The sequence below is a fragment of the Pseudomonas sp. RC10 genome (assembly GCF_038397775.1).
Classification (GTDB): Bacteria; Pseudomonadota; Gammaproteobacteria; order Pseudomonadales; family Pseudomonadaceae; genus Aquipseudomonas; species Aquipseudomonas bambusae.
In genome coordinates, this window is record NZ_CP151650.1 from 460,468 (window position 1) to 573,596 (window position 113,129).

Below are 113,129 nucleotides of genomic sequence, written 5' to 3' on the forward strand. Positions count from 1 at the left end.
TTGTCGCCTTCCCGCCAGCGGGGCGCCGGTGGCAGCGCAGTGTTCGGCGTCGCCATGTGAGGGTCGACGCTGGTCGAGAGCTGGAGCAGATAATCAGGCGCCAGCACTTGGGCGATGGGATTGGGTACAAAGTCGGGGTCGCCAAACAACACCCGATCACGGTAAGCGCGGCGCAACACTTCGACGACGTAATGGGCGCGCTGCACCTTTTCGGATTCGCGCCACGGCAGCTGTTGCAGCATGTACAGGCTCTGCGCCAGCGCGATGCCGCCCGCCGATGGGGGCGGGGCGCTGATCAATTCGCGCTGATCCGCCAGTTGAAAGCGTAGCGGCGTGCGGGTGACGACGTCGTACTCTTCGAAATCGTGGTAATTCCAGATCCCGCCTGCCGCCCGATTGCCGTTGACCATGGCTTGGGCGGTCAGGCCGCTGTAAAAGCCTGATCGCCCTTTGTCTGCCAGGCGGTCGAGAGTTTGGGCCAATTCCGGTTGCTTGATGACTTCGCCCAGGTCCGGCACATCGTTGTTGCGCAAGAACAACCGGGCGCTCTCTTTGTTGGCCCGCAACGCGAAGAGTCGCCAACTGGCGCGTTCACGATAGATCTCATCCACCTTGAACCCGCGATAGGCGATGCGAATGGCGGGTGCCATGGAAATACTGAGGGGCAGTCGCCCATAACGTTCTGCGAGTTCGACCAGCGCGGCGGGCAAACCCGGAATGGCAGCCGCCAGCGGGCCGTTCAGGGACAAGTCCGGCTGCACGATGCCGTTGCGGGTGAACATCTTGAGTCTGGACTTCAAGGGCGCTTTTTCCCGCGCATCGAGAAACTGGTACTGCACCGGCTCTCCGGCCTGGCGGAGCAAAAAGAAACCGCCGCCCCCCAATCCAGAACCGTAAGGCTCAACCACGGCGAGGGTGGCGCTGATGGCAACGGCGGCGTCAAACGCGTTGCCGCCATCGACCAGTATTTCTCGGCCGGCGGCGGTGGCGATGGGGTGTGGGCTAGCAATGGCGGCCTGCCGGGGATGATCAGGGCTGCCGTGAGCCGAGAGGGCACACAGAAAGAGTGCGGTGCCAAACGAGGACGGTATCCACGTAAGCTTTGATGTCATGCGTATCTCGCTCGCTCAGGTCAACAGGCATTACAGCCAGTGTCTTCGGCGAAAGCGCGTATGCCGACAGGATATGCCTTCGTTTATGCCTTGCTGGTAATCAACTGGTACTTGGCCATCAGCTCGTCTTTGCTCTCGACGTGGTTTTCATCCAGCGGGATGCAATCCACGGGGCAAACTTGCTGGCACTGCGGCTCGTCATAGTGGCCAACACATTCGGTGCACAGGTTCGGATTGATCACGTAGATCTCTTCACCCTGGGAAATCGCTTCGTTCGGGCACTCGGGTTCGCAGACGTCGCAATTGATGCAATCGTCGGTGATGATCAGGGACATGGGAACTCCAGCCGCGGCCAATGCCGGGGCATATCTAAACTAATGCGGCGAATTGTGCCGCATTAGCGCTCGGTATGCACCTGAACATAGCTCACGTACCCGGCTGAAACCTCTCCTTGAGTGCCTGGGCGACAGCCGGATGCACGAACTTGGTGATGTCTCCCCCCAATGCAGCAATTTCTCTGACCAGCGTAGATGAAATGAACGAATAGCGTTCGGACGGCGTGAGAAAAAGACTCTCGACGTCCGGCGCAAGTTGTTTGTTCATGTTCGCCAGCTGGAATTCATATTCAAAGTCGGAGACAGCACGCAGGCCACGCAGCAGGATGTTGGCGTTCTGCTCCTGGGCGAAATGCGCCAGCAGGGTCGAGAAACCCACCACTTCGACGTTGTGCAGGTGCTTGGTCGCCTCGCGCGCAAGCTCGACGCGTTGCTCCAGCGAAAACAGCGGATTTTTCTTGGGGCTGGCGGCTATGGCAATGACCACTTGGTCGAACATGCGCGATGCGCGCTCGACCAGATCGCCATGACCCTTGGTGATAGGGTCGAAGGTGCCTGGGTACAACACTCGGTTCATCGCGTCGTCCTGGTCGGAGTCCGAAGGGATTCGGATGGTAGCGCAGCGGGGCGAGGCGGCCAAGCGCGGGCGTCTTCCACAGGAATCGCGGGCGTGGCGACATTCCGCGACGGCCCCAACCCCGTGCCTGGCCGCTGACTACCGAATGAACAGCTTGTAGATCAGTTTCTGAATCGCTTTCCCGTAAGGCGGATAAATCAGCCGCGCTGCGTTGAAACGCTGTTTGATGAACACACCTTTGGCCTTGCTGAATGTCAGAAAACCTTCGTGGCCGTGGTAATGGCCCATGCCGGAGGGGCCGATGCCACCGAAAGGCAAATCGTCCTGCGCGACGTGGAGCAGCGTGTCGTTCAGACAGACTCCGCCGGAATGAGTCTGCTCCAGCACCCGATTCTGCTCGGCCTTGTCGTACCCAAAGTAGTAAAGGGCCAGCGGCCGAGGTCGGCGATTGATGTAGTCGAACGCTTGTTCGATGCGCTCATACGGCACGATGGGCAGCAAAGGGCCGAAGATCTCATCCTGCATCACCAGCATGTCGTCGTTGACGTCGAGCAACAGACTGAAAGGCATACGCCGTCCCTGGCCCTGCTCATACAACGAAACGATCTGCGCACCTTTGCTGCTGGCGTCGGCGATGTAACCGTTCAGCCGTGCCATTTGTCGTGGATTGATAATGGCGGTGTAGTCCGGATTGTCCGTCAGTGTTGGATAAAACCTTTTGACGGCCTGACGGTAGGCGGAGACGAACTCATCGATCCGGTTCGCGGGTACCAGCACGTAGTCAGGCGCCACGCAGGTTTGTCCGGCGTTCATGGTCTTGCCAAACGCGATTCGCTCGGCGGCGTCCATGATCGGCACGTCCTGCGAAACGATGGCCGGAGACTTCCCGCCCAGTTCCAGCGTAACGGGCGTCAGGTTTTCGGCGGCGGCGCGCATCACGTGCCGTCCAATGCTAGTGGCCCCGGTGAACAATAAATGATCAAAAGGCAGCTTCGAAAACGCCATCCCCACCTCGGCTTCCCCGAGAACCACGGCCACCAGATCCTCTGGAAAAATCCTGGCGAACAGCGTTTTGAGCAGTTCCCCGGTCGCAGGCGTTGACTCGCTCAGCTTGAGCATCACCCGATTACCTGCCGCCAGCGCGCCGACCAACGGGCCAATGGCCAGATACAACGGATAGTTCCACGGGACGATGACACCGACGACGCCCAGCGGCTGATAGATGACTTTTGCTGACGCGGGCTGAAACGCCATGCCGACGCTGCGTCGAGAGGTGCGCATCCATTTCTTCACGTGGCGGCGGGCGTAGCGGATGTTGTGGAGGCTCGGCATCAACTCGGCGAGCAGCGTTTCATCAGCGCTGCGATGGCTGAAATCCGTGCTGATCGCCTCGATCAACGCCTGGCGTTCGTCGCTGAGCAATTGATGCAGGCTGTCGAGCCATTGCAGGCGCTGCCCGGCAATCGGCATGGGATTGGCCGCAAAGGCCTGACGTTGCAGGTCGAACAGGCGTTCGAGCGTATCAGGCGGTGTGGATGCCGCCTGGAGCGTTGGCCATTGCACGGATTCGACAGGCATTGCTGCGGTTCCTTTTGAAGTTATAGAGTGTTTCTAGAGTTGTAGCTCTACAAAGTCAAATGCCGCCTGCGAGCTTGAGTTTGGGCAGGTTTGCAGCGTTTCTGGTCACGCATGCGGCTAAATATTTTTCCGGGCGAGATTTCATTTAAATCCCGTTCCGCCGATAAGGCATTTAGTGCGTTCGCGGACCGTTTAGCGGGTAGATCATGCAAAGCTGCGTAAAGAATCTGATTGAGCAAGGCGCCCACCTGTTTGGTGAAATGCTGAATGTCGAGCAAGTCCAGGCGCTCTACCGCGCCATGGTCGCTGCACGTGCGTTTGATGGCAGCCTGTTCATGGACGAAGCGGAGTATCTGGCCCAGGAAAACCATTTCAACGCCAACCCGACCAAGGCGTTTAATTTTCTGAATCAGTTCGACGAGCAGTTGCAGTTCATCGAGCAGGACCCGCGCTTGACGGGCGCGCTCAGCGAGTTACTGGGCGACGATTATGAAGTGGTGATCAAAAAGGCGGTTTGTGGCGTCCCGGATTCGTGGCTGCCAGACTGGATTCGCGAGCGGATTCGCGACGTGAACGTGGCCAACCTTGGCCCATACATCAAGAAGCCTTACCGCGACATCACCTATTTTCGCGGCATCGATTTTCATCAGGACATCATCGATTGGCCCCAAGGGCGGGTCGAACTGGACCCCTCTACGTTTCTGACGCTGTATGTCTATTTGCATGACGTGACGGAGTACGATTCGCCACTGCACCTGATTCCTGGCTCCCACCAGTTTGGCGCCACGCTGTTTCCGCACAGCCTTGAGCCGTTGGGGGGCGATCAATGGATGTACGCCGATGACAACGGCAACGCGATCCGCTGCGAGGATCGCACCCTGCTGGGCGGTCCCGGCTATGTCGGGTTGTGGCACAACTGCACCTTGCACGGCACGCGACCCGTTGCGCACGAGTCTGAGCAATTTCGTTTGTCACTGCGTTATTTGGTGGGTAAGTCGAACGGCAATCAAACGAAGACCGCCATTGATGAGATCAACGAGACGCTTCAAGGGGATCTCAAGCCGATGCGCACGCGCCGGGACCTGGACGACAGAGGGGCTGCGCGGATGCGCGGCAATATCATCAATGCGAAAGGTTGAAGCGGCCAGATCCGGGGTTCGACTCTCCGGCAGCCAACTTCGGTACATCAACAGGTTGTCGACAGGCTGCAAGGGATTGCGCGAGTTCGCGAGCAAAACGTTATGAAAATCCAATTCCTGCAGTTGCAGACACATGGCGATGAGCGCGGCTCATTGATCGCACTGGAAGAGGGCAAGAACATCCCCTTCTCGGTCAAGCGTGTCTACTATATGTTCGAAACCGGGGAGGGGGTCCGTCGTGGCTTTCACGCCCACAAGTCGCTGAAACAGGTGGCCGTGGCCGTGCGAGGCTCGTGCCGTTTCATGCTGGATGACGGGACGGAGAAAATCGATATCCGTCTCGATCACCCGCAACAAGGGCTACTGATCGAGTCCTTCATCTGGCGGGAAATGTACGATTTCTCCCCAGACTGCGTGCTGATGGTGCTGGCCGACAATCTTTACGATGAGGCTGATTACGTCAGGGACTACGCCACTTTTCAGCAGATGGTTGCAGACGAGATGGCCCCTGATGCGTATCGACCTTTTTTGACCGCGGCACGAGGTTAGTGAATGGATATCCCGTTTCTCGATTTGAAAGCGGTCAATCATGAATACGCCGACGAGTTGAAAGCGGCTTGCGCCAGGGTCATCGATTCAGGCTGGTACATCGGTGGCGCCGAGTTGGCCCGGTTCGAAAAAGCCTTTGCCGAATACTGTGGTGTCCCCTTCGCTGTCGGCACCGGTAACGGCCTGGACGCGCTGATACTGGTGCTTCGCGCCTGGAAACAACAGGGCAAACTCAAGACCGGGGACGAGGTGCTCGTCCCTGCCAACACGTTCATTGCCACGGTATCTGCGGTGACCGAAACCGGGCTCGTACCCGTGCTGGTCGATATCGACCCCGCCACGCACAACCTCGATTGTGCAGCCGTCGAGGCCGCTATCACTCCTCGAACACGCGTGCTGCTGCCGGTTCATCTCTACGGCCAACTGGCGCCGATGCCACAGCTCATGGCCTTGGCGGAGCGCCACGGGTTGCTGGTGCTTGAAGACTGCGCCCAAGCGCATGGTGCTCAGTTGAACGGTCGCAAGGCCGGTAACTGGGGGCATGCCGCCGCCTTCAGCTTCTATCCAGGAAAAAATCTCGGCGCGCTTGGGGACGGTGGCGCCGTGGTCACGTCGGATGAAGAGCTGGCACGGATGGTCAGGGCATTGGGTAACTACGGCTCCAGCGTCAAATACCGGCACGACTATCCCGGCGTGAACAGCCGGCTGGACGAAATCCAGGCCGCGATGCTGTCGGTCAAGCTGGCTTATCTGGACGCCGATGCCGAGAGTCGTCGGCAAGTGGCCGAGCGCTACCTGCGAGGGGTCAACAACCCGCTGATCACGCTGCCTGGCGTTAGCGAGCGCAACGCTCATGTCTGGCATCTCTTCGTGGTCGAATGCGTTGAGCGCCACGCCCTGCAACAGCATTTGGCGCGGCGTGGCATTCAGACCGCCATTCACTACCCACTGCCAATTCCTGATCATGCACCCTACAAGACCTTGAAACTGAGCCTCCCCATGGAGAACGCGCGCTTGCATGAGCGAATTCTGTCGCTGCCGATTTATCCGACACTGACCGAAGGCGAGCAAGAACGGGTCGTGGCGGCGCTCAACGAATTCAGGCGGGAGAACGCGTCCGGACACGCTTGAAGAGTGTGCTCTTCACACCGGGGGCGTGTGATGTGCTGCCAAGACGCACCGAGTCGCGACCGCATGCGTTAAGATCCAGCACATCACTGTGACAACCACACGTTCGAGTCGAACATGGCGCCGCGCATCAAAACCCTACGCATCAAAACCCGTGAACGCATCGTGCAGAGCAGTCTGGAGCTGTTCAATCTGCAGGGCGAGCGTAGTGTCAGCACCAACCACATCGCCGCGCACATGGAAATTTCGCCGGGCAATCTGTACTACCACTTCCCCAATAAGCAGGCGATCATCGCCGAGCTCTTCAGCGAGTACGAAACGCTGGTGGACAGTTTTCTGCACCCGCCGAAAGGGCGTTTGCCGGATGTCGAAGACAAGCGCCATTACCTGATGGCAATCCTCGACGGGATGTGGCGCTACCGTTTCTTGCACCGCGACCTTGAGCACCTGCTCGACGCCGATCCAGAATTGGCGACGCGCTATCGCCGGTTTTCCCAGCATTGCCTGATCAAGGCCATGGCCATTTATGGCGGTTTCGTCGAGGCCGGGATCTTGAAAATGGACACTGTGCAGATCGAATCCTTGACCCTCAACGCCTGGATCATCCTGACGTCTTGGGTACGTTTTCTTTGCACGACGCGGGAAAACGCCGCGCACCTGAACGAAAACGCCATTCGGCGCGGTGTCTATCAAGTCTTGGTGCTGGAACTGGCCTACGTCACGCCGCTGGCACACGACGCCGTCCACGCGCTGTGCACCGAATTTTACGTGCCGCTGAACAAGGCACTGGAGGAGGCGACCCCATGAGCGTCTCCTTCAATCCAATGGTCTTATCGCTTTAGCCACTTTCACTGTCTGCAGGAGCCCGTCATGTCCATCGCGCAATTGATCAGCCCGCAACAACTGGCCGAACGCCAAAAACAGCCCGGCCTCGTGATTCTGGATTGCCGTTCCTCTCTTGAGGATCTGGACTACGGCCAGCGCAGCTACGCGGAGGGCCACATCGAAGGCTCGTCCTACGCCGACTTGCTCAATGACCTGAGCGGCCCGATCACCAAGGGCGTGACCGGTCGACACCCGTTGCCTGACCCCAACACGCTGATTGACCGTTTGCGTTTCTGGGGCGTCAACAATGACAGCGACATCGTGCTGTACGACGACGGCCCGGGCGCGTATGCCGCGCGCGCATGGTGGCTGCTGGCGTGGCTGGGCAAACGCGACGGCGTGTTCATTCTCGACGGTGGCCTCAAGGCCTGGCACGCGGCGGGCTTGCCGTTGAGCCTCGACCCGCCGCAGCACGTCGATGGGCGATTCGAAGGCAAGCCTGACGATGCGCTGGTGCTCAGCGCGGCCGATGTGCAGAGAAAGCTCGATAAACCTGAAGTGACCCTGATCGATGCCCGTGCCCCGGCGCGTTTTCGTGGTGAAGTCGAGCCGATTGACCCCATCGCGGGCCACATTCCTGGTGCGCAATGCGCAGCGTTCACTGACAACCTTGGGCCGGATGGCCGGTTTTTGCCTGCCGATCAGCTCAAGCAACGTTTCGCGGAAACCCTGAACGGCCGCCCGCCCGAAAAGCTCGTCGCGTACTGCGGTTCGGGCGTCACGGCCTGCCACAACCTGTTCGCACTTTGCCTGGCCGGGTATCCGTTGGGGCGTTTGTACGCCGGGTCGTGGAGCGAGTGGATCAATGATCCGCAGCGTGGCGTGGCGAAAGGGGAGTGATGCAAATGGCGCCGTTACGAGCCGCGGCGCCAGATGTCCCGTATCAGCGGACGAGTTTCTGGTCAGGCACCACGAAGCCTTTGTAGTTGGCCTCGATAAACTGCTTCACTTCTGGCCCGGTCAGGTACTTCGCCAATAGCGTCAGTCGAGGATCGTCCAGCATCTCGTTGCGGGCGTAGATGAGGTTGGCGTACGGGTTGTCGGCCGTGTGTTCTCGCACCAGCGCACGTGATGGATCGACGCCGTTCGACAGGGCAACGTCCCCGTTGATGAAGCTGGCATCGGCATCAGGCAAGGCTTTGGCCCGCAACACTGTGTCGGTCGGGATCAATTGCAGATGGCGCGGGTTGTCGATGATCGATTTTTCGCTCACCGAAATCGCCGCTGGCGAGCTGTCGAGCTTTTCCACATTGAGCTTGATCAGCCCCAAGTCCTGAAGAATGAACAGTGAGCGGGGCAGGTTGGTTTGCTCGTTGGGGACCAGGATTTTCGCGCCGTCCGGCAGGTCTTTGGGGCTGGTGTATTTCACCGAGTACAAGCCAAAGGCGTTCAACAGCACTGTCGCTTTGCCATCGAAATTGTTGAGCTTGGGGTGCGCCGCTTTCCAGGCGTTGACGTAGGGTTGGTGCCCCGTGAAGTTCACGTCGGTGTCGCCGCTGGCGAGCAACTCGTAAGAATCCAGCGCGCCACTGCCGCCGCTGGTGGTCAACTTGAGCTTCAGCCCGGTACCGTCAGCGTCCGCGAGCTTTTGCACGAAACGCACAATGTCGCCCTGAGGCGAAGCCGTCGCGTAAATCTTCAGCGGCGTGTCCGGGACGGTCGTGCCCTTGTTGGCGGTGGTCGTCACCTCACTGGCCGACGCGGTGGCGCCCATGAAGGCCGGAATGACCATCGCAACACTGGCAGCGATCGCGGTAAAGGCGGCGGCCAATACCACCGTGCGTCTGGATGTGGGGCGTGTGTTTTCCATGATTTCTCTTCGACAAGGTTGAGCGGGCAGCAGGCCTGGCGACCTGCCGATGAGTGTTTGCGGCTATCGCTTGTGGCTGCGGGCACGAATCCACACGTCGCCGGTGATCTGGATGAACTGGACGATGATGACCATCGAAAACACCGAGATGAACATCAGCTCGCCGTAGAAACGCTGGTAGCCAAACTCGATGGCGAAATCCCCGACGCCGCCTGCACCCACGGCGCCCGCCACTGCGGTGCCTTCCACGGTGCCCACCAGAATGATGGTCATGGCGTTGAGCAATCCTGAGAAAGACTCGGGCAGCAGCACCCGGAAAATCAGCTGAAAGCGGGTCACGCCCATGGAACGTGCGGCCTCGATTCGACCCTGATCAATCTCCCGCAGCACCGACTCCACGAGCCTTGAGAAGAACGGCGTGAAACCCAACACGAGCGGAATGATGGCCGCCACCGGCCCAAGCGTTGTGCCCACGGTGGCGCGGGTCACGGGGATCAGCAGCACGATCAGAATCAGGAACGGAATGGAGCGACCGACGTTGACGGCGGTGGTCAGCAGGTAATACAGCGCAGGTCTCGGTGAAATGGATTGTGGCGCGATCAGGTACAGCGTGGTGCCCACCGTGAGGCCAGCCAGGATGATGCAGGGTCCCGCGATGGCGATCATGTAGAGGGTCTGCGCCAGGGCGGCCCAGAAATCCGGAAGGTAGGTTTGCCAAGTCATGGGGTTCATGGGGCGCTCGAACGGGAATCAGAGGTTGACGGTGATCATCTGGTCGGTCAGCCATTGCCTGACCTGCCCCACATCGAGGTGGGTCTGCGGGTGGCGTGGGCGAAAGCGCACCTGAAACCGGGCAACCGGGGTTTTGCCGAGGTTGTCGACCCGCCCGGACAGGATCGAGAAGTCGAGACTCAGGGCGCCCGCGAGTGTGGACAGCAAGTCGGTCTGGCTTTCGGGATGCTCGAAAATCAGGTCAAGGGTGTCGGGTCCGTTCTGCCAGGCGGCATCTTTGTTCAGAGGCAGAAGGTGGTCCTTGAGGACCGAGTGCTCCCGCTGGATCACATCCTTGAGCGTGCCCGCTTCGGTGATACGCCCGTGTTCGATCAACACAGCGGCATCGCAGGCGTAGCGAATAACGTCCCACGCGTGAGTGATCAGGATCACAGTGAAACCGTAGAGCTGCTTGAGGTCCGCCAGCAAATCGAGAATGGTCTGAGTGGTTTGTGAGTCCAGCGCGCTGGTAGCCTCATCGCACAGTAAGACTTGAGGGTTGGTGATCAGGGCGCGGGCAATGCCGACGCGCTGTTTCTGCCCACCTGACAGCTGTGAGGGGTAATGCCCTTCGCGATCTTGGAGTCCGACTTTTTCGATCAACGCCCTCGCGCGCGCATACCGCTCAGCGGCTGGGACACCGCGAATGGCGAGCGGAAACGCGACGTTGTCGAGGACGGTCTTGCCGTGAAACAAATTGAAGTGCTGAAAAATAGTCGACACTTTCGACAGATATTCGCGCTGACCCCGAGCATCCAGCGATGCGAGGTCCTGGCCGTCGAACTCAACGGTGCCTGCCGATGGCGCTTCCAACAGATTGAGCAGGCGCAGCAGCGTGCTTTTGCCAGCGCCCGATGTGCCAACGATGCCGAGAAACGCGCCGCGCTCGATCTCCAGATCGACATCCTCAAGGGCGGTGGTGACGGTGTTGTCACGGTCGAAGGTTTTGCTGACGTGGGTCAGGCGGAAAATCGGATCGCTCACTGCAGCTGTCCTTGGTGATATTCGCTTGCGCGACAAATCAGACGTCGAAAACCGCCGACATCAGAAGTGCCGCCAATCATTCAAGAACTGCATAATCAGTGCTGTTTGTTATAGCTGAAAGGAATTTTTAATTCTTTGCTTATAACCTCGTTCAAATCTGCCCCATCGCCCAACGCAGCAAAAAGAACACCGCCAGCCCGCCGCCGATGGTCGCCAGCAGGTTGCGACTGAACGCAGCGATTGCAATGGCGGCGATCCCCGCCAGCAGGTACGCGTTGTGCCATGACACCTGCCAATGCTGGCCGTCCGGCAGGAGCATGCCCGGCACGACGATGGCAGTCAGCACCGCAGTCGGTACGTAGTGCAGCCCTTGGCGAACCACCGGCGGGAAACGCAGATTCGGCCAGGCGAACAGGCTGTAGCGCATCAGAAACGTGATTGCGGTCATGCCGAGAATCAGCCACCAATAGCTCATGAATGCACCTCATTGCTCGGGGTGTCCTGCGCGTTGGAAGACTGCCGACGTTCGAGAAGTACGCCCACGGCGATGCCACTGAACGCGGCCGCCATCAGCCCCAGTTTGTAGGGCCATGCCCACGTCATCAGCGCGACAGCACCGGCCGCCAGCGCAGCCGCGACCTGCGGTCGGTTGCGCAGAAGCGGGACGACGATGCCGATGAACGTCGCCAGCATCGCGAATTCCAGCCCCCAACTCGCCATGTCCGGCACGGCTTGGCCGAATAAAACGCCGACCAGTGAACTGCTGACCCAGCAAGCGTAGAGCGCGACGGTGACCCCCAGCCAGTACCAATGCGCCAGCGGGGTACGGCCATGAACGAGGTAAAAGCGCTGGACGACCGCGAAGGTTTCATCGGTCAGCCAGAACGCCAGCAGCAACCGCCAGCGCTGCGGCAATCCCTGAACTTGAGGCTGCATCGTGGCGCTGTACAGCACGTGGCGAAGGTTGACGATGAACGTGGTCAGCAAGATCACGACCGCGCTGGCGCCCGCGCCCATCAAGCTGACAACGATGAACTGCGCCGATCCGGCATAGACAAACATCGACATGCCGACCGCCTGCCACAGCGACAAGCCGCCAACGCCTGCGAGGGTTCCAAAGATGATGCCGAACGGTGCAATGCCGACCAGCATGGGCACGCTGTCGCGAAGACCGCGAACGAACAGTTGATTACGGGACATGGTTCTTCTCCTTATGTCCCGCAGGGTAGGCGTTCGGGGTGGGAGTGTCTTGAACGATCTTGCACGATGCCGCAATGCTGTTTGGCCGTGGATCGGTTTGCGAATGGTTTATTCGGGCTACCACACATCCTGTGGGAGACGCCGGAGGAACGACGGCAGCGACGAGGGTTTTTCAGTCAACGCATAGGTCTCAGTCTTACGCCCCATGCACCTCCACCAACCACTCCGGAATCCGCTGTTCCAGGTAATAGGTCGGTGTTCTGATCGTCCCGCCAACGAACCCGACATGGCCACCCTGAGCCTGAAAGTCGAATCGGGTACTGTCAGACAACTCGCCAGGCTCGGGCAGGCTGTGGCGAAACACGAACGGGTCGTCCAATGCCTGCACCAGCAGCGTCGGCGTGCGAATCGCGCCGAGGTAATAGCGGCTCGACGCTTTCCGGTAATAGTCGTGGGCATCGAGGAAACCGTTGAGCGGCGCGGTGACCTTCCCGTCGAAATCCCAGAACGTGCGCAGGTTGTCCAGCGAACCCAGTGCCGCGAGGACCGCGAGCCCGTCGCTCAACCCTTCGTGTTGAAAGCGGCGTTGTTTGTCCCGGATGTAACCGACCATCTCGCGCATGAAGTGGCGCTGATACACCTTGGAAAAGCCTAGCCCGATACGGTCCGCGCACTCGTCCAGCCGAAATGGCACCGACACCGCCGCAGCCCCTTGTAACTGGCTTTGGAGGCCGGATTCGCCGAGGTACTTGAGCAAGATATTACCGCCCAGCGAATAACCGACGGCATAGAGCGGCGCCAAGGGGCGGGCGGCTCGCAAGTGATCGATCACGGCGGCGAGGTCTTCCGTGGCGCCGGAGTGGTAGCTGCGAGGCAACAGATTGGGCTCTCCTGAACAGCCACGCCAGTTCACCGCAACGCTGGACCAGCCGCGCTTTTCCATCGCCCGCTGCAAACCTGCAACGTAAGGCGAATTGGAAGACCCGGTCAGGCCATGCAGCACAATGACGACCGGCACTTGGGCGTCATGAGGCCCATGCCAGTCGAGGTCGAGGAAGTCGCCGTCTTCCAGCCAGATGCGCTCGCGACGACGGTCGAGGTGAACGGTCTTGCGCCACAGCGGCCCCCACAAGGTTTGCAGGTGGGGATTGCCGAGGCCGGTTGCCGGAACGAAGGCCCGGCTGTCAGCTGGCGACGGCACTTCGTTCCCACAGCGCGTAATACACCTGCCCGGCCTTTTTCTCGCGGTGCAGTCGCCAGTTGCCCGGCATGGCCAAGGTGGAGGGCGCAGTTTCGCTTTCGGTGTAGATCCACGCGTTGTCCGCCAGCCACTGACGTTCTTCGAGCAACGTGCAGGCCGGTGCCAGCAGGTTTTGGTGGAACGGCGGGTCGAGGAAGATCACGTCGAACTGCTCTGCGGGCTGGGTCTCCAGATAACGCAGGGCGTCGCCGGTCGATGTCCGACCCACGGTGCAGCGCAGGGTGCCGAGATGCTCGCGCAGGTTGGAAATGGCGGCGGAATTGGTGTCCAGTGCCAGGCCCAGGCTGGCGCCGCGAGACAGTGCTTCCAGATACAGCGCGCCGCTGCCCGCGAACGGGTCGAGCACGCGGGCGCCTTCGATGTACGGCGCCAACCAGTTGAACAGGGTCTCGCGCACCCGGTCCGGCGTCGGGCGCAGGCCGGGGGCATCAGGAAAACTCAGACGCCGACTGCGCCATTCGCCGCCGATGATCCGCAGTTGGCCGAGGCCCGTATGGACTTTGTGCCCTTTGTGAATGCGCGGCGGCTTGGAAGTCGAGGTCATTAGTGCTCCGGAACGCCGAGGGGTTGCTCGGCAGGTCGATCAGTAGGGGGCGGCAGAGGTTTCTGCGGGACAGTAGGGCCAGCGGTCACGATGACCAGCTTGTCCACGTCCAGATGCTTGTTCATCACCGTTTTGATCTGCTCGACGGTGACGCTCTGAGACTGCGTCATGAAGTCTTCGATGTAGCTCAGGGGCAGATTATAGAAGCCGATTGCCCCCAATTGGCCAACGATTGCCGAGTTGCTCGCCGTGGACAGCGGGAAGCTGCCTGCGAGTTCGCGCTTGGCGTCGTCGAGCTCTTTCTGGGTGGGGCCGTTCTCGAGGAAGTCACGGGTGACGTCCTTGACCAGCTTCAAGGTGTTTTCGCTGAGTTCTGCACGGGTTTGCAGGCCGATGATGAACGGGCCTTGGGCCTGCATCGGCGTGAAGCCCGACGAAATACCGTACGTCAGGCCACGCTTTTCCCGTACTTCGGTCATCAAGCGGCTGCCAAAGCCGCCGCCGCCGAGGATCGAGTTGCCCAGCGAGAGCGCTGCATAATCCGGATCGGCCCGGTCAATGCCCAGCTCGGCCAGCATCAGGTGGGTCTGCTTGGAAGGAAACTCAATGTGAGTCTCGCCAGATTTCGGCTCGGTCGGCGCAACGGTCTTCGCCAATGCCGGGCCTTTCGGCAGCGACGCCGACACCTGAGCGGCAACCGCTTCGGCATCTGCGCGAGAAAGATCGCCCACCAATGCAATCACCGCGTTCCCCGCCGCGTAGGCCTTGGCGTGAAAGGCTTTCAGCTGCGCGAGCGTGATTGGCGTGATGCTTTTGGCAGTGCCCATGCTTGGATGCCCGTAGGGGTGATTCCCATACAAGCGCGTGAACAGCTCATCGCCCGCCAGTTTGCCGGGGTTTTGCTTTTGATATTCAAAGCTGGCGAGAAGCTGGTTTTTGATCCGGGCCAGCGAGTCACTAGGGAGCGTGGGCTTGCCCACCACTTCCGAGAACAGCTTGAGCGCCGGTTCGCGTTTCTCGGGCGCACTCAGGCTGCGCAGCGAAACCAGCGCCATGTCGCGGTAGGAGCCGTTGCCGAAGTCGGCGCCCAGCCCTTCGAAACCTTCGGCGATGGCGCTGACATTCTTGCCTTTCACGCCTTCATTGAGCATGGCGTTGGTGACCAGCGCGATCCCCGGGGTGGCGCCATCCTGACTGCTGCCAGCCGCGAACAGCAAGCGCATGTCGAACATCGGCAGTTCGTGAGCTTCGACGAACAGCACGCGGGCGCCTTCGGCGGTGTTCCACGACTGAATGTTCAATGAGCGACGGGCCGGGGCCTTGCCGTCGAGTTCTTTCAAGGATTCGAGGGTGTTCGCGGCTTTATCGATGGCTTTGGGCGCATCGGCGGGTGTGTCGGCCATGGCCGGTGCGGCGCTAAACAGCGCGAGGGTCGCCGCCAGCAGCATCGAAGGGGCCCGCGTTCGCCCCAGGCGTGTTTCGTTGCGCGGGGTCATTTGGCTTTCTCCTCAGGCAGAACGTGCGCGACGGCGAGGCGTTCGCGGGTGAAATAGGTGCGAGCGGCTTTCTGGATATCTTCCGGAGTGACGCTTTGCAGCGCCGCCAGTTCGCCGTCGATCAGGCGCCAGGACAGCCCCACGGTTTCCAGCTCGCCGATGGTGCTGGCCTGACTGGTGATCGAATCACGCTCATACACCAGACCGGCGATGACCTGCGCCCGAACCCGCTCAAGCTCTTCTTTGGTCGGCGGCTTGTTTTTCAGCTCGTCCAGCAGGCGCCAGATACCCGCTTCGGTGTCGGCGAGGGTTTTCTTCTTCTGCATGTTGGGCGTGGCGCTGATGGTGAACAGGCTGTCACCACGGGTGTAGGCGTCGTAATCGGAAGATGCACCGGTCACGAGTTCTTCACCTCGCTCCAGACGCGTCGGAATGCGCGCGCTGTAGCCGCCGTCCAGCAGTGCCGAGATCAGGCGCAGTGCGTTGACTGACTGCGGATCGTTCGCGGTGGACAGGCTTGGGACGTTGAAGCCGTACATCAGGCTCGGCATTTGAGTTGCAACATGCACGGTGATCTGGCGCAGGCCCGGTTCAGGCAATTCCAGCGGCTTTTTCGATGGCGGCACGTCACGCCGTGGAATTGGCCCGAAGAAGCGTTCGGCCAGCGCCTTCACTTCGTCGGGTTTCACGTCGCCCACGACGACCAGCGTGGCGTTATTCGGCACGTACCAGGATTCGTACCAGTGGCGCAGTTCTTCGACCTTCATGCGGTCGAGGTCCGCCATCCAGCCGATGGTCGGCGTGTGGTAGCCGCTGGCCGGGTAGGCCATGGCCTTGAAGCGTTCGTAAGCCTTTGCGTTCGGCTTGTCATCGGTGCGCAGGCGACGCTCCTCTTTGATAACTTCTATCTCGCGCGCGAATTCTTCAGGCGGCAGGCGCAGGCTGGCCATGCGATCGGCTTCCAGCTCTAAGGCCACGCTCAGGCGATCGCGAGCCAGCACCTGGTAGTACGCGGTGTAATCATCGCTGGTGAAGGCGTTTTCTTCGGCGCCAAGGTCGCGCAGGATCAGCGAAGCCTCACCCGGACCCGCCTTGGAGCTGCCCTTGAACATCATGTGTTCCAGCGCGTGGGACAGGCCGGTCTGGCCGGGCGTCTCGTAACTGGAGCCCACCTTGTACCAGACCTGCGACACCACGACCGGCGCGCGATGATCTTCGCGCACGACGACTTTCAGGCCGTTATCCAGCGTGAATTCGGAAGTGGGTTGAGGGTCGGCGGCGAGAGCAGCAAGGGGCAAACACAATGTGCCGAGCAGAAGGCCTGCGGCACGGCGGGCAATAGCATTCATTCGTCATTTGAACCTTCGAGACGGCCTGCTTGAACTTAGCGTCGGCGGGCGCGGGGGTGTTAGGATAGCGGCCAGTTTGCTTGCCGACCACGACTAAGATGTAGGAGTTTTCGGATAAGCCATGGCCTTAAGGCTGATTGGGGCGACAGTGGCTGAACGCTATGAAGCGGATTCACTGATGCCACGTGCCGGGGCAACTGATGAACAAGCGGACATAAAAGCAGTCTGTTTCGCATACAGAATTTTTCAGAGGCGCCGCTCTGGCGCGTCGCTACCTTGAGATAGCCGTCCTCCATGTTTGGTTCCAACGACGACAAGAAGACCCCAGCCCCGGCTGGCGAGAAAAAAGGCCTGTTCGGATGGCTGCGCAAAAAGCCGCAGGAAGCCGTTGCAGAGCAGCCACAGGATTCACCCGCCGCAGCGCCCGAGTCTGTCGTCGAGCCGACGCCGCCTGCTGCCGAGCCGCAAACCCCTCCGGCGATTCCGCCTGCTGTGCCACATGTCGCCACGGCTTTCGAAGCGCCAGCGCCAATCATTGAGCAACCAGCCGGCGAGCCTTGGCTGAAGCTACCGGTCGCCGAAGAGCCGGTGGCTCTGACGGATGAACAGGAGCCGCACGTCACCCCCGAGATTCCGGTGTACACCGCGTCGCACGTGCAATCCGAGATCGCCATTCCGCATCCGCCGGCTCAGCCTGCGGTGGTCGATACCCCGTCTTTTGAAGTGCCACCGTCCATCGAGCCAATCCCGGTTGCCCTGCCCGACCCGGTCGCTGGCGCTGACTTGCCTGCGCTGACCCAGCCTTCGCCTGTTCCCGCGCCGACAGTGGCTGTGCCGGTTGCACCCGTGATCGAGATCCCGCCAGCGCTAGTCGTCCCTGAAGCTCCGGCTCCCGTCGTGGAAGCCAGGCAACCCGGTTTCTTCGCCCGCCTGAAACAGGGTCTGTCCAAGACCAGCGCCAGCCTTGGTGAAGGCATGGCCAGCCTGTTCCTGGGCAAGAAAGCCATCGACGATGACATGCTCGATGAGCTGGAAACGCGCTTGTTGACCGCCGACGTGGGTGTTGAAGCCACGTCGTTGATCGTGCGCAACCTGACCCAGAAAGTGGCGCGCAAACAGTTGACCGACAGCGACGCGCTGTACAAGTCGCTGCAAAGCGAACTGACTGAAATGCTCAAACCGGTGGAAGCGCCGCTCGTCATTACCGCAGAACACAAGCCATTTGTGATTCTGGTCGTTGGCGTCAACGGCGCTGGCAAGACCACCACTATCGGCAAGCTGGCCAAGAAGCTTCAGCTTGAAGGCAAGAAAGTCATGCTGGCGGCAGGCGACACCTTCCGCGCTGCGGCGGTCGAGCAGCTTCAGGTCTGGGGTGAGCGCAACAAGATCCCGGTCATCGCCCAGCACACTGGCGCCGACTCGGCCTCGGTCATCTTTGACGCCGTGCAGGCCGCCAAGGCCCGTGGTGTCGATGTGTTGATCGCCGACACCGCCGGTCGTCTGCACACCAAAGATAACCTGATGGAAGAGCTGAAAAAGGTGCGCCGCGTGATCGGCAAGCTGGACGAAGCCGCGCCTCACGAAGTGTTGCTGGTGCTGGATGCCGGTACAGGTCAGAACGCCATCAACCAGGCCAAGCAATTCAATCAGACGGTGAGCCTGACGGGCCTTGCCCTCACCAAGCTCGACGGCACGGCCAAAGGCGGGGTGATCTTCGCGCTGGCCAAGCAGTTCGGACTGCCGATTCGTTACATCGGCGTCGGTGAAGGCATCGACGATTTGCGGACATTCGAGGCCGAACCCTTCGTTCAGGCCCTCTTCGCCGAGCGGGAGCGCACATGATTCGTTTCGAACAGGTCGGTAAACGCTATCCGAACGGACACGTCGGCTTGCATGAGCTGAGCTTTCGAGTGCGTCGCGGTGAGTTTCTGTTTGTGACCGGCCACTCCGGTGCCGGTAAAAGTACGCTGTTGCGGCTGCTGCTGGCGATGGAGCGTCCCACCACCGGCAAACTGCTGCTGGCGGGGCAAGACCTCGGGCAGATCAGCAATGCGCAGATTCCGTTCCTGCGGCGGCAGATCGGCGTCGTGTTCCAGAACCACCAGTTGCTGTTCGACCGCACGGTCTTCAATAACGTCGCCCTGCCGCTCCAGATTCTGGGGCTGTCCAAGGCAGAAGTGACCAAACGCGTCGATTCGGCGCTGGAGCGTGTGGCCCTGTCTGACAAGGCCGAGCTGTACCCTGGCGACTTATCCACCGGTCAGCAGCAGCGCGTCGGTATTGCACGCGCCATCGTTCACCGCCCGGCCTTGCTGCTGGCGGACGAACCCACCGGTAACCTCGATCCACGGCTGGCAGCGGAAATCATGGGCGTATTCGAAGACATCAACCGCCTGGGCACCAGCGTGCTGATCGCCAGTCACGACCTGGCCCTGATTGCGCGCATGCGCCACCGCATGCTGACCCTGCAACGCGGCCGCCTGATCGGTGACGGGGAGGCTGGCGTATGAGTGCCACTCGCAGCCCCAAGGTTTCCGAACGCGTGGCGCCAAAGGCCGCCGAGCCGGGCCCGCAGAAGAAAAAGAAACACGACGATGATGATGGCCCAAGCTTTGGCCAACTGTTCAACGCATGGATCGAAGCCCATCGCTCCAGCATGGCCGACAGCTTGCGGCGTCTGGGCAAGCAGCCAATTGGCAGCTTCTTTACCTGTCTGGTGATGGCCGTTGCATTGAGCCTGCCGATGGGCTTGTCGTTGCTGCTGAGCAACGTCGAGCGGCTGGGCGGTTCGTGGCAGCGCGCGGCGCAGATCTCTCTTTATTTGCAACTGAATGCTTCGCCGAGTGAAGGCGAGGGGTTGGTCGCTCAGATCAAAGAGATGCCCGGCGTCGCCGAAGCAGAGTACATCTCCCGCGATCAGGCGCTGAACGAGTTCCAGCAGCAATCAGGCCTGGGCGAAGCGCTCAAGGAATTGCCTGAAAACCCGCTGCCCGGCGTCGTGCTGGTGACCCCGCAGGAAGTTGACAAGCCGGCGCTGGAGGCATTACGTACGCGTCTCGCTGAATTGCCGAAAGTGCAGCAGGCGCAGCTGGATCTGGTCTGGGTCGAACGTCTGGCGGCGATTCTGAAATTGGGTGACCGCTTCGTGTTCGGCCTGACAGTGCTGTTGGTGGTGGCATTGTTATTGGTGATAGGCAATACCATCCGTCTTCATATCGAGAACCGCCGCACCGAGATCGAAGTCATTAAACTAGTGGGCGGTACCGATGCCTACGTGCGCAGGCCCTTCCTTTATATGGGCGCGTTGTACGGCTTCGGCGCCGGGATTCTGTCTTGGGGTGTGCTGGCGTTCGGCCTGGACTGGTTGAACGAGGCGGTGGTGCGATTGGCTGGCCTTTATGGAAGCAATTTCGCACTGGCGGGTGTGCCGGTTGCCGATGGTCTGTCCCTATTGCTTGGGGCGGTGTTGTTGGGGTATATCGGTGCGTGGATTGCCGTTGCACGCCATTTGAGAGAGCTGGCACCTCGTTGAGTTTTAATGTTCGGGTAATCTTTTAAGCGTAAATTTTGTTTCATCTATTGACTTTTCAGCTAAGGGAACTTGTTTAGCGGCTCCCGGTCAATTTCGCAGTGCTGAACTGCACGAGTCATGTGTCGGAGGTTTTTTCGTATGACCAATTCTTTGCAACCTGCTTATGCCTTGGTTCCGGGTGCAAACCTGGAAGCCTATGTGCACACGGTCAACAGCATTCCATTGCTGACGCCCGAGCAGGAGCGTGAACTGGCCGAGAGTCTCTATTACGAGCAGGATTTAGGGGCGGCTCGGCAGATGGTGCTCGCCCACCTGCGTTTTGTCGTGCATATCGCACGTAGTTATTCCGGTTATGGACTGGCTCAGGCTGACCTGATCCAGGAAGGTAACGTCGGTCTGATGAAGGCCGTGAAGCGTTTCAACCCAGAAATGGGCGTGCGTCTGGTGTCGTTCGCCGTGCACTGGATCAAAGCTGAGATTCACGAGTTCATTCTGCGCAACTGGCGCATCGTGAAAGTCGCGACCACCAAGGCCCAGCGCAAGCTGTTCTTCAACCTGCGCAGCCAGAAGAAACGTCTGGCGTGGCTGAACAACGAAGAAGTGCACCGTGTGGCTGAAAGCCTCGGTGTGGAGCCGCGTGAAGTGCGCGAGATGGAAAGCCGTTTGACCGGTCACGACATGGCGTTCGACCCGGCTGCTGAAGCCGACGACGACAGCGCGTTCCAGTCTCCGGCCAACTACCTGGAAGACCATCGTTACGATCCAGCGCGTCAGCTGGAAGATTCCGACTGGACTGATAGCTCGACCGCCAACCTGCACGAAGCCTTGAACGTGCTGGACGACCGTAGCCGCGACATCCTCTACCAGCGCTGGCTGGCCGAGGAAAAGGCGACGCTGCACGACCTGGCCGAAAAGTACAACGTCTCAGCCGAGCGTATCCGCCAGCTCGAAAAGAGCGCGATGAACAAGCTCAAACTGTCGATTGCTGCGTAAGCGGTCAACCGAAATGCAAAACGCCCCGAGATGATCGGGGCGTTTTTGTTTGTGAGCCTGATGATGACCTGTAGGAGTGAGCTTGCTCGCGATAGCGGCCTTTCAGTCACTGCCTGGGTGTCTGGTATGACGCCATCGCGAGCAAGCTCACTCCTACAGGTTTTGCGTGTGGCTCTAAAAGGTTTGGTTTACCACTCTCGCCGATTGTTTATCCCCACCAGATACTCATCCCCACCCAACTGGCGCATCTGTTGACGAATCCACCCGGCGCGGCGCGACACATAGCTGGTGGGGTGGCTGGCGCTCCATTCCCGAGGACTGGGCAGCACGGCGGCGAGGTAGCTGGCCTGCTGGGTCGAGAGCTGGCTGGCGTTGACGTGGAAGTGATGTTGCGCCGCAGCCTGGGCGCCGAACACGCCGTCGTCCCATTCCACACTGTTGACGTAAACCTCAAGAATCCGTTGCTTGGACCAGAGCACTTCGATCAGGCCGGTGAACCAGGCTTCCAGACCCTTGCGCAGATAACTGCGGCCGGACCACAAAAAGAGGTTTTTCGAGACCTGCTGGCTCAGCGTGCTGGCGCCGCGAATCGAGCCGCCACGTTCGTTATGAACCAGTGCGGCCTGGATGGCGTCGATATCGAAACCCCAGTGCTCGGCGAATTTCTGGTCTTCACCTGCGATGACGGCAACTTTCAGGTCGTCGGAGATTCTCTCCCACGGTTGCCAGTCCCGTTGCAGGTCGATGGGTTGGCCGTCGAGCCAGGACTCGACCTTGCGCTCGACCATCAACGCGGTGAACGGCGGAGGCACGAAGCGAAAGATCAAAACCAGCACGACACTGGCCGCTGCGAACCAGAGCAGGCCTTTGGCGACACGACGGAGAAGAAAACGCAGCATAGGGATGGCTTGGCCGAACCGGTTGAGCGGGCCATTATACAGACCACGCGCCATTGAACGACTTTGCCTGGAGTTTCACATGTTACGAACCTTTCTGATGTTGGCGGCTTTCTTCGGATTCACCGGCGTCGCCCTTGGCGCATTCGCGGCCCATGGCCTGAAAAACCGCCTGACGCCTGAGTACCTGGCGATTTTTCACACCGGCGTGCTGTATCAATTGATCCACACCCTTGCGATCTTTGGTGTGGCGATTCTGGCGACGCAGATTCAGGGGCGACTGGTCAGCTACGCGGGCATCGCCTTTGTGCTGGGTATTTTGCTGTTCTCCGGCAGTCTTTACCTGCTGACCCTCACCGGCGTCAGCAAACTGGGCATCATCACGCCGATCGGCGGGCTGTGCTTTCTAATCGGCTGGTTCATTCTGGGCTGGCTCGCCTGGCGTCTGGGGCTCGATACGCTCTAAAGAGAACCTGACCCGGCAGTCCGATGTGAGACGAATGGCACTGCTTTGCCTTGGTCCCATCGGCTGATCGGGCTAGAATGCTCGCCCCTAAAAATGATGGCTGCCTTTCGCATGCGCATTCAGTTGAACGGTGAATCCTACGAACTGCCCGATGGCGAGACCGTCGCGGCGTTGCTGAACCGTCTGGAGCTGACGGGGCGTCGAATCGCGGTGGAGCTGAATCTGGATATCGTCCCGCGCAGCCAACACGCTTCCACGGCGCTGAACGAAGGCGATCAGGTCGAAGTGGTCCACGCCATCGGCGGCGGCTGATTCGCAGCGCCGCAGCCGGCCCGATCCAGAAGAACTGCAAGAACCTCAACCGTAAAGAGGATTTCCGATGAGCAATGTTCGTAGCGACAAGCCGTTTACAGTGGCCGGTCGTACTTTCCAGTCGCGCCTGTTGGTCGGCACGGGCAAGTACAAGGATATGGAAGAAACCCGTCTGGCCATCGAGGCCTCGGGCGCCGAAATCGTCACCTTCGCTGTGCGCCGCACCAACCTCGGCCAGACCGAAGGCGAACCGAACCTCCTCCAAGTGCTGTCACCGGATCGCTACACCTTCTTGCCAAACACGGCTGGCTGCTACGACGCCATCGAAGCCGTGCGCACCTGCCGCCTCGCTCGCGAACTGCTCGATGGCCACAACCTCGTGAAACTGGAAGTCTTGGCTGACCAGAAGACTCTGTTCCCGAACGTGATCGAAACCCTCAAAGCCGCCGAAACGCTGGTCAAGGAAGGCTTTGACGTGATGGTGTACACCAGCGACGACCCGATCATCGCGCGTCAATTGGCCGAAATCGGCTGCTGCGCGATCATGCCGCTGGCCGGTCTGATCGGCAGCGGTCTTGGGATCTGCAACCCCTACAACCTGCAGATCATTCTCGAAGAATCGAAAGTCCCGGTGCTGGTCGATGCCGGTGTCGGCACAGCCTCCGACGCCACCATCGCCATGGAACTGGGCTGCGAAGCGGTGCTGATGAACTCGGCCATCGCCCACGCGCAACAACCGATCCTCATGGCCGAAGCCATGAAACACGCCATCCTGGCAGGCCGCATGGCTTACCTGGCTGGCCGTATGCAGAAGAAACTCTATGCCAGCGCGTCCTCGCCGCTGGATGGTCTGATCAAGTAAGAGCCTGTTGATGATTGATTCGCAAACGCCTGACCCACTTCCGGACGACGAAGTGATGAACGACGAAGACGGTAAAGCCCAGGGCGATGACAGCCACCATCGACGCATCAAGAGCTTCGTGATGCGCGCAGGTCGCATGACTGAAGGCCAGCAACGCGGTCTGGACCAGGGCAAGCCGCTGTTCGTGCTGCCGCTGGCGGACGCGCCGGTTGATTTCGACAAGGTGTTCGGTCGCTCGGCGCCGCGCACCCTGGAAATCGGTTTCGGCATGGGCCACTCGTTGCTGGAAATGGCCGCAGCCGCGCCGGAGCAGGATTTCATCGGCGTCGAAGTGCACCGCCCAGGTGTTGGCGCGCTGCTCAATGGCGTGCTGACGCAAGGCCTGACCAACCTGCGGGTCTACGATTGCGACGCGATCGAAGTGCTCAACCGCTGCGTGGCCGACAATAGCCTTGATCGTCTCATGCTGTTCTTCCCGGACCCGTGGCACAAGGCGCGTCATCACAAACGCCGCATCGTACAAGCCGAATTCGCTGAACTGGTGCGCACCAAGCTCAAGCCGGGCGGCGTTCTGCACATGGCCACCGACTGGGAACCGTATGCCGAGTACATGCTGGAAGTGATGAACGTCGCGCCGGGTTATCGCAATCTGGCCGAAGACGGCAAATGCGTCCCGCGCCCTGCGGAGCGCCCGATCACCAAGTTCGAACGCCGTGGTGAGCGTTTGGGGCACGGGGTGTGGGATTTGAAGTTCGAGAAGCTGGCCTGATTCAACCGCGTCCCACCCAATAGGGTCGGACGCGGATTCAGAGGTTGGCATGAACCTGTGGGAGCGAATGAATTCGCTCCCACAGTTCGTTTAGCGCCGGGGTTCAGGATCACTTCCTGTCGGCAACAACCCCGATCAGCACCAGCACCACCAACAGCACGGGCGCCAGACTGTAGTTGTTGAACTGGCTCAGCCCGCGCACGACCCAAGGTGTGGCGTAAATCAGCGCGGCGCCGCTACCGATGGTGCACAGGAGCGCCATGACCGGTACGCGCAATGCACCGGCAAAGCTGCTCAGGCGACCTTCAATCCAGCCTTTGATGTCTGCGCCGAACAGGATCAGCAGGCAGCCTACCAACGCCAGTGCGATTTCCGACAGGTTGCTGCGGCTCCAGCGTGAGACAGTGGCCAGCAGGTCGAGTACGAGGTCCATTCAGTTTCCTTTGCGTTAAGCCTTAAAGAAGAAAGTACTGCAGCAGGTCGTTGAGGAACAGTTGACCTCGGGCAGTGGCCGCCAGACGCGTTGGATCGGTTTCCAGCAAGCCCCGTTGTTCGGCCTGCTGACGCGCACTGGCGAGCGAATCGACGCTTAGACCCGTGCGACGCTGAAATAATGCAGCGTCCACACCATTTGTCAGGCGCAGTGCGTTCATCAGGAATTCGAAGGGCATTTCGTCCAGTGGCAGCAGCTTTTCCCCCGCCTGAAAAGGCTTCGCCGGATTCAGGTAATCCTTGGGCAAACGGGTCTTCCACGTGCGCAGGATGCGACCATCGGGGTGACTGAGTTTGCCGTGAGCGCCCGCGCCAATGCCGATGAAATCGCCAAAGCTCCAGTAATTCAGGTTATGCCGCGCAGGACGGCCTGGTTGCGCATAGGCCGACACTTCGTACTGCGCGTAGCCGTTTTCCCTGAGCAGCGTCTGCCCCGCCTCCTGAATGTCCCAGAGGATATCGTCCTCCGGCAGCGTTGGCGGCTGATTCCAGAACACGGTGTTCGGTTCGAGCGTCAGCTGATACCACGACAGATGCGTCGGGGCGAGGGCGATGGCCTGGCGCAAATCGCCCAACGCGTCGTCCTGCGACTGATCCGGCAAGCCATGCATCAAGTCCAGATTGAAGTTATCAAAACCGGCCTGACGCGCCATGTCCGCCGCCCGCACAGCTTCATCGCCGTTGTGGATGCGGCCTAGCGCCTTGAGTTTGGCTTCCTGAAAGCTCTGGATGCCGATGGACAGGCGATTGATCCCCAGGCCGCGATAGGCGCTGAACTTGACCTGCTCGAACGTACCGGGGTTGGCTTCCAGCGTGATTTCAATGTCTGGGGCGAAACGGATGCGTTGCTCGACGCCTTTCAGTAATCGTCCCAATGCGTCGGCGCTGAACAGGCTGGGCGTACCGCCGCCGAAGAAGATCGAACTCAGCTCGCGTCCGTAGACGTGGGGCAGGTCCTGATCCAGGTCAGCCAACAGCGCGTCGACGTATTCCTGCTCGGGCAGAACAGGGCTGGCGGTATGGGAATTGAAGTCGCAGTACGGGCATTTGCGCACGCACCACGGGATATGGATGTACAGCGACAGCGGAGGCAGCTCGGGCAATGGGCTTCGAGGCTGTTCGGAGCTGAAACCGGCCGCACCAACGATCAGCGGCCGGGTGGTTGAATCCTGGGTCATTTCCCCGCCACATCCAGGAGCAGGCGCTGACGCAGAATGGCCATGGCGCGGGCGCGGTGGCTGATCTGGTTCTTGTCGGCGGGCGTCAGCTCGGCGCTGGACAGGCCGCGCTCAGGCACCCAGAACAGCGGGTCATAGCCAAACCCATGCTCGCCACTGGCGGCGGTCAAAATGCGGCCATGCCACAGCCCTTCACAGAGGATAGGCAGCGGATCGTCGGCGTGACGGACCAGCGCCAACACGCACACGAACTGCGCGCCACGCTGCTCTTCCTGCACGTCTTTCAAAGCGTCGAGCAGCTTGGCGTTATTCGCCGCGTCGCCTTTGCCATCGGCGTAACGCGCTGAATAAATGCCCGGCGCTCCGCCGAGGAAGTCCACCGCCAGCCCTGAATCGTCGGCCAGCGCGGGCAGGCCGGAAATGCGTGCGGCATTGCGGGCCTTGAGGATCGCGTTCTCGACGAACGACAAGCCGGTTTCTTCAGGCTCGACGCTGCTGAACTCGCCAATCGAGCGCAGCTGCACGCTGCCGCCGAGCATGGCCTGGAGTTCTTTGAGTTTGCCGGCGTTGTGGCTGGCGAGTACGAGTTGGGAAAACGTCATCATTCGTCCGAGAAAATCTGTTGGTTGAAGCTGAGCGTGTGCGTGTCGTCGTCCCCGGTCTTCACGTTGATGGTAAAGACATAGGTCGCCGAGCTGTCGGGCTCAACCGCAAATTGCGCGAGATAATTCACCGCGCTGTTTTCGTTGAAGGGCTTGAAAGTCAGCGGCTTTTCGCGGCCCGTGAGGTCCTGGATCGTGCCGCTGACAGTGGCCGGAACGGTCTTGCCGTTCTTGACCGCCGTAATGTTGATCACGCCTTGGCCTTTGCTGCGAATCAGCCCGGCTTCCTGCGCGATGGCCGGTTGCAACAGGCCGGAGGCGAAGGCGTTGTAGTGAATGATCAGGTCGCCGAACTGTTCCTGTCGGTTCGGGCTGGCGCTGTTGGCGGCCATCAGCGGCGTCGCCAGCGTCATTAGCATGCCCAGCAGTGCAATCAGACGAGCCATGATCGTTCTCCTGTGAGTAGGAATCACACGGCGATCTGGTGGTCCTGCAAGCCGGGGCTGCTGACCCGATAGATGCCGATCTCACCCAACAGATTAGGCCAAAGCTTGCTCGCCCAACCGTGACGATGCTGTTGATCGACAGCCAGCCGATCAATGACCTTCGCCGAGCGGCCCCGGCACAGGTCTTCGAAGTCTTCGAAGGTGCAGAAGTGAATGTTCGGCGTGTTGTACCACGTGTACGGCAGGAATTCGGAAACCGGCATCCGGCCCTTGCTCGCCAGGTACCAGCGGCAGCGCCAGTGACCGAAGTTCGGGAAGGTGATGATGCACTGGCGACCGACGCGCAGCATTTCGTCGAGGATGCGGTCGGGGTAGTGCACGGCTTGCAGCGCCTGCGTCATGACCACAATGTCGAAACTGTTGCTGGCAAAGTTGCCCAGCCCTTTGTCCAGGTCCTGCTCGATGACGTTCACGCCACGGGCCACGCAGCGCGCGATGTTTTCGGCGTCGTTTTCCAGGCCGTAGCCGGTCACTTGCTTGTTGTCCTTCAGCCAGGCCAGCAATTCGCCGTCGCCACAGCCGAGGTCGAGCACGCGGCTGCCTGCCGGTATCCAGTCTTGGATGATTTCCAGGTCGGCTCTCATGGTGTCCTCAGAGTGCAATTCGGTTCATGTAGCTGGAGAAGGCCTGCAGGTAGCGCGGGATCGGCATCAGGAAGGCGTCGTGGCCCTGCGGTGCGTCGATTTCCAGGTAGCAGACGTCTTTCTTCGCTGCCATCAGCGCATCCACCAGTTCGCGGGAGCGGGCCGGGGAAAAGCGCCAGTCGGTGGTGAAGGACATCACGCAGAATTTCGCCGTGGCGCCAGCGAAGGTCGCCGCCAGGTTGTCGTCGAAGTTGGCCGCTGGATCGAAGTAGTCCAGCGCCTTGGTCATCAGCAGGTAGGTGTTGGCGTCGAAACGGCCAGAGAACTCTTCGCCCTGATAACGCAGGTAACTTTCGACCTGAAACTCGACGCTGTGGAAGTCGTAGTTGAGGTTTTCGTTCTTCAGGCCACGGCCGAATTTCTCGCCCATGGAGTCGTCGGACAGGTACGTGATGTGGCCGACCATGCGTGCCAGCATCAGGCCGCGCTTGGGGATCACGCCCATTTCCTGGAACGAGCCGCCGTGGAATTCCGGGTCAGTGAGGATCGCTTGTCGCGCCACTTCGTTGAAGGCGATGTTTTGCGCTGACAACTTGGGCGCCGAGGCAATGGCCAGGCAATGGCGCACGCGATCCGGGTACGTGATGGTCCACTGCAACGCCTGCATGCCGCCCAGACTGCCGCCGACGATGGCCGCCCATTGCATGATGCCGAGGGTGTCCGCCAGACGCGCCTGACTGTGCACCCAGTCCTCGACCGTCAGCACCGGGAAGTTGGCGCCGAAAGGCTTTCCGGTTTCCGGGTTGATGCTGCTCGGGCCAGTGGAGCCATTGCAGCCGCCGAGGTTATTCAGGCTGACGACGAAGAATTTGTCCGTGTCGATAGGCTTGCCGGGGCCGATACAGCTGTCCCACCAGCCGGGCTTGCGCTCATCTTCGCTGTGATAACCCGCAGCGTGATGATGGCCGGATAGGGCGTGACAGATCAGCACCGCGTTGCTCTTGGCAGCGTTGAGTTGACCGTAGGTTTCGTAGATGAGGTCGTAATCGGCCAGCGAACGCCCGCAGGCCAGAGCCAGTGGCTCGCTGAAATGCGCCATCTGCGGCGTGACTAGACCGACAGAATCTTCGGGAAAGACCGTGGACATCGACCCTGCTCTCACTGAAATGAGGCGTAAGTCTAAAGATCGCGGGGGGTAGCGGCAAGCAAACAACGGGGCGGCTGGTAGATGAGTACCTGTAGGAGTGAGCTTACTCGCGATTGCGGTGTATCAGACGCCATCTACGGTTCTGACATACCGCCATCGCGAGCAAGCTCACTCCTACAGGAGGGTGGCGGGTTTAGATCAACCGCCACAATTCCTGCGGCATGCCGGCGTAGGCTGCCAGCTCAGGCATGACATACGACTGAAGCACCTGGATCGCCAGGAAGGCGAAGATCGGTGAGATGTCGAGGCCGCCCAGGTTCGGGATGATGCGGCGGAACGGCGCCAGGATCGGTTCGCTGATCTGGTAGGCGAGTTCGGCAGCCGGGTTATGGGTGCCCGGCGCGATCCAGGACACGATCACCATGATGATCATCGCCACCCAGAAGATTTTCAGCAGCAGCGAGGTGATGCCGATGATCGACCACATCAGCAGATGCGGCACGTCGCCGATGGTGCCGTAGGTCATCATCAGCACGAACGCCATCAGCAGTGCCTGAATCACGATGGCCAGCAGCAGGGACGAGGTGTCCAGCCCCAGCACGCTTGGCACGATGCGGCGGATGGGCTTGAGCAACGGCTGGGTCGCGCGCACGGCGAACTGGCAGAGCGGGTTGTAGAAGTTGGCTTTGACCAGTTGCAGCACGAAGCGCAGCAGAACGATGGTCAGGTACAGGCTGATCAGCGTCTGGATGACGAAAATCGTGGCGCCAGTGAGTGCATTCATGAATTGCTCCTTTATTTGCCCAGCAGTTCGGCAAGCTCGGCCGAGCGATGCGCGGCGGCGCCCAGCGCTTTCTCGACAATCGCTTCAAAGCCATCGGCCTGGAACGATTTGATCGCGGCTTCCGTGGTGCCCGCAGGCGAAGTGACGCGACGACGCAACTCAGCCGCATCGACATCGCTGGTGGTGGCCATGCGGGCGGCGCCGAGCGCTGTTTCCTGGCTCAGCTGTTTGGCAACGTCCGGAGACAAGCCCAGCTTCACGCCTGCGGCGGTCATCGCTTCGATCAGCAGGAAGAAATACGCCGGGCCGCTGCCCGATACGGCGGTCACAGCGTCGATTTGGGCTTCGGTGTCCACCCACAGCGCGATGCCGACGGCGGACAGCAGGGTTTCGGCCTGCTGACGCTGGGTCTGGGTCACGTCATCGGTGGCGTACAGCCCGCTCACACCCTGACGCAGCAGCGCCGGGGTGTTGGGCATGCAGCGCACCAGCGGCTGATCGCCCAGCCAGGCTTTCATGCTGGCGCAGGTGATACCGGCGGCAATCGAGACGATCAATTGGTTCGGCTTCAGGGCCGGTTTGATCGCTTCGCAGACGGCTTTCATCATCTGCGGCTTCACCGCCAGCAGCACCACATCGGCGCCTTCGATGGCTTCGGCGTTGTCGGCGACGACAGTGATGCCGTGCTCTTTCGCCACGCGCTCACGGGTTTCCTGGCCGGGGTCGCTGGCGCGGATCAAATCGGCTGCGACGCCTTGGGCGCGCATGCCGCCAATCAGGCTGGCGGCCATGTTTCCGGCGCCGATAAACGCGATACGGGTTTTGCTCATGAACGGCTTCCTGTGAGGCAAAAGTTAAGGCTGCCCATAATTGCGGGCGCCAAAGAGGGCAGTGCCGATCCGCACCCAGGTCGCGCCTTGTGCAATGGCGGCTTCCAGGTCGTGGCTCATGCCCATGGAAAGAGTGTCCAGCGGCAGTTTCAGTTGGTCTTGCAGGTTGCGCACGGTCGCGAACGCGGCGTTCTGTTCGTCGCTGTTTTCGGTCGGTTCGGGAATTGCCATCAAGCCGCGCAATCTCAGATTGGGCAGGGCGCTGATGGCGTGTGCCAGCGCAGGCAGATCTTCAGGGGTGCAGCCGGATTTGCTCGCCTCGCCACTGACGTTGACCTGAATGCAGAGGTTGAGCGGAGGCAGTTCGGTGGGGCGTTGTTCGGACAGGCGTTGTGCGATTTTCAAGCGATCCACGGAATGTACCCAGTCAAAATGCTCGGCGATGGCGCGAGTCTTGTTTGACTGGATGGGGCCGATGAAATGCCAGATCAAGGGCAGGTCGCTCAATTCGGTCTGTTTGCCGAGGGCTTCTTGCAGGTAGTTCTCGCCAAAGTCGCGCAGCCCGGCGTCATACGCTTCGCGCAGATCGCTGGCGGGCTTGGTCTTGCTCACGGCCAGCAGCCGGACGGACGACGGGTCGCGTTGGGCCACCTGAGCGGCGTGACGAATTCGCTCTGCGAGCGTTGAAATGTTCTCTGCTATCGTGGACATTGATTTGCGCCAGCAGGGCTAAAGTCTGCGGCATTCTATGTGATGAGGAGCTGTATGGATATTACCGAGCTGCTTGCCTTCAGTGCCAAGCAAGGCGCGTCGGACTTACACCTCTCGGCTGGCCTGCCGCCGATGATCCGGGTCGATGGCGATGTGCGGCGGATCAACCTGCCAGCGCTGGACCAGAAAGAAGTCCAGGCGCTGATCTACGACATCATGAACGACAAGCAACGCAAGGACTTCGAGGAAGATCTGGAGACGGACTTTTCCTTTGAAGTGCCTGGCGTTGCGCGGTTCAGGGTCAACGCGTTCAATCAGAACCGTGGCGCAGGCGCCGTGTTCCGGACCATTCCGTCGAAGGTCCTGAGCATGGAAGACTTGGGCATGGGGGAAGTGTTTCGGAAGATTACAGACGTACCCCGTGGACTGGTGCTGGTCACCGGGCCGACCGGTTCGGGTAAATCAACGACGCTCGCCGCGATGGTCGATTACCTGAACGCCAACAAGCACCACCACATCCTGACCATCGAAGACCCGATCGAATTCGTTCACGAGTCCAAGAAGAGCCTAATCAACCAACGTGAAGTCCACCGCGACACCCATGGTTTTGCCGAAGCTCTGCGTTCGGCACTGCGGGAAGACCCGGACGTGATTCTGGTGGGTGAGCTGCGGGACCTGGAAACCATTCGATTGGCGCTGACCGCTGCGGAAACCGGGCACTTGGTGTTCGGCACCCTGCACACCACGTCGGCGGCGAAAAGTATCGACCGGATCGTGGATGTGTTTCCAGCTCAGGAAAAATCGATGATTCGCTCGATGCTGTCCGAATCGCTGCACGCCATCGTGTCGCAGGCGTTGCTGAAAAAGGTGGGCGGCGGTCGGGTCGCGGCGCACGAAATCATGATCGGCACGTCGGCAATCCGTAACCTCATCCGCGAGGACAAAGTGGCGCAGATGTACTCGTCGATTCAGACCGGGGGCGCGTTGGGGATGCAGACACTGGACATGTGCCTGAAAGACCTGGTGACCAAAGGGCTGATCACGCGGGAAAGCGCTCGCGAGAAGGCGAAGACGCCGGATAATTTCTAGCTTCTGGACCCCCGAAACAACTGTAGGAGTGAGCTTGCTCGCGATGGGTTATGTCAGTGACATCATCATTGTCTGACATAACCCATCGCGAGCAAGCTCACTCCTACAAAGTCGGTGTCGCTCTGAGACTCAGCGTTGCGCGATCCGCACGGTGCCTTTCTTGCTCGGTGGCTGCTTCGGCAGTACACGTTTGGCCACGACGTAGTGGCTGTCCCAGTACGGCTTTTTCAACGTGTCGATCGTCACGGCCTTGCCACGGCGAGGCGCGTGGACGAAGCGGTCATCACCCAGATAAATCGCGACGTGATTCACCTGACGGCTCTTGATGTTGAAGAACAACAAGTCGCCTGGCTTCAAGTCCTTGCGATCAACCTTTTGCCCGTGTCCTTCGGACATGGCATTGGAGGTGCGCGGCAAATCCACTTCGCTCACGTCGTTAAACGCGTATTTCACCAAGCCACTGCAATCGAACCCTTTTGTTGGGCTGGTGCCGCCCCAACGATAAGGTGTACCGATGGCCTTGACGGCCCGGTTGACTACATTGCTGCTTTGCTTGGTGCCCATCTGCCCCGTTGTGGCGAGGGCGACGGTGTGCTGCGAAATCTTGTGAGAACCGGCCTGGGCTTTTTTCCCTTTGGTGGTTCGGCTTTTCTTACCGGAGGTTTCGAGCGGCATTGCCGTTTCTTCGAGGGCCTCTTGGGTGACTTTTTTACTCGCTACCGATGTTGGCGAAGGATGACTGTTCGCTGTAAATCCGGTGAAGCTTGGAGGTAGCGGTTGCTCACGATTGGTGGCGTGGGCGGCCAGTGGCATAAATAGACAGATAGTCAGCCATGTCTTCAAAAATGGACGCATTAGGCAGGGCTCATGTAGGTCAGCGCGCAACTTTATAACAGCTTTTTCAACGGTTCTGATCCCACTTGTCGAACAATTTACTGCCCGGGAAGTCAGAATTGATCGCAAAAATGTCACATCACTGTGGCCTCCCCCTTGCAGAACAAGGGTTTGCAAGGATGGACAGAGGTTCAAGCCATACGTCGGACGGCATCACTAAAGTCACAAAACTTACGCATATTTTTTTCTATTGCCACAAAAGAGGTACCCAATGAACACCTATTACCCGGACGGCCGGCGGCCAGACACCCACAGCAAAGTCATGGGATACCTGTTATGGATTTTCGGTTTTACCGGCTCTCACCGGTTCTATTACGGCAAGCCGGTGACCGGGACGATCTGGTTTTTCACGTTGGGGCTGTTGGGGATTGGCTGGTTGATTGACCTGTTCCTGATCCCCTCGATGGACGAACAGGCGGACACGCGTTTTAGCGACGGACCGACCGATTACAGCGTCGCATGGATTCTGCTGACGTTTTTGGGCGTGTTCGGGCTGCATCGGATGTATCAGGGCAAATGGATCACCGGGATCATCTATTTGCTGACCGGAGGCCTGTTCTTCGTGGGGATTTTGTATGACTTCTGGACGTTGAATGACCAGATATCGGAGAGGAATGCCGAGCGGCGTTGAGATCACGAGGGACAATTGTAGGAGCCGGCTTGCTGCGGGCCGGCTCCTACAGGTTTTATGTCGCCAGTAGGGCCGGGTTTCTCGGCGAACGAGTCAGCCGATATAGCTCATCCGCCCATCCACAAAGGTGTATTTCACAGCGCCCGGCAAGCAGTGGCCGAGGAACGGGCTGTTTTCGCCCTTCGACAGCCATTTTTCGCCTGCCACAGTGGAAGCCGCGGGATCAAACAACACCAGATCTGCCGCCGCACCCGCTGCCAGCTGGCCCGCAGGCAAACGCAGGGCCGCTGCAGGGCCTGCGCTGAGACGCGACAGGAGCGTCGGCAGGTCCAACAGGCCGTCTTCCACCAATGTCATCGCCAGCGGCAGCAGCAGCTCGACGCTGCTGATCCCCGGTTCGGTCGCGCCGAACGGGGCCAGCTTGGCGTCACGTTCATGAGGCTGGTGATGGCTGGAGATCGCTTGAACCACGCCCGATTTGACCGCCTCACGCAGCGCATCGCGGTCGGCGCGGGTGCGCAGGGGCGGTTGCACGTGATAGAGGCTGGAGAAGTCGATCAGCGCTTCGTCCGTCAGAATCAGCTGATACAGCGCCACGTCGGCCGTCACCGGCAAACCACGGGCTTGCGCCTGAGCGATCAATGCCACGCCCCGTGCGCTGGTCAATTGCGTGAAGTGCGCGCGCACGCCGCTTTGTTCGACCAGCAGCAGGTCGCGGGCCAACGCCACGGTTTCAGCGGTTTCCGGAATGCCCGGCAGGCCGAGGAACGCTGCCGTCGGGCCGTCATGAGCCAGGCCGCCTGCTGCCAGATCGTGGTCCTGCGAATTGAAGATCACGGTCAGGTCGAAGGTCGCGGCGTATTCCAGCGCGCGGCACAGCGTGCGGTTGCTCTTGAAATTGGTCAGGCCGTTGGTGAACGCCACGCAACCGGCGTCGCGCAGGGCGATCAGTTCGGCCAGTTGCTCGCCTTCCAGACCTTTGCTCAGCGCGCCGATGGGGAATACCTTGCTGTGACCGGCCTCGCGGGCGCGGTCCAGAATCAACTCGGCAACTGCCGAGGTGTCCAGGACCGGCTTGGTGCGCGGCGGGCAGCACAGGCTGGTCACGCCACCGGCCGCAGCGGCGCGGGTTTCACTGGCGATACTGCCTTTGCGGCTATAGCCCGGTTCGCGCAGGGACACATTCAGGTCAACCAGGCCCGGCGCAGCCACAAGGCCTTGGCCGTCGATGGTTTGCGAAGGCGAGAAATCGGCGGGGGCCGCGCCCAGAGCGAGGATTTTGCCTGCCTCAAGGTGAACGTCGATGACTTGATCCAGACCGCTGACAGGGTCGATGACGCGAGCGCCGAGGATGCTGAACTTCACTGGGCGTTCTCCTGCTCGAACTGGCGTTGTGCGGTTTGGCCACTCATGGCCATGGACAGAACGGCCATGCGGATCGCGATGCCGTAGGTCACTTGATTGAGGATCACAGAGTGGGCGCCGTCGGCCACCGCCGATTCGATTTCCACGCCTCGGTTGATCGGGCCGGGGTGCATGACGATGGCATCAGGCTTGGCGCCAGCCAGACGAGCCGTGGTCAGGCCGAACAGGCGGTAGAACTCGCCCTCGCTCGGCAGCAGGCCGCCGGACATTCTTTCCCGTTGCAGACGCAGCATGATCACCACGTCCACGTCTTTGAGGCCCTCGGTCAGGTCGGTGTAGACCTTCACGCCATACTGCTCGACGCCAATCGGCAGCAGGGTTTTCGGCGCGACCACGCGGATGTCCGGGCAGCCCAGCGCCTTGAGCGCGATCATGTTCGAGCGCGCAACGCGGGAGTGCAGGATATCGCCGACGATGGCCACCGAGAGGTTCTTGAAATCACCCTTGTGGCGGCGGATGGTCAGCATGTCGAGCATGCCTTGCGTCGGATGTGCATGACGCCCGTCGCCGCCGTTGATGATCGCCACCTGCGGGCAAACGTGCTCCGCGATGAAGTGCGCCGCGCCCGAATCGCCGTGACGTACGACGAACATGTCGGCGGCCATCGCCTCAAGGTTGCGCAGGGTGTCGAACAGCGTCTCGCCCTTGCTGGTGGAGGACGTCGACACGTTCAGAGTGATGACGTCCGCTGACAGCCGCTGTGCCGCCAGTTCGAATGTAGTGCGGGTGCGCGTCGAGTTCTCGAAGAACACGTTGCACACGGTTTTGCCGCGCAACAGCGGGACTTTCTTCACCGCCCGGGCGCCGACTTCGAGGAACGAATCAGCGGTGTCGAGGATTTCGGTGAGCAGTTCGCGGGGCAAACCGTCGAGCGAGAGGAAATGTTGCAGCTGACCCTGATGGTTCAGTTGCAGCGGGCGCTTGGCGTCGAGAGGCGTCATCGCAAAGGACTCTTAGAGGGCGGCGGAATCGGTGGAAAGGTCTTGCAGCTCCAGCGTGAGCGGCGTCGGGCCGGACAGCTTGACGCGTTCGTCTGGAGACAGATTCAGCGTCGCGCCGGTCACATTCGGACGAATCGGCAGCTCGGCAGCGTCCAGGTCCAGCAGCGACACCAGCGTCACGCTAGCGGGGCGGCCATAGTCGAACAGTTCATTGAGGGCCGCGCGAATGGTGCGGCCGCTCATCAGCACGTCATCGATCAGCACCAGATGCTGGCCTTCGATCTCGAACGGCAGCTCCGACGGCCGCACTTGAGGGTGCAGGCCGTTCTGACTGAAATCGTCGCGATAGAAAGAAACGTCCAGCGTGCCCAGTGGCGACTGGCTGCCCAGCGCTTCGAGTAGGGCCTGCGCGACCCACACGCCGCCGGTACGGATGCCGATGAAGCGGGGTTCGCTGATGCCACGTTTGCTGAGGTGCGCGTTCAGATCGATTGCCATCTGGCTGATCAGGGCGGCGGGGTTGGGCAGGGTCATAGTGGCTCCTTCAAGAACCCGGCCGTGGGGTTGCGGACGGCAGGGCTAAAACTCGGATGTCGTGCAGTGTAAATCGCTCAGGTTTCAAACAGCGCGCCGTTGGCGTCCAGCCAGCCTTGCAGCAGCAATGCAGCCGCGATGGCGTCCACCGGATTGTCACGATAACTGCCACGCTGGCCGCCACGGGCCATGCGCTCGCCTTTGGCTTCGAAGGTCGTCAGACGCTCGTCGTGGGTGTAAACAGGAAGATTGAAGCGGCCATTGAGCTTGCGTGAGAACTTTTCGGCGCGGGCGCTCATCTCGCTGGGCGTACCGTCCATGTTCAGCGGCAGGCCGACGACGATGGCGTCAGGCTTCCACTCAGTGATCAGGGCCTGCACCTTGTCCCAGTCGGGAACACCGTTTTGAGCTTTCAAAGTACAGAGTTCCCGGGCCTGGCCGGTGATCACCTGGCCGACGGCAACGCCGATTTGCCGAGTGCCGTAGTCGAAGCCCAGAAGCAGACGCAATGCAGCCATCAGGCGTGGCCCGCCTGGCTGGTCAGCAGATTCAGGTTGATGCCGAGTTTGGCGGCGGCGGCGTCGAGGCGGAGTTCGCTGTCGACTTCGAACAGAATAGCCGGATCGAACGCGCAGTTGAGCCAGGCGTTGGCGGCGAATTCAGCTTCCAGTTGGCCTGCGTCCCAGCCCGCGTACCCCAGCGTGATCAAATTCTGATCAGGGCCGTAGCCGTCAGCGATGGAGAACAGCACGTCTTGCGAGGTGGACAGCGAGACGCCACCCAGGTCGACCGTGGCTTGGAAAATCTGGCCGGTCGGGTGCAGGACGAAGCCACGGTCGGTTTGCACCGGGCCGCCGACATGAATGGGGATGTGCTGACAACGGGCGGGCGGCGCCAATTCCGGTCGCAACTGTTCGAGAATATCGGCCAGCGACAGGCTTTGCGGTCGGTTAATCACCAGACCCATGGCGCCATTGGCGTTGTGCTCGACGATGTAGGTCAAGGTCTGAGCGAAGTTCTCATCGTGCATATGGGGCATGGCGATCAGAAATTGGTGCTTGAGGTACGACGGAGTGACGTTTTTCATGAGCCCTAGTGTGGCGCCGTAGGGCTGATGTGACAACTGGCAGAACCGACGCAGCGGGGGATAAATCGCGACGTGGGTCAGGTTTCATGTGTTGAGTCGCCGAGGCTGAAGCGATTTCACGGCGAATGACGCACCTGTAGGAGTGAGCTTGCTCGCGATAGCAGTATGTCTGCACCCAAGATGTTGATTGATCAACAGCAATCGCGAGCAAGCTCACTCCTACAGGTGTTGATGTCTGGACTCAATTACTGGAAAGCTTGTCCCCACGGGCGAATTTCCAGGTGCGGATGATTTCCAGTCGGTCGATGTCCGACAGGTCGCCGGTGAATGGCGCGAAGGGCGCGGCCAGTCGGACGATGCGCTGGGCTGCCTGATCCAGCAGCGGCTGCCCGGACGACTCCAGCACCAGCACTTCATATAAAGAGCCATCGCGGTTGATCGACACCATCATCCGCAGGCTGCCGTAGATCTGCTGACGGCGGGCTTCTTCGGGGTAGTTGAGGTTGCCGATGCGCTCGATCTTCTTGCGCCAGTCCTCTTTGTACCAGGCGCCCTTGTCGCGCATGGTCGAGGCCGCGCTCAGGCGATGAATCTTCGGACGCTTGGCGTACGCCTGCTGCTCGTCGGCCAGCTCGGCTTCGAGGCTGGCGATTTCGCTGTTCAGCTGCGTGCTGTCGAAGGTCGGCGCGGCTTTCTTAGGCTCTTCGGTTTTGACTTCGTCCCGTTTGGCGACGGTCTTTTCTTTCGCGGGTGCCTTGGTGGCGACGGCGGTCTTGGGCGCTTCCTGCTTCACCACCGGCTTGGCGGCAGGCGGCGGGGTCACCTTGTTGATCTGGGTGTCCTGATAAGGAGCGATTTCGGTGGTCTTCGGCACCGCTTTCTTGTCGAGGGTGCCGCTGCCCTGCTGGTTTTCCTGGGCAAGGAAGTCTGCGTCCTTCGGCTTGGTGTCGCTCTTGAAGGGGGCGAGAGTGATTTCCAGGGTCTGGCTGATGGTTTCGGGTTTGACGTAGGTGAATCCCACCCCAAGGATCAGCGCCACATGCACGAGGGCCGCGATCAGCAGGGTAAAACCCAGACGATCACGCGGGCGCACGTGGGTGCGGATCAGGGCCATCGGGAGATCACTGTCGACCGCCGCGTTCATCGGCGCTCCGGAATCACATGAACCAGCATTGCGAAAACCAACCTAAGGCGAAATTCAGGCCGCGCATGATAACGCAATGTCAGGGGCGTCTTGGGGTTTGATGACGGCGGGCCGATTAGTGGGCAGAGCAATCGACGCATAGCACGTGTAGGAGTGAGCTTGCTCGCGATGTCGTTGGGCCGGCCACACATTCATTGACTGACACACCGCTATCGCGAGCAAGCTCACTCCTACAGTGGAGAGGGTTACTTGGCCTTCAGCTTCTTGTCGATCGCATCCATCAGCAGCCCACCAATATCGGTGCCGTACGCATTGTCGATTTCGCGGATGCAGGTCGGGCTGGTGACGTTGATTTCGGTCAGGTGGTCGCCGATCACGTCCAGACCTACGAACAACAGGCCTTTTTCACGCAAGGTCGGGCCGATTTCGGCGGCGATCCAGCGGTCGCGGTCGCTCAGCGGGCGGGCTTCGCCACGGCCACCGGCCGCCAGATTGCCACGGGTTTCGCCCGCTGCCGGAATACGCGCCAGGCAGTACGGCACCGGCTCGCCATCGACCATCAGAATGCGCTTGTCGCCGTCCTTGATCGCTGGCAGGTAAGCCTGGGCCATGATCTGGTGCGCGCCGTTGACGGTCAGGGTTTCGAGAATCACCGACAGATTCGGGTCTTCGGCGCGGTGGCGGAAGATCGAGGTGCCGCCCATGCCGTCCAGCGGCTTGTAGATCACGTCGCCATGTTCGGCGGCGAAGGCCTTCAGAATGTCGGCGCGACGGCTCACCAGCGTGGGCGGCGTGCAGTGCGGGAATTGCGTCGCGAACAGCTTCTCGTTGCAGTCGCGCAGGCTTTGCGGCTTGTTCACGATCAACGTGCCCGCACGTTCGGCCTGTTCCAGCAGATACGTGGTGTAGATGAAATCCATGTCGAACGGCGGATCCTTGCGCATCAGGATCACGTCCAGATCGTCGAGGCCGTTGTCGATTTCGGCTTCGAATTCGAACCAGTGCTCCGGGTTCGCGAAGACTTTCAGCGGTTTCATGCGGGCGCGGGCCTGACCGGCTACCTGATACAAATCCTGCTGTTCCATGTAGAACAGCGACCAGCCGCGCGCCTGCGCCGCCAGGAGCATGGCCAGCGAGCTGTCCTTTTTATAGGAGATGCGCTCGATAGGGTCCATGACAATGCCAACGCGAACGCTCATGGGGTATATCCTCTGTCCGGTAATGGCCTGAGTGGGCCTGAAAATACGCGTCAGGGTGGCGCTGCGCTGGCTCGCGGTCAAGGGGCAAGCGTGGCGCATTTGCTTTATGGATTGCGCCTTTAGAGTGTGCTAAAAAGGCTCGGCATCTGACGTCAGGTCAGTTGTCATATACCCCTCTAGATGGGGTTCAGCGATTCAAACAGCACCAGAAGCCAGGCAGAAGGCAAACCCATCTGAATCGCCTTGGCGATGGTAGAGCAGATATGGAACAGCATTCAGCCCCACTGAAAGTCATGATCATCGACGACTCGCGCACGATTCGTCGGACCGCCGAGACGCTGTTGAAGAACGTCGGTTGTGAGGTGATCACCGCTGTCGATGGCTTCGATGCTCTGGCCAAGATCGCCGATAATCATCCAAGAATCATTTTTGTCGACATCATGATGCCCCGGCTGGACGGGTATCAGACCTGTGCGTTGATCAAGAACAACCGGGCATTCAAGTCTACGCCGGTGATCATGTTGTCCTCCAGGGACGGGCTGTTCGATAAGGCCAAAGGGCGTATCGTCGGGTCCGATCAGTTTTTGACCAAGCCGTTTAGCAAGGAAGAGCTGCTCAGTGCGATCAAGGCCCACGTGCCGGGGTTCGTGGCAGTAGAACAACAACTATCTTGATGCCGTGCCTTCCGTGAGGGGCGGCTGTTTCTATGGGGATGCACCATGGCTCGAATTCTGATCGTCGACGACTCGCCGACCGAAATGTACAAGCTGACCGGGATGCTGGAAAAGCACGGTCATCAGGTGCTCAAGGCTGAAAACGGTGCCGATGGCGTCGCCCTGGCGCGTCAGGAAAAACCCGATGCGGTGCTGATGGACATCGTCATGCCCGGCCTGAACGGCTTCCAGGCCACCCGCCAACTGACTAAAGATGCCGACACCAACATGATCCCGGTGATCATGATCACCACCAAGGATCAGGAAACCGACAAGGTCTGGGGCAAGCGCCAGGGTGCGCGGGATTACCTGACCAAGCCGGTGGACGAAGAAACCCTCATGAAAACCCTGAACGCGGTGTTGGCGGGCTGAAGGCCGGCCAGCGTCCATGGCTCAGTCACAAACTGCCTTTCAACTGCTGCTCGACATCGACCAGCGGTGCCGCTCGTTGGCGGCCGGACTTCCGTTGCAGGAAACCCGGCAGCAAGGCTGGAGCGGCATCGGTTTTCGCATGGGCGAGCATTTGTACGTCGCGCCGATGGGCGAAGTCGACGAAATCCTGCATGAGCCTCGTTATGCCGCGCTGCCAGGCGTGAAGCCTTGGGTTCGGGGCATCGCCAACCTACGCGGGCGGTTGTTGCCGATCATGGATTTGCACGCTTTCTTCGGCCATGAACTGTCGCCCTTGCGTAAGCAGCGCCGGGTGCTGGTGATCGATCATCAGGACGTGTTCGCCGGTCTGCTGGTGGACGAAGTGTTGGGCATGCAGCACTTCAATGAGCGCAGCCTGATGCCGGAATCCTCTGACGACAGCGACCCCGACATTGCGCCCTACCTCCAAGGCCGTTTCCTGCGCGAGCAGGCTTGGCGGGTGTTCAGCCCCAGAGCGTTGGTGCAATCGCCGGGCTTCATGAATGTCGCCCTTTAATCCGCTTCGCCAGTCGCATGGGAGCGGCTGTGGCTTTTCCGGGCGTCTGCGCGGAAACGGTGAGTGGCGATCCACCGCGAACCCTGTAGGAGCTGGCTTGCTGGCGAACGCGACAGATCAGGCGCACACACGTTGCCTGTCACTCCGCTTTCGCCAGCAAGCCGGCTCCTACAGTAGATCGTGTGCATTCAGGACCGCTGCCCTGTCCGATGCGTTAAATAACCGAACGTCAGGCGGAGCCCTGAGCAATGAGTAATACCGGCAAGTCACTGGAAGGCGCATTCAGCCGCTCGCAAATCATCGTGCTGTTCGTCTGCCTGATCATTTTCATCATGTTGCTGTTCGTCAACTTTGCGTACCTGAGCACGCAATCCAACTACGACAAACAGTACATCGGCCACGCGGGCGAGCTGCGCGTGCTGTCCCAGCGCATCGCCAAGAACGCCACCGAAGCGGCGGCGGGCAAGGCTGCGGCCTTCAAACTGCTGGCCGACGCGCGCAACGATTTCGACACGCGCTGGGAATATCTGAAAAAGGGCGACAAAAACACAGGGCTTCCTGCGGCGCCGATCGAAGTCAGCGATGAGCTGAAAGCGGTGCAGAACGACTGGGAAAACCTGCGAAAAAGCACCGATGTCATTCTCTCCCGCGAGCAAACGGTGCTGTCCCTGCATCAGGTGGCTGCGACGTTGGCCGAGACCATCCCGCAATTGCAGATCGAGTCGGAAAAGGTCGTCGATATTCTGCTGCAAACACGCGCCCCGGCCAGCCAGGTCGCGCTCGCTCAGCGTCAGTCACTGCTGGCCGAGCGCATTCTCGGCGCCGTGAACACCGTGCTCTCGGGCGACGAAACCGCGGTTCAGGCCGCTGACGCGTTTGGTCGGGATGCCAGCCAATTTGGTCGCGTTCTCAACGGCATGCTGGAAGGCAACGCAACGCTGAAAATCACCCAGGTCGAAGACCGCGACGCCCGCGCACGACTGGCCGAAATCGCCGAGCTGTTCCAGTTCGTGTCGGGATCGGTTGACGAAATTCTGGAAACGTCGCCGGAACTGCTCGATGTGCGCGAGTCGGCTGGCAACATTTTTACCCTGTCCCAAACGCTGCTTGACGAAGCGTCGGTGCTGGCGAACAGCTTCGAACACATGGCTGGCGGCCGGAAAGCCAACATCTACGTGGGCTATCTGTTGGGGCTGTTGGCGCTGGGGTCGATCATCCTGATCGGCCTGGTGATGGTGCGGGAAACCAACCGCCAGTTGCGCGAGACCGCCGAGAAAAGCGAGCGCAACCAAACCGCGATCATGCGTTTGCTGGATGAAATCGAAGACTTGGCCGACGGCGACCTGACGGTGGCGGCATCGGTCACCGAAGACTTCACCGGTGCCATCGCTGACTCGATCAATTACTCCATCGACCAGTTGCGCGAGCTGGTGGCGACCATCAACCTCACCGCCGAGCAGGTCTTCGGCGCGGTCAAGGACACTCAGACCACCGCGACCCAACTCGCCGCAGCGTCCGAGCATCAGGCGTTGCAGATTGCGGCAGCGTCCAACGCGATCAACGACATGGCGATGTCCATCGATCAGGTCTCGGCCAACGCAGGCGAATCGGTGGCCGTGGCCGAGCGCTCTGTGGAAATTGCCAACAAGGGCAACGAGGTGGTGCACAACACCATCAACGGCATGGACAACATTCGCGAACAGATTCAGGACACGTCCAAGCGCATCAAACGCTTGGGGGAGTCTTCTCAAGAAATTGGCGACATTGTCAGCCTGATCGACGACATTGCCGACCAGACCAACATCCTTGCGCTCAATGCCGCGATTCAGGCGTCTATGGCGGGAGATGCCGGTCGAGGCTTTGCGGTGGTGGCGGACGAGGTTCAGCGTCTGGCCGAGCGTTCATCGTCGGCGACCAAGCAGATTGAAACACTGGTCCGGGCGATTCAGAACGACACCAACGAGGCCGTCATCTCCATGGAGCAGACGACGACTGAGGTGGTGCGGGGCGCACGTTTGGCGCAGGATGCCGGTGTGGCGCTGGAGGAAATCGAAGGGGTCTCCAAAGTGCTGGCGGCGCTCGTCGAAAGCATCACCAACGCCGCGCAGCAGCAGGCCGCGCTGGGCCAGCAGATTTCGGCGACCATGACCGTGATACAGCAGACCACCACGCAGACCACGTCGGGCACCGCAGCCACTGCGCAGAGCATGGGCAATCTGGCGAAGATGGCCAGCGAGATGCGTCGTTCGGTGTCCGGTTTTACACTGCCGCCATCGCGGGACTCACATTGATCGTCAGGTCACAGGACTTGGGCAACTGGAGCCACCATGGCTGACCGTCACGACTACGTGGCCCTGGAGTGGGTCAAGGGCGAGATCGCCGACACCCTGAAGCACGCCCGGCAGGCACTCGACATTTTCGTCGCGCGTCCTCATGACCCTGCGGCCATGGACGTCTGCCTGGGCTTCATCCATCAGGTCCACGGCAGCCTGCAAATGATCGAGTTCTATGGCGCCGCACTGTTTGCCGAAGAGATCGAGCAGCTCGCGGTGGCGCTGCAAAACGGGCATGTGGGGCAAGAAGCCGAGGCCGTCCAGCTGTTGAATCTGGCGATGAGCCAATTGCCGGTGTACCTGGACCGCGTGTATTCCGCCCGACGCGACCTGCCGCTGGTGGTGCTGCCACTGCTCAACGACCTGCGCAGCGCACGAGGCGAAAGCCTGCTCTCGGAAACCAGCCTCTTTTCGCCGCAACTGCTGTCGATTCCGGAGCTCGACGAACAGGCGCTGGCTGAGCGCGACCTTCCCGAACTTCCCGTCAAATTGCGCAAGTGGCGCCAGAGCCTGCAGACCGCACTGGTCGGCGTGCTGCGCGAACAAGACATGCAGACCCAGCTCGGCTACATGAGCAAGGTCTTCGCCCGCCTCGAAGTGCTGTGTCGGGATGCGCCGCTGGAACCGCTGTGGCGCATCGCGTCCGCGCTGGTCGAGACCATGGCGGGCGGGCATTTCTCCAACAGCCCGGCCCTGCGCAGCCTGTTCAAGGATGCCGACAAGGAACTCAAGCGGCTGCTGGAGCAGGGCATCGCAGGCATCAATCAGCCCGCTCCGGATGAGCTGCTGAAAAGTTTGCTGTTTTACATCGCCAAATCGGACAGTCAGGCGCAAAGGATGATGGATTTGAAGGATCAATACGGCCTGGCCGAAGCCCTGCCTGAAAGCGCGCTCGTGGATGAAGAGCGCACACGGCTGGCCGGCCCTGACCGGGACGCCATGCGCTCGGTGATCATCGCCTTGTGCGATGAGCTGGTCGGCACCAAGGAGCGACTGGACGTTTTCGTCCGTGGCGACCGGCAGCACGTGAGCGAACTCAACGCCTTGCTGCCGCCTCTTCGGCAGATCGCCGACACGCTGGCGGTGCTGGGTTTCGGCCAGCCGCGCAAGGTCATCATCGATCAGCTTGCCGTGGTGCAAGGCATGGCCCAGGGCCAACGTGAACCCAATGACCCGACCCTCATGGACGTCGCGGGCGCGTTGCTCTACGTCGAAGCGACGCTGGCGGGCATGGCTGGAACCGTTGATCAGAGCAGCCCCGAAGAAAGCCGTTTGCCCACCACGGACCTGAGCCAGATTCACCAGTTGGTCATCAAAGAGGCCCGCGCCGTGTTGCAGCAGGCCAAGGACGCCATCGACGATTACCTGGATGGCGATCGGGATCGCGAGCGGTTGTCGCCGCTGTCTGCGCAGCTGACGCAAGTGCGCGGTGCGCTGGCGATGATTCCGCTGGCCCGCGCATCGGGGCTGCTGGCAGCGTGCAATGACTACATTGTCGAGCATCTGTTGAAGGACGGCGAGCGTCCGGCGTGGTCGCAACTGGACCATCTGGCCGACGTCATCATCGGCATCGAGTATTACCTTGAGCGCATGGCCGAAGACCCGGAAGCGCCGGGCGAGCATGTGCTGGACCTGGCTCAGGAGAGCCTGGCCAAACTCGGTTATTCGCCGGTCGCCGAGGCCGACGTACCGGTCCTCGAAGAGATCGTGCGTCAGGACGAGCTGCACGAGCCAGCTGTGTCCAATGATGGCCAGAGCATCGCCCAAGTTCTGGCCAGCCCGGTGTCTGCCGTCAACCCGCCTGCGCGTCACGTCCCCGCCAGTCTGCTGCCGCCGCCCAAGGACGAGCCGCCGGTGGACGATGAACTGCGCGACGTGTTCCTCGAAGAAACCGATGAAGTGCTCGAAGCGCTGCACGAATATTTGCCGCGCTGGCTGCACGATGCCGAGAATCTGTCGGCGCTGGGCGAGATGCGTCGAGCGTTTCACACGCTCAAAGGCAGCGGGCGCATGGTCCGGGCGCTGATCATCGGTGAGTTGGCGTGGTCGGTGGAAAACCTGCTCAACCGCGTGCTTGAGCGCAACGTTGAACCTACAACGCAAGTGCAGCAATTGTTGCGCGACGTACTGATGCTGCTGCCGGATGTCATCCGGGACTTCGCCGAAGACGTGCAGCGTCAGCGCGACGACGTGGACCTGCTCGCTGCCCGTGCCCACGCGTTGGCCCAAGGCGAAAGCGAAACCCCTGAGGTGGCGGCACCTGTCCCGATCGCAGAGCCGGAAGACGAGGGTTTCGACCCGCAATTGCTGGAGATTTTCCGTCAGGAAGCCCAGACCCATCTGGACGTGCTGAATCGCTACCTCAACGCCGCTCAGGGCGAAGAATCGCCCTCGTTCAGCGACGATTTGCTCCGCGCGTTGCACACCCTCAAGGGCAGCGCCTACATGGCGGGCGTGTTGCCGATGGCCGAATTGGCCAGCCCGCTTGATCAGTTGGTGCGCGAGTTCAAGACCAACCTGATCGCCGTCGGCTCGCCTGAAATTGATCTGCTGCGCTCAGCCGAACCGCTGTTTCATCAAGGGTTGGCGCAGCTGGATGTCGATCCGCTGATGCCCATCGAAGGCGCTGCCGCGCTGATCGCCGCCGCTCACGAACTGCTCGACGACCGGATGGCCGCCGCCTTGAGCGCCGACAACAACGGCCTGCGTATTCGCCGTAATCCGCAACTGATCGCCAGCTTCCTGGCCGAAGGCATGGACATCCTGCTGGACGCCGAAAACCTGCTCAAACGCTGGCGGCAGCATCCGGGGGAGCGGCAGGAGCTCAACGCGCTGCTCGATGAACTGACCATGCTCGGCCACGGCGCGCACATGGCCGATCTGCCGCAGGTCGATGAGCTGTGCGAAGCCCTGCTCGACCTGTATGGCGCGGTTGAAGAGAGCAGTCTGGCGGTCAGCGAACGCTTCTTTCATGAAGCCGAAAACGCCCATGAAGCGCTGATCAACATGCTCGATCAGGTCGCGGCGGGCCAGCAGGTTCAGGCCTGCCCCGAGCGTGTCCGGGCGCTGCGCGAGTTGCTGGAAGAGGGGCTCGACCCGTCTGCCATGGGCGTGATCAAGAGCGACGGCGGGCTGGCGACCCGCGTGACCGAACTGAGCGAGGCCACCGGTCATCTGGAGGCTGAGCCTATCGAGGCTAAGCCCGAGCGCGATGACATCGATCAGGAAATCGTCGACATCTTCCTTGAGGAGGCCGTCGACATCCTCGACAGCGCAGGCCATGCCCTGCAGCGCTGGCTGGACGACCCTGAAAATCCGATGCCGCTGTCTTCGCTGCAACGGGATTTGCACACCCTCAAGGGCGGCGCGCGGATGGCTGAAATCGGTCCAGTCGGCGACCTGGGGCACGAGCTTGAATCGTTGTATGAAAGCCTGATCGACCGGCGTTGCAGTCACACCCCGGCGCTGGCGGATTTGCTGATTCGCAGCCACGATCACCTGGCCCTGATGCTTGAACAACTGCAAAACCGCAGCGAACTGGCGTCCCCTCAAGGGTTGATCGAATCGATTCGGTCGTTTCGACAGTCCACGGGGCCTGTGCTGGCAGCCGACGCCGAGCCCAGAAATGTCGGCTCGATGATCCAACCGCTGGACGAGCGCGATCCCGAGCTGCTGGAGATCTTTCTCGAAGAAGCCGACGACATCATTGAGAGCTCCAGCACTGCGTTGGTACGTTGGCAGGCCGACCCGCAAAACACCGTTGAAGTCGAGAACCTCCTGCGTGACCTGCACACCCTCAAGGGCGGTGCGCGGATGGTGGAAATCGCCCCGATTGGCGACCTCGCCCATGAGATGGAGTCGCTGTACGAGGGCCTTGCGTCCGGCGCGCTGAAGAACAGTGCGCTGCTCAATGGCTTGCTGCAAAGCGGGCACGACATGCTCGCTGACATGGTCGATGCCGTGCGCGGTTACGAGCCGCTCCCCAACCCGGCGCTGCTGATCGAGAGCATTGCGCACTATTCCGCTTCGGGCGGCGTTCAGGAAGTCGTCGCCAAACCTGCGGAGATTTTGCCCGTTGTAGCACCGTCAGTCGCAGAGCCAGCCCCCGCCACGCCGGATGCCGAAGCCGAGCGCAGCGGCCCGGAAATGGTCAAGGTGCCTGCCGAGCAGTTGGAGGATTTGGTGAATCTGGCGGGTGAAACGTCGATCTTCCGGGGGCGCATCGAACAGCAGGTCAGCGACGCCCAGATCACCCTCGCCGAGATGGAAACCACCATCGAGCGGATGCGCGACCAATTGCGTCGATTGGACATTGAGACCCAAGGCCGGATTCTCAGCCGCGATCATCAGGCAGAGCGTGAGGGCTACGAGGAATTCGATCCGCTGGAAATGGACCGGCATTCACAACTGCAGCAATTGTCCCGCGCGTTGTTCGAGTCCGCGTCCGACCTGATGGACCTCAAGGAAACCCTGGAAACCCGCACTCATGAGGCCGAAACGCTGCTGTCGCAACAGGCGCGGGTGAACACCGAGCTGCAAGAAAACCTGATGCGCACACGCATGGTGCCTTTCGAACGCATGGTGCCGCGCCTTCGCCGCATCGTGCGACAGGTCTCGGGCGAGCTGCATAAAAAGGTCAAGTTCGACGTGGTCAACGCTGAAGGCGAAATGGACCGCAACGTCCTGGAACGCATGGTCGCGCCGCTGGAACACATGCTGCGCAACGCCATTGACCACGGCCTGGAAAGCACCGAAAAGCGCCTCGCTGCGGGCAAGTCTGAAACCGGCCACATCACCCTCAGCCTTGCGCATGAAGGCGGCGATATTGTCATCGAATTGAGCGACGACGGCGCCGGTGTCGATTTCGAAGCCGTGCGGCGCAAGGCGATCAAGCGTGGCTTGATCGCCCCGGATGCCGAGCTGAGCGAACACGACACCTTGCAGTTCATTCTTCAGGCCGGTTTTTCGACTGCTGAGACCATCACGCAGATCTCCGGGCGTGGCGTCGGGATGGACGTGGTGCACGCCGAGGTGAAAGAGTTGGGCGGCTCTATGGTCATCGATTCGAGAGCGGGGCAGGGGGCGCGTTTCCGCATTCGACTGCCGTTCTCGGTGTCGGTGAATCGGGCGCTGATGGTGCAGTGCGGCGACGAGCAATACGCGGTGCCGCTGAACAGTGTCGAAGGCATCGTGCGGGTCATGCCCGGTGAGCTGGAGGCGTATTACCAATCCACGCCGCCGCGTTATCAATACGGCGAGCGCACCTATGAGCTGCGCTACCTCGGTGAGCTGATTAACAATGGCCAACCACCGAAATTCTCGGGCCAGACCCAACCGCTGCCGGTGCTGCTGGTGCACGTGCATGACCAGTGGGTGGCCGTGCAGGTGGACGCTTTAATGGGGTCGCGGGAAATTGTCGTGAAAAACCTTGGCCCGCAGTTCGCGGGCGTGCAGGGAATTTCCGGCGCGACCATTCTCGGCGACGGGCGCGTGGTGCTGATCCTCGACCTGTTCGCCCACATCCGCCGCTTGCACGCACAGATGCTGGCGTTGCAAGTGTCGGGTCAGGCGCCGTCCCGTTATGTCGAACCCGAACAGACACGTCCGTTGCTGGTGATGGTGGTCGACGATTCGGTCACCGTGCGCAAGGTCACGGGCCGTTTGCTGGAGCGCAACGGCATGAACGTATTGACCGCCAAGGACGGGGTGGACGCCATGGCGCTGCTTCAGGAACACACACCAGACCTGATGCTGCTCGACATCGAAATGCCGCGCATGGACGGCTTCGAGGTGGCCAGCAAAGTGCGCGAGGACGAAGCGTTGAAGCACCTGCCGATCATCATGATCACCTCCCGCTCCGGGCAAAAACACCGGGACCGGGCCATGGCGCTGGGGGTCAACGACTACATGAGCAAGCCGTATCAGGAAGCAGCGCTGCTGGAGAGCATCGCTCACTGGAGCCACGTGCATGTCTGACACCACGACCCAAACCGCACGCCTGACCAGCCTCACCGGCCTGCTCATCCCCTTGAGCGACCGGCACCTGCTGCTGCCCAACGTGGCTGTCGCCGAATTGATCGACTATCAAGACAGCGTCGCCGACCCTGCCGCGCCTCAGTGGTACCTGGGCCCCATCAATTGGCGCCACCGCAGTCTCCCGCTGCTCTGCTTCGAAGCCGCCTGCGGCAACCGCGCCCGCGTTGGCGGCCGAGCACGCATCGTCGTCCTCAACGCATTGGGCGGAAGGCCTGACCTGAAATTCATCGCCTTGCTGACCCAAGGGATTCCACGGTCGTGCAAACTGGACAGCCAGTTGAGTTACGTCGATGTGCCGCTTGCCGAGCTGGAACTGGCGGCGGTGCAGGTGGGCGAGACGGTCGCGAAAGTGCCGGATCTGGTGGGGTTGGAGCAGTGGTTGGTGGATGCGGGGTTGGTGTAGGGGATTTGAGCCGAGCCCGGTATGTGGGTTCCCACTGCCAGCCCTATCGATTTGCGCGCTGGTGCAACACCCTTAAGATCTGGACTTGGTTGTTTTTTACTCGATAGGGCGCCACGTAGGGGAATCTTGGGAAAACGAACTCCCTGATATCTGGCGATTGAGAGGGGCGTCCTAATCCAGTGAATGTCATCAGAGGCGTCAGCGCTTCGAGCATCTCGATCACGATGCGGTTGGCCGCTTCATCCCCTGAATAGACTGCGTAGTATTCGTGTACGGCCTCCAGATCGCTCTGCGCTTTATCAGTCAGGGCTATTTTCAGCACGCTTCACCCATTTCTCTTTTACAAATTCCAGATCGGTCAGATGGCCGGCATCGGCGTCAGAGACTCCCTCCGCAATCGCCTGCAGATGCCAGAGCTCAGCCTCCAGATATCGGCTCAGCGCTCGTTTAAGGTGGTATTGGCGATCACGTTCGGTGGCTTCGGCCAGTTGGTCGAGTTTGCTCACCATTTCTTCATCGGCTCGAAATGACAATACGGTTGATGGCATGAGTCCCTCTGAGCTTGAGTGGTTGTATACGTCGTATACAGTCTCGACAACTGTAGGGGGGTAATGCGCAAAGGGCAATTCCGGCATGGTTGGCACAGGCTTCAGCTCGCTCACTCCAAAGGCAGAAGGTTAGCGAGCCGGTTCAATAGGAGGGTGGTACATATTTATCGCCGTTCACCGATGCCCAAGCTGGACTATGAGCCGAATAAATCGCATATTCGGCTCATTATATGAGCCGTATATCCACCATATTCGGCTCACCCCGCATTGAGGCCTTCTCTTGAATAACTCCGTGGAATGGATCTGGCAGCACCCCCACTGGCCCGCTTTCACGTGGAAAGTCGAGTCATTGGCGCCTTTGTTGCGTACCTGCACACAGGCGCAAGGGCAGTTGCTGGGCATGATTCGGGCTTCTGGAGAGGAAGCCAGTGCGCAGACCGAACTCGACGCTTTGCTGCAAAACACTATCATGTCGTCGGCGATCGAAGGCGAGCAGTTGAACGTAGGTTCTGTGCGGTCCTCGCTTGCCAAACGTCTCGGGCTGCTCAGCGATGAGCGGGTGAGCGCGCGCAGCGAAGGATTGGCAGAGCTGATGTTGGATGCCACACAGCGGCACGACCTGCCACTAGACTCTTCTCGACTGATGCACTGGCACCGTTTGCTGTTTCCCGAGACCGATTCGCTGCTGGCCCATCACGTCCGGGTTGGAGTGCTCAGGGGGGAGGAACCGATGCAGGTGGTGTCCGGTCGCATCGACCGGCCTGTGGTGCATTTCGAGGCTCCGCGCCGCGATGGACTGGAGAAACAGCTGGAGGGTTTTTTCTATTGGTTCAACACCAGCCGATCAGACCCGACCCTCGATCCTCTGCTGCGCGCAGGCATCGCGCATTTCTGGTTCGTCACATTGCATCCCTTCGACGATGGCAACGGTCGTCTGACACGTGCGATCACCGATCTGGCGCTGGCACAGGGTGAACATCAGACGATCCGTTTCTATGCCATGTCCGCAAGCATCCTCAACACCCGTCAGGATTATTACCAGATTCTGGAAGCCACCCAGCGTGGCGACGTCAATCTTACTTCCTGGCTGGTCTGGTTTCTGGAGACCCTGCTCGATACGCTTAAACAGGCGATGCAACGTATCGACCGCGTGCTGGCGAAGGCGCGTTTCTGGCAAAAGCACCGGGATGCTGGCCTTTCTCCTGAGCAAACCAAAGTCCTCAACCGTTTGCTGAACGGTGACGTGTTGTCCGAAAAAGCCGGTGGGGGATTCGTCGAGGGTATCAGTGCAGCGCAATATCAGGCCGTCGCCACGGTCAGCAAGGCCACCGCAACTCGCCATCTTTCAGACCTGCTGGAAAAAGGCTGCCTGATGAAACTTCCAGGAGGCGGGCGAAATACCCGTTATCAAATCAACGGGTGACGCACCCATCATTACTCCAACCGTAACGATCCGCGTCTCTGCTTGATTGATGCCCCCAACCCACTCGCCCTAATGTGACCCACGACAGCGAACTCGTGGAGTCAGCATGACGACTACAACAAAACTTGACCCGCGCTGGTCGCGTCGTCGCAGCGAAAAGCAGCGGCGGCTCGAGCAAGTGCGTTCCCTCGCCGATGGCGTGGTTCTGCCCACCGACAAGATCGTCGCGGCACTGGAGGCGTTGATTGCGCCCGGTGATCGCGTGGTGCTTGAAGGCAACAATCAGAAACAGGCGGATTTTCTTTCACGCTCTCTGGTCAAGGCCGATCCCGGCAAGCTCCATGACCTGCACATGATCATGCCCAGCGTCGGCCGCGCCGAACACCTGGACCTCTTCGAACGTGGCATCGCCCGCAAGCTCGATTTCTCTTTTGCCGGTACGCAAAGTCTGCGCATCAGCCAGTTGCTGGAAGACGGCCTGCTGGAAATCGGCGCGATTCACACGTACATCGAGCTGTATTCCCGCCTGTTGGTGGACCTGATTCCCAACGTCGTCTTATCTGCCGGGTTCATGGCCGACCGCGCAGGCAACATCTACACCGGCGCCAGCACTGAAGACACCCCGGCCCTGATCGAGCCTGCCGCGTTCAGCGACGGCATCGTCATCGTGCAGGTGAATCAACTGGTGGATGACGTCAGCGACCTGCCGCGCGTGGACATCCCCGCATCGTGGGTCGACTTCGTGGTGGTGGCCGACAAGCCTTTCTACATCGAACCGCTGTTCACCCGTGATCCGCGCCATATCAAGCCTGTTCACGTGCTGATGGCGATGATGGCGATTCGCGGCATCTACGAGAAACACAACGTTCAGTCGCTGAACCACGGCATTGGTTTCAACACGGCTGCCATTGAGCTGATCCTGCCGACCTACGGCGAGTCGCTGGGTCTGAAAGGCAAAATCTGCCGCAACTGGACCCTCAATCCCCATCCGACCCTGATCCCGGCCATCGAAAGCGGCTGGGTCGAAAGTGTGCATTGCTTCGGCACCGAACTGGGCATGGAGAATTACATCGCGGCCCGCCCGGACGTGTTCTTCACCGGTCGCGACGGCTCGATGCGTTCCAACCGGATGATGTGCCAGCTGGCCGGGCAGTACGCGGTGGATCTGTTCATCGGCGCCACGTTGCAGGTGGATGGCGATGGTCATTCCTCGACCGTTACCCGTGGTCGGCTCGCCGGTTTCGGCGGCGCGCCGAATATGGGCCACGACCCGCGCGGTCGTCGCCACAGCACCCCGGCCTGGCTCGACATGCGTCAGCAAAACCCGGACACCGATGCCTACCTCGAACGCGGCAAAAAGCTCGTGGTGCAGATGGTCGAGACCTTCCAGGAAGGCGGTAAACCGACCTTCGTCGAAACGCTGGACGCCATCGACGTGGCCAAGAAAAGCGGCATGCCGCTGGCCCCGATCATGGTCTACGGCGACGACGTGACCCACTTGCTGACCGAAGAGGGCATCGCCTATCTCTACAAGGCGCGCAGCCTCGAAGAGCGCCAGGCAATGATCGCAGCGGTCGCGGGCGTCACCTCGATTGGCCTGCGCCACAACCCCAAAGACACCGCCCGCATGCGTCGCGAAGGTTTGATCGCGCTGCCTGAGGACTTGGGGATTCGTCGCACCGACGCCAGCCGCGAGCTGCTGGCCGCCAAAAGCATCGCCGAGCTGGTGGAGTGGTCCGGTGGTTTGTACAACCCGCCTGCGAAATTCAGGAGCTGGTGATGCGTGCACTCAACGTTGCATTCAACGACGCGCCGCGTTCGCTGCCTCTGGCCGAGCGTCTGGCAGATCTGGCGGTGGACGCGCTGATCGACGAAGCCGATCTGTCACCCAAACCGGCGCTGGTAGACCGTCGCAGCAGCGGCGCGCACAAGGACCTGCACCTGGGCCTGATGCACGCGTCGGCGCTGTCGCTATGGCCTGCATTTAAAGAAATGGCGGAAGCGGCCATTGAGATCGGCGAGATTGGCCAGCCTTTGCGCGAAGCGATTGGCCGCATCGGTCGCGAAGGCGAAGTCGCAATGATGCGCACTACCGGGGGCGTAAACACCCACCGGGGCGCGATCTGGGCGCTCGGTCTGCTGGTCACGGCCGCTGCACTTGATGCGTCTGATCTGTCGCCTGCGGGGTTGGGACTGCGCGCTGGGTGTCTGGCCTTGATCGAAGACCGTAATCAGCCCGTCAGCAACAGCCACGGCGCTCAGGTCGCGCGCAAATTCGGCGCGATGGGCGCACGCGAACAGGCGCAGATGGGCTTTCCGGCAGTCACGCAAACTGGCTTGCCACAACTCAAACGCAGCCGCTCGACAGGTAATGGCGAGCAGAACGCACGGCTCGACGCGCTGCTGGCGATCATGACCACGCTGTCCGACACCTGCGTGCTGTACCGCGCGGGCGAGCAAGGTTTGCAGGCCATGCAGCACGGCGCGCAAAAGGTGCTGGACGCGGGGGGCAGCGCGACGCTGAGCGGTCGACGCGCCCTGCATGAGCTGGATCAGCAGCTGTTGAGCCTGAATGCATCCCCTGGCGGCGCGGCCGATTTGCTCGCCGCATGTCTGTTTGTCGATTGCCTGGAGCCTGCGCTCGGCAATGAAACGAGGAATGTCTGAAATGGAAACCTTGTCCTTTGAATTCCCCGCCGGTCAGCCGCCACTTGGCCGTGCGCTGGTGGGCTGTGTCGGCTCGGGCGATCTGGAAGTGCTGCTTGAGCCCGGCGTCCCCGGCAAATTGACGATTCAGGTGTTGACCTCGGTGAACGGCAGTTCGGCTCGCTGGCAGCACCTGTTCGACCGCATGTTCGACGGCCAGACCCCGCCTGCGCTGAGCATCGACATCCACGATTTCGGCGCGACCCCGGGCGTGGTGCGTTTGCGTCTGGAGCAAGGCTTCGAGGAGATCGGTCATGACTGACAGCACTCGCTTGTTGAAACAGCACAGCTTCGTCGAACTCGGCGCCCGGCAGCGCGCCCGCGCCTTGCTCGACGAAGGCAGTTTTCGCGAATTGATCGACCCGTTCGCCCGCGTCACGTCGCCCTGGCTGGCGAAGCAGGGCGTGGTGCCTCAAGCCGATGACGGCGTGATCGTCGCCAAGGGTTCGATAGGTGGCCAGCCGGTAGTGATCTGCGCCATCGAAGGCGCCTTCCAGGGCGGCAGCATGGGGGAGGTCGGCGGCGCAAAAATGGCCGGCGCGCTGGAATTGGCGGCAGAAGACAATCGTAAAGGCATCCCCACCGCAGCGGTGTTGCTGCTGGAAACCGGAGGAGTGCGCTTGCAGGAGGCCAATCTGGGTTTGGCCGCGATTGCCGAGATTCACGCAGCCATTGTCGATCTGCGTCGTTATCAGCCGGTGATTGGTGTGGTGGCGGGCAGCGTCGGTTGCTTCGGCGGCATGTCCATCGCAGCGGGGCTGTGCAGTTATCTGGTGGTGACTCAGGAAGCGCGCCTCGGATTGAACGGCCCGCAGGTGATCGAACAGGAAGCGGGCATCGAAGAGTACGACTCCCGCGACCGTCCGTTCATCTGGAGCCTCACCGGTGGCGAGCAGCGCTTTGCCAGCGGTTTGGTAGACGCCTACGTCCCTGACGATATCGCGGCCATTTCGCAGCAGGTGGAAACGTTGCTGCAAAAAGGCACACCCGAACATGAGCGCAGCAGCCAATACGGCGTGTTCCTGCAACGCCTGTCGGCGCTGGACACCACGTCGCAGATCGACCCAGCCGCTGTGCGCAGCCTGTATCAAGGAGAACAGCCATGAGTGCATCGAGCCGTGGTTTGAACTGGTTCAACGCGCTGAGTGCGGGCGCTGCCGAGGTCGTCGGCCTGCCTACGTCGGTGAAGGCCGCTGACGGTCAACTGGGCGATCAGCCTGCGCGGTTCCTGGCCGTTGTCGCGGATGCGGACAACCGTTTTCCTCGTGCGCAAAACGGTGAAGTCGGACTGCTGGAAGGTTGGGGTTTGGCGAAGGCTGTGGATGCCGCCATCGAGCTGGACCGCCAAAATCCACAGAAACGCGCTCTGATCGCGGTCATCGATGTGCCGAGTCAGGCGTATGGCCGTCGCGAAGAAGCCTTGGGCATTCATCAGGCGCTGGCGGGAGCAGTTGATGCGTACGCTCGCGCTCGTCTGGCCGGGCATCCGGTGATTGGCTTGCTGGTGGGCAAGGCCATGTCCGGCGCGTTTCTCGCTCATGGTTACCAGGCCAATCGCCTGATTGCCCTGCGCGATCCCGGCGTGATGGTGCACGCGATGGGCAAGGCATCGGCGGCGCGGGTGACATTGCGCAGCGTCGAGGAACTGGAAAAGCTCGCCGCGAGCATTCCGCCGATGGCCTACGACATTGACAGTTACGCGGGGTTGGGCCTGCTCTGGGAAACCCTGTCGGTGAGCCAGATTGAACAGCCTTCCGCTGGCGACGTAGCGGCCGTCGAGGAATGCCTGATCGCAGCGGTCAAAGACGTTCAAACCAGCGGCCATGACTTGAGTTCGCGACTGGGTGCGCCGAACCGGGCGGCTTCCTCCAAGGTGCGTGAACTGCTGCGGTCGCAGTGGTAATGAACGCTCATCTGCCCGTGCAGCCCCATGACTTGTTGTGGGGGCTGCCCTTGGCCGCTGTACCTGCCGACGCTCCGGCGTGGGTGGGCGAGGTGGTGAGCATGGGGCATCCGCTCGTGGTACGTCGGGCGCAGGTCGATGAGGGCTATGTGGCGGTGGGCGTGCGTGGGCGTTCTCGGGGTCAACGGTTCGCTGCGGTGATGAAGCTGTCCGCTATCACCCGGCAGGTCAAGCCAGAGCAATTGGTGGCCGCTGTTGATAAGGTCGAAACCGACTGGCCTGCCTTGCGTGCACTGAAGCAGATTCGCCCGGTGCTGGATGCCGTGGGCTTGCCTTGGGGTATCGCGGGCAGCGCGGGTTTTGAGCTAGCGACCGGCATCAAGGTGCTGCACCAGGACAGCGATCTGGATTTGATCCTGCGTGCCGACCGGTTCTTCAGTCGTGTGCAGGCGGCTGAGCTGGTGAAGGCGCTGGAAGACGCGAGTTGCCGAATCGACCTGCAACTGCAAACCCCATTCGGCGCAGTCGCTTTGCGCGAATGGGCAAGTTCGGCGCGGCAGGTATTGCTCAAGGCCGACGATGGCGCGCGGTTGGTGAGCAACCCTTGGCAGCCTCAGGAGCGCGCAGCATGAGCAGCTTGTGGGCATTTCCCGGTCAGGGGGCGCAGCAGGCGGGCATGTTGCACGCACTGCCGAGCGATCCGTTGATCGATGAATGCTTGCGCGAAGCCAGCGATGCGCTGAACGAGGACGTGCTCCACCTGGACTCCCACGAAGCGTTGCAGTCGACTCGGGCGGTTCAGCTCTGCCTGCTGATCGCCGGGATCGCGTGTTCGCGACGGTTGATGGCTCAAGACATCAAACCCGATTACGTCGCCGGCCTTTCGATTGGTGCGTATCCGGCGGCGGTGATTGCCGGGGCGCTGAGCTTTGCCGATGCCGTGCGCTTGGTGGCGCTGCGTGGCGAACTGATGCAAAACGCGTATCCACAGGGCTACGGCATGACCGCGTTGATCGGCCTGGATCAAGGCGCGGTCGAGTCCTTGGTGCAGCAAATACACGGCGAAAGCACGCCGGTGTACCTGGCCAATATCAACGCCGACACCCAGTTCGTCGTCGCGGGTAGTGATCAAGCGATGGCCAGCGTTGCGGCCTTGGCGAAAGAGCAGGGCGCCGCGGCGGCGAAACGGTTGGCGGTCAGCGTGCCGTCCCATTGCGAGCTGCTGAGTGAACCCGCACAGACATTGGCCGAGGCGTTCGCGCAGGTCTCGATTCAAGCGCCGACCCTAAAGTACCTGAGCGGCAGCACCGCCCGCCCGCTGTTCACGGCCGACAAATTACGCGACGACCTGGCGTTCAACATGTGTCGGGTCATCGACTGGCGCAGCACCGTGCAAACCGCCTATGAGCGTGGCGTGCGCCTGCACATTGAAATGCCGCCCGGGACCGTGCTGACGGGGCTGGCGCGAAAAACGTTTGAACAAGGGTCGGTTGTCGCTTTTCAGGGCGCCCGGCTGGACACATTGAGCGCCCTGTCGCGAGAGGAGGACCTTCGCCACCCATAGACCGGCTGCTTTCGAAGAACACAAAAACAACAACTTCGACGATGCACAGTGAGGATAAGAACAATGGTGATTTATGGCGTTGCGTTACTGGCTATCTGCACCCTCGCGGGGGTGATTCTCGGTGATTTGCTCGGCGTGCTGCTGGGCGTCAAATCCAACGTGGGCGGTGTCGGGATCGCGATGATCCTGCTGATCTGCGCCCGTCTCTACATGCAAAAACGCGGTGGCATGAGCGAAGGCTGCGAAATGGGCGTCGGCTTCTGGGGCGCAATGTACATTCCGGTGGTCGTGGCCATGGCTGCCCAGCAAAATGTTGTCACGGCCTTGAAAGGCGGGCCGATTGCAGTGATCGCTGCCATTGGTTCGGTGGTTGTCTGTGGCTGCACGATTGCGCTCATCAGCCGCATCAACAAGGGCGAGCCGCTGCCTCGGGAAGACGAGCCCGTCAACCAGGCGTCGGTGATTGCGCCGATCGTAACGCCAGCGGGAGGTCGTTGATATGTGGGATCTCATTCAGAAAGACCTGATCAGCCAGGGCCTGGTCACTGCCTTCGCGGTGGTCGGCGTGGTGATGTGGATTTCCGTGGTGCTGTCCAAGCGCCTGACCTTCGGGCGTATTCACGGCTCGGCCATTGCCATCGTGATTGGCCTGGTGCTGGCGTGGGTCGGCGGGGTGATGACCGGCGGTCAAAAGGGCCTGGCGGATTTGGCGCTGTTTTCCGGGATCGGCCTGATGGGCGCGATGCTGCGCGATTTCGCTATCGTCGCCACGGCGTTTGAAGTGCAGGCCACCGAGGCGAAAAAGGCCGGTTTGATCGGCGCGTTTTCGTTGTTCCTCGGCACCGTTTTGCCATTCATCGTCGGGTGCTGCGTGGCTTATGCGTTCGGTTATCGCGATGCAGTGAGCATCACCACCATTGGCGCGGGCGCTGTGACGTACATCGTCGGGCCAGTGACCGGTGCGGCACTGGGCGCAAGCTCCGACGTGATGGCGCTGTCGATTGCCACCGGGTTGATCAAGGCGATTCTGGTGATGGTCGGCACCCCGATGGCGGCGCGCTGGATGGGCCTGGATAACCCGCGCTCGGCGATGGTGTTTGGTGGGTTGGCCGGGACAGTGAGCGGCGTGACCGCAGGGCTGGCGGCGACGGATCGGCGGTTGGTGCCGTACGGCGCGCTGACGGCGACGTTCCATACCGGGCTGGGCTGCTTGCTCGGGCCGTCGTTGCTGTATTTCATCGTGCGCGGGATTTTGGGTTAAGCGCCCTGCGCCATAATCCTCTGCGCTCCCCATCTTCAGCGGCTGACGCGATCTTTGTGGGAGCAGCCGGAGGTTACGACGGCCGCGAAAGCGGTGGGTCAGACGACGGATCTGTACCTGACCCCGCGCTTTCGCTGCCGTCGTAACCTCCGGCGTCTCCCACAGGTCTGAACTGCCCCCCAAAAGTTGGACAGTTTACGCCGCAGCCTGAGTCCTGTATTCAACAGGACTCATGCCATTGAGCCTCAGCTTGATGCGGTCATGGTTGTAGTAATGAATGTACTCATCCAGGCCGACCTTCAATTCTTCCACACTCTCGAAACGCTTCAGGTAGAAAAACTCTGACTTCAGCGTGCCGAAAAAACTCTCCATCGCCGCATTATCCAGGCAATTGCCTTTGCGGGACATGCTCTGCTTCACGCCTTTTTCGCTGAGTGCGTGGCGATAGCGTGGCTGTTGGTAGTGCCACCCCTGGTCCGAATGAACGACCAGTTTGGGCGCGTCTCCCAAGCAAGCCAACGCCTTGTCGAGCATGTTCCCCACCAATTCGTAGTAAGGCCGACTGGCTGTTTCGTACGCGATGATTTCGCCGTTGTACAAATCCATCACAGGAGACAAGTAGAGCTTCTGCTGACCCACTTTGAACTCGGTGACGTCGGTTACCCACTTCTGTTTTGGCCGGGGTGCATGAAAATTACGCTCCAGCAGGTTCGCGGCGATTTTGCCAACAGTCCCCCGGTAGGAACGGTATTTCTTGGGCCGTACGACCGATTGCAAACCCTGTTCGGCCATCAGCCGTTCGATGACCTTCTTGTTGACCAGCGTTCCTTCCTTTCTGAGCGCAAGCGCAATACGCCGATAGCCATACAGCCCTCTCTGCTTGTGATATTCCTGCTGCACCCGTTCCTTGAGCGCCGCATGCCGGTCCGGTTTCTGCTCAGCCTTGACCTGGTAATAGAAGGTGCTGCGTGCCAGCCCGACCAGCTCAAGGAGGTCGGGCAATGGGAATCGGTGCTTGAGTTTGCGGACGATCAGGACTTTTTCCCCCGTGTTCGCTCCTTTTCCTCGCGCAGGGCCTTGAGCTCCTTTAGGACAGCGTTCTCCATGCGCATGTACTCAAGTTCAGCCATCAACTGCTCTCGTGGCTTTTGTGCATCGTTGGTGTCGGTGGGTTTGGCGGGTTTGATTTTCATGGGCGTGTCGGCTGGCTGGATGGCAGTAGGGGTGACAGGACTGTCACTGTAATACTGGCGTTGCCAGATGCCTATCAGGGAGGACCGCCCAAGGTCAAAATGCGCAGCGGTCTGGCGTAGCGAAAGTCGATGCTCATGCATGTAGGTCAAGACTTGGCGCTTGAAATCCTCGCTGTACCGCCGCGCATACGACATTGGCTTGATGCTGTTGCCAGTCCGATAACTGGCGACCCAGCGTCGAAGGAGACTGAAGTCGATGCCAAAATGTCTGGCCACTGTTCGGAAGCCGTTGGTGCCGTTCAGGTAGGCGGTGACCGCCGTGAGCTTGAACTGCTCGGTGTACTTGATCATAGATCCCCCAGGGGTTGGATGGGTGTCCAACTTCTTGGGGGCAGTTCAGGTCATCACTGCATCCGAAATGCGTTCTAACCCTGCTCCAGCCGATTCGAATACATCCGGCATTCCGCCAGCAACGCCAGCAGATTCGGGTCGCGCTCACGGGCTTTGAGGAACACCAACCCAATGTGCTGCTGCATGCGGTAACGCGCTTGCAGCGGTATCAGGCGCACGCGGTTTTCATAGACAGCTGCAATTCGCCCCGGCAGCAACGCGTACCCGACTCCTGAACTGACCATGCTCAGCAGCGTGAAGATGTCGTTCACTTGCATCGCCACCTTCGGCTCAAAACCCGCCTGTTCGAACACTCGCGTGCCGTCGCGGTGAGTGGCGAAGCCTTGGGTCAGGGTGATGAACGTCATTTCCCGCAGGTCAGCGAGGTCCACTTCCGCCTGTTGCGCAAACGGCGAATCAGCAGGGGTGGCGAGGAAAATGTCGTCGGAAAACAGCGGCAATTGCTCGCAATCCGGGTCGCTGACGCTTTCGTTCAGCGACACCAGAATCGCGTCCACTTCCATGTTCTTCAACTTGAAGAACAGGTCGATGTTCGATCCCAGAATCAGGTCGATATTCAGCTCGCTGCGGCGGAGCTTCAGGCCCATGATCAGCTGCGGCACAGTCTTCACCGTTAACGAATACAGCGCGCCCAGCTTAAACCGCGCCGCCGAAAACCCTGCCGCCGCGCGCGTCTGTTCAACCGTGCTCAACACGTCCTGCACCAGCTTTTGCGCCCTTTCTTCCAGCACGTAGGCGCTTTCCAGCGGCGTCAGGTTGCGCCCCTCGTGTTTGAACAGCGGGCAGCGCAAGGCGTTTTCCAGCGAGTGAATTGCCCGGTGAACGCTGACGGTGCTGGTCTGCAACTCCGCAGCGGCGCGGGCTAGATTGCCGGTGCGCATGAACGCCAGAAAAATCTCCAGCTTCTTGAGGGTCAGTTCTTCGTCGATCTGCATCGTGGCGCTTCCAGACCTTTCTTGTTGTTCGAGCCGCTGATTGTGCCCAACTGACACCCGACTGGCTGCATTAAATTCTCATTAACACTGACACATGCATTGCGCTTTTGGGTCATAAGCTGGAGCCTTGTCGAGTGTCGTACAACTGAGAGAGGTTTTTTGCGGATGTACTACGGAGAGAAATTCAACGCCTGGACCCACCTGGTGGGTGCGGTGCTGGCGTCCATCGGTGCGGTCTGGTTGTTGGTGATCGCAAGCCTTGCCGGTGATGTGTGGAAGATCGTCAGTGTCGCGGTCTATGGCGTGGCGCTGGTGATGTTGTACAGCGCGTCGACCGTTTATCACAGTGTTCGGGGGCGGGCGAAGGTGATCATGCAGAAGGTGGATCACTTTTCGATCTACCTGCTGATCGCGGGGAGTTACACGCCGTTTTGCCTGGTGACTTTGCGCGGGCCGTGGGGCTGGACGCTGTTCGGCATCGTTTGGGGGCTGGCGGTGATCGGCATCCTTCAGGAAATCAAACCCCGCTCAGAGGCGCGGGTCATGTCCATCGTGATTTACGCGGTGATGGGCTGGATTGTGTTGGTGGCGGTGAAACCCCTGATGGCCGCGCTGGGTACGGCAGGGTTTACCTGGCTGGCGCTGGGCGGCGTGCTGTACACCGTGGGGATTATTTTCTTTGCCTACGACAAGCGCTTTCGGCATTGGCACGGCATCTGGCATCTGTTTGTGATTGCCGGGAGTTTGCTGCATTTTGTGGCGATCACGCGCTACGTGCTTTGAGCGTCCGTATCCGGTCTCGCGGGCGGTCGCAAATCTGTAGGAGCGAATTCATTCGCGAGAGGCGGGTACATCCGACATGTTTTCATCGGATGTACTACTTTTTCGCGAATAAATTCGCTCCTACAGGGTTGGGGGGCGGATGTCGGGTTTGACACCCGGCCCTTTAAAAATCCCCCCACAAATGCTGCGCCACGCTCAACGCGACGACTGGCGCGGTCTCGGTGCGCAGCACGCGCGGGCCGAGGCGGGCGGCGTGGAAACCGGCGTCTTGCGCCTGATCCACTTCCGCGTCGTTCAATCCCCCTTCCGGGCCGATCAGAAACGCCAGCGTGCCCGGCTTTTCATGACTTACCAGCGGTTCGGCCACCGGGTGCAAGACCAGCTTCAGGTCGGCTTCGGTGTGCTTGAGCCAGTCGCTCAGGGTGACCGGCGGGTTGACCACCGGCACCACGGAACGCCCGCATTGCTCGCAAGCGCTGATCGCAATTTGTTGCCAGTGCGCCTGACGTTTCTCGGCGCGCTCATCCTTGAGGCGCACTTCACAGCGCTCGCTGACGATGGGGGTGATCTGCGTGACGCCCAATTCGGTGGCTTTCTGAATCGCCCAATCCATGCGCTCGCCGCGAGACAGGCCTTGGCCTAGGTGAATCTGCAAGGTCGATTCGGCGAGGCCCGCGAAGCTTTCGGTCACCTGAACGCGGACCCGCTTCTTGCCGACTTCCACCAATGTGGCACGAAACTCCTGGCCTGAGCCGTCGAACAGTTGCACCGCATCGCCCTCGGCCATGCGCAACACTCGGCCGATGTAATGGGCCTGGGCTTCGGGGAGTTCGTGCTCACCGATGCTCAGGGTGGCGTCGATGAAAAAGCGGGAGAGTCTCATGGTTGTTTCTCTGTATTCGTTGAATGCAACGCTATCTTCTGTAGGAGTGAGCTTGCTCGCGATAGCGGAGTGTCAGTCAACATCAAGATGTCTGAAACGACGAATCGCGAGCAAGCTCACTCCTACAGAGTTATCCGCAGAAAAGCGTCAACCCGGATCACGAAAATCCGGATGGAAGTTCTCACGCACCGCCACGCTGATGCTGCTGCGGGTCGCGATGTCGATGCCCTCGCTGGCAACTTCGGCGAGGAAGTCGATCTGTTCTGGCGTGATCACGTACGGCGGCAGGAAATACACCACGCTCCCCAGCGGTCGCAGCAGCGCGCCACGGGTCAGGGCGTGCTCGAAGACTTTCAGGCCGCGACGTTCCTGCCACGGATAGGCCGTTTTGGTGGCCTTGTCCTGCACCATCTCGATGGCGAGCGCCATCCCGGTCTGGCGTACTTCGGCGACGTTCGGGTGATCCACCAGGTGCGCCGTCGCGGTTTTCATGCGCTGGGCCAGCGCCTTGTTGTTCTCGATGACGTTGTCCTGCTCGAAGATGTCCAGCGTCGCCAGGGCTGCGGCGCAGGCCAGCGGGTTGCCGGTGTAGCTGTGCGAGTGCAGGAAGGCGCGCAGGGTCGGGTAGTCATCGTAAAACGCGCTGTAGACGTCATCGGTGGTCAGGCACGCTGCCAGCGGCAGGTAACCGCCGGTCAGGGCTTTTGACAGGCACAGGAAGTCCGGACGAATACCGGCTTGCTCACAGGCAAACATCGTCCCGGTGCGACCGAAACCTACCGCGATCTCGTCATGAATCAGGTGCACGCCGTAGCGATCGCAGGCCTCACGCAGCAGCTTGAGGTAGATCGGGTCGTACATACGCATGCCGCCCGCGCCCTGGATCAGCGGCTCGATGATCACTGCCGCGACGGTGTCATGGTTGTCCGCCAACGTCTGTTCCATCACCGCGAACATCGTGCGGGTGTGTTCTTCCCAGCTCACGCCCTCAGGCCGGTGATAGCAGTCCGGGCTTGGCACCTTGATGGTGTCCAGCAGCAGCGCCTTGTAGGTTTCAGTGAACAGCGGCACATCGCCCACCGACATCGCGGCTACGGTTTCGCCGTGATAACTGTTGGTCAGGGTGACGTAGCGTTTCTTTTCCGGCTTGCCGCGATTGAGCCAGTAGTGAAAGCTCATTTTCAACGCGACTTCGATGCAGGACGAGCCGTTGTCGGCGTAGAAGCAGCGGGTCAAGCCCTCGGGCGTCATGGCGACGAGGCGCTCGGAGAGCTCGATCACCGGCTGATGACTGAAACCGGCGAGGATCACGTGTTCCAGCTGGTCGACCTGATCCTTGATGCGCTGATTGATGCGCGGGTTGGCGTGGCCGAACACGTTGACCCACCACGAACTGACGGCGTCGAGGTAACGCTTGCCTTCGAAGTCTTCCAGCCACACCCCTTCACCCCGTTTGATCGGGATCAGCGGCAGGTTTTCATGGTCTTTCATCTGGGTGCAGGGGTGCCATAACACCTTGAGGTCGCGCTGCATCCAGTCGTTATTAAGGCCCATCGGTCATCTCCAGCTGGCGGCTCGCACTCGGCGAGGCAAAACAATCGCGCAAGCCTATGCAATGCACGGCAACGGGACAACCTTTGATGCCTTCTTTTCTCGGATAGCTGACGCCAGAAATAACGCCGACGGACATTGCTGGCGGGCCTCTCCCGGCTGGCGTATTCTTCGCGCTCTTTGAAGAATCGAGCGATAAAGCCCGACAATTCCTACGTTTTATTCCGGAGTTTGCTGAATGCTTTCTGGTTGGCTGCGCGCCTGTGCGCTGGTGATGGTTGGGCTGGTCAGCGCTTCGGCGCTCGCTGTGGATAAACCCCATACGGCCATCGTGGTCGGTGGCGGTCTTGCAGGTCTGACGGCGGCCTACGAGCTGCAAAACAAAGGCTGGCAAGTCACGTTGCTGGAAGCCAAACCCACGGTCGGTGGTCGATCTGGCTTGGCGGGCAGTGAGTGGATCGGCAATGCCAAGGCGCAGCCGGTGCTCAATCAGTACCTGGAGCGCTTCAAGCTCAGTCCTGTGCCTGCGCCAGAGTTCGTGCGCACGCCGGGTTATCTGATCGAAGGCGAGTATTTCTCCGCTGCCGATTTGGCCACCAAACAACCCGCGACTGCCGAAGCGATCAAGCGCTACGAAGCGGCGCTGGACGACATGGCGCGCTCGATCACCGACCCTCTGAACCCGGCCGCCAACAGCACGCTGTTTGCGCTGGACCAGATCAACGTCGCCAACTGGCTCGACCGTCTGGCCCTCCCGCCAACGGCTCGTCAATTGATCAATCAGCAGATTCGTACACGCTATGACGAGCCTTCGCGCCTGTCGTTGCTGTACTTCGCACAGCAGGCCCGGGTGAGTCGCGATATCGATGACCGCGACCGCCGTGCGGCCCGTCTGCCGGGTGGCAGTGCGGTGTTGGCCGAGGCGTTCGTCAAACAGCTGAAAGTGATCAAGACCAACTCGCCGGTTTCGGCCATCAACCAGGACAAAGACGGCGTGACCGTCAAAGTCGGTTCGGTGGGTTACGAGGCGGAGTATGTGGTGCTTGCGGTGCCGCTGCGCGCATTGAGCAAAATCACATTGACCCCGGCGCTGGATGCTCAGCATCAGGGCGCGATCAAGAGCACCAACTACGGCTGGCATGACCAGATCATGCTCAAGTTCAAGACTCCGGTCTGGGACAGCAAGGCCCGCATGTCCGGCGAAATCTACAGCAACACCGGACTGGGCATGCTCTGGATCGAGCCTGCTTTGAAGGGCGGCGCCAATGCCGTGATCAATCTGTCTGGCGACAATGCGCGCATCATGCAGGCCTTCGGCGACAAACAGATGGTGGATCAGGTGCTGATCCGTCTGCACGCTTTCTACCCTCAGGCGCGCGGTGCATTCACCGGTTACGAAATCCGTCGCTCCAGCGTCGATCCTTCCACGGGCGGTGCCTACCTGGCATTCGGCCCTGGCCAGATCAGCAAGTACTGGCGTCTGTGGGAAAAGCCGTTGCAACGCGTAGCTTTTGCTGGCGAGCACACCGACAGCCTGTACCCGGGCACGTTGGAAGGCGCGCTGCGTACCGGTCAGCGTGCGGCCAGCCAAGTACAGGATCTGGCAGCCGGCAAATCGTTCGAACCTGTGAAAGTCGCCCCACCGAAGGCACCTGAGCCTGCGAAAGAAAGCAGCGGCGGCATCGGCGGCTTCTTCTCCAACATGTTCGGCGGTTCCAAACCAGAGCCGAAACCGGCCGAAAAAGCGCCAGAGCCTGCTCCTGCGCCAGCCCCTGCCCCGGCTCCAGCGCCTGTCACGCCGCCGCCTGCGCCGGTGGTCGAGCCCGCCAAACCTGCCGAGCCTGCGAAAAAGGCTCCGGCGAAGAAAGAACCGGCTAAAAAGGAGCCTGCGAAAAAGGCCCCTGCGAAGCCAGCTTCCACCCACAAGGCACCTGCCAAAGCCGATGCCGCGAAGAAGGCCCCGGCCAAACCTGCCACCGACAAAACGGCAGCCCCGGCAACGGACAGCAAAAACTGATCGTTGAGATGAGGCAATGAGAAAGGCGCGGTTTGATACCGCGCTTTTTTTTGCCCGCGAATAAAAGCGACGTCTAGAGTGTTGTACACCCGGTGGGCGCGAATTTATTCGCGAAGGCATGTGGGCGCGGAACGCGTAGGAGCCGGCTTGCTGGCGAAAGCGTCAGCCCGGACACCCCAATATTGGCTGAACCACCGCCTTCGCCAGCAAGCCGGCCCCTACAGGAATGAGGGATTCCATAACGTTCCGTTAATCCACCCAAAGGAAAAATACGACGACACGTTTCTATCGCATTCCTTGATATTTCAAAGCAGTATTTTGCGCTTTCTTTCGATAGATAAACCGATAATCTTCCACTCAGCTTCTACAGGAAAGAAACCATGCAGTTACGCAACTCTTCTTCTCGATATGGCTGGGTCAGCATCGTTTTGCATTGGGGTGTCGCGCTGACTGTGTTCGGGATGTTTGCCTTGGGTTTGTGGATGGTCGGTCTCGGCTACTACGACACTTGGCGTAAAGCGGGACCTGATCTGCACAAGAGCATCGGTATCACGCTGTTTCTCTTTATGCTGATCCGCGTGGTCTGGCGTCTCATCAGCCCGCCACCGCCGTCACCGCATAATCACAGCCAGTTCGTGCGTATCGCTGCCAAACTGGGGCACGCGTTCCTTTATCTGGACCTGTTCCTGGTGATGTTTGCCGGTTACCTGATCTCCACCGCCGAAGGCGTCGGGATACCGGTGTTTGGATTGTTTGAAGTGCCTGCGCTGATCAGCGGACTGCCCGACCAGGCGGACGTGGCTGGCGAAGTGCACCTGTATCTGGCCTGGACGCTGGTGATTTTTGCGGGACTCCACGGGCTGGCCGCCTTGAAGCATCACTTCATTGATCGTGATGCCACGCTCATTCGCATGCTGGGCCGCAAGGCCTGAATTCGACTCACTAAACAGGAAGACGACGTATGTTGAAAAAGACTTTTGCTGCACTGGCTCTGGGTACCGCTCTGCTGTCGGCCGGTCAGGTCATGGCGGCTGACTACACCATCGACAAAGAAGGCCAGCACGCCTTCATCGATTTCAAGATCAGCCACCTGGGCTACAGCTTCATCCACGGTACGTTCAAGGACTGGAGCGGTAACTTCAGCTTTGACGCTGCCAAGCCTGAAGACAGCAAAATCAGCATCGACATCAAAACCGCCAGCGTTGACACCAACCACGCTGAGCGTAACAAGCACATCAGCAGCAAGGACTTCCTGGACGTCGCGACCTACCCGGACGCCAAGTTCGTGTCCACCAGCGTCAAGTCGACTGGCAAGAATGCTGACGGCAAAGACACAGCTGACGTAACTGGCGACCTGACCCTGCACGGCGTCACCAAGCCTGTCGTCATCAAGGCAACCTTCAACGGCGAAGGCAAGGATCCATGGGGCGGCTACCGTGCAGGCTTCAGCGGTACCACCACCATCAAGCGTTCTGATTTCGGCAAGATGATGGACCTGGGTCCACAGTCTGACACCGTCACCTTCGACATCTCGTTCGAAGGCGTCAAAGCCAAGTAAAACGGGCTGCAGCACCGAAAACGCCGACCTCAGGGTCGGCGTTTTTGCTGGACCCCGCCTCCCACAGAGGCGACGTTCACGACAAATGAAAACGCCCCGAACCAGTCGGGGCGTTTTCATTACAGCCTGTGCTTAACCTTCGCGGTTGCGGGTCAGCAGGGCGGGTTTCTCACCCCGTGGGCGGCTCGGCAACTGGTCGAGCAGCTCGGCGGACGGGAAACGGTCGCTCTTGGACTCTTTGTGCATGATCTTCGGGCCGGGCTGGCCGTCACGAGGACCACGAACGGCCGGCTCCTGACGAGCAGGCTGTTGATCGTCGCGAGCCGGACGACGGTTGCGTGGTTGGTCTTCGCGACGGGCCTGGCCATCACGACCGGAACCGTTGCGCGGGCCACTGCGCTTGGCAGGCGCGCCTGCACCTGCGGCGGCACCTGTGCTGGCGCCGCCACCGGAACCACTGCGAGGGCCGCTACGGCCCGGTGCCTGACCACGCGCTGCCGGAGCTGCGCCAGTGGCCGGGGCACCAGGACGACGGTTACGGCCCTGCTGGTTCTTGCCTTGATAAGGGCTCACGTAGTCAGCGCGGTTGCCGAAGTTGTCGACTTCGTCATCCAGAAACTCATCCGGTGCGCGGTCCGCACGAGGGGCTGGTGGCTGTTGTGCCGAACGCGCCTCGTTGGACGGCGTGCCCTGACGAGGCTTTTGCTGACGGGCTGGACGCGCCGGGCGTTCGCCCGAGGCTGCGGCGGCTGCCGGTTTTTCCTTGCCCTTGTCTTTGCCTTTGTCCTTGCGACCGCCACCACCACCGCCGCCGTTCGGACCGTCGCCACGCGGGCCACGAGCGTTGCGCGGGTTGCGCACGTCCGGACGCTCGCGAACTTCTGGCTTCTCGGCCTCGACGGCGTTGATGTCGAAGCCCATCAGATCACCGTCGGCGATCTTCTGCTTGGTCATGCGCTCGATGCTTTTCAGCAGCTTCTCTTCGTCCGGCGCCACGAGAGAGATCGCCTCACCGGTACGGCCTGCACGACCGGTACGGCCAATGCGGTGCACGTAGTCTTCGTCGACGTTCGGCAGTTCGAAGTTGACCACGTGAGGCAGTTGGTCGATGTCCAGACCCCGTGCCGCGATGTCAGTGGCAACCATGATGCGCACGGTGCCGGCCTTGAAATCGGCCAGCGCTTTGGTGCGGGCGTTCTGGCTCTTGTTGCCGTGAATCGCCACAGCGCTCAAGCCGTGTTTGTCCAGGTACTCGGCCAGACGGTTGGCGCCGTGCTTGGTACGGGTGAACACCAGTACCTGTTCCCACGCACCCTGAGTGATCAGGTGCGCCAGCAGCGAACGCTTATGGTTGGCGGGCAGGCGGAAAACGCGTTGTTCGATACGCTCGACCGTAGTGTTCGGCGGCGTGACTTCGATGCGTTCCGGGTTATGCAGCAGCTTGCCGGCCAGGGCGGTGATGTCGGCCGAGAAGGTAGCCGAGAACAGCAGGTTCTGGCGTTTTGCAGGCAAGCGGGCGAGGACTTTCTTCACATCGTGAACGAAGCCCATGTCGAGCATGCGGTCGGCTTCGTCCAGCACGAGGATTTCGACGTGGGACAGATCGACGCTGCCTTGGCCAGCCAGGTCCAGCAGGCGACCCGGGCAGGCGACGAGGACATCAACGCCACGGGCCATCGCCTGAACCTGCGGGTTCATGCCGACGCCGCCGAAGATGCAGGCGCTGACGAACTTGAGGTTCTTGGCGTAGATCTTGAAGCTGTCGTGAACTTGGGCCGCGAGTTCACGGGTTGGGGTCAGGACCAGTACGCGTGGTTGGCGCGGGCCGTGACGCTGGGATTTGTCCGGGTGGCCGGCGGGGAAGAGGCGCTCCAGAATCGGGAGGGCGAAACCGCCGGTTTTACCAGTACCTGTCTGAGCGGCGACCATCAGATCGCGGCCTTGCAACACGGCGGGAATGGCCCGCTGTTGCACCGGAGTAGGCTGGGTATAGCCAGCAGCCTCGATGGCGCTGACTAAAGCCTCGGAGAGACCGAGGGAAGCAAAGGACATGAGTAATCCTGTCTTAAGTTGGGGCCTGTGGCCCGAATAGGAATGAGCTGCGCGGCGCGAATTGGCATTCAAATGGCGCGATCCCGGGGTCTGTAAGTTCAACTCGTGGCATGAGCGCGAGAAAGAGAATGCGCTGCTGACGTGATCGAGAAGTCTTCTGTGAGACCGAGCATCCGGGCGATAAGCCTGGCGGGAAGGCCGGAGTATAACAGAGCAATCACAACGCGCTGCGTTCATGCTGCTCAACGGTTTTTTCTACGCTGATCGCTGACGAAACTGTCGGAGAATGCTGTGACGTCTGCAACGTTTCCCCGGTGTAGTGCGCCACCAATTGCGCATACGCCGGCTCGCGCTTGAAGCGTTTCAACTCGGCACCGAAACGTTGTACCAGCAAATCCATGCCTGCGTTACGGCGTACTGCAAGAAATTGCTCTCGCGTGCTCAATACAGTGGGCAATTGGCTGACCTGATCCCGGAGCTTGAGTTGGTCGAGCATCTGCTGGCCCAGTCTGCGATCGGTCACCAGCAGGTCGATGCGTCCCCGAATCAGCTTGCCGAAGTTCGCTTCGTGACTGGGGGCGGGCTCGCGGATAAAGGTCGTCGAGCTGTCGAATTCAGGCGAATACAGGTAGCCCGGCGAAACGCCCACCGTCAGTCCCTTGAGGTCGTCGAGGCTGTTAAAAGGGTGCGGGCGGGCGTTGGCTTGAAACAGCACCCAGTTGACGTCGGACATCGGCTCGCTGGGGTAGAGCAGCAAATCGTCGCGCTCGCTGGCCCTGAAGATATCCAGCGCGCCATCGGCTTCGCCTTGCTGGAGCATCATCAGACAGCGCTTCCAGGGCAGGAACTGCCACTGCACGTCGATCCCCAGTCGTTGAAAGACGATGGCCGTAGTGTCGTAGTCCAGACCAGACGCCTTCCCGTTTTCCACCATCACATAGGGGGCCCACGGCTCGGTGACGATGCGAATCTTCTCACCCATTGCGCTGAAACTCAGGCAGGCGAGGAGGGCAGCGAACAATAGGCGGAAGGCTAGAGGCATGGCAGGAGATTACGACGCTCGACCCGCAAATAGAAGAGGCGGCACTTGCGAGGCGGCAAAACCCGAGCGCTCTACCTCAATACTCAGCGCGTCGATCGGGCTTGAACCAGGTGCCGATATATCGCGACGCGCCTGAGTCCGAGTAACCGTTTCACCGCCCAGTGCTCCAGCCATTGATTCAGCTGTGATGGGGCAATCGAGCCTTTATGGCGTTTTTCAGCGTTGTGAAACGCCTTCTCCCACCAGACCGCCGAGCAGGCCCGGTCGAATTCGTTAGCGTGTTCGCAGCAGCCATAGAGCAGTTCACGGATGAACTGGCGCTGGGCCTTGGGAACGGCCAGTGTCGCGCCTTTGTACAGCAAGCGCTGCCATGTGCTGGGGCGAGGAAGACGGGCAGACACGTTGCGCGTATCGGCCAATGCTTCATGACTCAAGGGCGCCTCTTCGTGTTTGCGCAGCCAGGCGCGAACCTTGGCGCGGAACACTTGCTTGCGACTCCAGTAATGATGAATCACGTCGGTGCACTGATCGGTTTTCAGCGTTCGGTACGCGGCCACTCCCAGGCAGAACTCCTCCAGCGTCACGGCGCCCGGCGTGATGGGGTAGAACTCGTCCATCAGCGCGATGGACCGGTCGAGTATCGCGACGTTGGCGTGGGTCAGTCCGATCACACCTGAGTTCACCAGGCGCATATGACCGTCAGCCAGATCCCGCTGCGCCAGCGTTTCGGCCAGCGCGGTGTAGAGCACGGTTTCCTTGCAGTCGTCGTAGCGCAACTGGAAGGCATTGCAAAGGAGTGTGTCGGGCTGGACTCTTTCGAACAGCTTCATGGGGCTGTCCTGGAAGAACGTGTCAGTGTCGATCAGCACGACTTTTTCCGACTCCTGCAGCACCTTGCGGGCGACGACATGCTTGCAGCGGAAAGCGTATTGATGAGGACCGCTCCATTCGCGACGTTGATCGGCGTCGAGTGCCCGGACACGGACCGGCAATGGGCGATAGGGCGAAGGATTGTCGGTGAACACCTGGATGTCGAATGAGCGCCCGTCGCCCGCCTGCGCCAAAGCGCTCGCGATGCTGAACACGGCTTCCTGATGGTAGGTGTCGGCGCCGAAAACCAGGTAGACAAGCTGGGGGCGCGCAAGAATGGGTCTGAATGCAGTCACTGGATGTCCGTCTTAATCAAGGCTACAGCAAGCCTCGTCGTGACGAAGCCTGCTGGAAAAACATTGCCTTAATGTGACCGGAGCATCCCGATGGGATTCCGACGATTTAGCGGGGCAGTTGCAGGTTATTCCAGATGGCGAGGCTCGGTTCGGCCTGATTCAGCGTGTAGAAGTGCAAACCCGGGGCTCCGCCTTGCAACAAGCGGTCACACATCTCAGTGATGACCTGTTCGCCGAAGGCCTGAATGCTCGCCGAGTCGTCGCCGTAGGCTTCGAGTTGCTTGCGAATCCAGCGTGGGATTTCAGCACCGCACGCGTCGGAAAAACGCGCCAGTTTGCTGTAGTTGGTGATCGGCATGATCCCTGGCACCACCGGAATGCTCACGCCCATCTTCTGCACGCGCTCGACGAAGTAGAAATAGCTGTCGGCGTTGAAGAAGTACTGGGTGATGGCGCTGTCGGCACCGGCATTGGCCTTGCGCACGAAGTTCTTCAAATCGTCTTCGAAGTTGCGCGCTTGCGGGTGCATTTCCGGGTAAGCGGCGACCTCGATGTGGAAGTGGCTGCCAGTTTCTTCGCGGATGAAACTCACCAGATCGTTGGCGTGACGCAGCTCGCCGCTGGCCATGCCCATGCCGGATGGCAGGTCGCCGCGCAGGGCAACGATACGGCTGATGCCCGCCTCCTGGTACTGAGTCAACAGGCCACGCAAATCGGCCTTGCTGTCGCCGACGCACGACAAATGCGGGGCGGCGGGAATGTTCACTTCTTTTTCCAGCTGCAGCACGGTGTTGATCGTGCGGTCGCGCGTGGACCCACCGGCACCGTAAGTGCAGGAGAAGAAGTCAGGGTTATAGCCAGCCAGCGTACGAGCGGTGGCAAGCAGTTTTTCATGACCAGCGTCGGTCTTCGTGGGGAAGAACTCGAAGCTGTAGCGACGGTCTTGGGACATGGTCGTATCCTGGGAAAAGCCTACGCAAAACCCTGTAGGAGTGAGCTTGCTCGCGATAGCGTCGGGTCAGTCAATGATCCTTCTCAGATCTGACGCTATCGCGAGCAAGCTCACTCCTACAGGGGTAATGGTCGTTCTTGCAGGGGTGGCGTGCCCGAATCAACGGGCATGCCGTCCTGCAGGCGTATCAGTAACGATATGCGTGCGGCTTGAACGGGCCTTCAACAGTCACGCCGATGTAGTCGGCCTGAGTCTTGGTCAGTTTGGTCACGACGCCGCCGAAGCCACGTACCATTTCCAGGGCGACTTCTTCGTCCAGCTTCTTCGGCAGCACTTCAACGGTCAGGCGCTCGGCTTTCTGAGCAGGGCTCAGGTCAGCGTATTTCTGGCCGTACAGGAAGATCTGAGCCAGAACCTGGTTGGCGAAGGAACCGTCCATGATGCGGCTTGGGTGACCGGTGGCGTTGCCCAGGTTCACCAGACGGCCTTCGGCCAGCAGGATCAGGTAGTCGTCGTTCTGCGCGTCGAATTCGCCAGCGCCGGTGCGGTGGATCTTGTGCACTTGCGGCTTCACTTCTTCCCATGCCCAGTTTTTGCGCATGAAAGCGGTGTCGATTTCGTTGTCGAAGTGACCGATGTTGCAGACCACGGCGCGTTTTTTCAGCGCTTTCAGCATGTTCGCGTCGCAGACGTTGACGTTGCCGGTGGTGGTCACGATCAGGTCGATCTTGCCCAGCAGCGCTTTGTCGATGCTGGCTTCGGTGCCGTCGTTTTCACCGTCGATGAACGGCGAAACCAGTTCGAAACCGTCCATGCAGGCTTGCATGGCGCAGATTGGGTCGACTTCGGTGACCTTGACGATCATGCCTTCCTGACGCAGCGACTGAGCCGAACCCTTGCCCACGTCACCGTAGCCGATGACCAGCGCTTGCTTGCCGGACAGCAGGTGGTCGGTGCCGCGCTTGATGGCGTCGTTCAGGCTGTGACGGCAGCCGTATTTGTTGTCGTTCTTGCTCTTGGTGACCGAGTCGTTGACGTTGATCGCAGGGATCTTCAGTTCGCCCTTGGCCAGCATGTCCAGCAGGCGGTGAACGCCGGTGGTGGTTTCTTCGGTGACGCCGTGGATTTTTTCCAGCATCGCCGGGTATTTCTTGTGCAGCAGCTCGGTCAGGTCGCCGCCGTCGTCGAGGATCATGTTGGCGTCCCATGGCTGACCGTCCTTGAGGATGGTCTGCTCCAGGCACCACTCGTACTCGGCTTCGGTCTCGCCTTTCCAGGCGAAAACAGGGATGCCGGCAGCGGCGATGGCGGCAGCGGCCTGGTCCTGAGTCGAGAAAATGTTGCAGGACGACCAGCGCACTTCGGCACCCAGGGCAACCAGGGTTTCGATCAGCACGGCAGTCTGAATAGTCATGTGGATGCAGCCGAGGATTTTCGCGCCTTTCAGCGGTTGCTCACCGGCGTATTTGCGACGCAGGCCCATCAGGGCAGGCATTTCGGATTCAGCGATGATGGTTTCGCGACGGCCCCAGGCAGCCAGGGAAATATCGGCGACCTTGTAGTCGTTGAAATCGTTGGGCGTCAGTACAGCGCTCATAAGAGTCTCCATTCGTAGGGTGCGAATGGGCGCCGTTGTGCGTTTAAGGCTTGATCGGCGGAACGCCAGACCAAACAACGCCCTCTCCGAGCCTGACAGGTCTGACCTGCTGCAGCGCCCCTCGGACAGGTGGCGGGAAAACGGTATCAAGCGGTGATGACCGTTTTTTGAAGCGGTGCCGATTATAAGGCTTGGGCGGCAAGCTGCAAGCTGCAAGCGACAAGTGAAAGCGGATCTGCTTTTACTTGCAGCTTGTGGCTCGAAGCTTGAAGCTTGGGGGCACAAACGCCACGATTTCCCAAACGCCTTGGAGCCACCCATGAACTTCCACACTCGCAAATGGGTAAAACCCGAAGACCTCAACCCGAACGGCACGCTGTTCGGTGGCAGTCTGCTGCGCTGGATCGACGAAGAAGCGGCGATTTACGCCATCGTTCAACTGGGCAACCAGCGTGTGGTGACCAAGTACATTTCCGAAATCAACTTCGTCAGCGCCTCGCGTCAGGGCGACATCATTGAACTGGGCATCACGGCCACCGAGTTTGGCCGGACGTCGATCACCCTGACCTGCCAAGTGCGCAACAAGATCACCCGCAAAAGCATCCTGACGGTCGAGAAGATGGTGTTCGTGAACCTGGGGGAAGACGGCCTGCCAGCGCCGCACGGCAAGACCGAGATCACGTACGTGAAAGACCAGTTCAAGGATGAAGTGATCAACGAGTGATCGCCGCTTTTGGCTGAAAGCCATGGGAGCCGGGGGTGACAGACAGATCGCATTCGCTGCCGTCGTAACCTCCGGCGTCTCCCACAGAAATGGCGTCATGCCGAGAGGGTGAGACCGACACGACACCTGTAGGAGCGAATTCATTCGCGAGAGGGCCGTTCAGACGATACATCTCCGTCGCCGGGCCAATCTTTCGCGAATGAATTCGCTCCTGGAGAAATCACAGGCGCTCGCGTTTCCGGGCCGGTCGCCGTCCTCAAGCACGATCTGGCAGCAGAGAGCATCACTCCGGATTACTGGCCTTCCAATCCCGCAACCACTGCAACCCTTCGCTGGTGTCACCACGCGGGCGGTATTCGCAGCCGACCCAGCCGGTGTAACCCAGGCGGTCGATCTCTTCGAACAGCCACGGATAATTCACTTCGCCCATGCTCGGCTCGTGACGATCGGGAACACCCGCGATCTGGATGTGGCCGACGCCTGCAAAGTCGCGGCACAGTTTGCTGGTCACGTCACCTTCGACGATCTGGCAGTGGTAAAAATCGAACTGCACTTTCAGGTTGTCCGCGCCGACTTCCTTGCACACCGCCTGACCCTGATCCTGACGATTGAGGAAGAAACCCGGCATGTCACGGGTGTTGATCGGTTCGATCAGCACCGTAATGCCGACTTTGGCCGCTTCTTCTGCCGCGTGGGCCAGGTTCTCCAGGTACACGGCGTGGTGTTTCTGGCGCAGGTCTTCACTCGGGAGCAAGCCCGCCATCACGTGAATCCGGTCATTGCCCAGTACCGCCGCGTATTCGAGCGCTTTCTGAAAGCCGCTGCGAAACTCGCTCTGCCGACCCGGCAGCGATGCAATCCCGCGTTCGCCCTTGGCCCAGTCACCCGGTGGCGCGTTGAACAACGCTTGGGTCAGGCCGAAGTCTTCCAGGCGCAGTTTGATTTCGGCTGCACTGAAGTCGTACGGGAACAGGTACTCCACGCCTTTGAAGCCGTCAGTCGCCGCAGCGCCAAAGCGGGCCAGAAAGTCGTGTTGCGGATACAGCATGCTGAGGTTGGCAGCGAAGCGAGGCATAGCAATCTCCAAAAAATGCCAATCTGTCTGGAAGCGCCGCGAGCGCAGCAGCTTCCAGACAGGCCGGGTTATACGAAGGGCCAGAGCAGCAGCGTCATCAGGAAGCCGAGAGTCCCTAGAACGGTCACCAAAAAGGTCCAGGTGCGCAGGCCGTCACCGACGTTGAGGCCAGCCAGTTTAGTGAACATCCAGTAACCGGCGTCGTTGATGTGCGACATGGCCAGGCCGCCACCGCCCATGGCCAGACACAGCAGGGCCATGTGGTTGGCGCTCAGGTTCAGGGTCGCGATCAGCGGGCTGAGAATGCCAGCGGTGGTGACCAGCGCCACTGTGGTCGAGCCTTGAACGGCGCGCAACAGCAGGGTCAGGATGAAGCCCAGCGCCAGAACTGGCAGGCCGGTGCTGCGCAATGCTTCGGAAACGACCGCACCGATACCGGTGTCGACCAGTACCTTACCGAACACACCACCAGCACCGGCGATCAGGATCACCATCGCCACGCCCGGCAGCGCCGAACCGATCACGTCAGAGACCTGACTGCGGCTCCAGCCACGGCGCGAACCCAGCACCCAGGCGCACAGCAGGGTGTCGATCAGCAGCGCAACCAACGGTGCACCCAGCACGGTCAGGATGCTGCGCAGGCCGGAGTCGGCAGGCAGCATGGTGGTGGCCAGCGTGCCCAGCAGGATCAGGATGATGGGCAGCAGGATCAGAGCAACGATGAGGCCCGCACCCGGTGCTGGCGCCTTTGGCAAGCGAGCGGCCAGGCTGCTGGCGCTTTCTTCCAGCCCCAGTTCTTTGGTCTGAGTCGCTTCTTTGCTGGTTGAATAGTCGTTGTTCGCCCACGCCACCAGGTCTTCGTTGGTGATGTGCGGGCCGTAGACTTCACTGCGAATGTCGTCGGTCATCGGGTAGGTCTTGCGCGTCATGCGACCGGCAATCACATAGCCGATCAGGCACAGCACCGCGACGATCGGGATGCCGAACATCAGCACACGGCCCAAGTCCGCGCCCAATTGACCGGCAGCCGCGACGGCGCCCGGGTGCGGCGGCAGAAACGCGTGCACCGACAGCAGCGCAGCACACATCGGCAGGGCGAAAATCAGCAGAGGCTTGCGGGCCGCGCGAGCGACGCCATAGGCCAGCGGCATGAGGATAATCACGCCCACTTCGAAGAACACCGGAATGCCGACCATGAAGCCCGCGACCGTCAAGGCCAGCGGCGTGCGCTTGTTGCCGAAACGGTTGATCAGCGACTTGGCCAGTGCTTCCGCGCCGCCCGAGAGTTCGATGATCCGACCGATCATGGCACCCAACGCAATGATGATCGCGATGTGGCCGAGCGTCTTGCCCATGCCGCCTTCGATGGTCGCCACCAGATCAGCCGGTTTTACCCCGGCGACCAGCGCGACGATGATGCTGACCAGCATCAGGGCCACGAACGGCTGGAATTTGTATTTGAGTACCAGAAGCAGCAACAGCGCGATGCCGGCTCCGGCGATGATCATCAGTAATAGTGGGGTCATGTTATGTGTGGTGCCCTGTTGTTATTGTTTCCGGCATAACCGGGTCGCCGGAGACCGCCGCGACAGTCTCCGATCAAAACGCTGAGTGGATTACCAGGTCACGCCAAAGGTCTGGCGCAGTTCTTCCAGAGCCGTTGCGTCCAGCGGCTCGGGTTTGGGGTTGCTCATCAGCCACAGACGCGCGGTCTCTTCCAGCTCTTCCAAGGCGTAGGCCGCCTTGGCTACCGAGCTTTCCCAGACCACCGGGCCCAGCCGCTCAAGCATCACGCCGCGCACGCTGTTCGCCAGTTTTGCCACCTGTTCGGCGACTTTTGGCGAGCCGGGGCGCTCGTAGGCAATCAAGGGAATGTGCCCGACCTTCATCACCTGATACGGCGTGATCGGTGGCAGGATGTCGTTCGGCTGCCAGACACCCGCGAGGGTCAGGGCCACCAGATGCGTGGAGTGGGTGTGCACCACGCCGCCGACGCCCGGATTACGGTCATAGACTTCGCGATGCAGCATCAGGGTCTTGGACGGCTTGTCGCCCGACACCCATTCACCGGCCAGATTGACCTTGGCAATAGTGGCCGGATCGAGGCGACCCAGGCAGGCGTCGGTCGGGGTGATCAGCCAGCCATCGTCCAGTCGCGCACTGATGTTGCCCGCGCTGCCCACGGTGTAACCGCGACCGAACAGCAGACGACCGATGTCGCAGATTTCGTCGCGCAGTTTGTTTTCTGCGCTCACTTGGCTGTTCATTGGGCACCCCCTGCCAACTGCTTCAGGGCTTTGTCGAAGAAGTCACGGCCGCCGAAGTTGCCGGATTTCAGCGCCAGTGCCAGCGGTTGATCGCCGCTGCTGATGGTCGCCGGAACGCCCGGATCGATCTGCGCGCCGATCTTCAGCAGGCTCACGCCCAAGGCCTGAACCACCGCGCCCGAGGTTTCGCCACCTGCAACGACGAAGCGCTTCACGCCCGCGTCCAGCAGGCCTTTGGCGATCTTGCCCAGTGCATCCTCAACCATCGCGCCTGCGCGCTCGACACCGAGTTTTTGCTGCACGGCTTTGACTTCTTCCGGGCTGCTGGTGGCGTAGATCAGAACGGTTTGACCGGCATCACGGGCGAATGCCAAGGCGTCTTCAACCACCGGTTTGCCGTCGGCCAGCGCCAGTGGGTCAATGCGCAGGGCAGGGCGCTTGGCGTCGAGCCAGGCCGCGACCTGACCGTTGGTGGCCACAGAGGCGCTGCCGGCCAGGACCACTTCGCCGCCCTCGACTTGCTCCAGCTGAGCCGCGTCGATGTCGCGCAACTTGCCCGCCTTACGGAAGTTGCCCGGCAGGCCCAGCGCCAGACCCGAACCGCCCGTAAGCAGCGGCAGGTCGGCGCAGGCTTCGCCAAGGGTGTACAGGTCGGCATCAGACAGCGCGTCGGCAATCGCCATGGTTACGCCATCGGCACGCAGCTCGGCGATGCGCGCCCGCACGCCTTCCACGCCCTTGGCGATGCTGTCGTAGCGCAGTAGCCCGACTTTTTTCTCGGTCTGCGACTGCAGCACGCGCACCAGGTTGGCGTCGGTCATCGGCGTCAGCGGGTGATTCTGCATCCCGCATTCATTGAGCAGTTGATCCTGCACAAACAGATGACCGCGGAAGATCGTGCGGCCGTTTTCCGGGAACGCCGGGCAAGCGAGGGTGAAGTCGCTGTCCAGTGCCTTGAGCAACGCTTCGCTGACCTGGCCGATGTTGCCTTTTGCGGTCGAATCGAAGGTGGAGCAGTACTTGAAGAAAATCTGCTCGCAACCGCGATCACGCAGCCATTGCAGTGCTCCGAGGGATTCCTCGACAGCTTCGGCAGCGGGTGTGGTGCGAGATTTCAACGCGATGACGATGGCGTCGGCGTCCAGTTCAGCCAGGCTGTCGGCGCTTGGAATGCCGATGCTTTGCACGGTGCGCATGCCGCCGCGAACCAGCATGTTTGCAAGGTCAGTGGCGCCGGTGAAGTCGTCGGCAATGCAGCCCAGCAGAGGGCGCGGAGTGGTAGTGCTCATGGGCGATTCCTCAGTCGTTGGCGGCTTTGGCGACAGGCAGGGTGATGCCCGGGAAGATTTTGATCACGGCGGAATCGTCTTCGCGGCCAAAGCCTGCGGTCGAGGCCTGCATGAACATCTGGTGCGCGGTGGACGACAGCGGCAGCGGGAATTTGCTGGCGCGGGCGGTATCCAGCACGAGGCCCAGGTCCTTGACGAAAATATCCACGGCCGATAGTGGCGTGTAATCAGCCTTGAGGATGTGCGGCACGCGGTTCTCGAACATCCACGAGTTACCGGCGCTGTTAGTGATCACTTCGTACAGCGCATCAGCGTCGACACCTTCGCGCAGGCCAAGCGCCATGGCTTCGGCGCTCGCGGCGATGTGCACGCCCGCCAGCAGCTGATTGATGATTTTGACTTTCGAACCCAGGCCGTGAACGTCGCCCAGGCGATAGACCTTGCCCGCCATGCCGTTGAGGATAGCGTCGGCTTTGGCGTAGGAGTCGGCGGGGCCGCTGGTCATCATGGTCATCTGACCGGCAGCGGCCTTGGCAGCGCCGCCCGAGATCGGCGCATCGAGGTACAGCAGACCTTTTTCGGTCAGGCGCTGGCCCAGCTCGATGGCGAAGGTCGGGGCGACAGTGGCGCAACCGATGACCAGGCGGCCGGGCTTCAGCGCAGCCACGGCGCCGTTCTCACCGAACAGCACGGTTTCGGTCTGCTCGGCGTTGACCACAACGGTCACGATCACATCGCAGAGCGCGGCCATGGCAGCAGGAGAATCACAGGCAACGCCGCCTTCGCTGGCGAATTGCTCCGTCACGGCAGCGCGGACGTCGCAGGCATGAACATTGAAACCGCTGCGCAGCAGGGAGCGGGCGATGCCCAGACCCATCGCACCCAGTCCAACGACGCCGACATTCTTGTTATTCATGAAGCTCTCCTCGGGTTGAGCGCCATCGTTGCGTCAGGCACTCGAACGGTGTTTGTTCTGATCTGTTAAAGATAGTGAACCCGTGAGCGGATAATGTGAAGTGATTTTTGATTTAACAAATCTTAACATTGCTTGTTTTTTGATCAGGCACAAAAAAGCCCCGGTTTAGGGACCGGGCGTCGATCAAGCTGGGAACACCGCGCATTCATTGTAGGAGGCTTCGGAGGTCAGGACGGCCGCACAGGCGGTCGGTCAGACACAGAAATGTGGTCTGTGACATCGAATTCGCTGCCGTCGTAACCTCCGGCGTCTCCCACAAAATTTCGTGCCCGCCGAACATCATCTTTTCTCCGACGACGCCGAAGGCATTTCCCTGGCGCACACAGGTTTCCATCTGTCGTTCAGTATCTCAACGGGTACGTAAATAGGTTAAGTGGTTTATATATTGCTGTTCGCGATGTAAGTCGTGTGGTTAATTTCGGTAGCTTTAAGTAAATGGCCATATGGTTTTAATGGTTTATTGCGGATGCTTATCGAGGAGGTTTTTAGGAAGCCGTCCGTCCATATTTTCTATATTTAACGCCTGCAGACTTGATCTTTCATAGGCTGGGTTGATAGTGAATGTATGGCTGGCCGAACATCTCGGGAGTCATAATCAATATGGAGGTTATCGCCATGCCTGCGATCGAATTGAAACTGGATAAAACGTCTTTTGGATCTAAAGCTTATATTTCATTTGCTGTCGAGGCGGTGGGTAGCACTGGCTATAAGTTTTCTGGCACGCTCAAGGTCAGTTGCCCGTTCGACAGAACAAGAGAAACCTTTGCCAACACCGTACGGATCGGCCACGGTGGCGTTTCTGGAAAATATGAGCATTTGGATTTCGACCTCGGGAAAACAGCAGTGTCTGATAAGACGTTGACAGTTGAGGGCGAAGGAAAAAGAGCCTTTAACGAAAAGGTGGAGTTCTATGTGGCGGTAAATGAGGGGCTCAGCGGTCAATTTGTAGAGAGCCCTGAAGTGACCTGTGATTTGGGCGTGGTCGCGGATCCCGTGGACATTGGCATTGCCAACAAACCTGATGAATCGGTAAGCGCTAGAAACGCAGCATTGACGGGTAGTCAAACAGGCCCTGCCAGTTCTAAATCCAACTTTACTAATACCGAATCGGAGGGGCAGGACATTCGTCCCACTAAAACGGTAAGAGAGAGTGTATACGTCGATGGTAGTGAGAATAAGAAAAGTATTTAGCGCGTAAGCACAGGGCAGATAAATTTGCCCGACGATGGTGTGATCGTTAATTGGGTAGAGCCACTGGAAACCTGGATTCAGGCATCCGAAATGCGGCGTGCCAGACGCTTAGCAAGTGACTGGTACACCGCGTCCGTCGGGCCTGAAAATTCAGCGCTTCTCCACCGACGCCAGCATCAACTCCACCCCCTGCGCCCGAATGCTGTCAGCCGCTGCCTGCGCCAACCCGTCATCGCTGATGATCGCGTCGAACTGCTCAAGCCCCGCGACCTTGTACATGCCGAACGTGCCGTATTTCGAGCTGGTGGTCAGCAGCACACTTCGTGAGGCCGCTTGCATCGCTGCCTGTTTGACTTCGACTTTCAAAGCCGAGGGGGTGGTGGTGCCCCGTTGCAAATCCCAGGAGCTGGTGGACATGAAGGCTACGTCCGTCGCCAATTGGCGCAAGGTGGCAGCCGCTAAACCCCCGACGCAGGAACGGTTTGGGTGGTCGAGTTGGCCGCCGGTGTGAATCACTGCCACGTGGGTCGCGTCGGCCAATGCATTCACCACGCCGAAGTCGTTGGTGACCACGGTCATGCCTGACAGCGCGACGATGTACGGCACGATTTCCAGCGTGCTAGTGCCTGCGTCCAGGTAAACCGTCATTTCCGGGTGCAGCAATCCGGACGCAAGTTTCGCCATCGCCTGTTTGTGCGGCAGCTCGACCACGGCTTTCGATTGATGACTCGGTTCGCTGTGCACCTGACTGGCGATGCGCACGCCGCCCGTCACTGAATACGCTCGCCCACTCTGCTCCAGCAGGGCGATGTCTCGGCGGATAGTCATGTGCGAGCAGTCGAACATCTCCATCAGTTGATGCACGCTCAGCACTTGGTGCTTACGTAGCTGACGCAGCATCAACTCCCTGCGCTGGTCGGGAATCATGGGCGCTGCACCACTGACGGTGGTGTCTTCTTCGCTGGACATTCAGGCTCCTGAGGATCGGCTTACCGCGACGGTGGCAGGCATCTTAGCCAATCGTTCGGGTTGTGGCAGCAGCGAGAAACACAGGCACCCCCAAATGAGGCGGATGTCTTCTGTCATGAGAAATCCCTTATCCTCAACAGCCACGGGGCTTTGGCGGCTATCGATGACTGCGTTGCCCGGAAGAAAAATCGCTCGGCGCTTTCGCCAGGGCGGATAAGGAGTACACGTGCTCGCGACAATGCTGGTCCTGCTCGCAGCGGTGCTGCATGCCACTTGGAACACCCTCATCAAATTCAGCGGCGAGCGCCTGCTGGTCATCGCCAGCATGGACGTGGTCGCGTTCGGTCTGTCCCTGATCGCATTGGGTTTCGTGTCGCCGCCTCCGCTGCACATCTGGCCGTGGCTGGTGGCGTCGGCGTTGTTCGAGCTGCTGTATCGCGCGCTGCTGATCAAAGCCTATCGGGTCGGCGACCTTGGACTGGTGTATCCCCTGATGCGCGGATTGTCGCCTTTGGTGGTACTGGCGCTGACCCTGATCTTCGCGGGAGAGCATCTGAGCACTCAGCAGATTCTCGGGATTCTGTTGATCCCGTGCGGCATGGCCTGCCTGCTGTGGCAGGGCGGAGGGGGCGACCGTTTGCCATGGTCGATGCTGCCGGTGGTAGGGCTGATCGGGCTGTGCATCGGCTTTTACACGTGGATCGATGGTCAGGCGCTCAAGCGGGGTGTCGCGCCGCTGGATTATCTGGTGTGGCTGACGTTCATCAGCGCGTGGCCCTTCCCGTTGCTGGCGGTGGTCAACAAGCGTCCGGCCTTCATGCTGTTCTGGCGCGAGCAATGGAAACTCGGCCTGAGCGTCGGCTTTTGCGTATTGGCCAGCTATGCACTGGTGTTGTGGGCGATGCAGCTGGGCTCGGTCGCTGAGGCCGCCGCCTTGCGCGAAGTCAGCGTAGTGTTGGTGGTGCTGTTCGGCATGCGCTATCTGAAAGAACCTTTTGGCCGGCCACGGCTCTTAGCCTGTGGGTTGGTGCTGCTTGGAATGCTTCTGATGAAGCTCAAATTTTAAAAGGAAGATGTTCATGACCGTTGCCTTCTGGTGCGTGTTGATCGTGATTTTGCTGCCGCTGGTGTGTACGTCCATTGCCAAGTTCAGTGGCGGAAAATTCGGCGCCCGGCAAAACCACAATCCGAGGGACTTTCTCGACAATCTCGAAGGCCTGCCGCGCCGTGCCCACGCCGCACAGCAGAACAGCTTCGAAGCGATTCCAGGGTTCGCCGCAGGGGTCCTTATTGCCCACGTCGCCGGTGTCGCCCAGTTGGTGACCATTGATGTGCTCGCGGTGCTCTTCGTTACCAGCCGTCTGCTGTACATCATTTTTTACCTCGCTGATCTCGCGGCCCTGCGTTCGCTGGCGTGGTTCATTGGCTTGGCTTTGGTGGTCGCGCTGTTCGGGGTTTCCGTTTGACGGACACCCATCTTGGATTTTTCATGGCGGACGCAGATACTGGACGCCATTTTTCAGCCCAGAGCCGCCATGAAATCGAAGAGCGTTGCCGTGGAAAAACCGCGTGTACCCCCTACCCTGAAAGCCGTTGGCCTGATGCTGATGGTGGGTGTGATGCTCAGCGCGTGTAGCGGGGAAGATCCGAATTCGCCCCTGTCGCAACGCAAGGCGATTTTCAAGCAGATGCTCAAGACCAGCGAAGACACTGGCGGAATGTTACGTGGCCGCTTGCCGTTCGATGGACCTAAATTCGCCGAAGGCGCGCTGAAGCTCGATGCCTTGGCGCACGAGCCGTGGAAGCATTTTCCGGCAGTGAAAGAGTCCGAGCACACCAGTGCGAAAGATGCGGTCTGGGAACGCCAGGCGCGTTTTCAAGAGCTTGCCCGGGCGCTGGAGGCCCGGACCGGGGAGTTGGTGATTGCCACCCAAACCCTTCAACTGACCCCCGCGAACATGATCCCGCCGATGAACAACGTCGAGGACGCGTGCGATGCCTGTCATAAAGAGTTTCGCAACCATTGAAGAGCAGCTGGGAGTGTCGAGCTTTAAGCGGCAAGCAGATATTGCGCCGCGCCGACTCTGGCAGCTTGTCGCTTAAAGCTCGTGGCTGCTTCTAGTCGTCTTCATCCGGCTGCAATTGCTCCAGCTTCTGCTGCTCGTCTTGCAACTCTTTGCGTGACTCGGCGAGCTTGTCCTTGCGCTTGTTGATCTTGTCGGGGTCGCCTTTTTTCATGGCCTTGTCGAGATCGGCCTGGCGGGTGCCGACTTCGCGCTTGGCGTCGAGCACTTTCTTTTCTTGTTCCTTGAGCAAGCCTGCGTCGGTGCAGTTGGCGGTGACTTCACTCAAGGCTTTTTCAAGCCCGGCCTGTTGGTTGCTGTTGCCTGCGGCCTTGGCCTGTTCGAGCTGGGTGTTGATGTCTTGGCGCTTGGCGGCGCAGCCGGTCAGCGCGGGTGCCTGTTCTGCGGCGAACACAGGCGCGGCCAACAGACCGCATGCCGCGAACGCAATAAGAGATGACTGAAACTTCATGACGAATCCTCAAAATAAAGACCCGGCCAGTCGACACGGCTGACCGGGACACAATGCCTAAAATCCCTTGATACCTTGCTCCCGCAATTGCGTGCTTAATGCTTGCACCTGCGGGTCTTGGAAAAATGCATACAACTGCTTCGCACGAGCTGGGCCAATGCCCGGCTCGGACTGCCACTGATCGACGCTGCGAATCGCTAGCGTGTCCCACGAATCACCCAAATCCGCCCCAGCGGCGGGTGGTAAACCGATCGCTTTGAGCCACGTTTCGAAGGATTGTTCGCGCGCGACGTCAAAACTCTTCAACAGTTTAGCGCTGCTCAGCTCACCAAGGCCGGGAATGTTCGACATTAGTGCACTGTCCAGGTGCATCCAGTCCAGCAGGCCTGTTATCAGGCCGGCCTCGATCAGCTTGTCCCATGTGCCAGGTCCTACGCCCTTGAGCGCCAAACCCTTCTTGCCGCCTAGCCATTTCAGACGTTCGCGGAACTGGCTTTCGCACCCCTCAGTGGGCTGCCAGCAACTCAGCGCGTGAAACGCTGTTGCGTCTGGAACCTCCATGGACGTCCGTTCCGCGCTGCGTGAAACCACCCCGTCCAATCGGGGAATGGTCAATCCGGCCAAGCTGATCGCCACTTGATCACCCGGACGAATGTCCAGAGTTTGCCAGCGTTTAAGGGAGCCAACATTGATCCGGGACACGGTTCGGTCATCCAGTCGCACCGGTTCGATGTCCAGCACCGGTGTGATTTTGCCACTGCGACCGATGTTGAAATGAACCTTGCGCACATCGCCCAGCACCTGCGCGAACGGGTATTTCCACGCTGCGAGCCAGTAAGGCGTCTTGGCCTGCCAGCGATCCGCCGAGGGACGCTCACCCTGGCGCAGCACCACGCCATCGGTCGCGAACGGCAGTGGGTGGGTGTACCAGTGCTCACGCCATTGCTTCGCCTGCGCGAAGGTTTCCAAGGGCTCGCTGAATCGGGCGCTGTCGTCGAATCCCAGCGTCTTTAGGCGTTCCAGCCGCTCCTTCATGTTGCGGGGCCCCCTCGGCCAGTCCCAGACGAACAGTCCGATGTGCGCACCCTCGACCCCATCAATGCTGTTTCTCGCCAGCAACCCTGCCACCTGGCTTCGCGCGTTCAGGCTTCCCGCTTCAGCCTGCACGTGGTCTGAGAGGCGCCAATACAGCTCGCCTTGCAGCACCAGGTTTTCCTTTTCCGCAACGTGAGCGGGAATGCTTGAGATCTTCAAGGCGTGGGCCGTCCAGTCTTGCCCTTTGATTCCGTCGCCTCGGCTGATGGCTTGAACCAGCTTGCCATTCTCATAAGCGAGGGTGACTGCGACCCCGTCCACTTTGGGCTGAATCCACAGATCGCTTTTTCCTTTGAGCCATTGCTCGACCGCTGGCTCATCTGCCAGTTTGGCGATGCCGGTGTGAGGCACGGGGTGAAGGCGTTCACCTCTAGCTGTCTTGAGGGGGTTTTGAGCAGGTGGGGACGAGGGCGCGAAGCAAGCCTTCAGCTGCGAAAGGCGGTGTACGGACTGGTCGTACAGCTCGTCGGCCACTAACGAGATGCCTTGGCGATGATAGCTGTCGTCCCACTGTGTGATTTGATTTTGCAGCGTCGACAGCTCCCGCTTGGCCTGAGCAGGAGGCCAGTCTGGGCAGCTTTGCGCGTGGGCGACGTTCAAACAGAGGGCAGCCAATACACCTGCGACAACTCGGCGGGAGAGCAGCATCGAAGCATCCTTGCAGGGAAGTGAGACGTGAAAGGCTAGGGTTTGAAACGTCACTGTTCTCCTCTGCAGCCGTTACCGGGTTTGTCCGCACCCGTACAGTCGAGGCCCGTTTCGCACCATAGCTGTCCCTTGAGCGGTTTTCGGACGAGTGCAAAATGATGTTTCAACCAGCGCCCTACAAGGACAACCATCATGGAGCTGTCGACCCTCGCCGTTTTCATCCCTGCCTGCTTCGCGCTAAACATGGCCCCCGGTCCGAATAATCTGCTGTCGATCAGCAACGCCTCGCGCTATGGATTCGTCCGCGCGTGCACGGGAGGCCTGGGTCGTTTGCTGGGCTTCGCAATCATGATCGCGCTCGCTGGGGTTGGCTTGACTGCGGTCCTGCACACCTCGGAATGGCTGTTCCACGCGATCAAGATTCTTGGCGCGGCGTACCTGTTCTACCTCGCCGTTCAGCTGTGGCGTGCGCCGGCGGATTCCCATGTGGATGAAGGAGTGGTGGACGTCGGATCGGGCCGGCTGGCACGTCAGGAGTTTCTGGTGGCGATGGGTAACCCCAAGGCGATCCTGCTGTTCACCGCATTTCTGCCTCAGTTTGTCGATCATTCCGCCCCCATCGGCGGCCAATTCGCACAACTGGGCGCGATGTTTCTGGCGCTGGAATGCATCGCCATCGGCCTGTACTGCTGCATGGGCATTCATGCGCGTCGGCTGTTCGCCAGACCGAGCGGCAAGCGCTTGTTCAACCGGACCTGTGCGGGGTTGTTGGCGGGCGCTGCGTCGTTTTTGTTGGTGGCGCGGCGGGGGTAAGTTCTGAGAGCGGTCTGGAGCGGCCATGGCGATCACAGACACCTGCCATCGCCGCGCCAACCGTTCGTTGCAGTCAATACATCACTATTTCTTCTTGGCCGCTGCTGCTGCCGCTGCCGCCGCTTTTGCTTTGGCATCAGCGTCTGCCTTGGCTTTGGCGTCTGCAGCCGCCTTGGCTTTCGCGGCTGCATCAGCCGCCGCTTTGGCCTTAGCCGCTGCATCAGCGTCGGCCTTCGCTTTTGCGGCAGCATCGGCGGCGGCTTTGGCTTTCGCTGCGGCCTCAGCATCGGCTTTGGCTTTCGCCGCCGCATCGGCGTCCGCTTTGGCTTTTGCGGCAGCATCGGCGGCGGCTTTGGCTTTCGCTGCGGCCTCTGCATCGGCTTTGGCTTTCGCCGCCGCATCGGCGTCGGCGTCGGCTTTGGCTTTTGCAGCGGCCTCTGCATCGGCTTTGGCCTTCTCGTCAGCGTCGGCATCTCGTATCGACTTGGTGACAGGATCCGCACCGCCCGACGTTGACGTGTCAGAAGCCGATGAGTTCTCCTTGCTCTCGGACTTCGCAGGCACTGGTTTCCTTTTCTTCACCATCTCTGCCAGTGCTTCATCCGAACGTGCCGTATAGACCAGATTGATCTGGATGTCGCTGATGTTCGGCACGTTGGAGGCGGCATCGATCAACGTACTGGCGAATTCCGCGTCGGGAATTTGCAGCTCCCACTGCGAGATGGCGCCGGTGCCCTCGAAGGGCAGGTAGCGCCCATCGTGGAACATCAGTTCGTGGACCGACTCGCCCGGGTTGTAGCCCAAACCGTCTTCGTCCACCGCAGACGACAGCGCGATGGCCTGTTTGGCCCGCAGATTGCGCTTGATGCTCGAAGGCACGGTGTTGGCCTGACCATAAAAATAGTCCACGCCCTCCTGGTCAGGCTCCACCAACGTTGTGCTGCCGGTCTGGGCGAGGATCGCGCACAAACCATCGGTGCTGAAACCCTCCTCCTCGCTGACAAACGACACCGTCACGTAGCGCAACTGGCGAAGAAAATGTCCGGGGTAGTTCTTGTCAAAATCCTCAGCCTTGAACTCAAATGCCAACGGCTCGCCGCTGGAGAGTTTCAAAACAGCGTTCAGCCAAGGGTCAGCGGTTTTGTTTTTATTGGAGTCCTGGGCATCCAACAGGGGGCGCTCTGTCAGCACGGTTTTCAGGCTGAACGTTTTACGGATGGTCAGGCGCCGTTCGTTGGCGAGCAGAAACGCATTTTCCATCTCCAGAAGATCAACCAGCAGCGACTCGCCTGCAAGCATCCCCTTGTAGGAGTCACTCCATGCGCGGGTCTTGATGAAGGCGTGGCGTTTGTAATCGCCAATTTCGTAGCGCCAAGCGGCTTCGAGGCTCAGGCACAGAGAGAGCACGGCGTCGTAGGCTTTGCCGTAGATAACCTCTTGGCGCGCGACCAACCAGTTGCAGACAGGAACGTTCAAAAAGTCGGTTGTCATGCCGAGATAGACCTCCTCCAGATCCTGGCAAGCCTGTCTAGACTCTTCGAGACTGATCGTTGCAGCTCGCAGCTCAATATCCGTTTCGATCATTTCCTTATCGATCAGTCGAACGTCCCAATCGGCCAGACGCTCCTCAAGTTTCCATTCCGCCGCTGTTCTTTCGAATTCAGACTCAAAGAGCAACTGCTGAGCGACAAAGTCTGCCGCGGTGCTGGCCATTCGCATGGCATCAGCACCCAAGCGGGTGAGCTCCGCAGGTTTCATGCCGCCAAACGCCAGCCCGACGATGGTAGGCACTGTTCCGTCCATTACATCGGCGACGATTTCGATGGGTATGGCTGCGTATTGCAAATAGGCGGCCGTCCAGGTCAGCGCCGTTGCCGCCTCTTCTTTCGGTAGCTTGCCGTTATCTACCAGTTTGGCGTAATGATTTTTCCTGAATTCAGCGGCCTGTTTGCTCAACGCCAAGCCTTGTTTTTTCGCCAGGACGGCGTTGATGTTTTCTCTGCCTAAACGAAGCGCGAACTCCGACATTCGGATCTCATGAGCCTTTTCCATGAGGGCATCCCCCGTATCGTCATCAAGCTGGATCAGCTTCATGTAGTACCGACCCAAATCCAGCAACTGTTGAACGGCCGCGCGAGCGGCGGGCAGCAGTTGACGGAAGCGGTAGACCGGGATTGCAGTGTGGTCGCTGTTGTAGCGAGCCGGGATAATGTTCACGCCCCCCTTTGCTGAGGAAAACGGGTCTGTCTCCTCGTCGCTCCAACCGAGGTCGGGTAATGCTTTGCCATCGATCGTCAGACCATGTCGCAAGTTGTAAAGGCGGTTTTGCAGGGTCTTTCGTGCCTCGATGACGCGTTGGTTGATGGGCGTGCGAAAGCTTTCCTCGTCGACCTCTGATAGCGCAACAGGTGTCCAGCGCGACACGGCAGCACGCTCAGGCAACGGACCGATCAGTTTCAGCGCCTGCTGATAACACAGCCAGGCGTGGTTGAGGGTGCTGAGGGTCAGTTGGCGGTAATAATGGTCGCCCTGCAGTTGCCAGTTCTCCACCAGGCTCAAGAACACAGCCTGTCGGTAGAAGCGGGAAAGGATGAACGCACGGGCTGTTGGATCAACGGGTTTGCTCAACTCCGATTTGCCGGAGCCGACTTCTGCCAGAGGGCGTGTGTTCCAGTAAGCTGGGCGCCCGTCTTCCTCGCTTGTTGCACGGTAGGGATCGAACAGGTAGCGCAGGTACCAGCTTTCGGCGTCCTCGAATTGTTGCTGCTCAGTGAGGCGGGTTGCGATCAGGGCAGGGAGGTGCAGGAACAGCTCGCGGAAGTACAAACCGTTTGCGCCGTGGAAGTCTACGGGTGGGTTTGGGTTGGACTCGTCGATGGTGGGTTCCTGGATTTTTTGTGCCGCCCAGTCGAGGGCCTGTTCAACGCTATGGCTGGCGCGGGCGACGAGTTGTTTGCCGAAGAGAGTATTGAGCCGGGATTTATTCGACGCAACTTCAGGTAAATCGTCTTTTACCGAAGTGAGGTCCAGATATTGCGCCTGATCATCACTGCTCGCGATGAGGACGCTCCAGACCTCGTCGGTGGAGGCGGTTGAAATATCGTAAGTGTATTGGCTTGAATCAACGTTCCAACGGTATTGGGAGCGGGCACGCACGCGAAATGTATATTTTTCGGCTTTGCTGGGCAGTGTGTAGATTTTTGTTTGTGTGGGAAAAGGCTTGTCGTGGTGTTTGAGTATATAATTCGAATGTTCCAGTGTCGAAAATTCCTCTTCTTTTGAGGTTTTAACACCTAGAATAATAGACAATTCATCGCCATAATCTGTGTCACCATTACGATTGTATTTATATTCGAGATGGAGCGCAGTTTTGGTGCTGTTCAATCTTGCAGCGAATGAAAATGCGTGCTCTTTTACTTCATAGGCAGGGGATGCCATAATATGATTAATGTGGTCGTAGTGCTGCTCGCTGTCTTTCTTGATAAGTGTTGCGCGCCCGTCGTAGGCGTGTTGTATGTTCCTGATGTCGCAGTAAGAATGGTAAGAGGTCTTGTACAATTTCATTGTTTCGTCATCACTTAATTTTTTGGGTTCGATGAGCAGCAAGTCTCGCATTTCAACGTAATAACCCTTGTTTATCTCCTTGTGTTTTGCATGAGTTGGGTTGCTGTTATATAGAATGACGGTCAGCCAGGGATCCGTTTCTCGCTCACCCTCGGTGTTGACGAATACGATCAAGCCTGGAATCCACGCGTCTAATTTCATCCATTCGTTATCATCATCTTTTATGGGCTGTCCCATGTTGTCTTTCGGCCGCTCGCCATTGACAAACCCATCCAGTGCCATCAGTTCATTGGCCGTGCTCCAGAATCCGTCGCTTTGCAAATAAGCGTAATGAACCGATACTTTTTTGTAGGGGGTTGGGTCTTTGATTTTGGGGTCAGTACTGGGTAGACCAGTTGTGCCTCTTTCGACCCAGAACACATAGAGCCGGCCGGAGATCACCACCAGGCGAATGGCATCGCTTTTATGATTCGTTTTTATTGCCTTGACGTCTTCAATGTACAAGCTCTGTGCAATCTTGCCTGTTGTCGTCAAGCCGATTTTCTGCCACTCGCTCCACGCCAAAGGGCTCAACCGTTGCTGATCATCCCGTAACCCCATGTCCACCGAGCGCCAGTAATACTCTGACGGGGTGGTGTTGGTTTTACCGACCAGGTAATAGGTATCGTTCTTGGGGTCGCGACCATCCAAGTAGCCGCTGACGATTTGCAGGTTGCTGAGCCTTTCAAACTTGGTCAGGTAATTACAGATCGCTGTTTGCAGCAGCTCGGTGTCCAGTTTGCCCTGATTGACTTCCACCTCAAGTTCTTCAAACGCTTTGCTCTTTTTCGGGCGATTAGCGTAATAGATGAGGTTTTCCGGATGGTTGAACTGCGCTTTCCAGACCTTCCAGCTGCCGTATTGGCTTAGGTATTGTTCCCACGCGCTGTTGGCGTGTTCAGGCATTTTTGCCGCGTCATAGCCGGGTTCAAGGTGTGAGAACAGGCGGAACAAATAATGCTGCAGGCTGGAAATAGCCTGGTTGATGGGCGTGGTTTTCATCGCTTCCCACGTGGGGCTGATATCGGTCAGGAAGTAGCTGGAGAGGTCGTCGACCGTTTTGAGTTCGGCTTGTCGACTCGCATCCGCCGACGCCCAATAGCCGAGCAGGTAATCGGCCAGTGCGTCACGCCATTTCGCTTTTAGATAAGGTTCGATTGCTTCACGTGCTTCGTCCGAGCAAGCCCCCACCAACACCTGAGCGACAACCTGGAACTCCGAATGGCTGGACTCTTCGTTTAACCAGGCGAGGTCGAGCAAAGACTGGCATGAGAGGCTCGTGCATTTGCTCAGGTTCTGTAGCCGGAGTGCAAAGTCCACATCGGTCACAGTCGAATAGGCTTCGAGAGTGTGTTCGACCACTGTCTCGGTTGCCTCGTACTTCTGCAGCTTCAGAGGCTCAGAGATCGTGTAGTTAGTCGTCAGCGTTTTCCATTTGGCAGGCTGGGTCTCGGGCAAGTAGTCCTTGGCCTCGACCTTGAGCGGGCCGGGATTGTCTTTCAGAAACTTTACGAACTTGTTGTAGATGCTGTTGGCGTTGGGGTAAGTGCTGCCATTCTTGTTGAATTTCTGAATGAGGACTCCCAAGCCTTTTTGGTCGACGTGTTTATCACAATAGTTGTAATAATAGAGTTCATCGGAATCCAGCAATTCCAGAAAAGCTTCCAAAGAGCCTTTCTCGGTCGGTTTTTTAATACGGGTTATTTGAGTGAGGTAGGGCGTTGCAAGTAACGTTTCGCTGCTGCTCCAACCGATTAACAGGCCAAGTTGTGCGGCGGCAGCGTAGGCGTCTTCGGTTTTTTGGCTGGGACGTAATCCGGTCAGATAGGTGAGTGCCTCATCTTCGCCAAATTTGTTTTCACGGCATATGCCTACCCAATCGCGATAACGCATCAACTGGTACATCAGATCAAGGGACAGTTTGGTTGCGGAATTTGTATCTTCTGTCTTTTTAACCGATTTGGGCTGGGTGTTTTCTTCGAGGGCAAATCGCTGCGGATGGCTGATCAACGCCCCCAGCCCCGCAGGGCTTAACCCCGTCAGCCGAATCGCGAGGGCATAGCGCGTTATGTCACTCCAGAACTTGAAGGTCTGCGTGTCGACAGCGCCAAGCGCCTGATAATCCGCCAGCAAATCAGCAGGACCTTTGCCGATCCATTTCAGTAACGGCAGGGCATAAGCAGAGGCTGTCGCCGAGTTCCCCAACAGTTTGCCGAATGCTTTGCCGAAAATCCCCTTGGCCAGGTCTTCCTGTGCGATTCGGGCGTTGGTGATTGTCGATGCAAGGCTTTGGGCAATTCTGTCTACGTCCTGGATTCTTTTTTCTTTTTCTTTTTCTTTCTCTTTTTCTGAATCGGCGTCTTTGAGTGTGTCTGCCAGCAGCGTTTTCAACGCTGCGTAGATATCGCCCTCCACAGGCAGGTTAGAGCTGATCAGCCCTTGCGCTGACACGTAATCCTTGAGCAACGCCAGCCAAGTGCCCGTTTTGAGGGCGTCACCGGCCTGCAGCACTTTTTTGATCATATCTTCAGTCAGGCACGAGGCCACCACATCGAACGGTCTGTACTCAAGCAGGTTCTCGCGAGCTTTCTCGATGGCCTTAAGGTCAGCGTTTGTTTGTTCAGGCACGGTCAGCAAAGCGAGGACGGCAGAGGCGGAAAGTCCGTTGCGCTTGAGCCATTGCCGAACGTTGATGAAGGCGATCAGCACGTCGAGGGTATCGGCCTGATCCGGGTCGTCGCTGATCTGCCCCTTGCCCGCGACGATGCTTTGTACCTGAGGGTTGTCGAGCGCCAGCAGCGCGATCAGGTCGGCGCCTTCATTCAGGCTCAGCCCCAGCAAGCGCGGCAAGCGACTCAGGCGATAAATCGCAGAGATCAGTGGCAGTGACAGGCTGGGTTTCTTCTGCTTCAACGCCTGAGTGGCTTGAGCCAGATAGCGCCGCGTCAGGCGCTCGTCGGTGCCCATGGCGCTGCTCAGATGACCGATGATGGTGTTCGACGGGCTTCTTCCTTGTTCGTCAGCTGTGCCCGCCAGTTCGAACTCGCCGTCGTCGATGATCAGCCCGTCTTCGGTGTTCGCCAGCGCGCCAGCACCGGGGCCATCGAGCACGCGATCGAGCAGAGGCACCTTGCCTGAGACGGCATAGGGGGACACCTCGTGAATGAGCGCAGCGAATTGTTCGGCGGTGACTTCATGCACTTCATTGAGGTAGCGAAACACGCCGATGGCACGCAGGGTGTTTGCCGTGAGGTGAAAATCCTTGGTCTGCCCTTCGGCTCGCAGCGCGGACATCACCAGCAGGTCGGTTTGCGCGAACGACAGTTTCAGGGCGTGACGCAAATGGATGATCTGATTCATGCGGCCAAAGTGCGCAGCCGTAGCGTCCTTGATGCCGAGTGTGATGCCCGCTTCGGCGAGGGTGTCTTCCAGTGACACGGCGGCTTTGCCGTTGTTGATGAACGAGGCGCCGTAGACACTTCCGTCCACCGCCGATTTGCCCGAGGGTGAGTAGGCGGCCGAGCGCCGGACGCTGGTGAAGCCTTTGGCGGCGTTGTCGTCCACGCCTTCGATGGCCAGCATGTCCTGCACCTCTTCGGGTGTCAGGCCGGTTTTCAGGCAGAAAAATTCGACGTTGTTCAGCTGTTCGGCGACAGCAGTGTTCGTCCCCGTGACGCCAAAGCGTTTGGCGAGAAAATCATCTTCGTCCGCTTTACTGTCATCGAGCAGCAGTTTTTGCAGCGCCGGGCTGAAGCCGGTGGAGGTGCGCATCACCTGCCGTAATTCTTCGGTACGCAGGTTGCCGTAGCAGAAGTTGGGGTAGCTGTATTCCGCCTGTTGCAGCAGGTCGAACAGCGGGATTTTCTTGTGTTTCACCACCGCCTGGATTTGCTCGAATGGGTAATGAAAAGGCAACCCGGCGCGTTGGGTCGATTCGCTGATGACTTCGATGAGGCGCGTGTCTTCACCCACATGGGTTTTGGCCTGGCGGGTCAGGGCGTTGATCGCCAGTGTTAGAGGCGCGACTTTGGTTTCCAGCCCTGCGTCATCGAGCAACAGTTCGCCGATGTCAGGGCGACGATTGGCGAGGGTGAAGCGTTTATCCGATGTGCTTGTGGCTTCCAGTGCCAGCGCCTGTTGGTAAAGCGCGTGCAGATAGGCGATGGGACCGCTGTTGGATTCCAGCGCGTCGGGGGCGCAGCGGTCGGCGAGTTGTTCCGGAAATAGCTTGGCGTAAGTGGCGGCTTCAGGTGCGACGGCGGGAGCGTTTGTATCGGCCATGACGATGCTGTCCTTTGCATTGGGCGAGGAGGCGTCATCCATGAACTGCAAGGCATAACGCTCAGTGGGTAAGCGGTGTGCTTGGTCTCGCAGGAAAGGCTAGCAGCGGGGGATGGGGCTTGAGGGGGTGTGGCTAGTTGAGTTCGCGATAGAGCCGATTGCCAATCGCTCTATCCGATCCGGTTGTGATCCTGACTGCTACAGGGTGATCAAAGACAACCGGGCACGAAAAAGCCCCTGACGACTCACATCGTCAGGGGCTCTTCTCAACGCGATATATAGCTAACGCGTATTACAGACCAGCCGCCGCGCGCAGGGCGTCGGCGCGGTCGGTTTTTTCCCAGGTGAACGTGGTGAAGGTATCTTCGCCCACGGTCTTGGTTTGCGGCGTGCGGCCAAAGTGGCCGTAGGCTGCGGTTTCCTGGTACATCGGGTGCAGCAGGTCGAGCATTTTGGTGATCGCGTACGGACGCAGGTCGAAGTGCTCGCGGACCAGTTGGACGATCTTGTCGTCGCTGATCTTGCCGGTGCCGAAGGTGTTCAGCGAGATCGACGTAGGCTGTGCAACGCCGATGGCGTAGGACACTTGAATCTCACAACGTTCGGCCAGGCCAGCCGCGACGATGTTCTTCGCCACGTAACGACCGGCGTACGCTGCCGAGCGGTCGACCTTGGACGGGTCTTTGCCGGAGAACGCGCCGCCGCCGTGACGGGCCATGCCGCCGTAGCTGTCGACGATGATCTTGCGACCGGTCAGACCGCAGTCGCCGACCGGGCCGCCGATGATGAACTGACCCGTCGGGTTGATGTGGAACTGGGTGTCTTTGTGCAGCAGGTTGGCTGGCAGCACGTGCTTGACGATCAGCTCCATCACACCTTCACGCAGGTCGGCGTAGGAGACTTCCGGGTTGTGCTGGGTCGACAGAACGATGGCGTCGATGCCGACCACGATGCCGTTTTCGTAGCGGCAGGTGACCTGGGATTTGGCATCCGGGCGCAGCCATGGCAGCAGGCCGGATTTGCGCGCTTCAGCCTGGCGCTTGACCAGTTGGTGCGAGAAGGCGATCGGCGCAGGCATCAGTTCTGCGGTTTCGTTGCTGGCGTAGCCGAACATCAGGCCTTGGTCGCCCGCGCCCTGATCTTCAGGCTTGGCGCGGTCCACGCCTTGGTTGATGTCAGGGGACTGCTTGCCGATGATGTTCATCACGCTGCAAGTGGCGCCGTCGAAACCGACGTTGGAGCTGGTGTAGCCGATGCCGCTGATCACGTCACGAACGATCTGTTCCAGATCGACCCACGCGCTGGTGGTGACTTCACCGGCGACGATGGCAACGCCGGTCTTGACCAGGGTTTCCACAGCAACGCGTGCGTGTTTGTCCTGGGCAATGATAGCGTCCAGCACCGCATCGGAGATCTGGTCGGCGATTTTGTCCGGATGCCCTTCGGACACGGACTCGGAGGTGAAAAGGGAGTATTCGCTCATCTCGACGATTTTCCTGAGTGTTACCGATGGTGAGTGTTGCCAGATGGCCGCTGAAAGTGGCGGACTTGAATCTGGAAACCATTACGTAAACCTACATACAGACTTTCTCCGGGGACCAGCCCCGCAGCGATGGCCCAACGGGCCAGGTCTTCCTGTTCGAACCCCAACCACAGATCGCCACAGGCCTCCCTGGCCCAGCTCTGGTCGTGGCTGCACAACTCTGTGATCAGCAGGCTTGCGCCCGGTTTCAACAGGTTGGCCAGTTGTTTTAATGCTTCGGCCGGTGCCGCGAAATGATGAAGCACCATATTCAAGACGACGCAGTCACCGAAAACATTAGCGTCCGACAACGCATCGGCCAGCTTCAGCTCGACGTTGTGCAGCGCCTTCTGCTCACAGATGTTACGCGCCAGATCAAGCATGGCCGGGCTGTTGTCCAGCCCCGTGACATGCCGAAAACGCTGCGCCAGATCCGGCAGAAAACCGCCGTCACCGGGGCCGACTTCCACGGCCGTGGCGTCAGGCGCGAAGCTGAGTTTGTCCAGCAGCGACAACAGGCTGTCGCGGTACTGAGGCAGTCCTGCGATCAGGTCCTGCTGGGCACGAAATTTTTCCGCAGTGCGTGCGAAAAAGTCCTGACTGGCGGTGGCGCGCTGGCGATGAACCAGACCGATGCGGGCCTGAACGTCTTGCGGTAGGGCGAGACCGTCGACCTCTTCGAGCAGCGCTGCGTGCAGCTTGCCGCCCACCTGTTCGGTGTGGGGCAGGGCGCGGCGGTAGAAGATCGCGTTGCCTTCGCGACGGGTCGCCACCAGATCGGCCTGGGCCAAGACTTTCAAGTGATGGCTCATGCCCGACTGACCGATGGCGAAAATCTGCGCCAGCTCCAGCACACCGAAGGAATCGTTGGACAGCGCGCGCAGCACATTGAGCCGCAGCGGATCGCCACCGGCCTTGCACAAGGCAGCCAGTTCGTCGCTTTGATCGTGGTCAAGGGCAGGCGCGTGGAGATTCATAGGGTTGGCAGTCTAGTTATCGACTAGGTCCGCTGCAAGACCAATATCAAAAAGTTTTGATATTGGTGACGAGTGTCAGACGTTGAGCGCCGCGATTACGCCGTTTCAAGGCGCAAGCCGCGCATGGTTGGACGAAAAACGCCTGCAACTCAGGAAAAACGCGCATCAGGCCGCATCTGTCATTGCCCCGAAGCAGTGCCTGAGGGAAAATGGCCGCCTTTTTCAGATCCCACTTCTTTCTGCCCCCAGGAGATCAGCGATGCCAAGCCGTCGTGAGCGTGCCAATGCCATTCGTGCACTCAGCATGGATGCCGTGCAAAAGGCCAACAGCGGCCACCCAGGTGCCCCGATGGGCATGGCGGATATCGCTGAAGTCCTTTGGCGCGATTATCTGAAGCACAACCCGAGCAACCCGTCGTTCGCTGACCGTGACCGGTTCATCCTGTCCAACGGCCACGGCTCGATGCTGATCTACTCGCTGCTGCACCTGACCGGTTACGACCTGTCGATTGAAGACCTGAAAAACTTCCGTCAACTGCACAGCCGTACCCCGGGTCACCCTGAATTCGGTTACACCCCAGGCGTAGAGACCACCACCGGCCCGCTGGGTCAGGGTTTCGCCAACGCTGTCGGTTTCGCTGTCGCGGAAAAGACCCTGGCCGCCCAGTTCAACCGTCCTGGCCACAACATCGTTGATCACCACACCTACGTGTTCATGGGTGATGGCTGCATGATGGAAGGCATTTCCCACGAAGTCGCTTCGTTGGCGGGCACGCTGCAACTGAACAAGCTGATCGCCTTCTACGACGACAACGGCATCTCCATCGACGGTGAAGTCGAAGGCTGGTTCACGGATGACACGCCGAAGCGCTTCGAGTCCTACGGCTGGCTGGTGATCCGCAACGTTGACGGCCATGACGCCGACGAAATCAAGACCGCCATCGATACCGCTCGCAAGAGCGACAAGCCGACCCTGATCTGCTGCAAGACCACCATCGGCTTCGGTTCGCCGAACAAGCAGGGCAAGGAAGAGTGCCACGGCGCACCGCTGGGCAACGACGAAATCGCCCTGACTCGTGCAGCGCTGAAATGGACCCACGGTCCGTTCGAAATCCCGGCTGACATCTACAAAGAGTGGAACGCCAAGGAAAAAGGCCTGGCGACCGAAGCCGAGTGGGACCAGCGTTTCGCGGCCTACTCCGCTGCATTCCCGGCCGAAGCCAACGAACTCATCCGTCGCATGAGCGGCGAGCTGCCGGCTGACTTCGCTGAGAAATCGGCGGCTTATGTCGCTGAAGTCAACGCCAAAGGCGAGACCATCGCCAGCCGTAAAGCCAGCCAGAACGCCCTGAGCGCCTTGGGCCCGCTGCTGCCAGAGTTCCTCGGCGGTTCGGCTGACTTGGCCGGTTCCAACCTGACCATCTGGAAAGGCTGCAAATCGATCACCGGTGAAGACGCCAGCGGCAACTACCTGCACTACGGTGTGCGTGAGTTCGGCATGGGTGCGATCATGAACGGTATCGCCCTGCACGGCGGTTTCGTGCCGTACGGCGCGACCTTCCTGATCTTCATGGAATACGCCCGCAACGCGGTGCGCATGGCCTCGCTGATGAAGCAGCGCACTATCTACGTGTTCACCCACGACTCCATCGGTCTGGGCGAAGACGGCCCGACGCACCAGCCGATCGAGCAATTGACCAGCCTGCGCACCACGCCGAACCTGGACACCTGGCGTCCAGCCGACGCCGTGGAATCGGCCGTGGCCTGGAAACACGCCATCGAACGTAGCGACGGTCCTTCGGCGCTGATCTTCTCCCGTCAGAACCTGCCTCACCAGGCACGTGATGCGCTGCAACTGGAGAACATCAACCGTGGCGGTTACGTGCTGCGCGACTGCAACGGTGAGCCGGACCTGATCCTGATCGCCACCGGTTCCGAAATAGGTCTGGCCGTTCAGGCATTCGACAAGCTGAGCGCCGACGGCAAAAACGTGCGTGTCGTTTCGATGCCGTGCACCAGCGTTTTCGAATCCCAGGACGCTCTGTACAAGCAGTCGGTCCTGCCGCTGGAAGTCAGTGCGCGTATTGCCATCGAAGCCGCTCACGCGGACTACTGGTACAAGTACGTCGGTCTGGAAGGCCGCGTGATCGGCATGACCACCTTCGGTGAGTCGGCGCCTGCGAACCTGCTGTTCGAAGAGTTCGGCTTCACGCTGGAGAACGTCATCAGCACGGCTGAAGAGCTGCTGGAAGACTAAGAAGCCTGCGCAATCACTGTAGGAGTGAGCTTGCTCGCGATAGCGGTTTGTCGGTGATGAATTCGTCGACAGATGTACCGCAATCGCGAGCAAGCTCACTCCTACAGGTTCTCTAAACATCACCAAATATTTGAGAACCCCCCATGCCTCAGTCACGCCCTTATAAAGTCGCCCTTAATGGTTACGGTCGGATTGGCCGCTGCGTGCTGCGCGCGCTGTGCGAGCGAGGTGCGAAGGCGGGCTTTGAAGTGGTGGCGATCAACGACCTGGCCGACATGGCCAGTCTCGAATACCTCACGCGCTTTGACTCCACACACGGCCGGTTTCCCGGCGAAGTGCGGGTCGAAGGCGATTATCTGCACATCAACGATCACGTCATCAAAGTGTTCCGCAGCGCGACGCCGGAAGGCATCGACTGGAACGAGCTGGACGTCGATCTGGTGCTCGAATGCTCGGGCGTCTACAACAGCCGAGCTGATGGCGAACGTTTTCTGTCCGCGCGCGCGCCGCGTGTCCTGTTCTCGCAGCCGATGGCGAGCGAGGCCGATGTCGATGCCACGATTGTCTACGGCATCAATCAGGAAACGCTGACCGGCGACGAACTGCTGGTGTCCGCCGCGTCTTGCACCACCAATTGCAGCGTACCGTTGCTGCACCTGCTAAACCGCGAGCTGGGCCTGGAATACGTCACCATCACCACGATTCACTCGGCGATGAACGACCAACCCGTGATTGACGCCTATCATCATGAGGATTTGCGTCGCACGCGCTCGGCCTTCCAGTCGATCATTCCGGTGTCCACTGGTCTGGCGCGGGGCATCGAGCGGCTGCTTCCGGAACTTGCCGGCCGAATTCAGGCCAAAGCAGTTCGTGTGCCGACGGTGAACGTCTCTTGCCTGGACATCACGTTGCAGGTGGCGCGTGACACCGACGCGGTCGAGATCAACCGTATTTTGCGCGCGGCCGCCACCAGCGGCCCGCTCAAAGGTTTGCTGGCTTACACCGAATTGCCGCACGCCAGTTGTGATTTCAACCATGACCCTCATTCGGCCATCATCGATGCTAGCCAGACACGGGTGTCCGGCCCGCGACTGGTCAACGTCCTGGCCTGGTTCGACAACGAATGGGGTTTTGCCAACCGAATGCTGGATGTCGCTGATCACTATCTGCGCAGTATCCATAAACAACAGTAAAAACAGGGAACGCCTCATGACCGTGTTGAAGATGACCGACCTCGATCTGCAAGGTAAGCGTGTACTGATCCGCGAAGACCTCAACGTTCCGGTCAAGGACGGTGTCGTCACCAGCGACGCGCGCATTCTTGCTTCGCTGCCGACCATCAAACTGGCGCTGGAGAAAGGTGCAGCCGTCATGGTTTGCTCGCACCTGGGTCGTCCGACCGAAGGTGAATTTTCCGCCGAAAACAGTCTCAAGCCCGTTGCCGATTATCTGAGCAAGGCCCTGGGCCGCGACGTGCCGCTGGTGGCTGATTATCTGGACGGCGTCAGCGTCCAGGCCGGCGACATCGTGCTGTTCGAAAACGTGCGCTTCAACAAGGGCGAGAAGAAAAACGCCGACGAGTTGGCGCAGAAGTACGCAGCGCTCTGCGACGTCTTCGTGATGGACGCCTTCGGCACCGCTCACCGCGCTGAAGGCTCGACCCACGGCGTCGCCAAATTCGCCAAAGTCGCTGCGGCCGGTCCTTTGCTGGCCGCCGAACTGGACGCGCTGGGCAAGGCGCTGGGCAACCCGGCCAAGCCGATGGCGGCCATCGTCGCTGGCTCCAAGGTTTCGACCAAGCTGGACGTGCTCAACAGCCTGAGCGAGAAGTGCGATCAACTGATCGTCGGTGGCGGCATCGCCAACACTTTTCTGGCCGCAGCCGGTCACAAGGTAGGTAAATCGCTGTACGAACCGGACCTGCTGGAGACCGCCAAAGCCATTGCGGCCAAGGTCAGCGTGCCATTGCCGGTGGATGTAGTGGTTGCCAAAGAGTTCTCGGACAAAGCCGAAGCGACCGTGAAGTTGATCGCCGACGTGGCCGACGACGACATGATCCTCGACATTGGCCCGAAAACTGCCGCCCAATTCGCCGACTTGTTGAAATCTTCCAAGACTATTCTGTGGAACGGCCCGGTGGGCGTGTTCGAATTCGACCAGTTCGGTGAAGGCACCAAGACGTTGGCCAAAGCGATTGCCGACAGCTCGGCGTTCTCCATCGCGGGCGGCGGCGATACGCTGGCAGCCATCGACAAATACGGTGTGAAGGACGACATCTCTTATATTTCCACCGGCGGCGGCGCGTTCCTTGAGTTCGTCGAGGGCAAGGTCTTGCCAGCCGTGGAAATTCTGGAACAACGCGCCAAGGCCTGAATTCCAGGCTGAGGTGAAGGGGAGTGAGATGGTCAAGCCATTACCGCTGTTGATCATGGCGGGTTTGCTGGTCGGCTGCGCGAGCAAGCCCGAAGCCCAGACGGCGCTGAACGCGGCGCCGGAACAGCTTCAGGTCAGCTGCTATCAGGCGGGCTGGCAGGCGGAAACCGTGCCGATCGTGTACAAACGCGGCGGTCCTGAGGTCTGGGAAAAGTACGAGTTCATGCCCGCTGTCGGGCCGGTAGCCTGTCGCTGAATCTGAACTGACAGCGAACAGAAACATCAGAAACAGAACTGCCCCTGGGTATCGAAACGTCGATGGAAATCGTGTTTCGCAGGGGTTCCAGGAGTGGTAATGAAAGGCTTGATTGCCCTTGCGACACTGATGCTGCTGGGCGGTTGCGCCAGCATGAAGGCTTCTGAACCCGCTACGCCCTGGACCCATTGGGTCTGTGACAGCAAGGCGGAGATTTACTGGCGCTATGCTGACCCTGCGAAGAAAGAGGTCGATGTGCGCTTGAACCAGAGCGAGCAAGTGTTCCGTCTGCAGGCTGCACCCGGTGCTTCGGGTGCGCTGTACAGCAACGGGGTCTTGGCGTTCGACAACAAGGGTAGCGAAGGCCTGGTCTATTGGGACGCTACCAACGATTTGATCGGTCGCGGCTGCACGGCGCCTTGATGCGCTGAGCGGTTCGACCGATGCAACACCGGGCGGTGATCAGCAGTAACGCCCCTATAATTTGAATAGCCGCCGTTACGGCAGGCACACGCGATTAACGACCCTACCGGGAGAGAGACAGACAATGGCACTTATCAGCATGCGCCAGATGTTGGACCACGCCGCCGAATTCGGCTACGGCGTTCCAGCCTTCAACGTGAACAACCTGGAACAGATGCGCGCCATTATGGAAGCGGCCGACAAGACCGATTCCCCGGTGATCGTTCAGGCCTCGGCCGGCGCGCGTAAATACGCAGGCGCCCCGTTTCTGCGTCACCTGATCCTCGCGGCAATCGAAGAATTCCCGCACATCCCGGTGGTCATGCACCAGGACCACGGCACCAGCCCTGCCATCTGCCAGCGTTCGATCCAACTGGGCTTCAGCTCGGTCATGATGGACGGCTCCCTGCGCGAAGACGGCAAGAGCCCGGCCGACTACGAATACAACGTCCGCGTCACCCAGGAAACCGTCGCCATGGCTCACGCCTGCGGCGTTTCCGTTGAAGGTGAGCTGGGTGTTCTCGGTTCGCTGGAAACCGGCATGGCCGGTGAAGAAGACGGCGTTGGCGCCGAAGGTCAACTGGATCACAGCCAGATGCTGACCGACCCGGAAGAAGCCGCGGACTTCGTGAAGAAGACTCAGGTTGACGCCCTGGCCATCGCCATCGGCACCAGCCACGGCGCGTACAAGTTCACCAAACCGCCAACCGGCGACATCCTGGCGATCGAGCGCATCAAAGAGATTCACAAGCGCATTCCGAACACCCACCTGGTGATGCACGGTTCGTCGTCCGTTCCTCAGGAATGGCTGAAGATCATCAACGAGTTCGGCGGCGACATCAAAGAAACCTACGGTGTGCCGGTTGAAGAAATCGTCGAAGGCATCAAGCACGGCGTGCGCAAGGTCAACATCGACACCGACCTGCGTCTGGCGTCCACCGGTGCCATCCGCGAGTTCATGGCCAAGAACCCGAGCGAGTTCGACCCGCGTAAATACCTGGCGAAAACCGTTTCGGCCATGCGCGACGTCTGCATCGCCCGTTACGAAGCCTTCGGCACCGCTGGCAACGCCTCCAAGATCAAACCGATCTCCCTGGAGAAAATGTTCGAGCGTTATGCCAAAGGCGAGCTGAACGCCAAGGTCAACTGATCATTATTTGATCGGTAAGAAATACGAAGAAGCCCGCAGCGATGCGGGCTTTTTTGTGGCCTGGATTTATCGGATTCATACGATTCACCTGTGGGAGCAGTCGGAGGTTACGACGGCCGCGAAAGCGGTGTGTCAGACAAACTCCATTCGCCACCGTCGTAACCTCCGGAAGCTCCCACAGGGGCCTGCATTCAGCCTGATACCTGTGGGAGATGCCGGAGGTTACGAGGACAGCGAAAGCGGTGCATCAGACAAAGCCTTGACCTCGATGTGGCAACTCAAAACCACACTCCGTGAATCGCCCTGCCACGGTTTGCACGTTGTTTGGGGACAGGGCAGGTCTAGGATGAGGATCACTACAAAAACAAAACCGAACCGGAGAAACACCTGATGAAGCCTCTGATTGGACTTATGCTCGGTGATGTCACAGGCATCGGCCCTGAGCTGGTGGTGAAGCTGCTCTCGACTCCCCTAGCGCGTGAACGGGCTGACGTGGTGATCATCGGTGACGAACGTGTCCTCAAATTGGGGATGCGCGACGCAGGCTTGACCATTCCTTACACCGTTATCTCGACCCTCCGCGACGCCGATCACAGCGGCGAAGCCGTTCCCTTGCTGGACCTGCACAACGTCGACCCTTCGTTGTTCGAACGCGGCCAGGTTAACGCCGAATCCGGCCGCCTGACTGGCGAAACCCTCAAAGTGATGACCGACCTCGCGCTGGCTGGCGAGCTGGACGGCATCTGCTTTGCGCCGCTCAACAAGGCAGGCCTGCACCGTGGCGGCTGGAATTACCATGACGAACATCAGATGTTTGCCGCGTGGACCGATCATGTCGGCTACTTCGGCGAAGTGAACATCATCCCGCAGTTTTCTACCTTTCGTGTCACCTCCCACGTTGCCCTGCGCAAAGCGGTCGATATGGTCCAGCCGGATCGCATCGAAGGCGCGCTGCAACTGGCCCACGACACCTTGAAAGCGCTCGGTAACCCAGCGCCGCGCATCGGCGTTGCCGCGCTCAATCCGCACAACGGCGAGAACGGCCTGTTCGGCGACGAAGAGATCACGATCATCCGCCCAACCCTCGAAAAACTGCGTGCCAAAGGCTTGGCCAGTGAAGGTCCATTCCCGTCCGACACCGTGTTTATCAAGGCCCGCAACGGCGATTTTGACGCGGTGGTGATCATGTACCACGACCAGGGCCAGATCGCGACCAAGCTGCTCGGCTTCTCTCAAGGCGTCACCCTGACCGGTGGACTGAAAACGGTATACGCGACGCCCGCCCATGGCGTGGCCTACGACATCGTTGGCACCGGCAAGGCGGACGTGGGCGCGATGGCTGCTGCTTTCCGCGTCGCCACCGATAACGCCGCCGCCCGCAAACTCAAGCGCGAGGTGGCCACCGCATAAGGACAGGGAATTCATCTGGTTGGTAAAGGACGTTCGTACTCAAGAATAAAACCGATAAGAAAGAGGCTGGCGATATGTTCGAGAATTTCACCAAAACCACCGTCAAAACCAGCGGCGCCGAGATCGTCACCGTCGTCGGCGGCGAAGGACCACCCCTGTTGCTGATGCACGGCAACCCGTTCAATCACCTGTCCTGGCACAAGATCGCGCCGCGTCTGGCCAAGGATTTCACCGTTGTCTGCACCGATTTGCGCGGCTATGGCGACAGCTCCAAACCCGAAGGCGGTGGCGACCATTCGGCTTATTCGTTCCGCTCCATGGCGCAGGATCAGGTCGAAGTCATGCAGTCGCTGGGCTTCGAGCAATTCAACGCTGCTGGGCATGATCGAGGTGCCCGTGTGCTTCATCGCATGTGCCTGGATCACCCTGAAAAGGTGCTGAAAGCGGGGTTTGTCGACATGCTGCCGCAGCACCACTTGCTCAATAACGTCACCCGCCAATGGGGCAAGTTCTCGTGGCACTGGTTCTTCATGGCGCAGGACTACCCGACCCCGGAAACCATGATGAACGCCGACCCCGAGTTCTTCATTCTGCGCAAACTCTCGAAAACCGCGCAGGGCACGGCCTTTTTCGGCCCTGAAGCGCTGGCCGATTACATCCGCTGCATCAAGAACCCGGCCACCACGCATGCCATGTGTGAAGACTACCGGGCGACGTTCGGCATCGATCTGGACATGGACACCGCGGACTTCGACGCAGGCCGCAAGGTGCAAACCCCGTCGCTGATCGTGTGGGGCGAGAAAGGCGGCGTCGGCCGCAATCACAACGCCGCCGAAGTCTGGGGCCGTTACGCGACCAATATCGTGCAGACGGCCACCGTGCCCTCAGGGCATTACCTGCAGGAAGAATGCCCCGACGAGACCTACGAGGTGTTGCAGGGCTTCTTCAAATAAGTCGCAGTTGTCAGCAGTAGCGACGCGAGCGGCCTGACCCAAATCGGGAAGGCGGCTCGTTCCACGATAAAGATAAGAACAGGTGGAAAAAATGTTACCGACTCATGCGCAAAAGCGCAGGGCGACACTGACCTTCGTGTTGCTTTGCGTCATGGCTTTCATCATGTATGTCGACCGCACCAATCTGGCGGTCGCCGCCCCCACCATCAGTAAAGAGCTGGGTTTCAGCAACACCAACCTCGGCATGATGTTCTCGGCCTTCGCGGTGGCCTACAGCTGCTTCATGATCCCTGGCGGCTGGCTCAGTGACCGGATCGGCTCACGCAAAGCGATGTTGCTGTACGGCGTGATCTGGTCGGTGGCGACGATTGCGACCGGCCTGGTCAGCGGGCTGGTCGTGCTGGTCATTGCCCGATTCGTGGTCGGTATTGGCGAGGCGCCGATCTACCCGACCGCTGCGCGGATGATCGCGCGGGCCATTCCCATCACCCAGCGCGGCACGGCCCAGGGCGTGATGCATGCGTCAGGACGATTGGCCAATGCGCTGGCGCCGCTGATCGTGACTTTCCTGATCCTGCAGTTCTCGTGGCGTATGGCATTCATCATTCTGGGTGTGCTGACGCTGATCTACATGTTTGTCATGTACTTCATCCTCGGTGAGTCGAAGAAACAGGTCGAAGCCGTGGTCATGGAGCCAGTTCGTGCACCGACGCCGGTGCATTGGCCAACGATGTTGCGCAAAGTCTGGCCGGCTGCCGCGACGTGCTTTTGTCATGGGTGGGTGCTGTGGTTTTTTCTGAACTGGATTCCGTCGTTTTTCACACAGCGCTACGGGATGGATCTGTCGAAGACCGCGCTGTTTTCCACCTTTGTATTGCTGGGCGGGACGGTTGGTACGGCAGTGGGCGGAATGCTCTCAGATTGGCGGTTCAAGGTGACCGGCAACAAGCTGCGCTCGCGTCGTGATCTGATCATCTTTGGCTTTCTGGCGTCGATCATCGGGCTGATCCCACTGATGTTTACGCAAAACATTTACATCTGTGCGGCAGGCCTGAGCTTTTCGTTTTTCTGCTCGGAGCTGGCGGACTCGCCGTTGTGGGTGATCGGGACGGAGGTCTCTCACGAGCATTCAGCCACCTCCAGCGCGTGCACCTTCTTCGGCATGGCCGTGGCAGGGGCGGTGTCGCCGGTCGTGATCGGCTGGTTGCTGGACGTGACAGGCACCAACTGGATGGCGGCCTTCTCGGCGTCCATCGTCGTGGTGTTGTTGGGGCCGGTGTTGGCGATGTTCATCAAGCTGGACGATGAACCGGCTGTCAGCGCCGTTTCACCGTCCACCGGGAAACGGGTGGTGGCGTAGATCATCGATGGCCGTACGGCTCGTAAGCGGAAAGCGATTTTCACCCATGCCACCGCCGACGAGCCGCGCGGCTACAGAGACATCAGCGTTTCGGTAGACCGATCACTCGACCGACATACGTCGGAGACGGTTGGTCGTGCTGCGCTTCACTGAGCAAGCGCAATGCTTCCAGCGATTGCTCACTGAACGGCGCCGATTTGGGACCTGCTGCGAGGTCCACATGCAGCAGCATCTGATCGCTGGCCGCCAGTTCTTCGTCGCCGCCCGCTTTGTACAGGCTGTGATAAAGCTGCACGCGTTTGAGGTCGTGGGCAACGATTTGCGTACGCACCTCGACGTCTTCGCCAAGTTTCACTTCGTGCAGGTAGTTGATGTGCGCTTCCAGAGTGAACAGCGAGTTGCCGCTGGCATCCCGGTCGTCGCTGGCCAGGCCGATACGGTCCATGAACGCGTCGGTGGCATAGCTGAAGATCAGCAGATAGAACGCATCGCGAAGATGGCCGTTGTAGTCGACCCAATCCTGGAGGATCGGGGTTTTGTGGGTGATCAAAGTGGGCATGGCAAACATCCAGAAAGGTCACAGAGTGGCGGGCTAGCGCGATCCCCTGTAGGAGCGAATTCATTCGCGAGAGGCCGGTACACCCGACGCAGATCCATCGTTTGTACCACCGCATCGCGAATAGATTCGCTCCCACAGGTTGCGCGTTATTCAATCAGGCGCTGATCAGTCCTCAAACGCCATCCCGTGCTTGGCCTTGGTGGCCTTCACTGCTTCCAGCACCGCCAGCAGGCAGTCATCGCGATAACGCTCCAGCGCCGAGATGCTGTGCGTGCCGAGCTGATCGCTGGTGCCATCGACCACATCGTCGATCAGCTTGTCGGTCAGCTCAGGCGCTGGCAGGTACGTCCACGGCAGTTGAAGGGCCGGACCAAACTGCGCCATGAAGTGCCGCATGCCTGCATCGCCGCCTGCCAGGGTGTAAGTCAGGAACGTGCCCATGAACGACCAGCGCAGCCCGGCGCCAAAGCGGATCGCATCGTCGATCTCACCCGTGGTCGCCACGCCATCGTTGACCAGGTGCAGCGCCTCACGCCACAGCGCTTCGAGCAGGCGGTCGGCAATGAAGCCCGGGACTTCCTTGCGCACGTGAAGAGGGCGCATGCCAAGGGATTCGTACACTTTGATCGCCGCCTGAACGGCTTCGGGTGCGGTGTTCTTGCCGCCAACGACCTCGACCAGCGGCAGCAGGTAAACCGGGTTGAACGGGTGACCGACCACGCAACGCTCAGGGTGGGTCGCGCTTTCGTAGAATTCCGACGGTAGCAGACCCGAGGTGCTGGAGCCGATGATCGCGTTAGGCTTGGCCGCGGCGCTGATCTTGCTGTGCAAATCGAGCTTCAGGTCCAGACGCTCCGGGGCGCTTTCCTGAATGAAATCGGCATCGCGCACGCATTCTTCGATGGTCGCGACGAACTTCAGGCGATCTTGAGACGCGCCAGCGGCCAGGCTTTTCTGCTCCAGCGCAGGCCAGGCGTTGGCGACGCGTTTGCGCAGGGCGGCTTCGGCACCCGGTGCCGGATCCCAGGCGACGACGTCAAGGCCGTGGGCAAGGGCGCGGGCAACCCAGCCGCTGCCAATGACACCGCTACCCAGCGCGGCGAAGGTTTTGATTTCGGTGATGAAGGTCATGGTGATGTCCTGACAAGAATTCTGTGGTCGATGCGATCAACTGTGGGAGCGAATTCATTCGCGATGGGGCGATTCAGCCAATACGTCTCCATTGGATGTACTGGCGTCTCGCGAATGAATTCGCTCCCACAGGGAGATAGATGAAACTCGGAGTCAGAAGCGCTTCTTCAGGCCCATCTTCACGCGGCCTTCAGCCGGGGTCATGACCCGGGCACCCATGCGGCTGAGGATTTCGCTGGCCCGTTCGACCAGTGCGCCGTTGCTCGCCAGCACGCCCTTATCCAGCCAGATGTTGTCTTCCAGACCGACCCGCACGTTGCCGCCCAGCAGCACCGCTTGCGCCGCCATTGGCATCTGCATGCGTCCGATCCCGAAACCGGCCCAGACCACGTCCGCTGGCAGGTTGTCGACCATGGCCTTCATCGTAGTGGTGTCCGCTGGCGCGCCCCACGGAATGCCCAGGCACAGCTGGAACAGCGGGTTGTCGAGCAGGCCTTCCTTCATCATTTGCTTGGCGAACCACAGATGACCGGTGTCGAAGATTTCCAGCTCAGCCTTCACGCCCAGTTCCTGAATGCGTTTGGCGCCCGCGCGCAGCTGTGCCGGGGTCGACACGTAAATGGTGTCGCCATCGCCGAAGTTCAGGGTGCCGCAGTCCAGCGTGCAGATTTCTGGCAGCAGCGCTTCGACGTGGGCCAGACGGGCCAGCGGGCCGACGAGGTCAGTGTTCGGACCGAAATCGGTGGGACGCTCGCCCGGGCCGATTTCCAGGTCGCCACCCATGCCTGCGGTCAGGTTGACGATGATGTCGATGTCCGCTTCACGGATGCGGTCCATGGTCTCGCGGTACAGCTCGACGTCACGACTGAACTTGCCGGTCTGCGGATCACGCACATGGCAATGCACGACGGTCGCACCTGCTTTAGCGGCCTCGACGGCGGCAGCAGCGATCTGTTTCGGGGTGATCGG

The 113,129-nt window shown here is 60.0% G+C and carries 106 protein-coding genes and 1 riboswitch (2 of these 107 only partly in view); of the genes, 50 read left to right on the forward strand and 56 right to left on the reverse strand.

Annotation, left to right across the window (positions count from 1 at the left end; all coding sequences use genetic code 11):
• The 4 genes from ggt to AAEO81_RS02050 all read right to left on the reverse strand — a co-directional run.
• Positions 1-1,112, reverse strand: the 5' portion of a protein-coding gene (gene ggt, locus AAEO81_RS02035; protein WP_341961325.1) for a gamma-glutamyltransferase. The gene continues 631 nt to the left of window position 1, outside the view; only the first 1,112 of its 1,743 coding nucleotides appear in the window; the start codon lies at positions 1,110-1,112; its stop codon lies beyond the left edge, outside the window.
• Positions 1,113-1,195: 83 nt separating this feature from the next.
• Positions 1,196-1,447, reverse strand: a complete 252-nt coding sequence (locus tag AAEO81_RS02040; RefSeq protein WP_074752410.1) for a YfhL family 4Fe-4S dicluster ferredoxin — start codon at positions 1,445-1,447, stop codon at positions 1,196-1,198.
• Positions 1,448-1,538: 91 nt separating this feature from the next.
• Positions 1,539-2,024: a pantetheine-phosphate adenylyltransferase gene (gene coaD, locus AAEO81_RS02045; protein WP_166595785.1), complete on the reverse strand. Its 486-nt coding sequence runs from the start codon at positions 2,022-2,024 to the stop codon at positions 1,539-1,541.
• A gap of 138 nt (positions 2,025-2,162) precedes the next feature.
• A complete protein-coding gene (locus AAEO81_RS02050) occupies positions 2,163-3,602 on the reverse strand; it encodes a coniferyl aldehyde dehydrogenase (protein WP_341961326.1) in 1,440 nt (479 codons plus the stop codon).
• Between the two features lie 206 nt (positions 3,603-3,808).
• On the opposite strand from AAEO81_RS02050, the gene AAEO81_RS02055 reads away from it, so the two are divergent.
• The 5 genes from AAEO81_RS02055 to AAEO81_RS02075 all read left to right on the forward strand — a co-directional run bounded on the left by AAEO81_RS02055 (position 3,809) and on the right by AAEO81_RS02075 (position 8,143).
• Positions 3,809-4,741 carry a phytanoyl-CoA dioxygenase family protein gene (locus tag AAEO81_RS02055; protein ID WP_341961327.1) on the forward strand — a complete coding sequence of 311 codons (933 nt, stop codon included), beginning with the start codon at positions 3,809-3,811 and terminating at the stop codon, positions 4,739-4,741.
• 102 nt (positions 4,742-4,843) lie between these two features.
• A complete protein-coding gene (locus AAEO81_RS02060; RefSeq protein ID WP_166595781.1) occupies positions 4,844-5,290 on the forward strand; it encodes an FdtA/QdtA family cupin domain-containing protein in 447 nt (148 codons plus the stop codon).
• A gap of 3 nt (positions 5,291-5,293) precedes the next feature.
• Complete coding sequence (locus AAEO81_RS02065; protein WP_341961328.1) at positions 5,294-6,421, forward strand: DegT/DnrJ/EryC1/StrS family aminotransferase; 1,128 nt, start codon at positions 5,294-5,296, stop codon at positions 6,419-6,421.
• Positions 6,422-6,535: 114 nt separating this feature from the next.
• The gene (locus AAEO81_RS02070) at positions 6,536-7,225 is read left to right on the forward strand and encodes a TetR/AcrR family transcriptional regulator (protein ID WP_166595779.1); all 690 of its coding nucleotides are present in this window, start codon (positions 6,536-6,538) and stop codon (positions 7,223-7,225) included.
• Between the two features lie 63 nt (positions 7,226-7,288).
• Entirely contained in the window at positions 7,289-8,143 is an 855-nt protein-coding gene (locus tag AAEO81_RS02075; RefSeq protein WP_341961329.1) for a sulfurtransferase, read from the forward strand.
• 43 nt (positions 8,144-8,186) lie between these two features.
• On the opposite strand, the gene AAEO81_RS02080 is transcribed toward AAEO81_RS02075, so the two are convergent.
• From AAEO81_RS02080 to AAEO81_RS02120, 9 genes are all read right to left on the reverse strand, one after another.
• Entirely contained in the window at positions 8,187-9,113 is a 927-nt protein-coding gene (locus tag AAEO81_RS02080) for a MetQ/NlpA family ABC transporter substrate-binding protein (RefSeq protein WP_341961331.1), read from the reverse strand.
• 63 nt (positions 9,114-9,176) lie between these two features.
• Positions 9,177-9,845: a methionine ABC transporter permease gene (locus tag AAEO81_RS02085; RefSeq protein ID WP_341961333.1), complete on the reverse strand. Its 669-nt coding sequence runs from the start codon at positions 9,843-9,845 to the stop codon at positions 9,177-9,179.
• Positions 9,846-9,863: 18 nt separating this feature from the next.
• Positions 9,864-10,868 carry a methionine ABC transporter ATP-binding protein gene (locus tag AAEO81_RS02090; RefSeq protein WP_341961335.1) on the reverse strand — a complete coding sequence of 335 codons (1,005 nt, stop codon included), beginning with the start codon at positions 10,866-10,868 and terminating at the stop codon, positions 9,864-9,866.
• Positions 10,869-11,019: 151 nt separating this feature from the next.
• Positions 11,020-11,343 (reverse strand): AzlD domain-containing protein, encoded by a 324-nt coding sequence (locus tag AAEO81_RS02095; protein WP_166595774.1) that lies wholly within the window; start codon positions 11,341-11,343, stop codon positions 11,020-11,022.
• Complete coding sequence (locus AAEO81_RS02100; RefSeq protein WP_341961336.1) at positions 11,340-12,068, reverse strand: AzlC family ABC transporter permease; 729 nt, start codon at positions 12,066-12,068, stop codon at positions 11,340-11,342. Before AAEO81_RS02100 ends, AAEO81_RS02095 begins: the two co-directional genes overlap by 4 nt.
• A gap of 196 nt (positions 12,069-12,264) precedes the next feature.
• Positions 12,265-13,269, reverse strand: coding sequence for a hydrolase (locus AAEO81_RS02105; protein ID WP_341961337.1), 1,005 nt, complete (start codon positions 13,267-13,269; stop codon positions 12,265-12,267).
• The gene (rsmD, locus tag AAEO81_RS02110) at positions 13,253-13,873 is read right to left on the reverse strand and encodes a 16S rRNA (guanine(966)-N(2))-methyltransferase RsmD (RefSeq protein WP_341961338.1); all 621 of its coding nucleotides are present in this window, start codon (positions 13,871-13,873) and stop codon (positions 13,253-13,255) included. Before rsmD ends, AAEO81_RS02105 begins: the two co-directional genes overlap by 17 nt.
• Positions 13,873-15,321: a pitrilysin family protein gene (locus tag AAEO81_RS02115; RefSeq protein WP_341964444.1), complete on the reverse strand. Its 1,449-nt coding sequence runs from the start codon at positions 15,319-15,321 to the stop codon at positions 13,873-13,875. The genes rsmD and AAEO81_RS02115 overlap by 1 nt, the downstream gene beginning before the upstream one ends.
• 44 nt (positions 15,322-15,365) lie before the next feature.
• Entirely contained in the window at positions 15,366-16,718 is a 1,353-nt protein-coding gene (locus AAEO81_RS02120) for a pitrilysin family protein (protein ID WP_341961339.1), read from the reverse strand.
• Positions 16,719-17,012: 294 nt separating this feature from the next.
• On the opposite strand from AAEO81_RS02120, the gene ftsY reads away from it, so the two are divergent.
• The 4 genes from ftsY (at position 17,013) to rpoH (ending at position 21,243) form a co-directional block, all read left to right on the forward strand.
• The gene (gene ftsY, locus AAEO81_RS02125; RefSeq protein WP_341961341.1) at positions 17,013-18,560 is read left to right on the forward strand and encodes a signal recognition particle-docking protein FtsY; all 1,548 of its coding nucleotides are present in this window, start codon (positions 17,013-17,015) and stop codon (positions 18,558-18,560) included.
• Positions 18,557-19,228 carry a cell division ATP-binding protein FtsE gene (gene ftsE, locus AAEO81_RS02130; RefSeq protein ID WP_166595768.1) on the forward strand — a complete coding sequence of 224 codons (672 nt, stop codon included), beginning with the start codon at positions 18,557-18,559 and terminating at the stop codon, positions 19,226-19,228. The genes ftsY and ftsE overlap by 4 nt, the downstream gene beginning before the upstream one ends.
• Positions 19,225-20,250: a permease-like cell division protein FtsX gene (gene ftsX / locus AAEO81_RS02135; RefSeq protein WP_341961343.1), complete on the forward strand. Its 1,026-nt coding sequence runs from the start codon at positions 19,225-19,227 to the stop codon at positions 20,248-20,250. The genes ftsE and ftsX overlap by 4 nt, the downstream gene beginning before the upstream one ends.
• Positions 20,251-20,388: 138 nt before the next feature.
• The gene (gene rpoH, locus AAEO81_RS02140; RefSeq protein WP_065991120.1) at positions 20,389-21,243 is read left to right on the forward strand and encodes an RNA polymerase sigma factor RpoH; all 855 of its coding nucleotides are present in this window, start codon (positions 20,389-20,391) and stop codon (positions 21,241-21,243) included.
• A gap of 188 nt (positions 21,244-21,431) precedes the next feature.
• Here the strand turns inward: rpoH and mtgA are convergent, their stop codons facing one another.
• Positions 21,432-22,142 (reverse strand): monofunctional biosynthetic peptidoglycan transglycosylase, encoded by a 711-nt coding sequence (gene mtgA / locus AAEO81_RS02145; RefSeq protein ID WP_341961345.1) that lies wholly within the window; start codon positions 22,140-22,142, stop codon positions 21,432-21,434.
• 79 nt (positions 22,143-22,221) lie between these two features.
• Between mtgA and AAEO81_RS02150 the strand changes: the two genes are divergently transcribed.
• From AAEO81_RS02150 to trmB, 4 genes are all read left to right on the forward strand, one after another.
• Positions 22,222-22,605: a DUF423 domain-containing protein gene (locus AAEO81_RS02150; RefSeq protein WP_296186334.1), complete on the forward strand. Its 384-nt coding sequence runs from the start codon at positions 22,222-22,224 to the stop codon at positions 22,603-22,605.
• Positions 22,606-22,716: 111 nt separating this feature from the next.
• The gene (thiS, locus tag AAEO81_RS02155) at positions 22,717-22,917 is read left to right on the forward strand and encodes a sulfur carrier protein ThiS (RefSeq protein WP_341961347.1); all 201 of its coding nucleotides are present in this window, start codon (positions 22,717-22,719) and stop codon (positions 22,915-22,917) included.
• Between the two features lie 67 nt (positions 22,918-22,984).
• Positions 22,985-23,779: a thiazole synthase gene (locus AAEO81_RS02160; protein ID WP_166595763.1), complete on the forward strand. Its 795-nt coding sequence runs from the start codon at positions 22,985-22,987 to the stop codon at positions 23,777-23,779.
• A gap of 55 nt (positions 23,780-23,834) precedes the next feature.
• A complete protein-coding gene (gene trmB / locus AAEO81_RS02165) occupies positions 23,835-24,548 on the forward strand; it encodes a tRNA (guanosine(46)-N7)-methyltransferase TrmB (RefSeq protein WP_341964445.1) in 714 nt (237 codons plus the stop codon).
• Between the two features lie 109 nt (positions 24,549-24,657).
• Here trmB and AAEO81_RS02170 read toward each other — a convergent pair whose 3' ends face one another.
• The 9 genes from AAEO81_RS02170 to AAEO81_RS02210 all read right to left on the reverse strand — a co-directional run bounded on the left by AAEO81_RS02170 (position 24,658) and on the right by AAEO81_RS02210 (position 31,382).
• On the reverse strand, positions 24,658-24,981 hold the full coding sequence (locus tag AAEO81_RS02170; RefSeq protein WP_062385487.1) for a DUF3392 domain-containing protein: 324 nt from the start codon (positions 24,979-24,981) through the stop codon (positions 24,658-24,660).
• A 22-nt stretch (positions 24,982-25,003) separates the two neighbouring features.
• Positions 25,004-26,218 carry a radical SAM family heme chaperone HemW gene (gene hemW / locus AAEO81_RS02175; RefSeq protein ID WP_341961350.1) on the reverse strand — a complete coding sequence of 405 codons (1,215 nt, stop codon included), beginning with the start codon at positions 26,216-26,218 and terminating at the stop codon, positions 25,004-25,006.
• The gene (gene rdgB / locus AAEO81_RS02180) at positions 26,215-26,823 is read right to left on the reverse strand and encodes an RdgB/HAM1 family non-canonical purine NTP pyrophosphatase (RefSeq protein ID WP_341961352.1); all 609 of its coding nucleotides are present in this window, start codon (positions 26,821-26,823) and stop codon (positions 26,215-26,217) included. Before rdgB ends, hemW begins: the two co-directional genes overlap by 4 nt.
• Positions 26,820-27,266 carry a DUF4426 domain-containing protein gene (locus AAEO81_RS02185; protein WP_341961353.1) on the reverse strand — a complete coding sequence of 149 codons (447 nt, stop codon included), beginning with the start codon at positions 27,264-27,266 and terminating at the stop codon, positions 26,820-26,822. The genes rdgB and AAEO81_RS02185 overlap by 4 nt, the downstream gene beginning before the upstream one ends.
• A 23-nt stretch (positions 27,267-27,289) precedes the next feature.
• Complete coding sequence (gene metW, locus AAEO81_RS02190) at positions 27,290-27,910, reverse strand: methionine biosynthesis protein MetW (protein ID WP_341961354.1); 621 nt, start codon at positions 27,908-27,910, stop codon at positions 27,290-27,292.
• A gap of 7 nt (positions 27,911-27,917) precedes the next feature.
• Positions 27,918-29,057 carry a homoserine O-acetyltransferase gene (locus AAEO81_RS02195; RefSeq protein ID WP_341961356.1) on the reverse strand — a complete coding sequence of 380 codons (1,140 nt, stop codon included), beginning with the start codon at positions 29,055-29,057 and terminating at the stop codon, positions 27,918-27,920.
• A 193-nt stretch (positions 29,058-29,250) separates the two neighbouring features.
• The gene (locus AAEO81_RS02200; RefSeq protein WP_341961357.1) at positions 29,251-29,841 is read right to left on the reverse strand and encodes a YggT family protein; all 591 of its coding nucleotides are present in this window, start codon (positions 29,839-29,841) and stop codon (positions 29,251-29,253) included.
• Positions 29,842-29,852: 11 nt separating this feature from the next.
• The gene (proC, locus tag AAEO81_RS02205) at positions 29,853-30,671 is read right to left on the reverse strand and encodes a pyrroline-5-carboxylate reductase (RefSeq protein ID WP_341961358.1); all 819 of its coding nucleotides are present in this window, start codon (positions 30,669-30,671) and stop codon (positions 29,853-29,855) included.
• Between the two features lie 24 nt (positions 30,672-30,695).
• The gene (locus AAEO81_RS02210; RefSeq protein ID WP_341961360.1) at positions 30,696-31,382 is read right to left on the reverse strand and encodes a YggS family pyridoxal phosphate-dependent enzyme; all 687 of its coding nucleotides are present in this window, start codon (positions 31,380-31,382) and stop codon (positions 30,696-30,698) included.
• Between the two features lie 54 nt (positions 31,383-31,436).
• On the opposite strand from AAEO81_RS02210, the gene AAEO81_RS02215 reads away from it, so the two are divergent.
• The gene (locus tag AAEO81_RS02215) at positions 31,437-32,471 is read left to right on the forward strand and encodes a type IV pilus twitching motility protein PilT (protein ID WP_166595754.1); all 1,035 of its coding nucleotides are present in this window, start codon (positions 31,437-31,439) and stop codon (positions 32,469-32,471) included.
• 129 nt (positions 32,472-32,600) lie between these two features.
• Here AAEO81_RS02215 and AAEO81_RS02220 read toward each other — a convergent pair whose 3' ends face one another.
• Positions 32,601-33,326, reverse strand: coding sequence for a C40 family peptidase (locus tag AAEO81_RS02220; RefSeq protein WP_166595753.1), 726 nt, complete (start codon positions 33,324-33,326; stop codon positions 32,601-32,603).
• A gap of 250 nt (positions 33,327-33,576) precedes the next feature.
• Here AAEO81_RS02220 and AAEO81_RS02225 point away from each other — a divergent pair, with 250 nt between their 5' ends.
• A complete protein-coding gene (locus AAEO81_RS02225) occupies positions 33,577-33,996 on the forward strand; it encodes a TM2 domain-containing protein (RefSeq protein WP_341961362.1) in 420 nt (139 codons plus the stop codon).
• 93 nt (positions 33,997-34,089) lie between these two features.
• Here the strand turns inward: AAEO81_RS02225 and AAEO81_RS02230 are convergent, their stop codons facing one another.
• The 7 genes from AAEO81_RS02230 to gshB all read right to left on the reverse strand — a co-directional run bounded on the left by AAEO81_RS02230 (position 34,090) and on the right by gshB (position 40,326).
• Positions 34,090-35,361 (reverse strand): dihydroorotase, encoded by a 1,272-nt coding sequence (locus AAEO81_RS02230; RefSeq protein ID WP_341961364.1) that lies wholly within the window; start codon positions 35,359-35,361, stop codon positions 34,090-34,092.
• Positions 35,358-36,362, reverse strand: a complete 1,005-nt coding sequence (locus tag AAEO81_RS02235; RefSeq protein ID WP_166595750.1) for an aspartate carbamoyltransferase catalytic subunit — start codon at positions 36,360-36,362, stop codon at positions 35,358-35,360. Before AAEO81_RS02235 ends, AAEO81_RS02230 begins: the two co-directional genes overlap by 4 nt.
• A 12-nt stretch (positions 36,363-36,374) precedes the next feature.
• The gene (pyrR, locus tag AAEO81_RS02240) at positions 36,375-36,896 is read right to left on the reverse strand and encodes a bifunctional pyr operon transcriptional regulator/uracil phosphoribosyltransferase PyrR (protein ID WP_341961365.1); all 522 of its coding nucleotides are present in this window, start codon (positions 36,894-36,896) and stop codon (positions 36,375-36,377) included.
• A gap of 77 nt (positions 36,897-36,973) precedes the next feature.
• Positions 36,974-37,414, reverse strand: coding sequence for a Holliday junction resolvase RuvX (ruvX, locus tag AAEO81_RS02245; protein ID WP_166595748.1), 441 nt, complete (start codon positions 37,412-37,414; stop codon positions 36,974-36,976).
• Positions 37,414-37,983: a YqgE/AlgH family protein gene (locus AAEO81_RS02250; RefSeq protein WP_341961367.1), complete on the reverse strand. Its 570-nt coding sequence runs from the start codon at positions 37,981-37,983 to the stop codon at positions 37,414-37,416. The genes ruvX and AAEO81_RS02250 overlap by 1 nt, the downstream gene beginning before the upstream one ends.
• Before the next feature lie 241 nt (positions 37,984-38,224).
• Complete coding sequence (locus AAEO81_RS02255; RefSeq protein WP_341961369.1) at positions 38,225-39,127, reverse strand: energy transducer TonB; 903 nt, start codon at positions 39,125-39,127, stop codon at positions 38,225-38,227.
• 245 nt (positions 39,128-39,372) lie between these two features.
• Positions 39,373-40,326, reverse strand: coding sequence for a glutathione synthase (gene gshB, locus AAEO81_RS02260; RefSeq protein ID WP_341961370.1), 954 nt, complete (start codon positions 40,324-40,326; stop codon positions 39,373-39,375).
• 263 nt (positions 40,327-40,589) lie between these two features.
• Between gshB and pilG the strand changes: the two genes are divergently transcribed.
• The 6 genes from pilG (at position 40,590) to AAEO81_RS02290 (ending at position 50,739) form a co-directional block, all read left to right on the forward strand.
• Positions 40,590-41,000 (forward strand): twitching motility response regulator PilG, encoded by a 411-nt coding sequence (pilG, locus tag AAEO81_RS02265; RefSeq protein WP_341961371.1) that lies wholly within the window; start codon positions 40,590-40,592, stop codon positions 40,998-41,000.
• A gap of 45 nt (positions 41,001-41,045) precedes the next feature.
• The gene (pilH, locus tag AAEO81_RS02270; RefSeq protein ID WP_093468272.1) at positions 41,046-41,411 is read left to right on the forward strand and encodes a twitching motility response regulator PilH; all 366 of its coding nucleotides are present in this window, start codon (positions 41,046-41,048) and stop codon (positions 41,409-41,411) included.
• A gap of 16 nt (positions 41,412-41,427) precedes the next feature.
• Positions 41,428-41,967, forward strand: coding sequence for a chemotaxis protein CheW (locus tag AAEO81_RS02275; RefSeq protein ID WP_341961372.1), 540 nt, complete (start codon positions 41,428-41,430; stop codon positions 41,965-41,967).
• Between the two features lie 248 nt (positions 41,968-42,215).
• Positions 42,216-44,258, forward strand: a complete 2,043-nt coding sequence (locus AAEO81_RS02280; protein ID WP_341961373.1) for a methyl-accepting chemotaxis protein — start codon at positions 42,216-42,218, stop codon at positions 44,256-44,258.
• A 36-nt stretch (positions 44,259-44,294) separates the two neighbouring features.
• Positions 44,295-50,276, forward strand: a complete 5,982-nt coding sequence (locus AAEO81_RS02285; protein ID WP_341961374.1) for an Hpt domain-containing protein — start codon at positions 44,295-44,297, stop codon at positions 50,274-50,276.
• A complete protein-coding gene (locus AAEO81_RS02290) occupies positions 50,269-50,739 on the forward strand; it encodes a chemotaxis protein CheW (RefSeq protein ID WP_341961375.1) in 471 nt (156 codons plus the stop codon). The genes AAEO81_RS02285 and AAEO81_RS02290 overlap by 8 nt, the downstream gene beginning before the upstream one ends.
• Before the next feature lie 43 nt (positions 50,740-50,782).
• Here the strand turns inward: AAEO81_RS02290 and AAEO81_RS02295 are convergent, their stop codons facing one another.
• Together AAEO81_RS02295 and AAEO81_RS02300 are read right to left on the reverse strand one after the other, a co-directional pair.
• A complete protein-coding gene (locus AAEO81_RS02295) occupies positions 50,783-51,061 on the reverse strand; it encodes a type II toxin-antitoxin system RelE/ParE family toxin (protein ID WP_341961376.1) in 279 nt (92 codons plus the stop codon).
• Positions 51,039-51,287 (reverse strand): ribbon-helix-helix protein, CopG family, encoded by a 249-nt coding sequence (locus AAEO81_RS02300; RefSeq protein WP_341961377.1) that lies wholly within the window; start codon positions 51,285-51,287, stop codon positions 51,039-51,041. Before AAEO81_RS02300 ends, AAEO81_RS02295 begins: the two co-directional genes overlap by 23 nt.
• Positions 51,288-51,567: 280 nt before the next feature.
• Here AAEO81_RS02300 and AAEO81_RS02305 point away from each other — a divergent pair, with 280 nt between their 5' ends.
• The 10 genes from AAEO81_RS02305 to madM all read left to right on the forward strand — a co-directional run bounded on the left by AAEO81_RS02305 (position 51,568) and on the right by madM (position 60,144).
• On the forward strand, positions 51,568-52,710 hold the full coding sequence (locus AAEO81_RS02305; RefSeq protein ID WP_341961379.1) for a Fic family protein: 1,143 nt from the start codon (positions 51,568-51,570) through the stop codon (positions 52,708-52,710).
• Positions 52,711-52,816: 106 nt separating this feature from the next.
• Entirely contained in the window at positions 52,817-54,490 is a 1,674-nt protein-coding gene (gene mdcA / locus AAEO81_RS02310) for a malonate decarboxylase subunit alpha (RefSeq protein ID WP_341961380.1), read from the forward strand.
• Positions 54,490-55,377: a triphosphoribosyl-dephospho-CoA synthase gene (locus AAEO81_RS02315; protein ID WP_341961382.1), complete on the forward strand. Its 888-nt coding sequence runs from the start codon at positions 54,490-54,492 to the stop codon at positions 55,375-55,377. Before mdcA ends, AAEO81_RS02315 begins: the two co-directional genes overlap by 1 nt.
• A gap of 1 nt (position 55,378) precedes the next feature.
• Positions 55,379-55,678, forward strand: a complete 300-nt coding sequence (locus tag AAEO81_RS02320; RefSeq protein ID WP_341961383.1) for a malonate decarboxylase subunit delta — start codon at positions 55,379-55,381, stop codon at positions 55,676-55,678.
• Complete coding sequence (locus AAEO81_RS02325; RefSeq protein WP_341961385.1) at positions 55,671-56,522, forward strand: biotin-independent malonate decarboxylase subunit beta; 852 nt, start codon at positions 55,671-55,673, stop codon at positions 56,520-56,522. The genes AAEO81_RS02320 and AAEO81_RS02325 overlap by 8 nt, the downstream gene beginning before the upstream one ends.
• Positions 56,519-57,319, forward strand: coding sequence for a biotin-independent malonate decarboxylase subunit gamma (mdcE, locus tag AAEO81_RS02330; protein ID WP_341961387.1), 801 nt, complete (start codon positions 56,519-56,521; stop codon positions 57,317-57,319). Before AAEO81_RS02325 ends, mdcE begins: the two co-directional genes overlap by 4 nt.
• Positions 57,313-57,951, forward strand: a complete 639-nt coding sequence (locus AAEO81_RS02335; protein WP_341961389.1) for a malonate decarboxylase holo-ACP synthase — start codon at positions 57,313-57,315, stop codon at positions 57,949-57,951. Before mdcE ends, AAEO81_RS02335 begins: the two co-directional genes overlap by 7 nt.
• Complete coding sequence (gene mdcH / locus AAEO81_RS02340) at positions 57,948-58,883, forward strand: malonate decarboxylase subunit epsilon (RefSeq protein WP_341961391.1); 936 nt, start codon at positions 57,948-57,950, stop codon at positions 58,881-58,883. The genes AAEO81_RS02335 and mdcH overlap by 4 nt, the downstream gene beginning before the upstream one ends.
• A 63-nt stretch (positions 58,884-58,946) precedes the next feature.
• Positions 58,947-59,381, forward strand: coding sequence for a malonate transporter subunit MadL (madL, locus tag AAEO81_RS02345; protein WP_341961392.1), 435 nt, complete (start codon positions 58,947-58,949; stop codon positions 59,379-59,381).
• 1 nt (position 59,382) lies between these two features.
• Positions 59,383-60,144 (forward strand): malonate transporter subunit MadM, encoded by a 762-nt coding sequence (gene madM, locus AAEO81_RS02350; RefSeq protein WP_341961394.1) that lies wholly within the window; start codon positions 59,383-59,385, stop codon positions 60,142-60,144.
• 195 nt (positions 60,145-60,339) lie between these two features.
• Here madM and AAEO81_RS02355 read toward each other — a convergent pair.
• Together AAEO81_RS02355 and AAEO81_RS02360 are read right to left on the reverse strand one after the other, a co-directional pair.
• Positions 60,340-61,688, reverse strand: a protein-coding gene (locus AAEO81_RS02355; RefSeq protein WP_341958632.1) for an IS3 family transposase whose coding sequence is annotated in 2 segments (ribosomal slippage) — positions 60,340-61,221 and positions 61,224-61,688 — 1,347 coding nt in all. Because the reading frame shifts where the segments join, the coding sequence is not laid out codon by codon here.
• A 74-nt stretch (positions 61,689-61,762) separates the two neighbouring features.
• Positions 61,763-62,683 (reverse strand): LysR substrate-binding domain-containing protein, encoded by a 921-nt coding sequence (locus AAEO81_RS02360; protein ID WP_341961395.1) that lies wholly within the window; start codon positions 62,681-62,683, stop codon positions 61,763-61,765.
• 165 nt (positions 62,684-62,848) lie between these two features.
• Between AAEO81_RS02360 and AAEO81_RS02365 the strand changes: the two genes are divergently transcribed.
• Positions 62,849-63,466 carry a hemolysin III family protein gene (locus tag AAEO81_RS02365; protein ID WP_166595729.1) on the forward strand — a complete coding sequence of 206 codons (618 nt, stop codon included), beginning with the start codon at positions 62,849-62,851 and terminating at the stop codon, positions 63,464-63,466.
• A gap of 163 nt (positions 63,467-63,629) precedes the next feature.
• Here AAEO81_RS02365 and AAEO81_RS02370 read toward each other — a convergent pair whose 3' ends face one another.
• Together AAEO81_RS02370 and AAEO81_RS02375 are read right to left on the reverse strand one after the other, a co-directional pair.
• Positions 63,630-64,349 (reverse strand): 16S rRNA (uracil(1498)-N(3))-methyltransferase, encoded by a 720-nt coding sequence (locus AAEO81_RS02370; protein ID WP_341961396.1) that lies wholly within the window; start codon positions 64,347-64,349, stop codon positions 63,630-63,632.
• Positions 64,350-64,496: 147 nt separating this feature from the next.
• Positions 64,497-65,903, reverse strand: a complete 1,407-nt coding sequence (locus AAEO81_RS02375) for an adenosylmethionine--8-amino-7-oxononanoate transaminase (RefSeq protein WP_341961397.1) — start codon at positions 65,901-65,903, stop codon at positions 64,497-64,499.
• Between the two features lie 235 nt (positions 65,904-66,138).
• Between AAEO81_RS02375 and AAEO81_RS02380 the strand changes: the two genes are divergently transcribed.
• The 3 genes from AAEO81_RS02380 to AAEO81_RS02390 all read left to right on the forward strand — a co-directional run bounded on the left by AAEO81_RS02380 (position 66,139) and on the right by AAEO81_RS02390 (position 69,475).
• Positions 66,139-67,917, forward strand: a complete 1,779-nt coding sequence (locus AAEO81_RS02380; protein ID WP_341961399.1) for a flavin monoamine oxidase family protein — start codon at positions 66,139-66,141, stop codon at positions 67,915-67,917.
• Between the two features lie 380 nt (positions 67,918-68,297).
• Positions 68,298-68,849, forward strand: a complete 552-nt coding sequence (locus AAEO81_RS02385) for a cytochrome b (protein WP_341961400.1) — start codon at positions 68,298-68,300, stop codon at positions 68,847-68,849.
• A 29-nt stretch (positions 68,850-68,878) separates the two neighbouring features.
• Positions 68,879-69,475: a YceI family protein gene (locus AAEO81_RS02390; RefSeq protein WP_341961401.1), complete on the forward strand. Its 597-nt coding sequence runs from the start codon at positions 68,879-68,881 to the stop codon at positions 69,473-69,475.
• A gap of 132 nt (positions 69,476-69,607) precedes the next feature.
• On the opposite strand, the gene AAEO81_RS02395 is transcribed toward AAEO81_RS02390, so the two are convergent.
• The 5 genes from AAEO81_RS02395 to ahcY form a co-directional block, all read right to left on the reverse strand.
• Positions 69,608-71,527 carry a DEAD/DEAH box helicase gene (locus tag AAEO81_RS02395; RefSeq protein ID WP_341961402.1) on the reverse strand — a complete coding sequence of 640 codons (1,920 nt, stop codon included), beginning with the start codon at positions 71,525-71,527 and terminating at the stop codon, positions 69,608-69,610.
• Positions 71,528-71,744: 217 nt separating this feature from the next.
• Complete coding sequence (locus AAEO81_RS02400; RefSeq protein ID WP_341961403.1) at positions 71,745-72,569, reverse strand: transporter substrate-binding domain-containing protein; 825 nt, start codon at positions 72,567-72,569, stop codon at positions 71,745-71,747.
• A gap of 83 nt (positions 72,570-72,652) precedes the next feature.
• Positions 72,653-73,735, reverse strand: a complete 1,083-nt coding sequence (locus tag AAEO81_RS02405) for a hypothetical protein (protein WP_341961404.1) — start codon at positions 73,733-73,735, stop codon at positions 72,653-72,655.
• 106 nt (positions 73,736-73,841) lie between these two features.
• Positions 73,842-74,687 (reverse strand): methylenetetrahydrofolate reductase [NAD(P)H], encoded by an 846-nt coding sequence (gene metF, locus AAEO81_RS02410; RefSeq protein ID WP_341961405.1) that lies wholly within the window; start codon positions 74,685-74,687, stop codon positions 73,842-73,844.
• A 187-nt stretch (positions 74,688-74,874) separates the two neighbouring features.
• Entirely contained in the window at positions 74,875-76,284 is a 1,410-nt protein-coding gene (gene ahcY / locus AAEO81_RS02415) for an adenosylhomocysteinase (protein ID WP_341961407.1), read from the reverse strand.
• A gap of 20 nt (positions 76,285-76,304) precedes the next feature.
• A riboswitch (S-adenosyl-L-homocysteine riboswitch) is annotated at positions 76,305-76,413 on the reverse strand.
• 190 nt (positions 76,414-76,603) lie between these two features.
• Here ahcY and AAEO81_RS02420 point away from each other — a divergent pair.
• Positions 76,604-77,008, forward strand: a complete 405-nt coding sequence (locus AAEO81_RS02420) for a hotdog domain-containing protein (RefSeq protein ID WP_074752526.1) — start codon at positions 76,604-76,606, stop codon at positions 77,006-77,008.
• A gap of 283 nt (positions 77,009-77,291) precedes the next feature.
• Here the strand turns inward: AAEO81_RS02420 and otnI are convergent, their stop codons facing one another.
• The 5 genes from otnI to ltnD form a co-directional block, all read right to left on the reverse strand.
• Positions 77,292-78,083: a 2-oxo-tetronate isomerase gene (otnI, locus tag AAEO81_RS02425; RefSeq protein WP_341961410.1), complete on the reverse strand. Its 792-nt coding sequence runs from the start codon at positions 78,081-78,083 to the stop codon at positions 77,292-77,294.
• A 68-nt stretch (positions 78,084-78,151) separates the two neighbouring features.
• Positions 78,152-79,609 carry an SLC13 family permease gene (locus tag AAEO81_RS02430; RefSeq protein WP_341961411.1) on the reverse strand — a complete coding sequence of 486 codons (1,458 nt, stop codon included), beginning with the start codon at positions 79,607-79,609 and terminating at the stop codon, positions 78,152-78,154.
• A 90-nt stretch (positions 79,610-79,699) separates the two neighbouring features.
• On the reverse strand, positions 79,700-80,338 hold the full coding sequence (locus AAEO81_RS02435) for an aldolase (protein ID WP_341964446.1): 639 nt from the start codon (positions 80,336-80,338) through the stop codon (positions 79,700-79,702).
• A gap of 8 nt (positions 80,339-80,346) precedes the next feature.
• Positions 80,347-81,639 (reverse strand): 3-oxo-tetronate kinase, encoded by a 1,293-nt coding sequence (gene otnK / locus AAEO81_RS02440; RefSeq protein ID WP_341961412.1) that lies wholly within the window; start codon positions 81,637-81,639, stop codon positions 80,347-80,349.
• Positions 81,640-81,649: 10 nt separating this feature from the next.
• Positions 81,650-82,555, reverse strand: a complete 906-nt coding sequence (gene ltnD, locus AAEO81_RS02445) for an L-threonate dehydrogenase (RefSeq protein WP_341961413.1) — start codon at positions 82,553-82,555, stop codon at positions 81,650-81,652.
• A gap of 675 nt (positions 82,556-83,230) precedes the next feature.
• Here ltnD and AAEO81_RS02450 point away from each other — a divergent pair.
• On the forward strand, positions 83,231-83,806 hold the full coding sequence (locus AAEO81_RS02450) for a hypothetical protein (RefSeq protein ID WP_341961415.1): 576 nt from the start codon (positions 83,231-83,233) through the stop codon (positions 83,804-83,806).
• A 150-nt stretch (positions 83,807-83,956) separates the two neighbouring features.
• Here AAEO81_RS02450 and AAEO81_RS02455 read toward each other — a convergent pair whose 3' ends face one another.
• Positions 83,957-84,775, reverse strand: coding sequence for a DeoR/GlpR family DNA-binding transcription regulator (locus AAEO81_RS02455; protein ID WP_341961416.1), 819 nt, complete (start codon positions 84,773-84,775; stop codon positions 83,957-83,959).
• Positions 84,776-85,001: 226 nt separating this feature from the next.
• Here AAEO81_RS02455 and AAEO81_RS02460 point away from each other — a divergent pair, with 226 nt between their 5' ends.
• The 3 genes from AAEO81_RS02460 (at position 85,002) to AAEO81_RS02470 (ending at position 86,802) form a co-directional block, all read left to right on the forward strand.
• Positions 85,002-85,841: a DMT family transporter gene (locus AAEO81_RS02460; RefSeq protein ID WP_166595712.1), complete on the forward strand. Its 840-nt coding sequence runs from the start codon at positions 85,002-85,004 to the stop codon at positions 85,839-85,841.
• Positions 85,842-85,854: 13 nt separating this feature from the next.
• Positions 85,855-86,241, forward strand: a complete 387-nt coding sequence (locus AAEO81_RS02465) for an MAPEG family protein (protein ID WP_166595711.1) — start codon at positions 85,855-85,857, stop codon at positions 86,239-86,241.
• 69 nt (positions 86,242-86,310) lie between these two features.
• Complete coding sequence (locus AAEO81_RS02470) at positions 86,311-86,802, forward strand: cytochrome c (RefSeq protein WP_341961417.1); 492 nt, start codon at positions 86,311-86,313, stop codon at positions 86,800-86,802.
• Positions 86,803-86,893: 91 nt separating this feature from the next.
• Here AAEO81_RS02470 and AAEO81_RS02475 read toward each other — a convergent pair whose 3' ends face one another.
• Both AAEO81_RS02475 and ligB read right to left on the reverse strand, forming a co-directional pair.
• Complete coding sequence (locus tag AAEO81_RS02475; RefSeq protein ID WP_341961418.1) at positions 86,894-87,310, reverse strand: DUF1090 domain-containing protein; 417 nt, start codon at positions 87,308-87,310, stop codon at positions 86,894-86,896.
• A gap of 57 nt (positions 87,311-87,367) precedes the next feature.
• Positions 87,368-89,053 (reverse strand): NAD-dependent DNA ligase LigB, encoded by a 1,686-nt coding sequence (gene ligB / locus AAEO81_RS02480; protein WP_341961419.1) that lies wholly within the window; start codon positions 89,051-89,053, stop codon positions 87,368-87,370.
• Positions 89,054-89,245: 192 nt separating this feature from the next.
• Here ligB and AAEO81_RS02485 point away from each other — a divergent pair, with 192 nt between their 5' ends.
• Positions 89,246-89,866 (forward strand): LysE family translocator, encoded by a 621-nt coding sequence (locus AAEO81_RS02485; RefSeq protein WP_341961420.1) that lies wholly within the window; start codon positions 89,246-89,248, stop codon positions 89,864-89,866.
• Between the two features lie 84 nt (positions 89,867-89,950).
• On the opposite strand, the gene AAEO81_RS02490 is transcribed toward AAEO81_RS02485, so the two are convergent.
• The 3 genes from AAEO81_RS02490 to AAEO81_RS02500 form a co-directional block, all read right to left on the reverse strand.
• Positions 89,951-97,792, reverse strand: a complete 7,842-nt coding sequence (locus AAEO81_RS02490) for a neuraminidase-like domain-containing protein (protein ID WP_341964447.1) — start codon at positions 97,790-97,792, stop codon at positions 89,951-89,953.
• 250 nt (positions 97,793-98,042) lie between these two features.
• Positions 98,043-99,233 (reverse strand): methionine adenosyltransferase, encoded by a 1,191-nt coding sequence (metK, locus tag AAEO81_RS02495; RefSeq protein WP_341961421.1) that lies wholly within the window; start codon positions 99,231-99,233, stop codon positions 98,043-98,045.
• A 20-nt stretch (positions 99,234-99,253) separates the two neighbouring features.
• Positions 99,254-100,249: a metalloregulator ArsR/SmtB family transcription factor gene (locus tag AAEO81_RS02500; protein ID WP_341961422.1), complete on the reverse strand. Its 996-nt coding sequence runs from the start codon at positions 100,247-100,249 to the stop codon at positions 99,254-99,256.
• A 259-nt stretch (positions 100,250-100,508) separates the two neighbouring features.
• On the opposite strand from AAEO81_RS02500, the gene tkt reads away from it, so the two are divergent.
• The 9 genes from tkt to AAEO81_RS02545 all read left to right on the forward strand — a co-directional run bounded on the left by tkt (position 100,509) and on the right by AAEO81_RS02545 (position 110,470).
• Complete coding sequence (gene tkt / locus AAEO81_RS02505; RefSeq protein WP_341961423.1) at positions 100,509-102,506, forward strand: transketolase; 1,998 nt, start codon at positions 100,509-100,511, stop codon at positions 102,504-102,506.
• A 143-nt stretch (positions 102,507-102,649) separates the two neighbouring features.
• Positions 102,650-103,699: an erythrose-4-phosphate dehydrogenase gene (epd, locus tag AAEO81_RS02510; RefSeq protein WP_341961425.1), complete on the forward strand. Its 1,050-nt coding sequence runs from the start codon at positions 102,650-102,652 to the stop codon at positions 103,697-103,699.
• A 16-nt stretch (positions 103,700-103,715) separates the two neighbouring features.
• Complete coding sequence (locus tag AAEO81_RS02515) at positions 103,716-104,879, forward strand: phosphoglycerate kinase (RefSeq protein WP_341961426.1); 1,164 nt, start codon at positions 103,716-103,718, stop codon at positions 104,877-104,879.
• A gap of 28 nt (positions 104,880-104,907) precedes the next feature.
• Positions 104,908-105,135 carry a hypothetical protein gene (locus AAEO81_RS02520; RefSeq protein ID WP_166595701.1) on the forward strand — a complete coding sequence of 76 codons (228 nt, stop codon included), beginning with the start codon at positions 104,908-104,910 and terminating at the stop codon, positions 105,133-105,135.
• 99 nt (positions 105,136-105,234) lie between these two features.
• On the forward strand, positions 105,235-105,558 hold the full coding sequence (locus AAEO81_RS02525) for an MliC family protein (RefSeq protein WP_341961428.1): 324 nt from the start codon (positions 105,235-105,237) through the stop codon (positions 105,556-105,558).
• A 124-nt stretch (positions 105,559-105,682) separates the two neighbouring features.
• Entirely contained in the window at positions 105,683-106,747 is a 1,065-nt protein-coding gene (gene fba, locus AAEO81_RS02530; RefSeq protein ID WP_093468420.1) for a class II fructose-bisphosphate aldolase, read from the forward strand.
• A 390-nt stretch (positions 106,748-107,137) separates the two neighbouring features.
• Positions 107,138-108,157, forward strand: coding sequence for a 4-hydroxythreonine-4-phosphate dehydrogenase PdxA (locus AAEO81_RS02535; protein ID WP_341961429.1), 1,020 nt, complete (start codon positions 107,138-107,140; stop codon positions 108,155-108,157).
• A 74-nt stretch (positions 108,158-108,231) separates the two neighbouring features.
• Positions 108,232-109,110 carry an alpha/beta hydrolase gene (locus AAEO81_RS02540; RefSeq protein ID WP_341961430.1) on the forward strand — a complete coding sequence of 293 codons (879 nt, stop codon included), beginning with the start codon at positions 108,232-108,234 and terminating at the stop codon, positions 109,108-109,110.
• A 91-nt stretch (positions 109,111-109,201) separates the two neighbouring features.
• Positions 109,202-110,470, forward strand: coding sequence for an MFS transporter (locus AAEO81_RS02545; RefSeq protein WP_341961431.1), 1,269 nt, complete (start codon positions 109,202-109,204; stop codon positions 110,468-110,470).
• Between the two features lie 82 nt (positions 110,471-110,552).
• On the opposite strand, the gene AAEO81_RS02550 is transcribed toward AAEO81_RS02545, so the two are convergent.
• The 3 genes from AAEO81_RS02550 to AAEO81_RS02560 form a co-directional block, all read right to left on the reverse strand.
• On the reverse strand, positions 110,553-111,029 hold the full coding sequence (locus AAEO81_RS02550; protein WP_341961432.1) for a thioesterase family protein: 477 nt from the start codon (positions 111,027-111,029) through the stop codon (positions 110,553-110,555).
• 165 nt (positions 111,030-111,194) lie between these two features.
• Positions 111,195-112,160 (reverse strand): L-carnitine dehydrogenase, encoded by a 966-nt coding sequence (locus AAEO81_RS02555; RefSeq protein ID WP_341961434.1) that lies wholly within the window; start codon positions 112,158-112,160, stop codon positions 111,195-111,197.
• Between the two features lie 153 nt (positions 112,161-112,313).
• Positions 112,314-113,129 carry the 3' portion of a 3-keto-5-aminohexanoate cleavage protein gene (locus tag AAEO81_RS02560; protein WP_166595694.1) on the reverse strand. It continues 72 nt past the right edge of the window, so the window shows 816 of its 888 coding nt (coding positions 73-888); the start codon falls outside the window, past its right edge — the gene reads right to left on this strand; the stop codon is at positions 112,314-112,316.

Bases quoted from the DNA above. Each gene is read 5' to 3' on its own strand.
- AAEO81_RS02500 (WP_341961422.1), bottom strand. From the start codon at position 100,249: ATGAATCTCCACGCGCCTGCCCTTGACCACGATCAAAGCGACGAACTG.
- AAEO81_RS02450 (WP_341961415.1), top strand. From the start codon at position 83,231: ATGCCTGCGATCGAATTGAAACTGGATAAAACGTCTTTTGGATCTAAA.
- coaD (WP_166595785.1), bottom strand. From the start codon at position 2,024: ATGAACCGAGTGTTGTACCCAGGCACCTTCGACCCTATCACCAAGGGT.
- tkt (WP_341961423.1), top strand. From the start codon at position 100,509: ATGCCAAGCCGTCGTGAGCGTGCCAATGCCATTCGTGCACTCAGCATG.
- AAEO81_RS02370 (WP_341961396.1), bottom strand. From the start codon at position 64,349: ATGAGACTCTCCCGCTTTTTCATCGACGCCACCCTGAGCATCGGTGAG.
- ftsY (WP_341961341.1), top strand. From the start codon at position 17,013: ATGTTTGGTTCCAACGACGACAAGAAGACCCCAGCCCCGGCTGGCGAG.
- pyrR (WP_341961365.1), bottom strand. From the start codon at position 36,896: ATGACCCTGCCCAACCCCGCCGCCCTGATCAGCCAGATGGCAATCGAT.
- hemW (WP_341961350.1), bottom strand. From the start codon at position 26,218: ATGACCCAGGATTCAACCACCCGGCCGCTGATCGTTGGTGCGGCCGGT.
- trmB (WP_341964445.1), top strand. From the start codon at position 23,835: ATGAACGACGAAGACGGTAAAGCCCAGGGCGATGACAGCCACCATCGA.
- rsmD (WP_341961338.1), bottom strand. From the start codon at position 13,873: ATGACCTCGACTTCCAAGCCGCCGCGCATTCACAAAGGGCACAAAGTC.
- AAEO81_RS02095 (WP_166595774.1), bottom strand. From the start codon at position 11,343: ATGAGCTATTGGTGGCTGATTCTCGGCATGACCGCAATCACGTTTCTG.
- AAEO81_RS02080 (WP_341961331.1), bottom strand. From the start codon at position 9,113: ATGGAAAACACACGCCCCACATCCAGACGCACGGTGGTATTGGCCGCC.
- AAEO81_RS02235 (WP_166595750.1), bottom strand. From the start codon at position 36,362: ATGACGCCTCTCGACGCCAAGCGCCCGCTGCAACTGAACCATCAGGGT.
- AAEO81_RS02120 (WP_341961339.1), bottom strand. From the start codon at position 16,718: ATGAATGCTATTGCCCGCCGTGCCGCAGGCCTTCTGCTCGGCACATTG.
- AAEO81_RS02170 (WP_062385487.1), bottom strand. From the start codon at position 24,981: ATGGACCTCGTACTCGACCTGCTGGCCACTGTCTCACGCTGGAGCCGC.
- AAEO81_RS02275 (WP_341961372.1), top strand. From the start codon at position 41,428: ATGGCTCAGTCACAAACTGCCTTTCAACTGCTGCTCGACATCGACCAG.
- thiS (WP_341961347.1), top strand. From the start codon at position 22,717: ATGCGCATTCAGTTGAACGGTGAATCCTACGAACTGCCCGATGGCGAG.
- AAEO81_RS02420 (WP_074752526.1), top strand. From the start codon at position 76,604: ATGAACTTCCACACTCGCAAATGGGTAAAACCCGAAGACCTCAACCCG.
- AAEO81_RS02215 (WP_166595754.1), top strand. From the start codon at position 31,437: ATGGATATTACCGAGCTGCTTGCCTTCAGTGCCAAGCAAGGCGCGTCG.
- AAEO81_RS02300 (WP_341961377.1), bottom strand. From the start codon at position 51,287: ATGCCATCAACCGTATTGTCATTTCGAGCCGATGAAGAAATGGTGAGC.
- AAEO81_RS02320 (WP_341961383.1), top strand. From the start codon at position 55,379: ATGGAAACCTTGTCCTTTGAATTCCCCGCCGGTCAGCCGCCACTTGGC.
- mdcH (WP_341961391.1), top strand. From the start codon at position 57,948: ATGAGCAGCTTGTGGGCATTTCCCGGTCAGGGGGCGCAGCAGGCGGGC.
- otnK (WP_341961412.1), bottom strand. From the start codon at position 81,639: ATGAGCACTACCACTCCGCGCCCTCTGCTGGGCTGCATTGCCGACGAC.
- AAEO81_RS02325 (WP_341961385.1), top strand. From the start codon at position 55,671: ATGACTGACAGCACTCGCTTGTTGAAACAGCACAGCTTCGTCGAACTC.
- AAEO81_RS02360 (WP_341961395.1), bottom strand. From the start codon at position 62,683: ATGCAGATCGACGAAGAACTGACCCTCAAGAAGCTGGAGATTTTTCTG.
- pilH (WP_093468272.1), top strand. From the start codon at position 41,046: ATGGCTCGAATTCTGATCGTCGACGACTCGCCGACCGAAATGTACAAG.
- AAEO81_RS02210 (WP_341961360.1), bottom strand. From the start codon at position 31,382: ATGTCCACGATAGCAGAGAACATTTCAACGCTCGCAGAGCGAATTCGT.
- AAEO81_RS02365 (WP_166595729.1), top strand. From the start codon at position 62,849: ATGTACTACGGAGAGAAATTCAACGCCTGGACCCACCTGGTGGGTGCG.
- AAEO81_RS02070 (WP_166595779.1), top strand. From the start codon at position 6,536: ATGGCGCCGCGCATCAAAACCCTACGCATCAAAACCCGTGAACGCATC.
- fba (WP_093468420.1), top strand. From the start codon at position 105,683: ATGGCACTTATCAGCATGCGCCAGATGTTGGACCACGCCGCCGAATTC.
- AAEO81_RS02315 (WP_341961382.1), top strand. From the start codon at position 54,490: ATGCGTGCACTCAACGTTGCATTCAACGACGCGCCGCGTTCGCTGCCT.
- AAEO81_RS02545 (WP_341961431.1), top strand. From the start codon at position 109,202: ATGTTACCGACTCATGCGCAAAAGCGCAGGGCGACACTGACCTTCGTG.
- AAEO81_RS02385 (WP_341961400.1), top strand. From the start codon at position 68,298: ATGCAGTTACGCAACTCTTCTTCTCGATATGGCTGGGTCAGCATCGTT.
- ahcY (WP_341961407.1), bottom strand. From the start codon at position 76,284: ATGAGCGCTGTACTGACGCCCAACGATTTCAACGACTACAAGGTCGCC.
- AAEO81_RS02255 (WP_341961369.1), bottom strand. From the start codon at position 39,127: ATGAACGCGGCGGTCGACAGTGATCTCCCGATGGCCCTGATCCGCACC.
- AAEO81_RS02285 (WP_341961374.1), top strand. From the start codon at position 44,295: ATGGCTGACCGTCACGACTACGTGGCCCTGGAGTGGGTCAAGGGCGAG.
- rdgB (WP_341961352.1), bottom strand. From the start codon at position 26,823: ATGATGACGTTTTCCCAACTCGTACTCGCCAGCCACAACGCCGGCAAA.
- AAEO81_RS02150 (WP_296186334.1), top strand. From the start codon at position 22,222: ATGTTACGAACCTTTCTGATGTTGGCGGCTTTCTTCGGATTCACCGGC.
- AAEO81_RS02250 (WP_341961367.1), bottom strand. From the start codon at position 37,983: ATGAAAAACGTCACTCCGTCGTACCTCAAGCACCAATTTCTGATCGCC.
- AAEO81_RS02470 (WP_341961417.1), top strand. From the start codon at position 86,311: ATGAAATCGAAGAGCGTTGCCGTGGAAAAACCGCGTGTACCCCCTACC.
- AAEO81_RS02395 (WP_341961402.1), bottom strand. From the start codon at position 71,527: ATGTCCTTTGCTTCCCTCGGTCTCTCCGAGGCTTTAGTCAGCGCCATC.
- AAEO81_RS02555 (WP_341961434.1), bottom strand. From the start codon at position 112,160: ATGACCTTCATCACCGAAATCAAAACCTTCGCCGCGCTGGGTAGCGGT.
- AAEO81_RS02160 (WP_166595763.1), top strand. From the start codon at position 22,985: ATGAGCAATGTTCGTAGCGACAAGCCGTTTACAGTGGCCGGTCGTACT.
- AAEO81_RS02485 (WP_341961420.1), top strand. From the start codon at position 89,246: ATGGAGCTGTCGACCCTCGCCGTTTTCATCCCTGCCTGCTTCGCGCTA.
- otnI (WP_341961410.1), bottom strand. From the start codon at position 78,083: ATGCCTCGCTTCGCTGCCAACCTCAGCATGCTGTATCCGCAACACGAC.
- AAEO81_RS02520 (WP_166595701.1), top strand. From the start codon at position 104,908: ATGGTCAAGCCATTACCGCTGTTGATCATGGCGGGTTTGCTGGTCGGC.
- madL (WP_341961392.1), top strand. From the start codon at position 58,947: ATGGTGATTTATGGCGTTGCGTTACTGGCTATCTGCACCCTCGCGGGG.
- metW (WP_341961354.1), bottom strand. From the start codon at position 27,910: ATGAGAGCCGACCTGGAAATCATCCAAGACTGGATACCGGCAGGCAGC.
- AAEO81_RS02040 (WP_074752410.1), bottom strand. From the start codon at position 1,447: ATGTCCCTGATCATCACCGACGATTGCATCAATTGCGACGTCTGCGAA.
- AAEO81_RS02490 (WP_341964447.1), bottom strand. From the start codon at position 97,792: ATGGATGACGCCTCCTCGCCCAATGCAAAGGACAGCATCGTCATGGCC.
- AAEO81_RS02065 (WP_341961328.1), top strand. From the start codon at position 5,294: ATGGATATCCCGTTTCTCGATTTGAAAGCGGTCAATCATGAATACGCC.
- AAEO81_RS02195 (WP_341961356.1), bottom strand. From the start codon at position 29,057: ATGTCCACGGTCTTTCCCGAAGATTCTGTCGGTCTAGTCACGCCGCAG.
- gshB (WP_341961370.1), bottom strand. From the start codon at position 40,326: ATGAGCGTTCGCGTTGGCATTGTCATGGACCCTATCGAGCGCATCTCC.
- mdcE (WP_341961387.1), top strand. From the start codon at position 56,519: ATGAGTGCATCGAGCCGTGGTTTGAACTGGTTCAACGCGCTGAGTGCG.
- AAEO81_RS02540 (WP_341961430.1), top strand. From the start codon at position 108,232: ATGTTCGAGAATTTCACCAAAACCACCGTCAAAACCAGCGGCGCCGAG.
- rpoH (WP_065991120.1), top strand. From the start codon at position 20,389: ATGACCAATTCTTTGCAACCTGCTTATGCCTTGGTTCCGGGTGCAAAC.
- AAEO81_RS02060 (WP_166595781.1), top strand. From the start codon at position 4,844: ATGAAAATCCAATTCCTGCAGTTGCAGACACATGGCGATGAGCGCGGC.
- pilG (WP_341961371.1), top strand. From the start codon at position 40,590: ATGGAACAGCATTCAGCCCCACTGAAAGTCATGATCATCGACGACTCG.
- AAEO81_RS02400 (WP_341961403.1), bottom strand. From the start codon at position 72,569: ATGCCTCTAGCCTTCCGCCTATTGTTCGCTGCCCTCCTCGCCTGCCTG.
- mdcA (WP_341961380.1), top strand. From the start codon at position 52,817: ATGACGACTACAACAAAACTTGACCCGCGCTGGTCGCGTCGTCGCAGC.
- proC (WP_341961358.1), bottom strand. From the start codon at position 30,671: ATGAGCAAAACCCGTATCGCGTTTATCGGCGCCGGAAACATGGCCGCC.
- ftsE (WP_166595768.1), top strand. From the start codon at position 18,557: ATGATTCGTTTCGAACAGGTCGGTAAACGCTATCCGAACGGACACGTC.
- AAEO81_RS02185 (WP_341961353.1), bottom strand. From the start codon at position 27,266: ATGGCTCGTCTGATTGCACTGCTGGGCATGCTAATGACGCTGGCGACG.
- AAEO81_RS02375 (WP_341961397.1), bottom strand. From the start codon at position 65,903: ATGGGCCTTAATAACGACTGGATGCAGCGCGACCTCAAGGTGTTATGG.
- metK (WP_341961421.1), bottom strand. From the start codon at position 99,233: ATGAGCGAATACTCCCTTTTCACCTCCGAGTCCGTGTCCGAAGGGCAT.
- ligB (WP_341961419.1), bottom strand. From the start codon at position 89,053: ATGCTGCTCTCCCGCCGAGTTGTCGCAGGTGTATTGGCTGCCCTCTGT.
- AAEO81_RS02380 (WP_341961399.1), top strand. From the start codon at position 66,139: ATGCTTTCTGGTTGGCTGCGCGCCTGTGCGCTGGTGATGGTTGGGCTG.
- madM (WP_341961394.1), top strand. From the start codon at position 59,383: ATGTGGGATCTCATTCAGAAAGACCTGATCAGCCAGGGCCTGGTCACT.
- AAEO81_RS02290 (WP_341961375.1), top strand. From the start codon at position 50,269: ATGTCTGACACCACGACCCAAACCGCACGCCTGACCAGCCTCACCGGC.
- AAEO81_RS02225 (WP_341961362.1), top strand. From the start codon at position 33,577: ATGAACACCTATTACCCGGACGGCCGGCGGCCAGACACCCACAGCAAA.
- AAEO81_RS02525 (WP_341961428.1), top strand. From the start codon at position 105,235: ATGAAAGGCTTGATTGCCCTTGCGACACTGATGCTGCTGGGCGGTTGC.
- AAEO81_RS02115 (WP_341964444.1), bottom strand. From the start codon at position 15,321: ATGCTGCTGGCGGCGACCCTCGCGCTGTTTAGCGCCGCACCGGCCATG.
- AAEO81_RS02050 (WP_341961326.1), bottom strand. From the start codon at position 3,602: ATGCCTGTCGAATCCGTGCAATGGCCAACGCTCCAGGCGGCATCCACA.
- ruvX (WP_166595748.1), bottom strand. From the start codon at position 37,414: ATGGCTGCATTGCGTCTGCTTCTGGGCTTCGACTACGGCACTCGGCAA.
- AAEO81_RS02280 (WP_341961373.1), top strand. From the start codon at position 42,216: ATGAGTAATACCGGCAAGTCACTGGAAGGCGCATTCAGCCGCTCGCAA.
- AAEO81_RS02515 (WP_341961426.1), top strand. From the start codon at position 103,716: ATGACCGTGTTGAAGATGACCGACCTCGATCTGCAAGGTAAGCGTGTA.
- epd (WP_341961425.1), top strand. From the start codon at position 102,650: ATGCCTCAGTCACGCCCTTATAAAGTCGCCCTTAATGGTTACGGTCGG.
- AAEO81_RS02075 (WP_341961329.1), top strand. From the start codon at position 7,289: ATGTCCATCGCGCAATTGATCAGCCCGCAACAACTGGCCGAACGCCAA.
- ftsX (WP_341961343.1), top strand. From the start codon at position 19,225: ATGAGTGCCACTCGCAGCCCCAAGGTTTCCGAACGCGTGGCGCCAAAG.
- AAEO81_RS02455 (WP_341961416.1), bottom strand. From the start codon at position 84,775: ATGTCCAGCGAAGAAGACACCACCGTCAGTGGTGCAGCGCCCATGATT.
- AAEO81_RS02390 (WP_341961401.1), top strand. From the start codon at position 68,879: ATGTTGAAAAAGACTTTTGCTGCACTGGCTCTGGGTACCGCTCTGCTG.
- metF (WP_341961405.1), bottom strand. From the start codon at position 74,687: ATGTCCCAAGACCGTCGCTACAGCTTCGAGTTCTTCCCCACGAAGACC.
- AAEO81_RS02200 (WP_341961357.1), bottom strand. From the start codon at position 29,841: ATGAATGCACTCACTGGCGCCACGATTTTCGTCATCCAGACGCTGATC.
- AAEO81_RS02430 (WP_341961411.1), bottom strand. From the start codon at position 79,609: ATGACCCCACTATTACTGATGATCATCGCCGGAGCCGGCATCGCGCTG.
- AAEO81_RS02465 (WP_166595711.1), top strand. From the start codon at position 85,855: ATGACCGTTGCCTTCTGGTGCGTGTTGATCGTGATTTTGCTGCCGCTG.
- ltnD (WP_341961413.1), bottom strand. From the start codon at position 82,555: ATGAATAACAAGAATGTCGGCGTCGTTGGACTGGGTGCGATGGGTCTG.
- AAEO81_RS02550 (WP_341961432.1), bottom strand. From the start codon at position 111,029: ATGCCCACTTTGATCACCCACAAAACCCCGATCCTCCAGGATTGGGTC.
- AAEO81_RS02055 (WP_341961327.1), top strand. From the start codon at position 3,809: ATGCAAAGCTGCGTAAAGAATCTGATTGAGCAAGGCGCCCACCTGTTT.
- AAEO81_RS02535 (WP_341961429.1), top strand. From the start codon at position 107,138: ATGAAGCCTCTGATTGGACTTATGCTCGGTGATGTCACAGGCATCGGC.
- AAEO81_RS02085 (WP_341961333.1), bottom strand. From the start codon at position 9,845: ATGAACCCCATGACTTGGCAAACCTACCTTCCGGATTTCTGGGCCGCC.
- AAEO81_RS02220 (WP_166595753.1), bottom strand. From the start codon at position 33,326: ATGCGTCCATTTTTGAAGACATGGCTGACTATCTGTCTATTTATGCCA.
- mtgA (WP_341961345.1), bottom strand. From the start codon at position 22,142: ATGCTGCGTTTTCTTCTCCGTCGTGTCGCCAAAGGCCTGCTCTGGTTC.
- AAEO81_RS02475 (WP_341961418.1), bottom strand. From the start codon at position 87,310: ATGAAGTTTCAGTCATCTCTTATTGCGTTCGCGGCATGCGGTCTGTTG.
- AAEO81_RS02100 (WP_341961336.1), bottom strand. From the start codon at position 12,068: ATGTCCCGTAATCAACTGTTCGTTCGCGGTCTTCGCGACAGCGTGCCC.